Source organism: Cellulosimicrobium sp. G4 BAM 1002, from assembly GCF_057126935.1.
In genome coordinates, this window is record NZ_CP182109.1 from 1767404 (window position 1) to 1881706 (window position 114303).

The following is a 114303-nucleotide window of genomic DNA, read 5'->3' on the forward strand; positions in this document are numbered from 1 at the left end:
GCCTCGCGACCGACGCCGTCTCGCTCTACGCGACGGCCGAGGAGATCGGGAGCGTGACGGTCCCGTCGGGCGAGGTCGCGACGGTCACGTGGGACGAGCTCGCGCCGGGCACGCTCCACGCCTGGACGGTCACGGCCACGAGCGCGGGCGGCGGCACCGCCACCGCACCCGTGCAGTCGTTCACGACGGCGCCCGCGGCGGACGGCCTCGTCGTGACGACGACGGCCCGCGCGCAGTGCATGCCGGGGAAGGCGTTCGTGGCAGTCCGGGCGACGAACGACGACACGGTCCCGGTCGACGTCACGCTGAGCACCCCGTTCGGCGACCGCACGGTCGCGGGCGTGCAGCCCGGCGCCTCGGCGTACCAGGCGTTCGCGGTGCGCGCCGCGGACCTCGCCGCCGGCACCGCGCACGTGACCGCGAGCGGCGACGGGCGGTCCTTCGGGTCCGACGTCGCGTACGACGCGATCTCGTGCGGCTGAGACCGGCGACCTCTCGGTGAGGCGGTGACGCCGCACGGGCACGAGAGGTGAGAAGTGGCCCCTGGATCCTGCGATCCGGGGGCCACTTATCGCTTCTGGTCGCGGTCAGACCGCGGCCCACCCGCCGTCGCTGTGCAGGACGGCGCCCGAGACGTTGGCCGAGTCGTCGGACAGCAGCCACGTGATCGCCGCGGCGAGCTGGTCGGCGCTCGCGGCGGGCGGCACGGTCGTGCCCATGATCGGGCCGAGGCGCTCACCGGCGTGCTGGGACCGGAACGGCGCCTCGATGCTCGTCGCGACGGCGCCCGGCGCCACGACGTTCGCGCGCACGCCCTTCGGCGTGTAGAAGAGGGCCGTGCTCTTCGTGAACCCCACGACCGCGTGCTTCGACGTCGCGTAGGCCGTGCCGGACGCCGAGGCGCGCGTGCTCGCCTCCGACCCGACGTTGACGATCGACCCGGCACCCGCCTCGAGCATGAGGGGCAGCACCGCGCGCGTGAGGCGCATGACGGCGGTGACGTTCACGGCCATCACGAGGTCCCACGTCGCGTCGTCGAGCTCCGCGGGCGGCAGGAACCCGTCCATGATGCCGGCGACGTTCGCGAGCCCGTCGACGCGTCCGCCTGCGGCGGCGGCCACCGCATCGACCGTGGTCTGCGCGGTCACGTCGCCCGCGACCGTGACGAGCGCGTCGGTCCCGACCTCGGCGGCGAGCTTCTCCAGGCGGTCCTCGCGGACGTCGGTCGCGACGACGCGCGCCCCCTCCGCGATCAGCCTCTCGACCGTGGCGCGACCGATCCCGGCGCCCGCGCCGGTGACGATCACGGTGCGGCCCTCGAACCGGTCCGGTACGTGGTTGCTGACCATGACGGCTCCTCCTGTCCGCGCCGGCGCGAGGGTGGTCCGGCGTCGTGCTCCCATCCCACCTCGCGCGCGGGGGCGCGCGCGAGAGACGTTGGTCCCCGCGTCAGTGGCGGACGTCCCGCGGACTCCTGCCGGCCGCCACGTACCCTGGTGCGGTGCCCGAGCCGACCCCTCAGACCCTCGACGACGCCATGACCGGCGCAGCGACCGGCGCAGCGACCGACGGCCCGCCGCGGTACCGCCCGCAGCCCGTGTCGTTCGTGCGCCGCAGCGGTCGCCTCGGCGCCCGGCAGCAGCGGGCGTGGGACGCGCACCGCGACCGGTACGTCGTCGACGTGCCGCGCGACGTCGCGCGCACGTCGGTCGACCCGGCGTACGCGCTCGACGTCGCGGTCACCTTCGGGCGTGAGCGTCGCCTCGTCGTCGAGATCGGCTCCGGACAGGGCGAGGCGGTCGTGGCCGCGGCGGAGCGCGAGCCCGAGACCGACTTCCTCGCGGTCGAGGTGTACACGCCCGGCCTGGCCCAGACGGTCCTGCGGGCGGCCCAGCGTGACCTGACGAACGTGCGTCTCGTCCAGGCGAACGCCGCCGAGCTCCTCGCCACGACGCTGCCCGCGGGCAGCGTCGACGAGCTGTGGGTCTTCTTCCCGGACCCGTGGCACAAGGCGCGCCACCACAAGCGGCGGCTCGTGACGCCGTCGTTCGCGGCGCTCGTCGAGCGCGTGCTGCGCGCGCCGGGCGGGGGAGCGGACGGCGCACGGACCGGCGGGACGCTGCGCCTCGCGACGGACTGGGCCGAGTACGCGGACCAGATGGCCGAGGTGCTCGACGCGGCGCCCGGGCTGCGCAACGTGCACGGGCCGGGAGCTTCCGCCCCCCGGTTCGAGGGCCGGGTGCTGACCGGGTTCGAGCGCAAGGGCGAGGCGGCAGGACGCGTCATCACCGACCTGGAGTACGTCCGCGCCTGACATCACGACCACCCACGGCCACGCCGTCGACGGGTCTTGCGGACAGAAGTGATCTACGGCACATTGTGCCGGGGGTGAAACGTCGCCCCGGGCACGCAGCGTCGCGTGCGGCAGCGCCGTACGCACGTTCCGCCCTCCATGAGCCAACGGAGGCGTCATGACCGACGTATCGGCCGTACCCGGAACGGGACCTGCCGAGGAGACCGACTACCAGCGGGTCCAGCGTTCGCCGGAGTTCCAGGACCTGCGCAGGCGGTTCCGCAACTTCGTGTTCCCGATGACCGCGCTGTTCCTCGTCTGGTACTTCGTGTACGTCCTGCTGGCGAACTACGCGCACGACTTCATGAGCACCAGGGTCTGGGGGAACATCACCGTCGGCCTGCTGTTCGGCCTCGGCCAGTTCGTGTCCACGTTCGCCATCACGATGATCTACGCCCGCTGGGCGAACAGGCGCTTCGACGCCGCGGCCGACGAGCTGCGCCGGGAGATCGAGGAGGACGAGCTGTGAGCGCGCACATCCTGGCCGCGGAGGCCACCGACATCGGCAACCCCGTCGTCAACATCGCGATCTTCGGCGTGTTCGTCGCCGTGACCCTCGTCATCGTGCTGCGCGCGTCGCGGCAGAACAAGTCTGCCGCGGACTACTACGCGGGCGGCCGGTCCTTCACCGGCCCGCAGAACGGCACCGCGATCGCGGGCGACTACCTGTCCGCCGCGAGCTTCCTGGGGATCTGCGGCGCCATCGCGATCAACGGGTACGACGGCTTCCTCTACTCGATCGGCTTCCTCGTCGCGTGGCTCGTCGCGCTCCTGCTCGTCGCCGAGCTCCTGCGCAACACGGGCAAGTTCACGATGGCCGACGTGCTGTCGTTCCGGCTCAAGCAGCGCCCGGTGCGCATGGCCGCGGCGATCGCGACCCTCGCCGTCGTGTTCTTCTACCTGCTCGCCCAGATGGCCGGTGCGGGCGGGCTCGTCGCGCTCCTGCTCGGCATCGACACCACGGCCGGGCAGAGCCTCGTCGTCGCGGTCGTCGGCGCGCTGATGATCCTCTACGTCCTCGTCGGCGGCATGAAGGGCACCACGTGGGTGCAGATCATCAAGGCGGTGCTGCTCATCGCGGGCGCGGCCGTCATGACGGTCTGGGTCCTCGCGAAGTTCGGGTTCAACCTCTCCGACCTTCTCCAGGGCGCCATCGACAAGGCCGGCCCGGGCGGGGAGGCGCTCATCGAGCCCGGCAAGCAGTACGGCGCCACGGAGACGACGAAGCTCGACTTCCTGTCCCTCGCCCTCGCGCTCGTGCTCGGCACCGCGGGCCTGCCGCACGTGCTCATGCGCTTCTACACCGTGCCCTCGGCCAAGGAGGCCCGCCGCTCGGTCGTGTGGGCGATCTGGCTCATCGGCATCTTCTACCTGTTCACGCTCGTCCTCGGCTACGGCGCCGGAGCGCTGGTCGGACCGGAGGTCATCAGCGCCGCACCTGGCGGCGTGAACTCGGCGGCGCCGCTGCTCGCGTTCGCCCTCGGCGGGGAGATCCTGCTCGGCTTCATCTCCGCGGTCGCGTTCGCGACCATCCTCGCCGTCGTCGCGGGACTGACGATCACTGCAGCCGCGAGCTTCGCGCACGACATCTACGCCAACGTCATCAAGAAGGGCGAGGTCAAGCCCGACGGCGAGGTCAAGGTCGCGCGCATCACGGTGGTCGTCATCGGCATCCTGGCGATCCTCGGCGGGATCTTCGCCCAGGGGCAGAACGTCGCGTTCCTCGTGGCGCTCGCGTTCGCCGTCGCCGCGAGCGCGAACCTGCCGACCATCATCTACTCCCTGTTCTGGAAGCGGTTCAACACGTCGGGCGCGCTGTGGAGCATGTACGGCGGCCTGATCTCGTGCGTCGTGCTCATCGCGTTCTCGCCCGTCGTCTCGGGCAAGGTCGACCCGGTGACGGGCGCGAGCCTGTCGATGATCAAGAACACCGACATCGACTTCGCGATCTTCCCGCTGAGCAACCCCGGCATCGTCTCCATCCCGCTGGCCTTCCTCCTGGGCATCCTCGGGACGTTGCTCAGCAAGGAGAAGCCGCACCCGGAGAAGTTCGCCGAGATGGAGGTGCGCTCGCTCACGGGCGCAGGGGCGGAGAAGGCGGTCGTGCACTAGCCGAGCCGCGCTGCCGCGACGAAATCTCGTCGCGGCAGCGCGGTCCGCGACGTACGGTCTCGCCATGGTCCCGCACCCGTCGCCCGCCCCCGTGCTGGTCGTCACCGGGGCCATGGCGGCCGGCAAGTCCACCGTCGCGGACGCTCTCGCACGCTCGTTCCCGCTCGCGGCGCACGTGCGGGGCGACATGTTCCGGCGGTTCGTCGTGAGCGGGCAGGCCTCGATGGAACCGCCGCTCTCGCACGAGGCCCGTGCCCAGCTCGACCTGCGGCACGCCCTCGCGGCACAGGCAGCCGACACCTACGCCGCCGCCGGGATCACCGCGGTGGTCCAGGACATCCTGCTCGGGTCGGACCTCGAGCGCTTCACGGCGCGCGTGCGCACCCGCCCGTGCTACGCCGTCGTGCTCACGCCCGACGCGGCGACGCTCGCGGCGCGCGACGCCGCCCGGCACAAGCAGGGGTACGGGGACTGGACCCCGGACGAGTTCGCCACCGCCGGGCGCGAGACGCCCGGCGGCCTCCACCTCGACACGACCGGGTGGACCGTCGCCGAGACCGTGCGCCACGTGCTCGACCGCCTGGACGACGCGCGCGTGGCCTGACGCCTCTGGCCTGGCGTCGGAACGGGTGCCGCCCGGCTCACGGGCGCGCGGAGGGGGTCGGCACGGCAGGATGAGCACATGACGACGAGCACCGACGACACCGGGACCGAGACCTTCGACGTGATCGTGATCGGCGGTGGTCCGGTCGGCGAGAACGCCGCCGACCGGGCCGGACGCACCGGACTGAGCGTCGCGCTCGTCGAGGCCGAGCTCGTCGGCGGCGAGTGCTCGTACTGGGCATGCATCCCCTCCAAGACGCTCCTCCGCCCGGGCGCGGTCCGTGCAGAGGCGAGGGGAGTCGCGGGTGTGGGCATCGACGACGGCCTCGACGTGCCTGCGGTCCTCGCGCGCCGCGACGCGATGGTCTCCGACTGGGACGACTCGGGCCAGGTGTCGTGGGTCGAGGGCGCGGGGATCACGCTCGTCCGCGGCCTCGGGCGGATCGTGGGTCCCCGGCTCGTCGAGGTCGTCGCCGAGGAGTCCGACGCCGACCCGGACGACCTTCCCCGCGCGCGCCGGCTCGAGGCGCGCCACGCGGTGATCGTCGCGAGCGGGAGCGTACCGGTCCTGCCCGACGTGCCCGGCCTCGCGGACGCGAACCCGTGGACGAGCCGCGAGGCGACGGCGGTCGAGGAGGTTCCCGAGTCGCTCGCGATCGTCGGCGGGGGCGTCGTCGCCACCGAGATGGCCGTCGCCTTCGCCGACCTCGGGTCGCGCGTCACCGTGCTCTCGCGCGGTGGGCTGCTCGGGCGGACCGAGCCGTGGGCCGGGGAGGCGGTCGCCGCGTCGCTGCGCGAGCTCGGCGTGGACGTGCGGATCGGCGTCGCCACCGAGTCCGTCGAGGCGCTGCCCGACGGCGGGGCGCGGCTCCTGCTCGGCACTGCGGGCTCGCGCGGGTCGGGCGGTGCGTCGTCGGGCGCCGACGCCTCGGGCGGGCCGGACCTCTCGCCCGTGACCGCGGCCAGGGTGCTCGTCGCGACCGGGCGCGCGCCGCGCACGCAGGACCTGGGCGTCGACACCGTCGGGCTCACGCCCGGCCGCGCGCTCGACGTCGACGACACGATGCTGGTCCAGGGGCTCGCCGAGGACGCGGGAGCCGGCTGGCTCTACGCCTGCGGTGATGTCACCGGTCGCGTCGCGACGACCCACCAGGGCAAGTACCAGGGCCGCGTCGCGGGGGACGTCGTCGCCGCCCGCTTCGGCGACGCGGGCACGCCGGACGCGCCGACCGCGGGCGCGCGCCCTCCGGCCGTCGGGGCCGCGCCCGAGCCGTGGACCCGCTTCGCGGCGAGCGCCGACGCCGTCGCCTCGCCGCAGGTCGTGTTCACGCGACCCGAGGTGGCTGCCGTCGGGCACACCGAGGCGTCCGCGCGCGACGCGGGGATCGACGTGCGCGTCGTGCGGTACGACCTCGCGAACATCGCGGGCGCCTCCGTGCGCGCCGAGGACTACACCGGGACCGCGCAGCTCGTGGTCGACACGGCACGCGAGCTCGTGGTCGGGGCGACGTTCGTCGGTCCGGACGCCGCGGAGATGCTGCACGCCGCGACGATCGCCGTCGTCGGCGAGGTCCCGCTGCGGCGGCTGTGGCACGCCGTGCCGTCGTACCCGACTGTGAGCGAGGTCTGGCTCCGGTTCCTCGAGGAGTACGGGCTCTGAGACTGCGCATCGCCTAGGCTTCGTCGCGTGACGACCGAGAACACCGCCCCGCGCGTCGCCCTCGCGACGTGCTCCGTGCTGCCGAACCTCGACCCCGACGACGCGCCGCTCGTGCGGGCGCTCGATGCCCGCGGCGTCGCGGCGGAGCCTGCCGTCTGGGACGACCCGGAGGTGGACTGGGACTCGTTCGACGCCGTCGTCGTGCGCTCCACGTGGGACTACTCGGCACGGCGCGACGAGTTCGTCGCCTGGGCCGCCCGCGTCCCGCGCATCCTCAACCCCGAGCCGGTCCTGCGCTGGAACACCGACAAGGGGTACCTGCGCGAGCTCGAGACCGCCGGGATCCCCGTCATCCCGACCCTGTGGCTCGACCCGGCGCGCAACCTCTCCTCGCGCGCGATCCACACCCGCCTGCCCGCGCAGGGCGATTTCGTCATCAAGCCCGTCGTCAGCGCGGGAGCCAAGGACACGGGCCGCTACCAGGCGGGCGAGGCGCACTCGCGCGGGCTCGCGATCCAGCACGCGAAGAACCTCCTGGCCTCCGGGCGCGAGGTCATGGTCCAGCCGTACGTGACGAGCGTCGACACGGCGGGGGAGACCGGCCTCGTGTTCGTCGACGGCGAGTTCTCGCACGCCGTGCGCAAGAACGCGCTGCTCACCGGCCCGCACCGGCCCACCCGCGGGCTGTACCAGCAGGAGGAGATGAGCCCCTTCACGGCGTCAGAGGAGCAGCTCGAGGTCGCACGTCGTGCGCTCGACGTGGCCGCGGGCGCCGTCGGCGGCGGGGACGTGTCGAGCTTCCTCTACGCGCGCGTCGACGTCGTCACCGGCAACGCCGGCGGGGTCGTCGTCATCGAGCTCGAGCTCACCGAGCCGTCGCTCTTCCTCGCGCTCGCCCCGGGGTCGCTCGACCGCTTCGCGGACGCGATCTCAGCCCGCGTCACCGGCTGACGGGTCGGGTCCGGGCCGACCTGGCGCGGCCGGGTCGGTCCGCGGTCCCTCGCGACGTCAGCTCGCCGTGCGGGCGTCGAAGCGGCGCCGGTACTCCGAGGGCGACGTGCCGAACGCCGCGGCGAAGCCCTGCCGCAGCGTGACGGCGCTGCCGAACCCGCACGTCGCGGCGACCTGGTCGACGGGCAGGTCCGTCGACTCGAGCAGCCGACGCGCCTCGTCGAGCCGCCGGGAGCGGACCCAGGCCGCGGGTGTCGTGCCGGTGGAGGCGCGGAACGCGCGGATGAACGTGCGGGTGCTCAGGTGCGCCCTCGCGGCGAGCCGCTCGACGGTCAGGTCCTCGTCCAGGTGCTGGAGCGTCCAGGCGACGACCCGGGAGACCGGGTCGTCGGCCCCCTGTGCAGGCAGGGGCCGCTCGATGAACTGCGCCTGCCCTCCCTCGCGGTGCGGGGCCACCACGAGCTGACGCGCCACCTGGTTCGCCGCAGCCGCGCCGAGCCGGCGACGGACGAGGTGCAGGCAGGCGTCGATCGCCGACGCGGTCCCGGCCGAGGTGAGCACGTCCCCGTGGTCGACGTAGAGGACGGACGCGTCGAGGACGACGTCGGGGTGGCGGCTCGCGAGCATGTCGACGGACTGCCAGTGCGTCACGGCCTCGCGGCCGGACAGCAGGCCCGCGTCGGCGACCGCGACCGCGCCGAGGCACAGCCCGGCGACTGTCGCGCCACGCGCGTGCGCCGTGGTGAGGGTGCGTCGCAGCGTGGCCCCGGCGGGCCGCCCGTCCTCGAACCAGGACGGGACGACGACGACGTCGCAGTCCGCGACGGCGGCCGGGCCCCGTACGCCGCCGACGCGGTAGCCCTCGGTCGTGCGGACCGACCCCGCGCGGTCCGAGAAGAGCACCGTCTCCCAGTCGGCGAGCCCCTGACGCGCCACCTCGTCGAAGACGATCTGCGGGACGGAGAGGTGGAACATCGTGACGCCGTCGAAGGCGTAGACGGCGATGCGCAGCGGCGCTCCGGGGTGTGGCACGAATCCATCGTAACGATGCACATGTGCCAATGGCGGCAGACGTGCCCGACCGAGAGGATCGACGGGTCGCCCTCGAAGGCGGCGTCCCCCGAACCCAGGAGCACGCAGTCATGACCACCCCGCGCCGCGCCCTCGTCCTCGTCGACGTCCAGCAGGACTACTTCGGTGGCCCCCTCGAGATCCAGTACCCGCCCCACGCCGAGTCGCTGCCCCGTATCGCCGCCGCGATCGACGCCGCTGCTGCGGCCGGCATCCCGGTCGCCGCCGTGCAGCACACGTCGGGCGAGGGCGCGCCGGTGTTCGACCCCAGCGCTCCCGGCTATCAGCTGCACCCCGAGGTCGGGGACCGCCGGACCGACGCGTGGAAGTCGGTCGTGAAGCAGTACGGCACGGTCTTCGCCGGGACGGACCTGCTCGACTGGCTCCGCGACCACCAGGTCGACACCGTGACGTTCGTCGGCTACATGACCAACAACTGCATCCTCGCCTCCGCCGCCGAGGCCGAGACGCACGGCCTGAGTGCCGAGGTGCTGTCCGACGCTACCGGGGCGATCCACCTCGCGAACGACGCCGGGTTCGTGGACGCCAGGACCGTGCACACCACGCTGCTGACGCTGCTCGCCTCGAACTTCGCCGCGGTCGCCGACACGGCCACCTGGTCGGACGCCGTCGTCGCGGGCACGCCGTTGCCCAAGAGCGACCTCGGCACGTCCGCGGTCGCCGGCGCACAGCGCGCCGCGCAGGGCTGAGCGCCACGGCTCTCCTGGCTCCGGTCGCTCGGGACGACCCCCGCGCGACCGGAGCCGGAGCCCGGGTCAGGCGAGGTCGTTCTCCGCGAGCCAGTCCGCCGCGATGTCCTCCGGCGAGCGCTCGTCGACGGTCGACTCGACGTTGAGGGCGATCAGCCCTTCGGGCGTGAGCGCCGCGCTGACCGGGTTGATGACGTCCGCGATCTCCTCGGCGATCTCCGTGCTGACGAGCGGCACGACGTTCGAGGCGAGGAACAGGCCCTCGGGGTCCTCGAGCGTGACGAGGTTCTCGGTCTGGATCTGCGGGTCGGCGCTGAAGACGTTGGCGACGTTCACGGTGCCCGCGACGAGGTCCTGGACCGTGGTGTCCCCGGTGGCGACGAAGGACACGTCGACGCCGTAGACGTCCTTGAGCCCCTGCGGGCCGTAGGGGCGCTGCTCGAGTTCCGCCGGGCCGCCGAGCGTGAGCGGCACGTCAAGGCCGGCGAGGTCGGCGAGGCTCGTGAGGTCGTTCTCCGTGGCGAACGCCTCGGTCACGTTGTACGAGTCCTGGTCCGTCGCGGTGGACTGCTCCAGGACCGTGAGGCCCTCGGGCAGCGACTCCTGGAGCGCCGCGTACACGTCGTCGGGCGAGGTCGCGGTGGTCTCCGGGTCGAAGAACTGCAGGAGGTTGCCCGTGTACTCGGGGAAGAGGTGGATCTCGCCGCTCTCGAGGGCCGGCATGTAGGCGTCGCGCTGACCGATCGTGAAGTCGCGCTGCACGGTGAAGCCCTCCGCCTCGAGCGCCTGGGCGTAGATCTCCGCGATGATCTCGTTGGAGTAGTAGGCCTGCGAGCCGATGACGATGGTGTCGGACGAGGCGCTGTCCGAACCGTCGGCGGGCTCCGTGTCGAGAGGGTCGGAGCCGCCACCGCAGGCGCTGAGCGCGAGGACTGCTGTCGCTGCTCCGGCGAGGAGTACGGCGGTGCGTCGGGTGGTGCGCATGTGTCTGCCTTTCTGAGGGCCGTCCCGGAGGGGAGGGTCGGTGGTCGGTCGTGGTGTCAGGCGGTCGTGGGTTCGGGTGCGGGCCGGCGCCGACGTCGGGAGGGCGCCTCCTCGCGGGCGCGGCCGGCCGCCACGCCGCGCGGGACCACGACCCGCTGGAGGATCGCGAACACCGCGTCGAGGACGACGGCGAGGACGACGATGACGAGCGAGGCGCCCAGGATCTGCGAGAAGTCCCGGAGCTGGATGCCCTGGACGATGTAGAAGCCGAGCCCCCAGTTGCCGACGTACCCGGCGAGCGTGACGGTCGCGACCACCTGGAGCGTGGCCGAGCGCAGCCCGCCGATGAGGAGAGGCAGGCCGAGGGGGACCTCGGCCTGGAAGAGCACCTGGCGGGGGGTCATGCCCACCGACCTCGCGCCGTCGACCACGCGCCGCTCCACGGCCTCGACGCCGGCGTAGGCACCCGCGAGGATCGGCGGGATCGCGAGCAGGACGAACGCCGTCGTCGACGCGGCGATCTTGTGCGTCACGCCGAAGACGAGGACGAGGAGGAGGACCAGCCCGAACGACGGGACGGCGCGTGCCGCACCGGACAGGGCGACCGCCACCTCCCGCCCACGGCCGGTGTGGCCGATGAGCCACCCGGCGGGGACGGCGATCACGGCGGCGATCAGCACGGAGACGAACGTGAACGCGAGGTGGGTCCAGATCGCCTCGGACAGGGGGAGCGCGCCCGTCTGCCGGTCCGGGGAGAAGATCCACGCGATCGCGTCGGAGAAGAGGTTCATGCGCGCACCTTCCGGGTCCAGGGCAGCAGCACGCGGCCGGCGAGCACGAGCAGCCAGTCGACGACCAGCGCGATGACGACGACCGCGACGACGCCCGCGAGGATCTCGGCGACGATCTGCCGCTGGTAGCCGTTCGTGAAGAGGTAGCCGAGGTTGTCGATGCCGATGAGGATGCCGACGGTGGCGAGCGAGATGGTCGACACGGCCGTCACGCGTAGCCCGGCGAGCACCACCGGCCCCGCCAGGGGGAGGTCCACCTGCCAGAAGCGGCGCCACGGCCCGTACCCGACGGCGAGGGCCGCCTGGCGGACCGTCGGGTCGACGGAGGCGAGCGCGTCGGCGACGAACCGCGTCATGATCGCGACCGCGTAGATCGTCAGGGCGACGACCAGGTTGACCTCGGACAGGAAGCTGATGCCCAGCAGCGGGGGGAGCAGGGCGAACAGCGCGAGCGACGGGATCGTGTAGAGCAGGCCCACGAGCGTGAGCACGAGCCCGCGCGTGATCCGGAACCGGAAGGCGAGCCATCCCGCCGGGATCGACACGACGAGCCCGAGCACGATCGGCAGCACGCACTGGCGCAGGTGCTCGACCGTGAGCCGGCCGATGAGGTCGAGGTTGTCGAGGACCCAGGTCATGCGCCGCCCTCGACGAGGTCGTCGACCAGGACCCCCTGCGTGCGGCCCGCGGCGTCGACCAGCACGGTGCCGTGGTCCGTCGCCTTCGTATGCAGCGCGCGGGAGCCTCGCTCGGCCCCGATGAAGCTCGCGACGAAGTCGTTCGCCGGGTTCTCGATGATCTCGCTCGGCGACCCGATCTGGGCGACCTGCGCGCCCTTCTCGAGGATCACGACCTGGTCGCCGAGGAGGAACGCCTCGTCGACGTCGTGCGTGACGAACACGACCGTCTTCTCGAGCTCCTGCTGGAGGCGGATCGTCTCCGTCTGGAGCTCGGCCCGCACGATGGGGTCGACCGCGCCGAACGGCTCGTCCATGAGGAGGATGTTCGGGTCGGCGGCGAGCGCCCGCGCGACGCCGACGCGTTGCTGCTGCCCCCCGGAGAGCTGGCTCGGGTAGCGGTCCGCGAGCGCCCGGTCGAGCCCGACGGTGTCGAGCAGCTCGAGCGCGCGGTCGCGCGCCTGCCGCCGCGGCGTGCCCTCGAGGCGCAGCACGGTCGTCACGTTGTCGACGACCTTGTGGTGGGGCAGGAGCCCGCCGTTCTGCAGCACGTACCCGATGCCGCGCCGCAGCTTCACCGGGTCGCGGTCGAGGATCGAGCGCCCGTCGATCTCGATCGTGCCCGAGGTGGGCTCGACCATGCGGTTGATCATGCGCAGGAGCGTCGTCTTGCCGCTCCCCGACGACCCGACCAGGACCGTCGTCTTGTGGGGAGGGATGACGAGGTCGAAGTCCGCGACCGCCGCCGTCCCGTCCGGGTACGTCTTGGTCACGGAGCGGAACTCGATCATGGGGCGCTGCCTCCCGACAGTCGGTGAACCGGCCTCCACCCGACCAGAACCGCGTCCGGCCTGGCAAGCGCAATGCCGCGCGTCCTCCAGACCGTACGACGAACCACCGACATGCCGCACTCGCACCGGAACGCGACGGTTCGTGCTCGGGGACGCGGGACGTGCGGCCGGAGACGCGACGAGGGCCGGCCTCCGTGTCGGAGACCGGCCCTCGTGCTCGTGGGGTGAGTAACGGGACTTGAACCCGCGACCCCCTGGACCACAACCAGGTGCTCTACCAGCTGAGCTATACCCACCACGACCGGAACGTGGAGCACCGGCCGTCGAAAAGTGTACCCGGTCCGGCGGGCCCTCCAGGACCGCCGGCCTCCTCAGCCCTCGGCGCCGCCTGTGACGGTCGCCACGGACTCGCCCTCTGCCGACGCCTGCGCGCCGGGCGCTGCCTCGGTGGCCGCGTCGGAAGGACGGGTGCGACCGCGCGCGACGCTCGTGGCGACGACGTTCTCCGCGATCTTCCGGGCCGTCGCCGAGTCGGGTCCGGGCTGCGGCACGAACACCGCCTCGCGGTAGTAGCGCAGCTCGTCGATGCTCTCGAGGATGTCGGCGAGCGCGCGGTGCCCTCCGTGCTTCTCGGGCGACGCGAAGTAGGCGCGCGGGTACCACCGGCGCGAGAGCTCCTTCACGGACGACACGTCGATGATGCGGTAGTGCAGGTGGCCCATGAGGGCTGGCATGTCACGGTCGAGGAAGCCCTTGTCGGTGCCGACGGAGTTGCCCGCCAGCGGCGCGCGGCCCACCTCGGGGACCCATGCCCGCACGTAGTCGAGGACGCGCTGCTCGGCCTCGGCGAGGGTGAGGCCACCGTCGAGCTCGTCGAGCAGCCCGGACGTCGTGTGCATCTCGCGGACGAAGTCGCCCATCTGCTCGAGCGCGGCGGCAGGCGGGCGGACGAGGACGTCCACTCCCTCGCCGAGCACGTTGAGCTCGGAGTCGGTCACGACGGCGGCGACCTCGACCAGGGCGTCGGCGCCCAGGTCGAGCCCGGTCATCTCGCAGTCGATCCACACGATGCGTTCGTTGGCGTTCACAGGGCTCACGCGCACAGCCTAGTCGCGGCCGCCCACGGGACCGGTGCGCACCTGCACGACGAAGGCCCCGGCGGTCCGGTCCACGGAGGGTCCGGACGGTCGGGGCCTTCGGCGAGGTGCGCCGCCGCCTGTCGGGGAGGGTCCCCGGCCGGGCGAGCGGTCGGTGCGCGTCATGCGGTGCGACGCGGCAGGCGGGCCTGCCGGGTGTGCACCGGGACGCGGGTCGTGGTGCGTCGCAGCTGCTCGCGGCGCAGGGTCTGCTCCTGCAGCTGCTCGCGACGGCTGAGGGCCGCCACGTCGTACGTGATCAAGGGATGCATGGTTCTGCTCTCGTGACGCTGGGTAGCTGGGTCTGGCCGGACCCTCCACCGCCCGGTACGGACCGGACGGACGTCACCGCGGTGTGTGCTCACACAACCACGTGAGTCCCGTGGGGCGCACCGTTATTTCGCCACGAGCGTCCGCGGGGTGCACGGGTGCACCCCGCGGACGCCGACGTCGGGCGGTCACCCTGCGGCGTCGGCCCACCGTGCGTAGCCTCCGGGGATGGAAGGCGAGGGCGAGGGGCCGGGTGCGCGCCGGCGGACGACGGGCGGGCCATCAAGGGGCGCGGGGGAGGGTGCGCCAGAGGTGGCGACGCCTCGCTCGGTCCTCGCGAGCGTGTGGCCCGGAGTCGTCCTCGTCGTCGTCGGCGCCCTGGGGTTCCTGCTCCTGCTCGACGCCGTCCGTGACCAGGACGAGCTGTGGCTGCTCGACGAGCCGTTGCTCGACTGGTTGGTCGCGCACCGCACGCCGGTCGCGACGGCGGTCCTCACGGTGGTCACGACGCTGTTCGGCCCGTTCGTCCTGCCCGTGCTCGTCGCGGCCGGCTGCGTCCTGTGGGCCCGGCGCACGGGGACGTGGTGGGAACCCGGTCTCCTCGCAGGCGCGATGGTCCTCGCGACGCTGGTCTCGACCGTGCTCAAGGCCGTGATCGCCCGGCCCCGACCGCCCGCCGAGTCGATGGTCGTCGCCGGCGTCGAGAGGTCGTTCTCGTTCCCGTCGGGGCACACGATCGGTGCCGCCACGCTGGTGCTCGTCGGGGGGTACCTCGTGTGGCACCGGCACCACGACGTGCGGGTGCTCGCGGTCTGGGGAGCCTCCTCGGTCCTCGTGGTCGGGACCGTCGCGCTCAGCCGGCTCTACCTGGGCTACCACTTCCTCACCGACGTCCTGGCCGGGCTCTCGCTCGCGGTGGCCGTGCTGGGCGTCGTCGTCGTGGTGAGCAGGCTCCACGACCGCGCGGTCGCGTCCGGCCCGGCTCGGGAAGGCGAACCCTGGCGTCAACACTAAAGAAGTCTTGCGCAAGAACTCTTTCGTGACGTAGCGTGCCGGCATGAGCACGCCCCGCGAACGCTCGAGCGAGCCCGCGCACTCCGGCCGGAACCCCGCCGCGCACGGCCCGCAGGCCGGGCAGGAGCAGGTCGTCGCCACCGACCCCGCGACCATCCGCGCCCTCGCGCACCCCCTGCGCCTGCGCATCCTCGCGATCCTCGACGACGAGGGAGAGGTCACGGCGACGCGGTGCGCCGAGGTCACGGGCGAGTCGGTCGCGAGCTGCTCGTTCCACCTGCGGATGCTCGCCAAGTACGGCTATGTCGAGCCCGCCGAGCGGCGCGGCAAGGAGAAGCCCTGGCGCTCCGTCGGTCGCGGCCGCCGGACCCGCTTCGACCCCGACGTCCCCGAGTCCCTGCACGCCGCGGGCGCCGTCGCGACGCTCATGCTCGAGCAGGAGACCGCCCGCGTGCGCTCCTGGCTCCGCGGCGCGTCCGTCGACGACCCGCAGTGGCTCCTCGCCTCCACGATGACGGCCTCCTCGTTCTACGCGACGCGCGAGGAGCTCGCCGAGCTGTCCCGCGAGGTCGCGGCGCTCACCGACCGCTTCGAGGGGCGCTGGGAGGACCCGTCGCAGCGCCCCGAGGGCGCACGTCCGGCCCGCCTGTTCTCCGTCGTCAACGCCGACCTCCCGGAGGAGTCCCCATGAGCGCCCCCGACGAGGCGACGACCGCCACGCCGACGGTCGTGCGCGACGTCCCGACCGACGAGGCGCCCGGCCCTCCCGTCGAGAGTGCGGCCGACGCCCGCGCCGCGCTCCGCTCCCGCCCGTTCCGCCTGCTGTCCGTCGCGTGGGCGTTCACCAACTTCGCCGACTCGGTGCTCGCGATCATCCTCGCCGTGTGGGTCAAGGACCTCACCGGGTCGAACGGGGCCGCAGGTCTCGTGTTCGCGGCGCTCGGGCTGCCCGCGCTCGCGTCGCCGTTCCTCGGCCAGCTCGCCGACCGCGTGTCCCGACGGCGGATGCTCGTGGTCTCGTACGCGGTCGGCGCGCTGAGCCTCCTCGCCCTCCTCGCGGTGCGCGGGCCGGAGCAGGTGTGGCTCGTGTTCGTCGTGACCGTGGCCTACTCTGCCGTCGGGTTCGCGACGGCCGCGGCGCAGGCGGGCCTCGTGCGCGACATGCTGCCGGACGGTGCGATCGCCTCCGCGAACGGGCGCCTCACGACGATCGACCAGGTGTTCCGGCTCCTCATGCCCGTCGTCGGCGCGGGCGCCTACGCGCTCGCCGGCCCGTGGCCGCTCGTGGTCGCGGCGTCCCTCGCGTTCGCCGTCGCGGGAACGGTGATCGGCCGCATCCGGCTCGTCGAGACGCCGCCGACCCCGGCCGCCGAGCGCGAGCCGTACCTCGCCGAGGTGACGGCCGGGTTCCGCCACCTCCTGCGGACCGCACCGCTCGGGGTGCTGACCCTGGCGATGCTCGTCGCGTTCGCCGGGGTGGGGCTGCTCAACGCCGTGAGCCTCGCGATCGTCGAGAACGGGCTCGGGCTGCCGCCCGCGCTCCTGGGGCCCATCTCCTCGGTGCAGGCGCTCACCGCGATCGTCGCGGGGCTCACGGCGAGCAGGCTCATCTCCCGGTGGGGCGCGCAGCGCGTCGTCGCCCTGGGTCTGCTCGTCCTCGCGGTCGGGGTCGTGCCCACGACCGGGCACAGCATCGTGGCGATCGTCCTCGGGCTGGGCGCCGTCGGGCTCGGTGCGACGTGGTCGATCGTCGGGTTCGTCACCGAGCGCCAGCTGCGGACGCCAGCGACCCTCCAGGGCCGCGTGTCCGCGGCGAGCCTCCTGCTCGTCAACGTCCCGCAGCTCGTCCTCACCGTGGTCGGCGCGGCGCTGATCGGCGTCGTCGACTACCGCCTGCTCCTCGTCGGGACGGTCGTCGGGATCGCCGTGGCCGCAGTCCTCGCCCTCCGCGGCACCCGGACAGCCACCGAACCGCCGCCCGCGAGGTAGAACCGTGGTCCGCCGAGGCAGAACCCTCGTCATGACCACGGTTCTACCTCGGCGGACCAGGGTTCTACCTCGGCAGATTCCGCGTCAGTCGTCGAGGCCGCGGGCGCGCAGCGCGTCGCCGAGGGCGTCGGCCTGGCGCAGCGCGCCGACGACGAGCGGGACGGCGTACGCGCGCACGTCGTGCTCCCGGCCGCGAGCGCGGCACGCGTCGCGCACGCGCTGCGCGAGGGCCGCGACCACGGGCACGCACCGAACGGCGAGCGACAGGACGAGTGCTGCACGAGCGACGTCGAACCCGACGCGCCGCAGCGGCTGCAGCCCTCGCTCGATCGCCGCCAGAACGGCGGCGGTACGCGTCGTGAGCAGCACGAGGCCCGCGAGCGCCACGAGCGCGACGAGCCGCGTCGTGAGCACGAGCGCAGGCACCGGCCCGACCGTGAACCACTGCACCGCGAGGAGCACCGGCACGACGACCCGCAGCGGGCGGACCTGGTCCCACGCCGCCCGCCACCCCACCCCGGACAGCGCGTAGAGCGCCGCGACGAGCAGCACGACCGCGCCGACCGCCGTCGGCGTCCTCAGCGCCAGCGCCGCCCCGGAGGCGACGGCGAGCCCCGCGAGCTTCACGCCCGCGGGCGCGCGGTGCAGCACCGAGGTGCCCGGGCGGTACGCGCCCGCGGTCACGACGGGGTGCCCGTGTCGTGGTCGACGAGGTGCCGGTAGTGCGCGACGGCGGTCGCGGGCTCGTCGTCCGCCACGACCCTCCCGTCGTCGACCACGAGGACGCGGTCCATCGCGTCCATGAGCGACAGGTCGTGCGAGACGAGGACGACCTGCTGGGGGAGCGACGCCAGCTCGGCGGCGAAGCGGCGCGTGTTGCGCAGGTCGAGGAGGGTCGTCGGCTCGTCGGCGACGACGAGCCGGGGGCCGGCCGCGAGGACCGACGTGAGCGCGAGGAGCTGCTTCTGCCCGCCCGAGAGCAGGTGTGCCGGGTGGTCGGCATGGTCCGCGAGGCCGCGCCCGGCGAGGGCGGCACGCACGACGGCGTCGCGGTGCCCCGAGGGGACGTGCCGCAGGGAGTAGGCGACGTCCTCGGCGACGGTCGGCATGACGATCTGGGCGTCGGGGTCGGTGAACACGAACCCGACGCGTCGTCGCACCGCGGGGCCGTCGCGGCGCGTGTCGAGGCCGTCGACCCGCACTCGTCCGGACGTGGGCAGGGCGAGGCCGTTGAGCAGTCGCGCGAGCGTGCTCTTGCCCGAGCCGTTCGCCCCGACGACCCCGATGCGCCGCTCGCGCAGCTCGAGGTCGACGCCGCGCAGCACGTCGCGATCACCTAGGCGTACGTGCACGTCCTCGAGCTGCACGACGCAGCCGCGCGTGACGTCGTCGGCCCGTGGGACGCCTGGAGCGCCGGCCGTGTCGTGGGGGGCGGGGGCCGCGGGGTCGGGGCCGGGCGCGCGCCGCCACCAGCCGCCCCGGGTCGCCCCGCGGCTCATCGCACGACCTCGACCAGGGCCGCGACGCCCTGCCCGCCACCGACGGCCGCCGTCGCGACCCCGAGCGTCCCGCTCGGCGCCCCGGCGCGGACGAGCCGGGAGAACAGCCGCACCACGCTCACCGCGCCGCTCGCTCCCCACGGGTGCCCGAGCGCGAGGGCGCCGCCGTCGGCGCACACCGAGGCGTCGTCGTCCGACCCGGCCGCGAGCGGGTCCAGCCCCAGGGCGTCGGTGAACGCCAGCACCTGCGCCGCGAACGCCTCGACGACCTCGACCGCCGCGACGTCGTCGAGCCGGGCACCGGCACGGTCGAGCACGGCCCGGACGGCAGGGACAGGACCCCAGCCCGGCAGCGCCGGGTCGCACCCGACGGTCGCTGACGCGGCGACTCGCAGCCCGGGAGCGCCGAGCCGCCGTCGCACCGACTCGGGCACGACCGCGACGACGGCGGCGCCGTCGCTGACCGGGCTCGCGGTGGCGGCCGTGACGGTCCCGTCGCGCCCGAACGCGGGGGAGAGGCGGGCGAGCACCGTCGGGTCGAGGCGGCGTGCGCGCTCGTCCCGGCCGAGCGCGGAACCCGGTGCGCCGACGCGGACCGCCTCGGCCTCGAACCGGCCCGCCGCGTGCGCGGCGAGAGCGCGTGCGTGGCTCCGCCGCGCGTACGCCTCCTGGCGCTCGCGCGTCACGCCGCGCCGCCGCGCGAGCTCGTCGGCGGCTGCACCCATCCCGGGGTCCGCCCACGGGGTCGGGACGAAGGCGGCGCGCGCGTAGCCGACGTCGCCCCAAGGCGTGCGGTGGGCCCGTGCGGGGGCGCGCGACGCGCTCTCGGTCCCGCCCGCCAGGACGAGGCCCGCCTCGCCGGCCCGCACCTGCTGCGCCGCCAGGAGCACCGCCGCGAGACCGGACGCGCATTGCCGGTCGACGGTGAGCCCGGGGACGTCGACGGACGCCGCGGCGGCGAGGGCCGCGACGCGCGCGACGTTGCCGCCCGGCCCCGTGCAGCAGCCGAGCACCACGTCCTCGACCGGGCCGTCGGCTCCGACGGCACGCGCGTCGTCGAGCGTCGCGCCGAGCACCGCCGCCGCGAGGTCGACCTCGGTGAGCGACCGGTGCCCGTGGCCCGCCGTGCCGATCCAGGTGCGGCGCGCGGCGACGACGACGGGTGCGGTCGACCGGGGGTGGTCCGGGATCATCGCAGCGGCTCCAGGCCGGCGCCCGCCGGGTCGGGCGCGCCGAGCGCCTCGCTCAGCGCCGCCCGTGCGGGCTTGCCCGACGGCGTCCGGGGTAGGGCGCGCGTGCCGTACCAGCGGCGGGGACGCTGGGCCGGGGCCAGCGCGGATCGCGCGACGCGCTCGAGGTGGGCGCGGAGCCCGGGCCGCCCGTCCCCCTCCACGACCGCGGTCACGACGGCCCCGAACCGGCGGTGCGCGGTCCCGAGCACGACGACGTCCCGCACGCCCGGCACGGCCCGCAGCACGACCTCGACGTCCTCCGGCACGACGGTCGCGCCGCCGGTGAGGATCGCCCCGTCGCCGCGCCCGCGCAGCACCAGGCGTGCGGTCCCGGCTCCGGCGGCGCTCGCGGCGGTCTCCTCCGAGGGCCCAGCGGGAGGAACGGGCGACGCCCGGAGCGGGTCGGCGAGGTCCCCGACGGTGCACCACGCGCCGTCGCGCCGCAGCGGTCCGGTCGCGCGGGCGAGGTAGCCGCGCGAGACCCACGGCGAGCGCACCCAGACCTCGCCGACGCTCGCGGAGGCGAGGGGCCGGACGTCCAGGTCGACTCCCGGGAACGCGCGCAGCCCGTTGCCGTCCGGGTCGTACGCGACGAACGACAGCTCGACCGCGCCGTAGTAGGCGAGCACGTCGATCCCGTGCTGCGCCGCGCGGGCGCGCGCCGTCGGGGCGAGGGACGCACCGCCGACGACCGCGTGCCGCAGCCGGGACGGCGCGCCCGCCGCGACGGCGTCGAGCACGTCGTCGAGGACCTGTGGCACGAGGTGCACGACGTCGCAGCTCGAGAGCGCCGTCGTCGTCGCAGCCGGCGTGCGCGTGAGGTAGGCGCAGGCTCCGGCCGCGAGGGTGTGCACCGCGGCGAAGCAGTACAGCGACGACGCGAGCGGGCCCGGGACGAGCACCGTGTCGCTCGCGCGCAGCCCGACGAGCCGCGTCACGTCGTCGAACGACCCGGCCCACGACGCGCGCGTGCGCACGACGGCGCGCGGCCTGCCCGTGCTGCCCGAGGAGAAGCCCGCCCACGCGAGATCGTCGGGCCCCGCCACGTGCGCGGCCACGTGCGCAGCGTCCTGGTCCGCCTCGGGACCCGCTCCCCCCTGCGGGGCGGGCCCCGCCGCGCCGGCGGGCGTGCTGTCCGTCGTCCGGACCGGAGCTGACCCCCCGGTCCCGCGCGGCAGCGGCACCTCGACGAACGTGCGGGGAGCGAGCGTGCGCAGCACCTCGGCGCGGTGCGCGCGGGGCCACGCGGGGTCGCACACGAGCGGGGTCGCGCCGAGGTGGTCCGCGGCGAGCACCGCCGTGATCAGGTCCAGCGGGTCCGGCAGCGACACGGCCACCAGGTCGCCGGGCCGCGTGCCCGTCGCCGCCAGGTGCGTCGCTCCGGCGCGCACGTCGGCCGCGAGCGCCGCGTACGTGCGCGACCGCTCGGGTGTGCGCAGAGCGTGGCGGTCGCGCACCGCCGGGTCGGCGGCATGCGTGAGGACCAGGTGGGCGACGGGCACGCGGACACTCTCCCAGGAGTCAGGAGCGGGCGCGCTGGTCGGCCGCGGAACGACCCGACGTGCGCGCGGCCGGATACGCGCGGACCACGCCGACGGTGATCGCCGCCGCCGCGACGGCCTTGAGGGCGTCCCCCGGCAGGAACGCCAGGGAGAGCTGGGCCGTCGTCACGAGCGGCACGCCCGTGACGAGGGACTGCACCGGGACGCCGAACGCGTACACGACCGCGACGCCGCCCAGGAGGCACGCGACGAGCACCCCGAGGAACGTCACCCGGCGCAGCCGGTCGACGAGCCACCCGACGACGGCCGCGCCCGCGAGGAACCCGAACAGGTAGCCGGCCGACGGGCCGACGAACGCGCCGAGCCCGCCCCGGCCGCCCGCGAGGACCGGCAGCCCGGCCGCCGCCAGGGCGAGGAACGTCGCGACGGCGAGCGTGCCGCGCCACGCGCCGAGGATCGCCCCGGCGAGCATGACCCCGAGCGTCTGGAGCGTGATCGGGACCGCGTTGCCGAACAACGCGATCGACCCGGGCATCCCCAGCGCGGCGACGAGCGCGGCGAACGTCGCGATCCGTGCGGCGTCCGCGGCGTCGAGCGCGAACCGGGCCCGGGGGGCCGCGGCGCCGTCGAGGGCAGCGGGCACGGGGTGGGCGGGGGAGGCGGGCACGGGGTGGGCGGGGGAGGCGGGCACGGGGTGGGCGGGGGAGGCGGGCACCGTGTGGGCGGGCGAGGGTGCGGCGTCGGACATGGCGGCTCCAGTGCTCGGGCAGGTGCCTCCGGCGTACGCGGAGGTACCTCCACTCTCCCGGCGGTGTGAGGCAGCCGCCGACCATGGCGAGGACCACGGGCGCGCCCCTCCGTGCACGGTTCGCACAAGCCGTTGGAGGGTTCCTCCAGCCGGGGCTGCGCGTAGCGCCGATTCGTGGGTGGAACCCCACAACGGGGGCGTCGGCACGTCGGACGACTGGCCTTGGCACTCGACGGTGGAGAGTGCTAAAACAGTGGTGTAGCCGCCCCGCGAGGCGCCTGCTTCGCGGGAGCACCGACCGGCCCCGGACGGTCCGGGGCCGACCGACGAGGAGGTGAGAGGTGTGGCTGCGATGATCGACCCGTTCACGAGCACCTTCGACGCGATGGACCGTCTGGTCGGGCAGCTCGCGTCCGGCGCGCGGGCGAGTGCCGCGTCGGCGGCGTCGAGCTGGATGCCGATCGATCTGTTCCGCGCGGGGGACCACTACGTCCTCACGATGGACCTTCCCGGCGTGGACCCGGGCACGATCGACGTCTCCGTCGAGGACCGCACGCTGACCATCCGCGCCGAGCGCAGCGCGCGGACCGACCCCGACGTCCAGTGGCTCGCGCGTGAGCGTCCGTCCGGCACGTACGCGCGGCAGCTCACGGTGGGCCGCGGCCTGGCGCTCGACAGCATCTCGGCGTCCTACGAGGACGGGGTCCTGTCCCTGACCGTCCCGGTGGCCGAGGAGGCCCGGCCCCGCCGGATCGAGGTCGCGCACCGCGCGGGCGGCGCCGCGACCCAGATCACGGCGGAGCCAGCCCACGACGAGGAGCGGAGCCCGTCCGACGCCGAGCGCCGCACGGTCGAGGGCTGAGCCCGCTCAGACCTCGCCGGGCAGGGCCTTGCGGATGACGAGGCGTGTCCACGCCCCGAGGTAGATCCGGTCCCCGTCAGCCAGCTCACGCCGCTGGCCGGCGGGGATCGGGTCCGTGGGAACGGCTTCGCCGGCCGGGCTCACGTACGTCCCGTTCGACGACTGCAGATCCTCGACCCACCAGCGCTGACCGTCGGTGCTGAGCTGGCAGTGCCGGCGCGACACGCCGGTGTCGGCGCCGCAGTCGACCTGCGGGTGGATGCCTCGCGACACCGACGGACGCCCCACGAGCACGCTGCGCTCACGCAGGACCACCAGGCCGGGCAGGCCCGCCGAGGGCATCGGGTCCTCCGGCTGCTGCGCGGTGTACCAGTCGGGGTCGATCCAGATCTCCACGACCCACTGGTCCGGCCCCGGGACGGGCGGCGTCGGGAGCCCGGTGCCCGACGGCGCGGCCGCGTCCGGTCCGGTCGTCGCGCCGGGATCGCTCTCTGCGGAGGCGGTCGCCGACGCGGGAAGCGGCGGTGGGGTGGCGGCAGAGGGAGCCGACGTCGCGGGCGCGGGCGGCGGGATGGCCGCCGAGCCGGGCGCCGGGTCCGAGGCCGGGGCACCCGCGGGTGCCGGGGCAGGGCGCGAGGGCGGGTCGAGCGAGAGCGCGGACGGCGGCTCGACCGGCTCGGGCAGCGCGCCCGTCGTGAAGTCGTACCCGCAGTTCTCGCAGAACAGAGCGCCGCCCGGCGCCGGGAAGTCGCAGTTCGGGCACGTCGTGGGGGCGGCCTGTGCGGCCGCCGCGCCCGGGGACGGGGTCGAGCCGCTCGCCGGCGACGCGGCCGCCGGTGAGGCGGCCCCCATCGGCTCGCCGCACACGTCGCAGTAGTCCGTGGACTGCGAGGGGTGCCCGTTGGGGCAGACGACGGCGCTCACCGACGGACCCGCGTGGTCTTCGTCGACGCGGTGTCGAGCGCCATCTCGTCGAGGGTCGACGCGTTGCGCTTGAGCCGCACGGTCCCGTGCTCCTCGTCGTCGATCTCGACGACCTTGCGCAGCCGGGACGTCGCCTCGTCGTTGCCGGTCTGCTGCGCGAGCTGGACCGCGCGACCGAGCTTGACGGTCGCCGTCGCCTCGTCACCCGAGGCCTTGGCGGCGAGGCCCTCCTGGATCGCAGCCGCGAGCTCGGTCTGGCCCGTGTAGTGCGCGACCTCGGGGTTGATGCGCGTCGTGAGCGACTCGTCGTCGGACCACTTGGCCTTGACGAGCCCGGACGAGACGACCTCCCCGTTCACCGCGAGCTGGACGCGGGCCGCGAGCTGCTCCGAGCCGACCGGCTTCGACGCGACACGCACGGACACGTGGTAGTCGCGGGACTCGTCACCCCACGAGCCGGTGGGGTAGGCGCCGGTGAGCGGGTTGACCTCGGTCCGGCGGTTCGTGAGGTCCTCGACGGTCGGCGCGACCTGCCGGACGAAGAGCACCTGGGAGCCCTGGGGTGCCCACACCCGCAGGTCCGCGGACGCGACGCCGCGCGCCATCGACGCCTGCATGAGCTTCTCGAAGTCCGCCGCGATCTCGGCCGGGTCGGCGATGAGGTCGACCGTGCCGAGGAGCGCGGTCGAGATCTCGCGCAGCTCGTCGACCTGCCAGCGCGTCCCCACGCCGCGCGCGTCGCACTGGAAGTGGCCGGTCACGTCGCGCACCGCCGCGGAGAGGTTCGAGCGGGGCTCGGACTCGTTCTTGCCGTCCGTGAGCAGGATCGCGTGGCGCTGCGTCGCCTGGGGCACCGTCTCGAAGAGCTGGTCCGCGAGGCGCAGCCACGTGCTCATCGCCGTGCCGCCGCCCGGCGCCATCATCGAGATCGCGCGCTTCGCCTCGGCCCGCGCGCCGGGCTCCATCTGCACCATCGCCATGCGTGCGTTCGGGTACGGGAACGCGCGGTTCGCGACGTGCGAGCCGCCGACGACCGCGAACCACGTGCCGTCGTTGATCTGGTCGACCGCGACCTGCGCCGCGTGCTTCGCCGCCTCCATGTTGCGGCCCGACATCGAGCCGGAGGTGTCGACCATGATGATCTCGGCGACCCCGCCCGCTGAACCGCCGCTCCCCGCGCTGCCCGCCCCGGTGCACGTCACCGTGACGATCGCGTGGACGTCCGTGGCGCCCTCGGACAGGAACTCGTTCTGGTAGACCTCGGCGGAGAACTCGGCCATGGGGGCTCCTTCGGTGATGCGGTGATCCGGTGAGGTTATCGGGTCTGCTCGGATGGGGTCGGGTCAGGGAGGAACCGGGCGAGCGTCGCGGTGATGTTGTCCCGTCCGCCCTGCGCGTTCGCCCAGTCGACGAGCGCTCCGGAGATCTCCTGGGGGTTGTCCCCGACGTTCTCCTGCGTCGTGTGGAGCAGGGTGGCGAGGTCGGCCGCGGGGGAGCAGTAGTTCCAGAGCCCGTCCGAGCAGACGAGCACCCAGCCCGCGCGGTCGGGCAGCGTGGCCGCCGTGCGGGCGACGGGGTCCGGGGCGTCCGGGCCGAGCCAGCGCGTGATGGCGTGCGCCTGGGGCGAGGTCTCGGCCTGCGCGCGCGGGATGCCCTGCGCCATCATCTCCTGCGCCCACGAGTCGTCGACGCTCAGCTGGTGCGCCTCGCCGTCGTCGGGGATCCAGTACGCGCGCGAGTCGCCCACCCAGCCGACCACGACGAGCGGTCCGTCCACGACGGCGGCGACGAACGTGCACGACGGCGGGTTCTCACGGTCCGCCATCGCCCCGACCGTGGCGAGGATCGCCTCCTGCGCCGCGCGCGAGGCGTCGGCGATCCGCGCCGACCAGACGCCCATGCGGGCCGTCGTCTCGCCCTGCACGGGCGTCGCCCCGGCGGGGGCACCCGCGACGAGCACGTCGCGCGCCGCCCGGGCCGCCGCGAGGCTCGCGACGTCGGAGTCCGGGGCCGACGAGACGCCGTCGCACACGACGAGCGCCGCGAAGGCGCGCTCGTCGGTCGCGGACGGGCCCGCGGCGAGGGCCATCGCGTCCTCGTTGCGCACGTGGCGCACCCCGCGGTCGCACACGCCCCCGACCCAGGTCGCGGGCCGTTCTGCCCAGTGGTCGCGCTCGGACGCCGCGGGCTCGCCGCACTCGGTGCAGTACCCGTCGTCGGCCACCCGCCCGCCGCAGCGCACGCACGGCCGAGCCCCGGTCGCCGGGGGCGCGTCGGCCTCCGGCGACGCGCCGCCGGGAACATCGGGTTCGTCGCCGTCGGGGACGCCTGTCGTCGGCGGGTCGGGGTCGGGGTCGGTGAGCACCGCGAGCGGGGTGCCGCACGCCTCGCAGAAGCGCGCGCCCTCGTGCGACGGCTCGCCGCACGCCGGGCACGCGAGGGGCGCGGGGGAGCCCTCGAGGGCGCCCTGCGCGGTCGGGGTGGTGTCGCTCATCGGACCGTCCACCGCCGCACCTCGTTCGCCCGGTCGACGAGCGTGATCCGCTCGTCGCGCGAGTCCGTGAGCGACGCGAGCTCGCGGTACGCGCCCTCGAGCGCGTCGCGCAGCGCGGGCTCGTCCGCCGGGACGTCCGCGATGCGGGTCGTCGGCTGGGGGCCGGAGGCGGACACCGTCTCGAGCGCCGAGCGCAGCACCCCGACGGCGAGCTCGGCGCGCTCGCGCGGGGCGATGGTCACCGTCTGCACGCTCGCCATCGCGTCCGCCAGAGCGGGCAGGCCGCGCCCCGAGTCCGCCAGCAGGTGCGCGCGCAGCACGCGCGACTCCACGTACGACGAACGCGTGGGCGTGACGAGGTCGAGCGCGTGCAGCGCCCCGTCGAGGTCGCCGCGCCCGTGGCGGACCCGGGCGAGCCCGAACGCCGACGGGGCCGTGTAGTTCGCGTCGGAGCGCGCGCAGATCACGTACAGCGACTCGGCGATGTCCGGCTCGTCGCTCAGCTCGCACGCGGTCGCGAGCGCGAGCTTGGGCGCCAGCTCGCCCGGGACCTGGCCGTACACCGCGTTGAACGACGCCCGCGCCGCGACGACGTCGCCCTGCGCGAGCTGCTTGAGGCCGCCGAGCCAGGCGGCCCGCCACTCCCAGGGGTCGTCGGTGAGGATCGCAGAGATCGTCGAGTCGACGTCTCCCCACCAGCCCGCCTCGATCGCGGCCTGGGCCGTCTCGAGCCGCACCTCGATGGTGCTCTCGGGGGCGTCCATGAGCGCGAGGATCCGCGTCTCGGGGTCCGCGATGTTCACGCCGGCGAGCCAGCTCGCCATCGGGTCGTGCTCGTCGCGGCGCAGCGCCGGCAGCTCGTCCCACGCGAGGGGGCGCTCGGCGATGTCCGCGACCGGAGCCTCGAAGAGGACGGAGGCCGCCGAGTGCAGGGCCGGGCTGGCGGGACCGCGGTCGGTCGCGACGACCTCGCGCAGCACGCCCACGAGCTGGGCGCGCATCTCGTCGACGGTGCCGAACCGGTCGGACGGGTCGAGCGCGCACGCCTTCGCGAGCAGCCGGTAGAAGGAGTCGTACTGCTGGAACACCGGCGTCTCGGCGACGGGTGGCAGCGACGCGACGTACGTCGTCGTGTTCCCGCGGAAGTCGAGGACGAGCGTCGCGAGCGTGCGCCCGATCGTGTAGACGTCGGACGCGACCGAGGGGCCGACCTCGGCCACCTCGGGCGCCTGGTAGCCGATCGTGCCGAAGATCGCCGACTGGAGGTCGTCCGCGCGGCGCACGCCGCCGAGGTCGATGAGCTTGACCCCGTCACCCTGCTGGATGACGTTCTCGGGCTTGAAGTCGCAGAACAGCAGGTCGTGGTCGTGCAGGTACGCGAACGCCGGCAGGATCTCGAGCACGTAGGCGAGGGCCTGGTCGACGGGCAGGGGGTCGATCACCCCGCCCTTCGCGTCGCGCCGGTCCTGGAGGATCTCCTTGAGCGACTTGCCGCCGACGTACTCCATGACGGTGTAGCCCGCGCCCTCGTGCATCGCGAAGTTGTAGATCTCCACGATGAGCGGGTGCTCGACCTCGGCGAGGAACTGACGCTCGGAGATGGCCGCGGCGTAGGCGTCGGGGTCGCCCGAGTTGAGCAGGCCCTTGAGGACGACCCACCGGCCGGACACGTTCTGGTCGCGCGCGAGGTAGATCCAGCCGAGGCCGCCGTGCGCGAGGCAGCCGACGACCTCGTACTGGCCGCCGACGAGGTCGCCGGGGCGGAGCTGCGGCGTGAAGTCGAACCGATTGCCGCAGTGCGGGCAGAAGCCCGACGTCCGGCCGGGCTGCCCGTCGCGGCCGCGGCCGACCTTCTCCCCGCACGCCGGGCAGTACCGCTTGCGCTCGGCGACCTCGGGCACGGCCATGACGGCCTGCAGCGGGTCGGTGACCGGCGCGGAGGGGACCGTGGTCAGGCCGGCGCCGAGGCGGTGGCCGCGCAGGCGCGTCGACGACGTCCCGACGCGACGGGTGGCCTTCGTGCCGGTCGCCGCGGTGCGCGCGGAGCCGAGCGCTGCCGTGGCGAGGCGGCTCGAGCTCGTGCGACCCGTGCGGGTCGAGCGCTCGGCGTCGGGGTCGGCGCCCGCACGGGAGGCGGTGCCCGGCCGGCCCTCGACGAAGCCCGTGCCGAGCATCGCCGACGGCGACGCGGCGGCCGCCGAGCCGGGTGCGGGAGCGCCGGTGGCTGCGGGCGGCGTGCCGGCTGCGCCACCCGAGCCTCCCGCGGGCGCGCCGCACACGTTGCAGTAGCCGTCCTCGATGGCACCCGGGCAGCCGGGCTCCGAGCACGGGACGGTCGCGGTGGTCGTCACGACGACGCTCCTTCCGAGGTGGGCAGGTCGCGGGTGAGGAACTGGTACTGCTCGACGAGGAAGCGCGCGAGCGTCACGTCGCACGGCGTCGCCTCGACGGCGTCGCGCGCCTCGACGAGGCCGGAGCGCACGGTGGGGGACGCCGAGCGCCCGTTCGTGCGGGCCTTCGCCGCGAGCTTCTCGAGGCTGTAGCGCAGCTCGGCGCGCTCGCGCAGCGGCCGGGTGTAGGCGTCCTCGACGGTCTCGACGGCCCGGGCCACGGTCGCGAGCCGCGCCGCGTAGGCGTCCAGCTCGAAGCGTGAGTCGGGCACGGGGCCGAGGCGCGAGACGTCGGGCACGGCGAGCCGCGGGGGGTGCGCGATCTCGCGGCGGCAGCGGGCGACGAGCTCGCGCAGCGCGGGCTCGCGCGCCTCGAGCGCCGCGCGCTGCTCGTCCGTGCGGGTGCGGTCGCGGCGGAGCTCGCGGCGCTGGGAGGACGCGACGATGAGGTCGCGCTCGGCCCGGGCCACCTGGGCCTCGAGCTCGGCGAGCGGACCGGCCACGTCACCACCACGGGCCGCCTGGGCGACGAGGTGGTCGAGCCGTCCGCGCAGGGTCTGCACGCGGCCGCGCGCGTCGGTGTCGGAGCCGGCGAGGTCCTCGCAGCGCACGAGCTCGGCGCGCACGCCGCGCAGGCGCGCGACCTGGTCCGCGGTGTGCGGGTCGAACGACAGGCGCGTCCGCAGCTGCACGACGAGCGCGTCGCACAGCTTGACGGCCTCGACGAGCGAGACGAGCGCGGCGCCGGACCCGGAGTCGAGCCGGCCCCAGACGAGCCGGGAGATCTTCTCGCGCGCGACCTCGTCCGCGCGGCCCGAGTCCCACACCGGGCGGATCTCGTCCGCGCGCGTGCGGATCGCCTGCCACATCGACAGCGCGAGCACGAGGTCGGCGGTGTACGCGTCCGGTGTGGCCGCCGCCTGCGCGGCCGCGTCGAGCCGGTCGAGCTCGGTGCGGCGCTCGTCGAGCCACGTCTCGAGCGCGCTGAGGTACCGCAGGAGGTCGGGCGCGGGGATCGCCTCGCCCAGCCTCCCGGGTGCCTCGGGTGCTGCGGTGCGGCTCACGGAGTGCGACCGTACACCGCGGCCGGCGGGGTCGGGGCGGGACCGAGCACGCCGAGCCACTGGTCGTAGAGCGCGGTCCAGCGCCCGTCCGACTTCATCTGCTCGAGCACGCCGTTGACGAACCGCACCATGTCCACGTCCGCCGCGGGGATCCCGATGCCGTAGGGCTCGTCGCTGATCGCCTCGCCGACGACCTTCGCGTAAGGGTCCTGGGCCGCGAAGCCCGCGAGGATCGTGTCGTCGCCCGTGATCGCGTCGACCTTGCCCTGCTGGAACAGCACGAGGCACTGCGTGTGCGTCGTCGCCGGCACGGGCTCGATGCCGGCGAACTCCTCGAGTCGCGTGAGCGTCGTCGTGCCCTCGGGCGCGCACACGCGCTGGCCCTCCAGGTCGGCGATGCCGTTCGCGGTCGAGTCGCGCGTCACGAGCACCTTCTGGCCCGCGTGGTAGTACTCCGCGGAGAACGCGATGGACTCCCAGCGCTCGCAGTTGATCGTGAAGGCGCGCGCGACGAGGTCCACGTCGCCGTTCTCCAGCACCTCGAGCCGCTGGCCCGACGTGATGACCCGGAACTGCAGGCGGTCCGGGTCGCCGAAGATCGCGCGCGAGATCTCGTGGAGCACGCCGATGTCGAAGCCCTCGATGGACCCCGACAGCGGGTTGCGCGCGCCCATGAGCAGCGTGTCGGCCGAGACGCCGACGCGCAGGACGCCGCGGTCACGGATCTCGGCCATCGTGCTGCCGCCGGGCAGCGCGTCCGGTCCCGGCAGCGTGCCCTCGGGCGCGTAGGACGCGAGCGGGTCCGTGCACTCGGCCGGCGCCGCGGGCGCACCCGAGGAGCCCGCGTCCGTCGTCTCCTCCTCGGCCGCCGGGGTGAGCTGCAGGTCGTCCGCCCCCGTGGGACCGGAGCACGCCGCGAGCGCGAGCAGGACCGCGAGCCCGGCCGCGACGGCGCCCGTGCGCCGCCCGGAGCGCGATCGGGTCGCGCGGGTCCCGCCGCGCGGGGAGAGCGTCGTCGTCACCGGTACTCCTCCAGTCGTGCCGTCACACCGCGCCACGCGAGCAGCGCGGCGACGAGCCCCGCGGCCAGCAGGAGCCAGCCCGCGACGGTCGCGGTCGTTGCCGCGCTCGCCAGCCGGTCGGTCGTGGCGGCGGCGTTGGTCTCGATGTCGTCGCGCGCGCCCGCGGAGAACGCGTCGAACGCGGCGTTGGCGCTCTCCGGGTCGGTCGCGGTCGCGAGCGCGACCGCCTCGTCCCACTGCCCGCCGTCGTCGAGCGCGCGGATGTCCGCGTGGTGGGCGACCCACTCGTCCAGCGCCTGCGCCGTCGACCCGTCGAGGATGCCGTCGGCCTCCGCCGTGTCGAGCCGCTGCGCGGCATCGGTCGTCGAGGCGACGAACGCCTCCTCGTACGCCTGACCCGAGCCGCGCTTGATGAGCGTGAACGCCTCCATCGACTTCGCGTCGTTGGCGAGGGAGTAGGCCTGCGACGCGGCGAGCGTCGCGGCGTAGGGCCCGGTGCGCACGTCCTGCGCGCGCGAGCCCGCCTGCGCGAGCAGCACCGTCGCGACGACCCCCACGACGAGCACGATCGCGGTCCCGACCGCGAGGCCCACGTTGAGCACGCGGTGCGTGCGCCGCGCGAGCCACACCTGGCTCAGGACGAGCACCGCGAGCGCGACCAGCCCGCCCGCGAGGACCCACAGCGCGTTGCGCACGCCCGAGAAGTCGGCGGCGACGCGGTCGGCGTCGTCGAGCACGACCTCGTCGAGCGCGGGCAGCATCTGCTCGCGCAGGATCGTCGAGGCCTGGTCGAGGTAGGCCGAGCCGACGGGGAACCCCTGACGGTTGTTCGCGCGCGCCTGCTCGACGAGCCCCGTGTAGACCGTGAGGTCGGCCGCGACCTGCCCCAGCAGCTCCGCGTCGGCCTCGTTGCTCCCCGACAGCGTGGCGAGGCGGTTCGCCGCCTGGTCCACCAGGTCGTCGTAGCGCGCGCGCTGCTCGGTCGGCTCGAGGCCGCCGACGAGGAATGCCCCCGTGGCCGTCGCGTCCGCGGCGACGAGCGCGTTGCGGACCTCCTGGACGCCGACGAGCTGCGCGGCGTCCGCGCTCGCGGCGTCGAGCGCGCGCGACTGGACGCTGCCGGCCTGGAAGCCGAGCACGCCGAGCACGACCGACGCGAGGACGCACAGGCCCATGACGAGCCGCAGCTTCCCGGGCGTGCGGCGCAGCGCGCCCCTCGCCCGGGAGACGGCGGCGGGAGCGGTCGCGGGGGCCGGGCCGGTGACGGCTCCGGGGCGTCCGGGCGCGGGGGTGCCGGGCGCGGGGGCGCCCGCGGGCGGTGGGCCCGCCGGGCGGACCGGGGTGGTCGTCATGCGTTCTCCTCGGCGGTGGAGGGTGCGGAGTCGATCTCGATCTCGGGCTCGGTGACGGTCTCGGGCACGTCCCGCTCGGCCGGAGGTTCGAGCGCGGCGAGCCGGGCGGGCGCGGACTCGCCGTCGACGAGGTCGGCGGGCAGCAGGAGGCGGAGCTCGTCGATCGTCGGCTCGGCGGTGTCCTTCAGCCGCCACGCGTGCCGGCTGATCGCGGCGTCGAGGACGTTGCGCGCCCAGCGCGCGTTGCCGAACCCCTCGGTGCGCGGCTGGGTGGCCGCGAGCCGCGAGAACACGTCGAGCGCCTCGGGCGTCGGCTCGAAGTCGGACTTGGCGGCCATGCCCGCGAAGATGTCGCGCAGCTCCGCGTCGGTGTAGTCCTCGAACGTGATGGTGGTGGAGAACCGCGACTCGAGCCCCGGGTTCGTCGCGAGGAAGTCGCCCATCGGGCCGGGGTACCCGGCGACGATGACGACGAGCTCGTCGCGGTGGTCCTCCATGTCCTTGACGAGCGTGTTGATCGCCTCGGCGCCGTACTGGTCCTCCGCGAGCCCGTACGCCTCGTCCACGAAGAGCACGCCCTCGAGCGCCGTCGCGACGACCTCGGACGTCTTGACCGCCGTCTGCCCGAGGTAGCCCGCGACGAGCTCCGAGCGGTCGACCTCGACGAGGTGGCCCTGGGCCAGCAGCCCGAGCGCGCGGTAGATGCCCGCGACGAGCCGCGCGACCGTCGTCTTGCCGGTGCCCGGGTTGCCGAGGAACACGAGGTGGCGCGTGAGCGTCGGGCGCGTGAGACCGGCCTTCGTGCGCAGCTGCTCCACGCGCAGCAGCTCGGTCTGGCGGTGGATCTCGTCCTTCACCCGCGCCAGGCCCTTGAGGGCGTCGAGCTCGGCGAGCAGCTCCTCGATCGAGCGGGGCGGCTCCTCTGCCGCCTCCTCGGTCGCCGTGGCCGCGGCCGTCGCGTCCGCCGCCTGCGCGGCGGGGGCGTCGGCGGGCCTGGTCGTCGTGCCCGACGGCGCGGCGCCCGCCGGGCCGGACGCCGACCCGGCGGGGTGGCGTGCGCCGAGCGCGTCGAGGATCGACTCGACCGAGGGCACGTCGGGCGCCTGGGGGCGCAGCCCGCCGAGCGCTCCCTGGGCCGCGACGAGGTCGCCGAGGTCGAACGGGTTCGCGTCGGCGCCGGTGCGAGCGGTGAGGGGCCCGCCCACGGGGCGCTGCGCCGTCGTGCCCGACGGCGCGTGCCCGGACCCGGCCGCGCCGGTCGCCGCCGCAGGGGTGCCCGTCCCCCCGGCGCGCTGCACGGCCGCTGCCGCGGCGGCGCTCCCGGCGACGTGCGGACCGGGCGCGCCGAGGCGCGCGCCCGCGAGCGCGACGTCGGCGAGCGCCTGCCCGTAGGCGGTCGCGTGGGTCGAGCGCGCCGCGACGAGCCCGGCCAGGACGTCGGTCGGCGACGTGCGCCAGCGGCGCGCGCTCGACGCGGCGGTGAAGAACGCGCCCGTCGCCGCGGCGTCGTGGCCCAGCGCGGCGAGCCACGCGGCCGACGCGCCGGGGGAGGACTCGGCGACGGCCGCCGCGAGGCGGGCGCCCTCGTCGCGCGCGGCGTCCTCGTCCACGCCGGCGGCGCGCGCGGCGGCACCGAGAGCGTCGAGCGCGGCGGCGAGCTCGGGGGTCGTCACGGGGCCTCCAGGCGTCCGGGTTCGCTCGCGGCCCCGGCGGGCGGCTGCGGCGTGCCCTGGCCCGCGCCGGCGTCGAGCGCGATCGACGAGTCGCGGAACTTCTCCGCGAGGAACGCGCCGTGCGCGACGAGCGCCGCGGCGTCGGCACGCGAGACCGCGTCGGAGATCTTGTCGAGCGTGACGCCCAGCAGGTCGAGCTGGTCGCACAGCAGCATGAGGGACGTCTTGCCCTGCGCGACGACCCGCCGGTCGGCGAAGTCGCGCGGCAGGCGCAGGTACGCGCCGACCGCCTCGGGCAGGTAGCTCGTCGCGGTCGCGACGACGGTGTGCGCCTGCTGCGAGCCGCCGCCGAGCCGGTCGAGCCGCGGGACCATCTCCTCGACCGTCCCGGTGATGCGGTGCACGCGCGCCGTGACGGCGGGCGCCACCCGTCCCTCGATCTGCTGCTCGACGCGCTCGACGGACGCGAGGATCTCGGCGCTCGTCGGGGGAGCGGGCAGCTCGTACGCGGGCTCGGGCGCGGAGGACCGGCCGCCGAGGCGGCCGATCACGTCGGAGAACCAGCCCATCTAGCTCGGGATCCGATCTGTCGTTCGGTGTGCGGGGGGCATGGTGCGCGTCGCGTCGGGGCCGGCCTCAGAGCCGGCCGATGTCGAGCGAGCCGTTGCCCACCTGCGACTGGTCCGAGCGCCGGGCGCGGTCGAGGTACTCGTTCGCCTTCGTCGTCTCGGTCTCGAGCACGCCGATCGTCTGCGCCATCGAGTCGAGCGCCTGCGTCTTGAACGTGGAGATCGAGTCGAGCGTCGCGTAGATGTTCTGGAACGCCTGCTGCAGCTGCGGCAGCCCGACCGTCGCGCTCGCGGCCTGCTGCTGGATGCTCGCCGACTGGTCGGCCAGCATCTTCGAGGTCGACGCGATCATGTTCGACGTGGTCGTGTTGAGCGCCGTGATCTGGTCCAGGACGAGCTTCTGGTTCGCGAGCGCCTGCGCCACGATCACCGCGGTGCGCAGCGCCGAGACCGTCGTGGTCGTCGCGCGGTCGACACCCTTGATGAGCTCGACGTTGTTCTTCATGATGATGTCCATCGCGAGGTAGCCCTGGATGGACACCGCGAGCTGCGTGAGCAGGTCCTGGTGCTTCTGGCGGACGTAGAAGAGCACGTCCTCGCGCAACGCCTGCGCACGCTCCGGGTCGCTCACCTCGAGCTCGGCGATCTTCGTCGAGAGCTCGGTGTCGAGGCGCTCGGCGATGAAGATGTACTGGTTGAGACGCGCCATCGAGTCCCAGAGGTTCTGCTTCTCGAGGTTGAGCGCGGCGTTGTCCTTGCGCAGCTCGTCCTGGCCGTTGTAGAGCGACTGGACGATCGCGTTGAGCTGCTTCTGCGAGCTCTCGTAGCGGCGGAAGTAGTCCTGCAGCTTGCCGCCGAACGGGATGAGACCGAGGAACTTCTTGCCCATGCTCGCCTCGCTCGGGTCGAGGTCCTCGACCGTGCGGCGCAGCTCGAGCAGCGACTTGCTCACCTTCGAGCTCTCCGAGACGCCGCCCTCGCGCAGCTCGCGCACCGGCATCTCGAGCATCCGGTTCGACACGTCCGACGCCGCGCGGATGTCCTTGTCGCCCATCTTGCGGATGTCGTCGGCCTTCGCGGCGAACTCGGGCGAGCGCGTGTCGGTCGCGAGGAGCTGGTCGAGGTAGGAGGAGACCTTCGACTCGAGACCGGGGATCGCGGCCTCGTCGACGCGCGGCGCGAGCGACGGTGCCTGCGTGGTGGCGACCGGCTTGACGGGCTCCGGGGCGCTGAGCGTGAGCGTCTCCGTCGGAGCGGGGGGCTGGAGCGGTGCTGCCTCGGTCATCTCGATCCTTCGCTCGTGCGTGCCGTCGGTCGCCGTCGGTGGCGGGTGGGCGGCCCCTTGCGAGCCCCCCTTCGACCCGGGCGAACCGGGCGGAACCGGCCTGCGCCGGTTGGGTGAGTATATCTACGACCGGTGGCCGGATCTTTACCCTTTCCGGACATCGGCGGGGGTGAGAACTCCCCATGGAGAGCACAACGTGCGGGCGGCCGATGAGTTCCGCACCGACGAGACGTCCTGACTGTCGAACGCGGGCGGCACCCGTCGAACGACGGGCCGCCCGCACCGCCCGAGAGAGGGGATCGCCGTGCAGCTCGCCGGGAAGAACGCCGTGGTCTACGGGGCCGCCGGCTCGATGGGGTCGGCCGTGAGCCGGGGCTTCGCCGCCGCGGGCGCGCGCGTGTTCCTCGCGGGACGGACGGCGGCGACGCTCGACGCGCTCGCGGACGAGATCCGCGCCGCCGGGGGCCTGGCCGAGGTGGCCGTCGTCGACGTCGACGACCCCGCCGCCGTGCGCGACCACGCCGCTCGCGTCGTCGCGACGGCCGGGAGCCTCGACGTGTCGTTCAACGCCGTCGGCATGGACGCGGTGCAGAACGTGCCGTTCGTGGACCTCGCGCCCGACGACGTCCTCGCGCCCGTCGTGCAGGCCGTGCGGCGGCACACGCACACGGCCCAGGCAGCGGCGCGCCACATGGTCGAGCAGGGGTCGGGCGTCGTCGTCGTGCTCTCGACGACCGCCGCCCAGGAGTCGCGGCACGAGATGGGCGGGTTCAACCTTGCGTGCGCCGCGCTCGAGGCGCTCGTGCGGGGCCTCGCGGGCGAGGTCGGTCGCAGCGGCGTGCGCGTCGTCGGCCTGCGGCCCAACTTCACGCCCGAGACGGCGGGAGCCACGAGCGACGACCTGCCCGACCTGGTCCGCGACACGCGGCTCGGTCGGCTCCCGCGTCTGTCGGAGGTCGCGGGGTCCGCGGTGTTCCTCGCGTCCGACGCGGCGGGGGCCACCACGGGGGTCGTGCTCGACCTGTCGTGCGGCGCGACCGTGGGCTGACCCGCCGTGCACGCACCGCCCTGCGACCTTGCCCCCATCGAGCCGTAGTCCAGGTCGCACCCGGCCTACGGCGCGGAAGGTTAGAGGGCCCGTGCGTGAAGGGCCTGTTCCAGGTGCTCTTGTGCCGCTGCACGCCATCCGGCCGTGTCGTGCGCGGAGTCGGGCGGGATCATCCCGAGCGAGTACCAGCCGACGAGGATGCCCCACCAGCGGACCTCGTCCGCGCTGAGGCGCCGTTCCGACGCGTATCCGGCCAGGAACTCGGCGCGTACCTGCGAGGTCACCGGCCCCCAGCTGCGGAAGAGCGTCCCGAGCAACACCGCCGAGCGGGCCAGCTCGTCGACGGCGGGGTCGAACCGCGCCTCGTCGAAGTCGATGACCGCCAGGACCTGTGAGCCCGCACAGAGAACGTTTGCGGCTCGAAAGTCGCCGTGAAGCAGCTGGGTCGGCATCGGTTCGGTCGGCGCGGCGTCGATGAGCTCGCGCATGGCCGCGAGCAGGGGCGTGGGGATGTGCTGCTGGCCGGACTCGAGCCACGCCGTCACCCGCTCAGCCAGCGACCCTTCGGGCGCCGGCGAGGCCGGGCGGAGCTCGTCGGCTCGCGGATATCGGCCAAGATGGCCGTGCAGCCGCGCCAGGACGGCGCCGGCCGCCCTGACCTGACCCAGGTTCGCCACGTCGAGGTGGTCGCCCTCGATGGCGCGCTGGAGCACCAGGAGAGCGCCGTCGGGCCGGACGTACGACGACCCGTCGAGGGCGTGGACCAACGCGGACACTGGTGCACCGCGCTCGGCGAGCCACTGCGTGAGGTCGGCGAGCACGGAGAGGCGAGCGAAGCGCTCTCGGTCTACGGACCACTTCGCTACCAGCGTGCCCGAAGGGGTCGCGAGCCACGCGAGAGCGTTCTGGTCGCTCATGACGATCCGCTGACAGCGTGAGATGTCGATTCCCCAGTCGCGCCTCAGCAGGCCGGCCAGCCACGCCTGGGCCGCATCGGCATCGGTGAGTCCGAAACGATCGGCGAGGACTTCCGCGGGGTCGCCGGTCTCCCACAGCATCTCCACCATGGGCGTTCCGGTCGTCGGCATGTCGGACATCCCACCATGACCGGTCGCCGGTACGTCGACGCCACCCCTCGCACAGGACCGCTGAGCCGATGAGTCGTCGGCCCGGGCGCGGTCCGAACGACATGACCACCCACACGTCGTCCGACAGCACCGTTCCCGGCTCCGCCCGCGTCCCCGAGCAGGCTCTGCGGCTCGTCGCCGGGGCGCACGTCGCGCACCTCGCGACCGTCCTGCCCGACGGCGGCCCGCACGTCGTGCCGCTCTGGGTCGCCTGGGAGGGCGAGCACCTCGCGTTCCTCACCGGCCCCAGTTCCCGCAAGGCGCGCAACCTCGCGCGCGACCCGCGCGTCGCGGTGTCCGTCACCGAGAGCGGGAACCCGTTCGTCGTGGCGACGCTGCGCGGACGCGTGGTCCGGGTGCTCGACGGCGAGGAGGGCTGGGCGGTCGTCGACCGGATCTCCGTGCTCTACACGGGTCATCCCTACCCCCGTGGCGAGGAACGGCACGCCTATCTGGTGGAGGTCGAGCACGTGAGCGCGCCGTCGTTCGGGTGAGGTGGCCAACCCCTGACCGGCACGAGCGGCCTGCGCCGGAGGCCGGTCGGGCTGCGGGGGAAGCGTACGGTGAGCCGCGTGGACGAGCCGGTGGACGGGCAAGGGACGGCGCGGCGCTACCGGGTGTGGCGGGGCGGACGACTCGCCCTCGACGTGCGCGGCGAGCCGGGCGTGCTCGTGAGCGTCTCGGCCGCGCCGCCGCCTCCCGGCACGCCTCCGGCGACGCACCCCTTCGCGACCGGCACGGCGTACCTCGCCGAGCACGAGGGAGAGCTCGGCGCGCTGCTGCGCGACGCGCGCGACCTCGACGCGTTCCTCGCCGCGGTCGTCCGCGCCGGGTACCGGGTGGAGGAGGTGGGCTGACCGTCGGTCAGCCGGAGTGCGAGAGTCGGCGGCGGAGCTGCCCGATGCGGATCGTCCCGACGACCAGCGCCACGATCCCGACCCCGACGCCGGCGACGAGGAGCGCGAGGGCGAGCGGGACGGAGCCCTGCATCCCGAGGAACGAGACGACGACGGGCTGGGTGTTCTGGAGCATGAACACGATCAGTGCCACGAGGACGACGGCAGCGATGCAGATGCCGACCCCGGTGGCGCCGGCGCGGCTGCGCGGGGCCCTGGAGCGCCCGTAGTCGGTCCAGGTCTCGCGAGATGCGCCGACGGTGTCGCGCGGGCGGCGGGCCGAGTGCCCGTTGGTCGCCGAGATGAGCGGGGCGGTGGCCATGGTGGCCTCCTTGCGATACCGGGCCTGCACACCTCGAGTGGGGAGCGTTCGCCGCGGATGCCCCGAGTCTACGCTCCGCGCCCCCCGCGACCGCCCGGCGCACGTCCTGGTCCGTGCGGCCGCGTCAGCGGCCGAGGCTGGCCGCGAGCGGGCAGGAGAACGGGTCGCGCGCGCGCCCGGGGACGTCGTTGAGGTAGCTCACCACGATCCGGTAGGAGGTGAAGAAGCCGACCTCGGTGTACGTGACGCCGAGCTGCGAGCAGTACTCGCGGACCAGCGGCTGGACGCGCTTGAGGTTCGGGCGCGGCATGCTCGGGAACAGGTGGTGCTCGACCTGCCGGTTGAGCCCGCCCATGAGGAAGTCGACGACGACGCCCCCGCGGATGTTGCGGGACATCAGGACCTGGCGGCGCAGGAAGTCCACGTCCGCCGTCGCGGGGACGATGGGCATGCCCTTGTGGTTGGGCGCGAACGCCCCGCCCAGGAGCACCCCGAAGACCGCGAGCTGCACCGCGAGGAACGCGGCGGCGATGGCGGGCGGCAGGAGCAGGCCGAGGGCGAGCGCGTAGAGCACGAGTCGCGACAGCAGGAGCGGCGCCTCCACGGCGCGGTGCGGGACGGGGCGCCGCCCCAGCACGGCGCGCACGCTCGCGACGTGCAGGTTGAGCCCCTCGAGCGTGAGCAGCGGGAAGAAGAACCAGCCCTGCCGGCGGGCCAGCCACGCGCGCCAGCCGTGGCGGCTCGCGAGCACCGCGGGCGTGAACGCGATGATCCCGGGCGAGATGTCGGGGTCGCGACCCTCCTGGTTCGGGGCGGTGTGGTGCGCGTCGTGCTTCGCGGTCCACCACGCGTGGCTCAGCCCGACGAACACGTTCGCCAGGACGCGCGCGGTCCAGTCGTTCCAGGCACGGGAGCGGAAGACCTGCCGGTGTGCGCTGTCGTGGCCCAGGAACGCCAGCTGGGCGAGGACGACGGCCAGCGCGGCCGCGAGCGCGAGCTGCCACCACGAGTCGCCGACCAGCACCACCCCCGTCCAGACCGCGCCGAAGGCGATGCCCGTGAGGACGAGGCGCGTCCAGTAGTAGGGGCGGCGACGACGCAGCAGGCCCGACTCGCGGACGATCTTCGCGAGCACCGAGTAGTCCCTGGTCGTCGAACGTGCCGCGGGCACGGTGCGGCCTGCGACGGTCAGGGGCGACGGCCCGTCACTCGAAGCGGACACGATCGGACTCTGCCTTCACGCTCGCCGCGCGCTTCACCTCGACAGCGCGCCACTCGTCCAGCTCGTTCGCCGTGCGGGTGCGCTCGGCCGAGATCCACTCCTCGACGTGGCGCAGGACGGCGGCGATCTCGTGGGCGAGCCCTGCCTCCAGCATCGCGAGGTTCGTGTTCGTGATCAGCAGGCGACGGTCCTCGACCGTCAGCTCGATGCCCGGGTATCCCTTGTCGGCAAGCAGTCGCCGCACCGACTCCTGCTCGATGAGCGCCCGCTCCTGACCGGACACGCGGCGTGAGAAGACCGCCGCGACGGTGTAGCGGTCGGGCGCGGTCTTCGTGCCGAGCTCGCGGGGCAGCGCGGTGTCCAGCACGCCGTGCAGCTGCAGCGCGGTCTCCTCGACGGGGCCGGCAGAGGTCGGTGCGGTGGTGGTCATGGCGTCGTCCGATCGTCGGAGCCGGTCAGCGGCTCGCGTCCGCCGCCGTCTCGGCAGGCGGTGAGGCGCCAGGCGTCCCAGGCAAGGAGATCGGGGACTCGTCCTCCAGGTCGGGTTCGAAACCGCCGTCGTCGTCCCACCGCGCGCCCGCCGTGCCCTCGTCCGGAGCGGATTCCTCCTGCTCCGTGCGAGCCTCGGCTCGATCAGCGCCTCGCGGGCCGATCCGGCGATCAACCACACTTTGACAGTACACCCGGGTGTCTCCGGGCTCCGAGCGTGCGCGCACCGACGGTGCGGGTGCGGCCCGTCGGCCCCGGCGCGCGGTTCGTCGACGCCCCGGTGCGATGAGATCGTGGAGCCGACGCGCCGCCCACCGACGCGACCGCCTGACGCAGGAGGCCGGTGAGCGGCCGTGACGAGGAGCGCACGATGACGCTGCCGCAGTTCTTGCACGCACGGATCGACGAGGACGAGCTCGCAGCCCGTGCCCTGGCGAACGCTACGAGAGTCCGTCCCGCAGACGAGCCGTCCGCCGGGTTCGCCGCGCGGTTCGACCCGGCACGGGTGCTCGCGGAGTGCGACGCGAAGCGGCGCATCATCGACCTCGCGTACGAGGCGACCGGGTACGACATGACCGTCGACCTCGAGCGGTCGTCCTCGGCGCGAGCGGACAGCGCGCTCGCGTTCGTCGGGGACCGGATCCTCAAGGCGCTCGCGCTGCCCTACGCCGACCACCCCGACTTCGACGAGGCGTGGCGGATCTGAGTGCCCCGAGCAGGACTCGAACCTGCAACCTACGGATTAGAAGGCCGTTGCTCTATCCATTGAGCTATCGAGGCGCGCAGTCATCGTAGTGGGCGCGGCGCCCGCACGGGAGGTCGTGGCGGCGAGCGGTCTCGACGTGAGCACGCTCGCCGTGCCGGTCCCGGCCCGTCGTGCGGCGCGTACGTTTGGCGCCGTCACCAGCAGCAGTCACTATGAACCAGTGAGAACCCCTGACGCCGCCACGAGCGACGCGAGCACGACCAGGCCCGGCGGTCCGCCGGGCTCGTGGAGGCCCGCTCAGGCGACCGAGGAGCTGGGCGTCACCGTCCACGACGTGGCCCGTGACCTGCGACGCGACATCGCCGACGTGCGCCTGCCGCTGCGCATCGACGGCGCGCCCGAGGCGGACGCGTCGCGCGCCCGGCTCCTGTCCCAGCTCGACGAGCACCTCCTGCCCCGCCTGCGCGAGCTGTCCTCGCCGGCCGTCGTCGTCGTCGCCGGCTCGACGGGTGCGGGAAAGTCCACGCTGTACAACTCGCTGCTCGGCGAGGAGGTGTCGCAGGCGGGCGTGCTGCGCCCGACGACGCGCGAGCCGGTCCTCGCGTTCAACCCGCTCGACGCGGACGTGATCGTCGAGGGCCCGGTGACGCGCGTCGCGCGGGTCATCGAGCACGACGGCGTCCCGCGCGGCACCGCGCTCCTCGACGCACCCGACCTCGACTCGCTGCTCGCGGAGAACCGGGACACGGCGAGCCAGCTGCTCGAGGCGGCAGACCTGTGGCTGTTCGTCACCACCGCGTCGCGCTACGGCGACGCGCTCCCGTGGCAGGCGCTGTCGCGGGCCAAGGAGCGTGGCGCGAGCGTCGCGATGGTGCTCAACCGCGTGCCGCGCGAGACGCTCACGACGATCCGCGGGGACCTGCTCCAGCGCCTGCGGGACCACGGCATGGACGGCGTGCCGCTCTTCGTCGTGCCCGACGTCGGACCGCACGAGGGTCTGCTCGACCGGTCGGTCGTGGCGCCCGTCGCGCGGTGGCTGACGATGCTCGCAGGCCCGGACCGCTCGCGTGCCGTGATCGTGCGGACCCTCAAGGGCGCGCTCGGCGCGCTCCCCGCCTGGGTCACGGGCGTCTCGGACGCGGTCGAGCAGCAGGTCGAGGCGGCCGCCGATCTCCGGGCGGCCACCGAGAAGGCCGTGCCCTCGGTCCGCGACGAGGCGCGCAAGGCCGTGACGGACGGGATCGTCGCGCGCGGGTCGCTCGACGCGCGCTGGGCCCAGGTGGTGGGCGCCGAACGCGTCGACCGCGTCAAGGTGCGCGGCGGCGTCGCGCGCTCGTCCAAGCGCCGGGGCCGCGCGCGCGACCTCGCGCTCGCCCCGCTGCTCGCCGAGACGCGCGACGCGGCGCAGCGCACGCTCGCGGCCGACGGCGTCCTCGGGTACGAGGCGCTGCTCGGCGCGCTCGTCGGGTCCGCACCCCTGCCCGGTGGGCGGGACGTCCTGCCCGCCGAGGAGGACGCGGCCGCGCGCCGGGAGGCCGCGGCGACGACCCAGGTCGCGCAGTGGGCCACGCGTGCGGAGCAGGTCGTCGCCGAGCTGGCGTCGCCGTCCGCCCCCGAGCCCGCTCGGGCCGCGGTCAAGGCCTTCGGCGAGTCGGGGCTGGAGGCGCTGCTGCTCGCGGGCGCCGCCGGGAACGAGGACGCCGCACAGCTGGTGCGGACCGTGCTCGGCGACACCGGGGACGACGCGGTCACCGCGCTGCGCGACGACCTCGCCGACCGCGCGGCGACCATGGTCGAGCGGGAGGCCGAGCCGGTCCTCACCGCGCTCGCCGTCCCTGCCCTGGCCGCGGACGCCGCCGTCGGGCTCCGCCTACGACTCGCCGAGCTGAGGAGGCTCATGTGACGTCCCACGACGCCCAGCTCCGCGCCCGGACGGACGACCTCGCGCGGGCCGTGGACCTCGCGGGCGACCGCCTCGACCCCGCCGTCGCGGCCCAGGTGCGCGACGCGATCGGGGGAGTGCGCGAGCGGCTCGAGCTCGGCGTGGACCACACGGTCGTCGCGCTCGCGGGCGGCACCGGGTCCGGCAAGTCGAGCCTGTTCAACCGCGTGTCCCGTCTCGACTTCGCGGACGTCGGGGTCAAGCGGCCCACGACGGCGCGCGTGACGTCGTGCTCGTGGAGCGACGCCGCGACGGCGCTCCTCGACTGGCTCGCCGTCGACCCCGAGCGGCGCATCACGCGCGACGGCGAGCTCGACGGCGACGACGAGAACGCGCTCGGCGGGCTCGTCCTCCTCGACCTGCCCGACCACGACTCGATCGAGCCCGCGCACCGGGCCGTCGTCGACCGCGTGCTGCCGCTCGTCGACCTGCTCGTGTGGGTCGTGGACCCGCAGAAGTACGCCGACGACGCGCTGCACTCCGGGTATCTGCGCAAGTCCACCGGCCTCGAAGGCTCGATGGTCGTCGCGCTCAACCAGATCGACACCGTCCCGCCGGGCCGCCGCGACTCGCTGGTCGAGGACATGGGCCGGCTCCTCGAGGAGGACGGCCTCGACGGCGTCTACGTCACCACCGTCTCGGCCCGCACGGGCGAGGGGCTCGACGAGCTGCGCTCGCTCCTCGAGCAGGCGGTCGCACGGCGGAGCGTCGCGGCGAGCCGCGTCGCGGGCGAGCTCGACCGCGCCGGAGCGCTGCTCCTCGAGCAGCTGCCCGGCGACGTGCCGTGGACCATGAGCACCGCGGTCGAGGAGGAGGTCGAGGCGCTCGCGGGCGCGACGGGCCTCGCGGCCGTGGCCGGCCAGGTCGGCGCCGCGGTCCGCAACGGCTACGGACGGCCGGAATTCTCCCCGCCGCAGCCCGACGCCGTCGCGCTGTCCCGCTCGAGGTGGATCGCCCGCGCGGGCCGATCGTTGCGCCCCGGCTGGCAGAAGGCCCTCGACGAGGCCGTCGCGCCCTCTGACCGCGTGGCGGACGCCACGCGAGCGGCGCTCGCCAAGATCCCGCTCGACACGCGCGGTCCGTCGTCGGCCCGCCCGACGCGCCGCGCGGCGTGGTCGGCGCTCGGCCTCGGGGTGGTCGCGGGAGTCCTGGCCGTGCTCGGCTCGCTGGGCGTGCTCGACCTCGACGGGACCCTGGTCACGGTGTGCGCGGTGGTCGCCGCCGTCGCGGTGCTCGGCGCCGTCGTCGCCTTCCTCGTCGCGCTCCAGGTCCGCCGCACGCTCGCCCGACGGCGCGAGCAGCAGGTCCTCGCGTCAGGTCGCGGAGCGATCGAGCGGGTCGTCCAGGACGCGATGGGCAAGCCGACGCAGGCCCTGCTCGACACGCACCGCCAGGTGCGCGAGCTGGCGCAGTCGGCGCGCGACAAGGCGCCCGCCGCCCCGCTCACCGGGGCTCTACGTCTACCCACAGGCCCGGATCTCGCGCGTCCGTCCACAGGTGAGGGATCGACGCCGGACGGCGCCACCGCACCGGCCGCACCCTGAGGCGGTGGCCGGGACCCTCCCGGCCGCCGAACCTCAGGAGGAACCATGCACGGTGACGTCACGGTCACGCTCTCCGGCTTCGTCGCGACGACGCCCACCCTCTTCCGGTCCGCGACCGGCAACGACTTCACGAGCTTCCGCATCGCCCAGACGCGGCGCTACCTCGACCGCGAGCGCGGCGAGTGGGTCGACGGCAAGACGCTCTGGTTCACGGTCAAGGCGTGGAAGAACGTCGCACGCAACGTCGCCGTCTCCCTGCACAAGGGGGACCCGGTCGTCGTCACGGGCCGGCTCGCGGTCGACGAGTGGGACGGTCCCGACGGGCCGCGCACGAGCCTCGTCGTCGAGGCGACGGCGCTCGGCCCGGACCTGACGCTCGGGGAGGCGCGCTTCACCCGCACGGTCCAGCGGCGCGAGAAGCCCGAGGGCGAGAGCGGCACCGCCGACGGCTTCGCGAACGACGGGTTCCCGGCGGCTACGGAGGGTGAGGCAGGGACGCAGCCCGGCACGGCGACGTCGGACACGCTCACCGAGGACGCCCTCGCCGAGAGCGAGCTCGCGCCCGTCTGACGGAGCCCGGCCGGCCAGGCGCAGGCCGGACCGTCGCGCGGCGGTCGCCGTACCGCGACGCGCCGTGCGACGGCCCGACCGCGTAGGCTGAGTGGTCGACGATCACCGACCGACCCCGACCGACCGAAACGGTGGAACAACAGGCTGTGGCTGAGTTCATCTACTCCATGTACAAGGCGCGCAAGGCGCACGGCGACAAGGTCATCCTCGACGACGTCTCCCTGAACTTCCTGCCCGGCGCCAAGATCGGCGTCGTCGGGCCCAACGGCGCCGGGAAGTCCACGATCCTCAAGATCATGGCCGGCCTCGACACCCCGTCGAACGGCGAGGCGCGCCTCTCCCCGGGGTACAGCGTCGGCATCCTGCTGCAGGAGCCGCCGCTCAACGAGGAGAAGACCGTCCTCGGCAACGTGCAGGAGGCCGTCGCGGACATCCTCGCCAAGAAGCAGCGGTTCGACGAGATCTCCGCCCTCATGGCGGAACCCGACGCCGACTTCGACGCGCTCCTCGCCGAGATGGGCACGCTGCAGGAGGCCATCGACGCCGCCGACGCGTGGGACCTCGACTCCCAGCTCGAGCAGGCGATGGACGCGCTGCGCTGCCCGCCGCCGGACGCCGACGTGTCCGTGCTGTCCGGTGGTGAGCGCCGCCGCGTCGCGCTGTGCAAGCTCCTGCTCGAGAAGCCCGACCTGCTCCTGCTCGACGAGCCCACCAACCACCTGGACGCCGAGTCCGTGCTGTGGCTCGAGCAGCACCTCGCGACGTACCCCGGCGCGATCCTCGCCGTCACCCACGACCGGTACTTCCTCGACCACGTCGCGGAGTGGATCTGCGAGGTCGACCGTGGGCGCCTGTACCCCTATGAGGGCAACTACTCGACGTACCTCGAGAAGAAGGGCGAGCGCCTGCAGGTCCAGGGCAAGAAGGACGCGAAGCTCGCGAAGCGCCTCAAGGAGGAGCTCGAGTGGGTCCGGTCCAACGCCAAGGGCCGCCAGACCAAGTCCAAGGCGCGCCTCGCCCGCTACGAGGAGATGGCCGCCGAGGCGGAGCGCACGAGGAAGCTCGACTTCGAGGAGATCCAGATCCCGCCGGGCCCGCGCCTGGGCAACCTGGTCCTCGAGGCGAAGAACCTCCAGAAGGGCTTCGACGGGCGCCAGCTCATCGACGGCCTGAGCTTCACGCTGCCGCGCAACGGCATCGTCGGAGTCATCGGCCCCAACGGCGTCGGCAAGACGACGCTGTTCAAGACGATCGTCGGCCTCGAGCCGCTCGACGGCGGCGACCTCAAGGTCGGCGAGACCGTGTCGATCTCGTACGTCGACCAGTCGCGCGGCGGCATCGACCCGAAGAAGACCCTGTGGGAGGTCGTGTCCGACGGGCTCGACTTCATCAAGGTCGGCAACGTCGAGATCCCGTCGCGCGCGTACGTCGCGTCGTTCGGGTTCAAGGGCCCCGACCAGCAGAAGCCTGCCGGCGTGCTGTCCGGTGGTGAGCGCAACCGCCTCAACCTCGCGCTCACGCTCAAGCAGGGCGGCAACCTCCTCCTGCTCGACGAGCCCACCAACGACCTCGACGTCGAGACCCTCGGCTCGCTCGAGAACGCGCTGCTCGAGTTCCCCGGCTGCGCCGTCGTGGTGTCCCACGACCGGTGGTTCCTCGACCGCGTCGCGACGCACATCCTCGCGTACGAGGGCACGGAGGAGGACCCGGCCAACTGGTACTGGTTCGAGGGCAACTTCGCGTCGTACGAGGAGAACAAGGTCGAGCGCCTCGGGGCCGACGCGGCACGTCCGCACCGCGTGACGTACCGCAAGCTCACGCGCGACTGAGTGGGTGCCGACGAGGCCGGACGGAGACCACCTCCGTCCGGCCTCGTCGCGTCTCGTGGCACTCCCGCCCGGCGTCCACGACGGCGCGCGCGGGTCTACCATCCGCCGCTCGTTCCTCGCGGCTCCCGCCAGGCCCTCCACGACCCGCGCGCGCCGTCGTTCCCGCCGGGCTCGTCCGTCGGCTCGCCGACGCGGTCGTCCCCAGGGCTCGTCACGGCCCGCCCTGGTGGTCGGCCGGCCGGGTTCGCTCTCGAGGTGCGGGCGACCGGCGTCCTCGCTGGTGAGTGTCCATCGGGCCTGACCTGCGGGGCTGCGGCAGACTGGCGGGATGACGGTGACCGGCGGGCCAGAGGACGACGTCGTCCCCGGTGACGACGCGGCCTCCCTCGACGAGGTGTCGCCGGTGCCGGCGTCGTCCGGCCGGGGTGTCGTGACGGCTGCGGCGGCGGGGACGGGTGGGCTCGTCGAGGCGCTCGAGATCCTGCGGGGTCGGCTCGCGGCCGTGCGGCTGCCGCTCGAGCTGCCCGGCGCGTCGGCCGCGCGCGACGACCTGGACCACGCGGTCCACCAGCTCGACGACTACCTGCTCCCGCGGCTGCGTTCGCACGCGGCACCGTTGCTCGTGGTCGTGGGCGGGTCGACGGGCGCGGGCAAGTCCACGCTCGTGAACTCGCTCCTCGGCGAGCACGTGTCCGCGCCGGGAGTGCTGCGCCCCACGACGCGCGCGCCCGTGCTCGTGCACCACCCGCTCGACGAGCGGTGGTTCTCGACCGACCGCGTGCTGCCGACGCTCGCGCGCATGAGCGAGCACGGGCCGCGGACCGATCCCTCACCGGGTGCTCGAGGGGACGGTGCGTCCACGGATCGGCCGCCTGCCGACCCGGCGCGCACGCTGCGGCTCGTGGCGAGCGACGCGCTGCCCCAGGGGCTCGCGCTCGTGGACGCGCCTGACGTCGACTCCGTCGAGACGGGGAACCGCGAGCTCGCGGCCCAGCTCCTCGCCGCGGCCGACCTGTGGCTCTTCGTGACGACGGCCGCGCGCTACGCCGACGCCGTCCCGTGGGAGCTGCTGCACCGCGCGGCGGAGCGGCGGGCGCAGGTCGCGATCGTGCTGGACCGGGTCGACCCCGGGGCGGAGGCGGTCGGCGACGACCTGCGCCGGATGATGGACGAGAACGGGCTCGGGCGGGCGGCCCTGTTCGTCGTCGGGGAGGTCGAGCTGGTCGACGGGCTGCTGCCCGAGACAGCCGTCGCCGAGGTCGCCGCGTGGCTCTCGGACCTCGGCGCGGACGCGGAGGCGCGCGACCGGGTGGCGACGGCGACGCGGGACGGCGTCGTCGACGACCTCGTGCGGCGCAGCGTGCTCGTCGCCGGCGCGGTGGACGCCCAGGCGACGTCGGACGCACGGCTGCGCGACGCCGTCGGGCGGGCGTACGCCGACGCGGCGACCACCGTCGACGCCGCGACGTGCGACGGCGCCCTCCTGCGCGGCGAGGTGCTCGCGCGCTGGCAGGACTTCGTGGGGACGAGCGAGCTGTTCCGGTCGGTCGAGCAGGGCGTGGGCCGCGTGCGCGACGCGATCGGGGCGTTCTTCCGCGGGCGTCCGGCACAGGCGCCGCAGGTCGAGCAGGCGATAGCGCACGGGCTCGAAGCGGTCGTGCTCGATGCGGCGGACGCCGCGGCCGAGCGCGCGTACGGCACGTGGCGCGCCGACCCGGCCGGTGCGGCACTGCTCGAGGGGCTCGACCTCTCTCGCGCGTCGGTCGGTGCGCGCGCCCGGGTCGGCGAGGAGATCCGCGGGTGGCAGTCGGACGTGCTCGAGCTGGTCCGCGAGCAGGGCGCCGGCAAGAGGGGGGCAGCCCGCGCGCTGTCGTTCGGCATCAACGGGCTCGGCCTGAGCCTCATGGTCGTCGTGTTCGCCTCGACGGGCGGTCTCACGGGCGCGGAGGTGGGCATCGCGGGCGGCACCGCCATCCTCGCGCAGAAGCTCCTCGAGGCCGTGTTCGGCGACGACGCGGTCCGGCGACTGACGCGCACGGCCCGCGAACGGCTCGACACCCGGGTCGCCGCCGTGCTCGGCGACGAGGCCGCACGGTACACCGCGCAGCTCGACGCGCTCGGCACGGCGGACGCGGCCGAGACGGCGCGCTCGGTCCGCGAGGCGGGCCGCGCCGTGGAGGGCGCCGCGCGGCTCGAGCGGTCCTCGCGCCCCGCACCGGACGACGCCCGGGACGCTCGGCCCGGTCGGCACGCCGCACGGCTGCTGCGCGGCGCGGCCTCGGGCCCGTCCGCGGTGCGGGAGGGGGAGCCCGCCCAGGCGGCGGACGCCGACGACGCGGCCCGTCCCGGGTTCTGGCGCCGGCTGTTCGGGGGCGGCGGTCCCGCATGAGCATCGACCTCGCGGCCCGCACGGCCGCCCTCGACTCGGCCGTCCGCGCGGGCGAGGGGCGGCTCGACGCCGACCTCCTCGCCGACGCGAGGGCCGTCGTCGCCCGGGCGAGAGAACGCGCGGGGCTGTCGGCCGACCACACCGTCGTGGCGCTCGCGGGCGCGACGGGGTCGGGCAAGTCGTCCGTCCTCAACGCCCTCGCGGGTGCCGAGCTCGCTGCGGTCGGCGTGCAGCGCCCGACGACGTCCCACGCGCTCGCGGCCGTCTGGGGGACCGGCGGTCCGGCGGGCGGAACCGGCGCAGGCGAGCTGCTCGACTGGCTCGAGGTGCGCCGTCGGCACGACATGGGCGCGCCGCTCGCCTCGGGCGACCCCGACCCGGAGCACGGACCCGGAGGCCTGCGCGGACTGCTCCGCGGGCGGCGCGCGGCCGAGGTCACGAGCGGGCTCGTGCTGCTCGACCTGCCCGACCACGACTCCGTCGTCGTCGAGCACCGCGTGCGCGCGGAGCGCCTCGTGGAGCGCGCGGACCTGCTCGTGTGGGTCGTCGACCCCCAGAAGTACGCCGACGCGGCGATCCACGAGCGCTACCTGCGGCCGCTCGCCGGGCACGGTGCCGTAGTCGTGGTCGTGCTCAACCAGGTGGACCGCCTGACGCCGGCGGACGCGGACGCCTGCCTGGCGGACCTGCGCCGTCTCGTGGCGCAGGACGGGCTGGCCGACGCGCGCGTGCTGGGGGTGTCCGCACGGACCGGGCAGGGGCTGGACGAGCTGCGCGGCCTGCTCGCGGACGCCGCCGCGCGCCGTCGTGCCGCGAACGACCGGCTCGCCGCGGACGAACGGGCGGTCGCACGACGCCTCGCCGCCGCCTGCGGGGAGCCGCCGCCCGAACGCGCCGCGCAGCGCGCCCGGGAGGGCCTCGTCGACGCGCTCGAGGCCGCAGCGGGCGTGCCGACCGTCGTGGCGGCGGTGCGCGGGTCGGCGGTGCGCGACGCGCGCGCCGCGACGGGCTGGCCGGTGACGCGCTGGGTCGGTCGGTTCCGGCCCGACCCGTTGCGCCGGATCGGGCTGCGCGTCGGGCCTGCGCCGGGCTCCGCCCGGGCTCGCGCCGCCTCCGAGCTGCAAGGGCCAGGGGAGACGGTCCGCCCCGACCTCGCGCGCACGTCGCTGCCCACCGTGTCGCCCGCCCTGCGCGCCACGGCGCAGACGGCCGTGCGCGACTACGTCGACGCCGCGACCGAGGGATTCCCCGACGCGTGGGCGCTCGCGGCGCGCCGCCGGGTCACGGAGGGCACGAACGGCCTCGCGGACGCCCTCGACCAGGCTGTCGCGGGCGCCGGGCTCGACGCACCGAGCCGGCCCGCGTGGTGGCGCGTCGTCGGGACGTTCCAGTGGCTCGTGCTCGCGGCGCTCGTCGCCGGGCTGCTGTGGCTCGCCGCCCTGTGGGGGTTCGTGTACCTGCGCCTGCCCGAGCCGCCGACGCCCGTCCTGACGCTCGGTGGTGCCGGGGCCCCGGAGATCCCGTGGCCCACGCTGCTCGTCCTCGGCGGGGTCGTCGTCGGGGTCCTCGTCGCCCTCGTCTCGCGCGCCGCGGCGGCGGTCGGCGGCAGACGGCGAGCCGCCCGGGCACGGCGCCGGCTGCGAGAGGCCGTGGGCCGCGTCGCCGACCGCCTCGTGCGGCTCCCCGTGGGCGAGGAGCTCGAGGCGCTCGCCGGCTGCCGGACGGCGGCGCTGGTCGCCGCGTCCTGACGACCCGCCACTCCGCCGAACACGAGGTTGCTGTCGATCTCGGGCCGAGAACGACAGCAACGTCGTGCTCGACGGCGTGGAACGTCGTGCTCGGCGGTCGGAGACAATGGTCGCGCCCCTGTCGAGCGAGAGGACCCTCATGACCCGCCTGCACGTCCCCGTCTCCCTGCGGTGGTCCGACCTCGACGCGTACGCGCACGTCAACAACGTCGAGATGTTCCGGCTGCTCGAGGATGCGCGCATCACGGCGTTCTGGACCCACCCCGAGGCCGGCGAGGACGCGTGGCCGACGGCGGTCCTCGAGACCGGTCCCCACGCGACCAGCCACACGCTCGTCGCGCGCCAGGAGATCCAGTACCTGCGCCCGCTCGCGTTCACGCGCACGCCCGTGCGGGTCGAGCTGTGGGTCGGGCACCTCGGCGGTGCGAGCATCGAGGTCTGCTACGAGGTGCACGACGGCGCGGCCCGGTTCGACCGCACCGGCCCCACCTCGGGAGGCGAGCCCTACGCGAAGGCCGCGACGACGATCGTCGTCGTCGACGCCGCGACCGGCCGGCCCCGGCGCCTCAGCGACGCCGAGCGCACCGCGTGGGAGCCGTACGTCGAGGAGCCGCTGACGTTCCGTCGTCGGAGCTGAGCCTCGTTCGACACAGACCCGCGCCGCAGGAGAGCGACGTCGACGCCCTTGATTCCCGCAGTACCCCGCCCGCGGAGGCCCACCCGCGACCCGCCGCGCACGCCCGCGAATGACGCCCGGGGTCGGCCGGGTCGGAACCGTGGTCGGGCAGGTGCCCCGCCCGACCACGGTTCTCTCCGTTCCCCGTCAGGAGACGGTGCACTCCGCGCCGTCGAGGGAGAACGTGGACGGGGGAGTGTTCACGCCGGCGTGGGTGACGTTCGCGCCCACCTCGACGGAGGCGCCCGGGGCGAGCGTGCCGTTCCAGGCGGCCGAGCGGACGGTGACGTCGTCGCCGGACTGGGTCCAGGTCGCGCTCCAGCCGTTCGTCACGGTCTGGCCCGACGGGAACCTGAAGGCGAGCGCCCACCCGTCGAGCGCCGTCGTCCCGGTGTTCGTGAGCCGGAGCGTGACGGTCCCGCCGGAGCCCCAGTCGCTCGAGGTCCAGCGCACGGCGCACGCGCCCGGCTCCGGTTCGGTGCCCGCTGCGGCCGTCGTGAACGACGTCGCGCCGCTCGGGGGTGACACGTTGCCTGCGCGGTCGGTGGCGACGACCGCGACCTCGTACGCCGTCTCCGGCGCGAGGCCGGTGAGCGTGTGCGTCGGGGTCGTGGTCGTCGCGACACGGACGCCGTCGAGCAGCACGTCGTAGCGCGCCACGCCGCTGCCCGCGTCCGCGGACGGCGACCACGTGACGCGCGCGCCGGTGGTGGAGACGGCGTCGACGACGGTCGTGCCGGGCGTCGTCGGCGGTGCGGTGTCGGGCTCCACGGGACCGGACTGGGGCTCCGCGCCCCACAGGAGCTCGTCGCCCTCGTAGAGGGTGATGCGTCCGTTGTCGGTGACGGTCTCGCCGGTCGCGAGCTCGGCGAACGACCAGTCGTCCGCGGCGTCCCACACGTCCGCCGTGACGCGGAACTGGATCTCGCGGCGGTGCTGCGACTGCCCGCCCGGGTAGACGACGGAGTCCGCGCAGTCGATCTCGACGTAGTACAGGTCGTCGCCGGCGTGGCCGACGCTCACCGTCGCGCCGGGGCACTCCGAGTAGTTCGTCGTCGCCCGGATCGTGGCCGGGTCCGCGCCCTCGTCGAGCGTGAACCAGTAGCGCAGGCGCACGTCGTCGAGCACGCGCGCGGGGAAGGCGGACCGGTTGCGCAGGATCGCCTTGACCTCCGTGAACGCCGACCCCGGCTGGTTGAGCCTCGACTCGACGACGAACTCGGGCCGGTCGGGCGTCTCGGGCCGCGGGAAGTCGGCGAGCGGCGTGCCGCCGTGGGTGCCCACGAGGAACGCGAGCGCCGACGTGAACCCGGCGTTGTAGTCCGTCGCGACCTCGTTCGCGACGTAGTCGGTGCGGCTGTCCGTGTAGGAGTCGTTGGGCGACCCCGGGCCGCCGACGAGCGCGCCGTACAGCACGTGCCGCGTCGCGACCGGTTCGGCGAGCGAGTCGAGCCACGAGCCGTGCGCGGTGCGGTGGTGCGGGTTCTGGGGCGAGTCCTCGCCGTACCCGACGACGTACGACGCGCCTCGCGGGTTGTCCCCGAGCGCGTAGCCGATCTGTCGCTCGCCGAACGCCTGGTACGTCTGGGCGCGGGTCGTGTCGCCGCGCTCGCGCAGCCAGTCGCCGTACGTGAGCGCGACGAAGGCGGTGTTCGCGGCGTAGCGCAGCGAGCCCCAGGAGTCGAGGAACGCCTGGCCGCCGGGGGAGTAGCGCACGCGCTGGCCCTGGTGGCCGGTGGTCCAGAAGTCGAGCCACCGGTTGGCGTCGTCGACGTACTGCTGCTTGCCCGTCGCCTGGGCGAGCAGGGCGTAGGCGCCGTACGACTTGTCGTCCCACGCGACCGTCCACCGGTAGGAGCGCGTGCTCGACTGCGGCTCGGTCGACAGACCGCCGTACTCCTGCTCGGCCTTCGCGAGGTACGCCGCGTCGCCGGTCGCCTCGTAGAGCCAGTACGCGCCCCACACGAGCTCGTCCTGGTAGCCGGACCACGAGTTGTAGAAGCTGCCCACGGGGATGCAGTCGGAGTACTTGCCGCGGTACGTGTCCGCGAAGTCGTAGAGCTCCTCGGCGTGCCGCACGAGCTCGGCCGCGTATGCCGGGTCGGAGCCGGCGAACACGATCGAGGAGGCGGCCATCGCCGCCGCGGTCTCGCCCGCGACGTCGCTGCCCGGGCACGACGGGTCGACCTTGTACGCCGGGCGCTCCATCTGCATCGCCTCGGCCGGGCCCCACCACTTGTGGTCCGCGTCGCCGTCGCCGACCTGCGCGTAGAGCACGTCCGGCTCGGGGTGGGCCTTGATGAAGTAGTCGTTGACCCAGCGCAGGGAGTCGAGCAGCTCGTCCTCCTGGCCCGACGCCGCATAGCCCTCGGGGCTGGCGATCGCGCCCCACGCGAGCATCGTCGTCGTGAAGGCCATCGGCAGCCCGAACTTCACGTGGTCGCCCGCGTCGTACCAGCCGCCCGTGAGGTCGAGCCCGACGTCGGCGCCGTCGTCGAGCGCGGAGTCGCCCCGCCAGCTCACGCGGAAGTCGTCCGGCAGGTCGCCCGAGCGCTGGGCGTCGTAGAAGAACAGCGACTTCTGGAGCGCCTCGGCGTAGTTCGGCTCGACGGCGGCCGACGCCGGAGCGGTGGTGGCGGCCACGAGGCCGCCGGTGAGCAGGGCGCCCGCGGCCGCGGCCGCGGTGGTCCGGACCGCCGCGCGGCGCAGCGGGGAGGGTCGTGGGTGCATGGCTGCCTCTCGGTCCGCCCGTGTCCTCCTCGACGCGGGTCGACGCCACTGTCGGGAGCCGGCGGGCGACGGTCAAGGTCGCCCCTCGCCGCGAAACGTTTAGCCCGACGAGGCGTGCTGGTCGGGCGGCCCGCCGGACCGCGCCGCACGCTCCGCGGCGCGCGCGACGTTGCGCTGCATCCCGCCGAACACGACGCCGTGGAACGGCTTGACCGCCCACCAGTAGAGCTGACCCGCGAGGCCGTGCGGGTGGAACAGCGCGCGCTGCGCGAAGAACGTGCGGCCCGGGCCTCGTGCGTCCTCGGGCGACGGCCCGACGTCGTCGGGCGCCGTGACCTCTGCGGCCGACTCGTCGACGCGCAGCTCGAGCCACGCGAGGCCGGGCAGCCGCATCTCGGCGCGCAGCAGCAGGCGCCGGCCCGGCTCGATCGCCTCGACGCGCCACCAGTCGAGCTCGTCGTCCACCCGGAGCCGGTGCTCGTCCCGCCGCCCCCGCCGCAGCCCGGGACCGCCCACGAGCCGGTCGAGCAGGCCGCGCACGCGCCAGGCGAGCGACCACGAGTACCAGCCGCCCTGGCCGCCGATCTCCTCGATGACACGCCACAGGACGTCTCGCGGGGCGTCGACCACGGTGCGCCGCTCGTCGGCGTAGAGCGACCCGCCGGCCCAGTCCGGGTCGCTCGGCAGCGGGTCCGACGGCGCTCCCGGCACCGATGCGGACGACCACCGGGTCGTGACCTCGCCGTCGTGGATGCGCTCGAGCGCGAGCTCCACGGCGCGGTCGAAGCCGATGAGCCCCTCGGGCGGGTCGGGCACGTACCGCGAGATGTCGTGCTCGGAGCACACGACCTCGTGCTGGAGCGACTCGACGAGCGGGCGGGCGATGCCGGACGGCACGGGGGTGACGAGGCCGACCCACAGGCTCGAGAGCTTCGGCGTCAGCACCGGCACGGACACGATGTGCCGCCGGGGGAGGCCCGCGACCCGCGCGTAGCGCTGCATCATGTCGCGGTAGGTGAGCACCTCCGGGCCGCCGATGTCGAACGCGCGCGACACGTCGGGCGGCATCGAGGCGGAGCCCACGAGGTAGCGCAGGACGTCGCGGACCGCGATGGGCTGGATCCGGTTGTCGACCCACTTCGGCGTGGTCATCGCGGGCAGGCGCTCGGTGAGGTAGCGCATCATCTCGAAGCTCGCCGACCCCGAGCCGAGGATGACCGCCGCCTGGAGGACCGTCGTCGGGACGCCCGACGCGAGCAGGATGTCGCCCACCTCCTTGCGCGAGGCCAGGTGGCGCGACAGCTCGCCCTCGGGCACGTCCGGGAACATGCCGCCGAGGTACACGATGCGACCGACCCCCGCCTCGCGCGCCGCCTGCGCGAAGGTCAGGGCCGTGCGGCGGTCGCGGGCCTCGAACGTCGGCCCGGTGCCGAGCGAGTGGATGAGGTAGTACGCGACGTCGACGCCGTCGAGCGCCGCGCGGATCTGGTCGAGGTCGGCGGCGTCCGCGGCCACGGGCTCGACGTCGTCCACCCACTCGCGGCCCCCGAGCCGCTCGGGGTGCCGGGCGAGCGCGCGCACCTCGATCCCGGCGCGCAGCAGCTCGGGGACGAGCCGCCCGCCCACGTACCCCGTGACGCCCGTGACGGCCGCCCTCACGAGAGCAGCTCCAGGACCTCGCGCTCGGCGCGCGTCTGCGAGCGCGTCGAGCCGATCGTCTCGCCGCGCTCCCACAGGTCGAACAGCCGCGGGTCGATGTACGACGACCGCGCGACCGCGGGCGTGTTGCCGAGCTCCTCCGCGACGTCCTTGACGATCCCCTTCACCACCCGACGCCGGGCACGCTCCGAGCGGGGCGGTGCGCCGGCGTCGGCCAGGGCGCGCGCGGCGAGCACCGTCGCGTGCCACGTGCGGAAGTCCTTGGGGGTCGCGTCCTGGCCGAGCCGCTCCTTGATGCCGGCCTGCACGTCCGCGCTCGTCACGTCGCGCCACACCGCCCGGCCGGTGACGTCGTCCTCGCGCCACGCGAGCAGCTCGACGCCGCCGCGCCGGCGCTTGAGCGTCGTGACGAGCTCCGCGACGACGGGGTCGTCGACGACGACGTCGCGCACCTGGCCCGACTTCGCCGGGTAGTGGAAGTGGACGCTGCCGTCGCGACGGACGGTCGCGTGCTCCTTGCGGATCGTGGCGAGGCCGTAGCTCCCGTTCTGCTTCGCGTAGATCTCGCCGCCTGCACGGAAGTACGCGAGGTCCAGGAGGCGGAACGCGAGCGCGAGGACCTTCTCGCGCGGCATGCCGGGCAGCTCGAGCTCGCGCACGACCCGGCGGCGCGCCCCGGGGAGCCGGCGGCCGACGTCGAGCACGTGGTCGTGCTTGCGCCGCGCCCGGCGCAGCTGCCACTGCTCGTGGTAGAGGTACTGGCCGCGCCCCGCCGCGTCGCGCCCGAACGCCTGGATGTGCCCGTTCGGGTACCGGCAGATCCAGACGTCCTGCCACGCCGGGGGGACGGCGAGGCGCGTGCAGCGCGCGACCTCCTCCTCGTCGGCCAGGGGCACGCCCTCGACGTCGAGGAAGACCCACGCGTCGCCCTTCGGGCGGCGCGAGTAGCCGGGCGAGGTCACGGAGACTCGGCGCAGTCGCACCCGGTCATCGTGAGGGCTCGGCCGTCCGCTCGCAGCGGGGGAGCGGACGCCCTGTCAGGAGGCCGAGCACTCCTCCCCGTTCAGCGTGAAGCCCTCGGGCGGCCCGGCGGTGCCGGTGCCGATGAGCCCGACGTCCGACGCGGCGCCCGGCGCGAGCGTCGTGGCCCACGCGGGTGCCGCGACACGCACCGTGCTGCCCGTCTGCGTCGCCGTCCCGCCCCAGGACTGGGCCACCTTCTCGCCCGCGGTGAACTCCCACGCGAGCGACCAGTCGGCGACCGGCGCGTCGCCGTCGTTGGTCACGCGTGCGGTCGCCTGGAACCCGCCCGGCCACGACCCGACGACGTCGTACGCGACCGAGCACGTCGTCTCGCCCGGCTGCTCGGTGGGTTCCTCGGTCGGCTCCTCCGTCGGCTCCTCGCCCGGGTCGCCCGTGAGGTCGCCGAGGACGACGCCGCGCCCGTTCGTCCCTACGTACACCCGGCCGTAGACGTCGGGGTCGCCCGTGACGACGGAGCCCGTCCAGGCCCACTGGTGCTCGTCGTCGTTGATCCGCACCCACGTCGCGCCGGCGTCGTCGGAGCGGAAGACGCCGCGGACGCCGTCGACCTTCGACGACGTGTAGACCGCAGGGTAGTCGGCGCCCGGCGCGGCCTTGCCGAACCCGATCGCGTCGCCCTCCTCGACGTCAGCGACGCGCGCGAACGTCGCGCCGGCGTCGGTCGAGCGCCACAGGCCGTACGTCGAGCCGGCGGCTCCGCCGGCGAGCCATACGTCGCCCTCGTGCCCGGGAGCCGCGGCGAACCGGACGTTGCCCTGGGCCGGGAGACCGGTCGCGGCGGAGGCGGTGAACGACGCGCCGCCGTCGGTGCTCGTGTAGAAGGTGCCGCCCGCGTACGCGTAGAACACCTGCGGGTCCACCCGGTCCGCCTCGACCCGCGCACCCGCGGGCACGCCGGTCGACGCCGTCCACGACGAGCCGAGCGTCGTCGAGACGTGCACGCCCGTGCCCTGCGGGCTCCACACGATGCGTCCGCCGTCGGCGCCCACGGCCACCGTCCCCGCGCCCGTCACGCCGGGCGGTTCCTGGCCGGCCCACCACGAGGCCCCGCCGCTCGTCGAGACGCCGAGGTGGGACGCGACCGCGCCGTCGACGCCCTGACCGGCGCGCACGACCGTCGACGGCGCGAGCCCGGCGAAGTCGAGGCTGTGCACGGCGCCGTGGTACGGCTGGCTGAACATGAGGTCGGGGACCTGCGTGACGTCGTCGTGCACGAACCCGCCGATGTCGCCGAGCCCCGAGATCACGTCCGCGCCGCCCGGCGGGGCGACGAGGTCGAGCACCGCGGTCTCCTCGATCCCCTGGGCCTTGACGGAGATGTCGACCGTCCCGCCGGTGTCCCAGTCTGTGAGGTCCGTGCCGCCGTAGACGGTCGCGCCCGTGCCGTAGAAGAACCGGTCGGAGTCGAACGGGTCGATCTCGAAGGACTCCGTCATCCAGCCCAGCTTGGGGCTCGGCTCGGGTGGCGCGGGCTGCTTGTCGAACGTGAGCCACGGGGCGCCCGAGACGTCGAGCGTGTACCGCAGGTCGCGGTCCGGGTACCCGGCCCACTCCCAGATCGACGTCCACGTCTCGCCCCGGTCGGTGCTGCGGTACACCTGGATGTCGGGCCACCACGACATCTGGCTCACGACCATGAGGGTGTCCGGGTCCTGCCGGTCGATCGTCAGGCCCGAGTAGCCGTAGAAGGCGTCGGGGCTCGACGACGGCACGGGGCTGATCTGCGACCACGTCCCCGTCGCGGTGTCGAGGCGCCAGACGTCGCCCGCGCCGCCGTCGTAGGGGCCGCCGGTGTCGGACGTCGCGAGGTAGAGCTGCCCGCCCTCCTCGTCGAGCACGACCTTGTGGGGGACGTACCCCGTGGGAGCGCCGGGGACGGCCTCCCAGGTCGCGCCCGCGTCGGTCGAGCGGTAGAGCGGGTTCTGCGTGTCCGCGACGCCCACGTAGAGCGTCGGGGTCGGGGCGCCCGGCGTGCCCGACGACGGGTCCGGCACCACGGTGACCACGCCCTGGTTCGCGGACAGGTAGCCGCTGGGGTCGGTCGGGTCCTGGACGTAGGTCCCGGGGTTGGGGAACGAGGTGACCTCGGACCACGTGGCACCCGCGTCGGTGCTGCACCACAGGCCGTTGCCCTCCTCCGTCCCGAGGTAGAGCACGTCGTTGTCGAGCGGGTCGACGACGAGGCGCTCGCCCATGCCGCGGCCCGGCATGTTCCCGCCGACCTTGAACGGCAGGTCCGTCCGCTGCCACGTCTCGCCGCGGTCGGACGAGCGCAGGACCGCGCCGGGGTTCGGGTCCCAGGAGTTCGTGTACGTGCCCACCGCGGCGTAGACGTTGTCCGGCTCCACCGGGTCGGTCGCGATGCTCTGGACGCCGGTGTGGCCCCAGTCGTCCCAGCCGACGTGGTCGAGGAGCGGCACCCAGCGCCCGGTCGCGTCGTCGAGGCGGTAGGCGCCGCCGATGTCGGTGCGGGCGTAGACGAGCCCTGGCTCGGTGCGGCTGAACACGATCCCGGGGACGAACCCGCCGCCCACGATCTCGACGTTCCCCCACGCGTACCCGCTCGCGTCGGTCGCGGTCGTCCCCGGCGACGTACCCGCGGTCGTCCTGGGCGCGGCCGTCGCGGCGGCACCCAGGCCGGCGGCGACGAGCCCGCAGCCGACGAGCGCGGCGATGGCTGGTCGAAGGCTCATCCGTTCTCACTCCCTCGTGTGCGCGGGGAACAGCCCCGGGCACGTCGTCGTGCCGGGCGCCACGCTAGGTGAGGAGCTCCCCGGGGCCGCAGGGACGAAACGTTTCGGCGGGGCCGCGGACCACGACGCGGTGACCCGGGCCGGGGGCGCGGCCCGGGTCACCACGGTCCGGGAGCGGTCCGCGATGCGGGCCGCGCGTCGCCCGGGGCGGCCCCTGCGCGCCCCGGACGTCGCTCGTCGGGTCAGGAGACGGTGCAGGCCGCGCCGTCGAGCGTGAAGGCGGTCGGCTCACGGTTGGTTCCCGCGTGGGAGCCGTTGAACCCGATGTCGACGCTCGCGCCCGCGCGCAGCGTGGTGTTCCAGGCGGCGGGCGTGACGGTCACCGTCGATCCGGTCTGCGCGTACTGCGCGGACCAGCCCTGCGTGACGGCCTGGCCGTCGGGGAACGTGAACGTCAGGGTCCAGCCCTGGCGAGGGGTCGGCGAGTCGTTGGTGATCCGTACCGACGCGGTGAACCCGGTGTTCCACGAGCTCGCCGTCCAGGCGACGGTGCAGGCCCCGGCGGGCTGGCCGCCGTCGTCCTGGGTCGAGCCCGTCACGGTGCCCGACGTGGCGGAGACGTTGCCCGCGGCGTCGACCGCGCGGACCGCGTAGACGTGGTCCGTGCCCGGCGCGAGACCGGTGTCGGTGTACGACGTCGCAGGGACCTCGGCGACCTGAGCCCCGTCGCGGAAGACCCGGTATCCCGTGACCCCGGTGTCGTCGGTCGACGGGTTCCACGCGAGCGACACCGAGGACGTCGTGGTGCCGGAGACGCGCAGGCCGGTCGGGGCCGACGGTGCCTGGTCGTCGCCGCCCGATCCGTCGTCCCGGGCTCCGAGGACCTGGGCGATCGCGGCGTACGCGGGCTTGGCCGTGTACGCGTCGTCCCAGACGAGCGCGGCGCCCTGCCCCGGGAAGACGCCCGGGATCCACGAGTACTTGTCGGTGATGCCCCACAGCGTCACGCCCGTGCAGCGGTCGACGTCGAGGCAGGCCTGGAAGACCTTCGCGTAGTCGGACGCCTGCTGTGCGAGCTTCGACGCGTCGGCGGGGGTGTTCATGCGGATGTCGAGCTCGGTGATGCGCACGTCCACGCCGAGGTCGGCGAACCGCTGGAGGTTCTGGGTCAGCGTCGACGGGACCTGGCCGATGATCAGGTGCGCCTGGAACCCGACGCAGTCGATCGGCACGCCGCGGGCCTTGAAGTCGGCGACGAGGTCGTAGATCGCCGTGCTCTTCGCGTTGATCCCGTCCGTGCTGTAGTCGTTGATGCACAGGTCGGCGTCCGGGTCGGCAGCCCGGGCGGCGCGGAACGCGTCCTCGATGTAGCCGTCACCGAGCCGCTGCTGGAACACGCTCTGCCGGCGGGAGCCGTTGTCCTCGAAGGCCTCGTTGACGACGTCCCACGCCTCGACGTCTCCGGCGAAGCGACCGGCGACGGCGGTGACGTGGTCGGTCATGGCGGTGCGCAGGTCCGCGCCCGTCAGGCCCTGGACCCATCCGGGGAGCTGGTTGTGCCACACGAGCGTGTGCCCGTAGAGGTCCGCGCCCTGCGCGGCCGCGTAGCTCGCGACCTGGTCCGCAGCGCCCCAGGAGAACGAGCCCCGGGAGGGTTCGGTCGCGTCCCACTTCATCGCGTTCTCCGCGACGACGAGCGAGAACTCGCGGTCGGCGACCGCCTGGTAGCCGCTCTCGGAGAGCCGGCCGGGGTCGAGCGCGAAGCCGATGGTCTTGCCGTGCCGTGCGGCGGCGTCGCCGAGCGGCTCGGTGGCGGCGGTCGCGGTCGTGGCGACCGGGACGACGGTTGCCGCGACGAGCGCCGTGGTCGCGAGCGTCGTCGCGAGAGATCGTCTGAAGCTGGTCCTGCTCATGGGTGCACTCTCCGGGTCGATATCGATATCGAACGTGGCGAGGACCGGCGGCCGGGGCGCGGGGCCCCGACCGCCGGTCGTCAGGTCAGCTGACGGTGCAGGACGCGCCGTTCAGCGTGAAGGCCGTCGGCTCGGCGTTGGTCCCCGAGTGGGAGCCGTTGAAGCCGATCTCGACGCTCGCGCCCGCGCCCAGCGTGGTGTTCCACGCCGCCGGGGTCACGGTCACCGTCGAGCCCGTCTGCGCGTACTGCGCCGACCAGCCCTGCGTGATGCTCTGACCGTTCGCGAAGTCGAACGTCAGGGTCCAGCTCTGCAACGCCTGGGCCGAGTCGTTGGTGAGACGGATCGACCCGGTGAAGCCCGTGTTCCAGGAGCTCGCCGTGTAGGCGACCGTGCACGCTCCGGTGGGCTCGCCGCCGTCCTCCTCCGTCTCCCCGGTCACGGTGCCGGACGTCGCCGAGACGTTGCCCGCCGCGTCGAACGCGCGCACGGCGTAGACGTGCGACGCGCCCGCCGCGAGCCCGGTGTCCGTGTACGACGTCGCCGCGACCTCGGCGACGACCGCGCCGTCCCGGTACACCCGGTAGCCCTCGACGCCCACGTCGTCGCTCGACGCGTTCCACGCGAGCGAGATCGACGAGGTCGTGGTGGCCGAGACGTTCAGGCCGGTCGGGGAGGTCGGCGCCTGGTCGTCGCCGCCCGAGCCGCCGTCCTCGTCGGTCACGACCGGCAGCGGTGCCGACGCGGCCGAGACGTTGCCCGCCGCGTCGCGCGCCTGCACGGTCACCGCGTACGAGGTGGCCGGTGCCAGCCCGGTGATCGTGTACGACGTCGACGCCGTGGTCCCGGCGGGCTCGCCGTCGACGAGCACGGTGTACCCCGTGACGCGACGGTCGTCGGTCGACGCCGTCCAGCTCACGGTCGCGGACGTCGCGGTGGTCGCGCCGGCCACGAGGCCGGTCGGGACGGTCGGGGCCGTCGTGTCCGGCGGCACCTCGCCGTCCGGCTCGATCACGGGGTACGCGTTCTCGACGAGCATCTGGAACTGCGACTCGAACCACTGGCCCGCGAGCGGCGCGTCGGGCAGGGCGCCCGTGAGCTGGTTCGCGAGCTTGGGGGAGACGAACGTCGGGTCGCACATGCGGTCGAACCGCTTGCCCTGGTCGTTCGGGATGTCCGACGACGCGCCGTCCGACTCGCCCGGAGGCTTGACCCACACGTAGGCGTGCAGGTGGGACTCCGGGTAGCCCGCAGGTGTCGCCTGCGGGCGCTCGCCGATGCCGGCGCCGGACGGGTTGCACCACGCGCCGCGGTGGACGCGCTTGTCGACGCGCGACTCGTTCACGTAGGTGTTGTGGTTCGTCGACGTGCTCACCGCGGTCGGGCGGTCGGGGCCGCCCCAGCCGTTGCGGGACGTGTCGACGAGCATGCCGATCGACGACGGGAAGCCCTCGGCGACCAGCAGGTCGTAGAGGTGCGCGGTCCAGTCGGTCTCGTCGAAGTCGGCGTTCCACTCGTAGAAGGTCGCCGAGCGCACGGGCGTGCTGCCGATCTGGATGTCCTCGAGGAACGGCTCGTGCAGCGGGGTCGAGTTGGCGGTGTTCGTCACGAAGCCCGTCACCGACGCGTAGCCCGCCTCGGTGGAGAGCACGACCTCCTTGAAGAGCTTGGCCGCGGGCCCGGCGTTCGAGGGCCAGCCGAGCCAGCCGGCGTGCGCCGCGTCGATGTACGAGTAGACGTTGCCCACGTCGTGGAGCGCGTCCAGGGCGTACTTCACGCCCTCGCGGTAGTACGGCGCGGAGGCCTGGCAGTCGGGGGTGCTGATGTTCGTGATGAGGTTCGGCAGCGAGTCGGGCTCGATCGTCGCGACGATGCGCAGGTCCTCGTAGGCGGGGTCGTCCAGGATGTCGGCGATGACGTCGATGTACTCGGTCTTGTACCGCGCCATGTCCGCCGCGGTGGGCTTGAGCTCGCCGTTGGACGCGAGGGCGTAGCAGTCGCGGCCCGGCAGATCGTAGATCACGAGGTTGAAGACCATCGGCACGCCCGGCTGCTTCTGCGCGACCGCCGCGTCGAGGTGGTGCCGCAGGCCGGGGCCGTCGGCGTTGCCCTGGATCGCGCTGATGCGGTCCATCCAGACGGCGGTGGGCTCGTCGGCGATCGCGCGCATGCGCGACCCGAGGTCCCCGCCCGCGCGGTCGGCCGCGGCCTCGACGTTGTCGGACCAGAAGTCGTTCACGTACTGGGTGGCACCGGCGAACGGGTTGCCCACCCGCGGCTCGGCGGCTCCCGCGGGCGCCGTGACGGCGACCAGCGGGGCGGCGAGCAGCGCGAGCGAGGCGACGACCGTCGCGCCCTTGCGCAGTCGGCTCGATCGGGATGGCACAGGGTCCTCCTGATGTTCGAGGGGCACGGGCGGGGCCCGCGCACCGGACGGGATCCGTCCGGCTGGGGACAACGTGACAACCGGACCGCCTCCTGCACATCGTGTGAAACGTTTAGGCATTCCGCGGGGGTGCGGTCGTCCCGCGCAGGAGCAGCCTGCTCGCCGGGGCCGGCGGCTCGACGGTCACGTCGCTCTCCGCCTCCAGCCGCGAGGCGGACCGTCCGAGGCCGAGCCGCGCGACCACGTCCGCCGCGACGTGGGCGCCGAGCGCCGCGAACGGACGGTGCACCGCGGTGAGCGCCGGGTCGACGAGACGGCACGTCGCCGAGTCCTCGCCGGAGAGGACGGACAGGTCCCACGGCACCTCGAGGCCCTGCCGGCGGGCCGCCTCGAGAACCGCCACGGCCGCGACGTCCCCGTCCGTGAGCACGGCCGTCGGTCGTGTGTCGAGCGCCACGAGGCGTGCGGCGCGCGACCGGGTCTCCTCCCAGGTCCGGCACTCGACGAGCTCGACGCGGGCCTCGGGCCCGCCGGCGTCCCGCATCGCCGCGTACAGGACCCGCGCGACGTCGTCGCCCGCGTCGGACACCACGACGGCGACCCGGCGGTGACCCAGCTCGACGAGATAGCGCGCGGCGCGGGCCTCCGCCTCACCGGCGAACCAGGTCCGGACGCCGGGCGACGTGTCGGGACCGCTGTCGTACGGGGTGTCGGTCGACGTGTCGGGCGACACCTCGACGAGCGGGATCCCGGCGTCGAGCGCGACCCGACCGCGCGGGTCCCGCGCGTGCGTGTCCACGAGCACGAACGCCGCGTGCCGCCGCTCCGACCAGCCGGTCTCGAGGTCGCGTGCCCCCTCGTCACGGTCGGCGACGACCTCCACGCTGAGGGCGAGGTCGTGCTCGGCGAGCACCGGTCGCATGCCCGCCGCGAGGGCCAGGCCACGGGTCGGCCCGGGGTAGCCCTCCGCGCCGTGGACCACCTGGAGGCCGACGCTGCGTGCGCGCGCCCGCAGGGAACGGGCCGCGGCGCTGGGGCGCCACCCCAGGTCGGACGCGGTGCGCAGGACGTGCCGGCGCGTGCGCTCGGAGACGCCCGGCCGGTCGTTCAGGGCGTACGAGACGACGGCGATCGAGACACCCGCTGCACGGGCGACGTCGGTGATCGTGATGCGCCGCTCGGCGGGCCCCGGAGCGCGCCCGGAGGCGGCTGCGGGGGCGGGATCTGTGGTCACGCTCCCACACTGTGCCCGGTTTGGGTGCATGATGCATGTCAGGACTCGGTAACGATGACGTGACGGGGACGGTGACGAGGATGTCGACGGACGCGACGAGGCGCCCGAGGCAGGCGGGGGACCACCTGACCTTCGGAGTGCTCTGCCCGGTGGTCGGGGGCTTCTACTTCGGGCGCTCCCTGGCCGGGATCGCCCGGGTGCTGCGGGCCCACGGGCACCGCGTGGTGGCGCTGCAGACCTATCCACCCGACCTGGACCGGGACGAGTTCCCCGGCCCGCCGGGACGCCGACCGCTGCTCGGGCGGTCGTCGTTCGACGGGTTCGTCGTGGTGACGACGGCGCTCGCCGACGCCGAGCTGCGCGAGCTCGACGCGTCCGGGATCCCGCTCGTGCTGCTCGGCGTGCGCGCCGAGGGCCTGCGGGCGCCCGCGGTGTCGCCCGACAACGCGGGCGGGGTGCGTGCCGCCGTCGACCACCTCGTCGACCACGGCCACCGCCGGATCGGGTTCCTCGGCAACACCGACCAGCGCGACACGCTCGAGCGCTACGACGCGTACCGCGCGGCGCTCGCGGCCCACGGCCTGCCGTCCTCGCCGTCGTGGGTCTACCGGACGCGTGACAACCAGGAGGCGAGCGCCGAGGTCGTCGCGCGCCGGCTCGCCGCGAGGGGCCTGCCCACGACGGCGACGCTCGCCGCCACCGACCGCAACGCGATCGGCTTCATGCGCGGGCTGCAGGCCGGCGGGGTCGACCTGCCCTCCGGGCAGGCGGTCGTCGGGTTCGACCACGCCGACTCGGGGGCCCGGGCCCGGCCGCGCCTGTCGACCGTCGACCCGCTGCACGACCAGGTGGGCGAGCGCGTCGCCGAGCTGCTCGTCGCGCAGGTGCGCGGCGCGGCGGTCGACCGCGAGAACCGTCTCGGGCGCGCCGCGCTCATCCGCCGCGAGTCGTGCGGCTGTCTCGAGGGGACGCAGGGCGAGCTCATCCGGACGGCGTCGCACGCGTCGGGCGACGCCTCGGCGGACGCCGCGAGCGACCGCGCGCCCGCCTCGACGTCCCGCGGCGCCGCGCAGGACGACACAGGGCCGGCCGTCCGGACCTGCCCGCTCGACGACGTCGCGCGCGTCGTCTTCGCCGCGGCGGCCGAGCGTCCTGAGCTGCGTGCCGAGCCGCGCGGTCCCGGTCGTCGGCGGGCGCCCGAGGGCGCGCGTCGCCCGACGCCGCTCGACGGGTGGCTCCTCGTGGTGCGCCACATGCTCCGGGGTGCGGCGGAGACGGGTGCCGTCCCGCCCCCCGCGGCAACGCGCTCGCTCGCCGACCGCACCGCAGCCCTGCGGCCGTCGCAGGAGGCGCTCGAGCAGCTCGTACCCGCGCTCGAGGCCGAGGTCGCCGACCTGGTGCGCGACGTGCGGCGCCGTCGGGCGGGCACGCGGGCCACGCAGCTCGGGCGGACGGTGCTGTCGCGCAGCCCGCTGCGCGACCGTCCCGCCCCGTCCTCGGTGGCCCGGGCGGACGCCGTGCGCGCGACCGCGGCCGAGATCGTCGTCGCGTTCTCCCGCGGGTGCGCGCACGGCACCATCGCCCGGACGGGTCGCCTCGAGCAGGACCTCGTCGACCTGTACGAGGTGGACCTCGGCCTGCTGCGCGGCGACGGCGAGGGGCTGCGTCGCCTCGACTGGCTCCCGCGCGGCCTCGGCGGGACGGCCGCGCTCGCGCTGTGGGAGGACGACCCGGACGGGTCCGGCCGGCGCGTGCTGCGTATCGCCGGAGCCCGGGGCGGCGGCGCGACGATCGAGCGCCTGACGGGCTCCACCTTCGCGACGGCGCAGTTCCCGCCGCGCGAGCTCATCGACCCGCGGTCGCTGACGATCGTCGCGCCCGTCGCGTTCGGCCGGTCCGACTGGGGCTACCTCGTCGTGGGCGGTCTGCTCGACACGCGCGCGACGACCACGCGCGAGCGGTACAACCACTGGGCGGCGATGCTCGCCGTCGCGCTCGACCGCGAGGCGCTCGTCACGTCGCTCCAGGAGCAGCGGCACGCGCTCGCCGACGCGGCCGACCGCGTGCGCGACCTGGCCCTCGAGGTCGAGGCCGGGGCCGAGCGGGCCGCGCTCGTCTCCATCGCCTCGAACGACGGCACCTGGGACTGGGACGTCGAGGCGGGCACCGTGCGGTACTCGCCCGCGTGGGCGCAGATCGTGGGCTGCGACGTGCAGGACCTGCGCGACGACGCCGAGGAGTGGCTCGGCCGGGTCCACCCGGACGACCTGCAGGCGGTGCACGCGGCCGTCGCCGGGCAGCTCTCGGGCTCCAAGGACCCGCTCGACGTCGTGCACCGGCTGCGCTGCGCGGACGGCGAGCACGTGCGCGTGCGCTGCCGGGCCGTGACGGTCCACGACGCGGGCGGGCGGCCGGCCCGCATGGTCGGCGCCCTCGCCGTGCTGTCCGACGTCGAGAGGTACCGCAGCGTCCTGCGCGAGCGCGCGCTCGTCGACCCCGACTCGGGGGTCCTGCACCGCGCGCTGTTCCTCGACCGCCTCGAGCAGGCGATCGAGCGGTCCGGGCGGGTCCCGGAGTACTCGGCGCACGTGCTGGCGGTCGGGTTCGGGTCGCCGCCGACGGTCCCCACGCTGCACCGGCTCGGCGCCGCGCTCGGCCCGGCGGGCGCGGTGTGCGTGCTCGCGCCGCGGGACCTCGTCGTGCTCCTCGACGGCGTCGACGACGACGAGGCGCGGCGCGTCGCCGTGCACGTCGCCGGTGCGTGCGGCGGGAGCGTCGTCGAGCACCTGGGCAGCGTCGCCGCGGTGCCGGACGCGCTCGAGGTCCTGCGCCGTGCCGGTGCGGCCCTCACCCGGCGCCGCGCGCACGCGCACGGCACCGTCGCGCGGCTCGGGGCACCCGAAACGTTTCGTACGTTGTGACGTCCGCTCGGCCGTGGCGACAGTCGAGCCGACCTGCCGCGGTGGGCCGGCCGACGACGGCCGGCCCGTCACCTCCGCGGAAGGGCTCGACGACGAGAGGGAGCACGATGCGACGCCTGTCAGGCCTGCCACGACCACCACGACGGACCCGGTGCCCGGCGCCACCACCCACCGGGCGTGCCGCCCGCCGCCGCCGCGCGGCCGCCGCGCTCGCCGTCGCGGCAACCCTCGGCGCGATCGTCGCGGTCCAGCCGGCGAGCGCCGTCCCCACCGCGACCGCCGGGGCCGAGGCGGCGGGGACGACGACCGCCGCCGCGCTCGCGGACGGCGAGTACACCGACCGCTTCCTCGAGCTGTACGCCAAGATCCACGACCCGGCGAACGGCTACTTCTCGCCGCAGGGCATCCCGTACCACGCGGTCGAGACGCTCATGGTGGAGGCGCCCGACTACGGGCACGAGACGACGTCGGAGGCCTACTCCTTCTGGCTGTGGCTCGAGACCTCCTACGGTCAGGTCACGGGCGACTGGGAGCCCTTCAACCACGCGTGGGACACGCTCGAGCAGTACATGATCCCCACCACGGAGAACCAGCCGACCAACGGGGCCTACGACCCGGGCAAGCCGGCGACGTACGCGCCCGAGGCCAACCACCCGAGCCAGTACCCGTCTCAGCTCCAGTCGTCGGTGTCCGTCGGGCGGGACCCGATCGGCGCCGAGCTCGAGTCGACCTACGGCACGCCCGAGGTCTACGGCATGCACTGGCTCGCCGACGTGGACAACGTCTACGGGTTCGGCGCCGCGCCGGGCTCCTCGGAGCTCCTCGGTCCTGACCACGAGGGGACGTCGTACATCAACACGTTCCAGCGCGGACCGCAGGAGTCGGTGTGGGAGACGATCCCGCAGCCGTCGATCGACGACTTCTCCTACGGCGGCCCCAACGGCTACCTGGACCTGTTCACGGGCGACGCGTCGTACGCGAAGCAGTGGAAGTACACCAACGCCCCCGACGCCGACGCGCGCGCCGTCGAGGCCGCGTACTGGGCCAACAAGTTCGCGACCGAGCAGGGTCAGCCCCAGGCCGTCGCCGAGACCGTCGGCAAGGCGTCGAAGATGGGCGACTACCTGCGCTACGCGCTGTTCGACAAGTACTTCAAGACGCCGGGCTGCGAGTCCACGTCGTGCCCGGCGGGCACCGGGCGCGACAGCGCGCACTACCTGCTGTCCTGGTACTACGCGTGGGGCGGCGCGCTCGACACCGCGTCGCCGTGGGCCTGGCGCATCGGCTCGAGCCACGCGCACTTCGGCTACCAGAACCCGATGGCGGCCTGGGCGCTCGCGAACGACCCGGCGCTCACGCCCGACTCGCCGACGGCGAGCGACGACTGGTCCGCGAGCCTCGACCGGCAGATCGAGCTGTTCCAGTGGCTCCAGGCGCCCGAGGGTGGCATCGCCGGCGGGTCCACGAACAGCTGGGACGGCGCGTACGCCGACCGTCCGGACGGCGTCGCGACGTTCTACGACATGGCCTACACCGAGGCGCCGGTCTACCACGACCCGCCGTCCAACTCGTGGATGGGCATGCAGGGCTGGGGCGTCGAGCGGATCGCGCAGCTGTACGAGCAGACGGGCGACGAGCGCGCCGAGGCGATCCTCGACAAGTGGGCGCCGTGGGTCATGGACCACATCACCGTCACCGCCGACTCCTGGCAGATCCCGTCCAACCTCGCGTGGTCCGGCCAGCCGGACGACTGGGACCCGGAGAACCCGGGCGACAACGCGGGGCTCAGCGTCGAGGTGACGAGCTACGGCCAGGACGTCGGCGTCGCCGGCGCGCTCGCCCGCTCCCTCATGTACTACGCCGCCGGCGGTGAGGGCGAGACCCACACGCGGGCGCAGCAGGTCGCCCACGACCTGCTCGACGCGATCTGGACGCAGAACAGCGACGCCATCGGCGTCGCGACGACCGAGACCCGCGCCGACTTCGGCCGCTTCGACGACGTCCTGGAGTCCGCCTCCGGCAACGGCGTGTACGTGCCCGCGGGCTGGTCGGGCACGATGCCGAACGGCGACGTCGTCGAGCCCGGGGTCTCGTTCCTCGACCTGCGCTCGTTCTACCTCGACGACCCGGACTGGGCGAAGGTCCAGGCGCACCTCGACGGCGGCCCCGCACCGGAGTTCACCTACCACCGGTTCTGGGCGCAGACGGCGGTCGCGACGGCGCTCGCGGACTACGACCGCCTCTTCGGGGACGGCAGCCAGCCGGAGCCCGACACCGAGTCGCCGACCACGCCGGCCGGCCTCGCGGTGACGGGCACGACGTCCTCCACGGCGTCGCTGTCCTGGACGGCGTCGACCGACAACGTGCGCGTGTCGGCCTACGACGTCCTGCGGGACGGCGCGGTCGTCGGCTCCACGGCGAGCACGACGTACACCGACGACGACCTCGACCCCGAGACGAGCTACCGGTACACGGTGCGGGCGCGCGACGCGGCGGGCAACCTCTCGCCCGTGTCGCTCGGCGTGGTCGCGGAGACGCTCGCGGACGACGGCGGACCCGAGCCCGGCGCGTGCACCGCGGTCTACCGGACCGCCGGGTCATGGGGTGGCGGCTACCAGGGCGAGGTCACCGTGACGGCCGGCTCCGCGGGCGTCACCGGCTGGACCGTCGAGCTCGACCTCGCGCCGGGTGGGCTGTCGCAGGCCTGGAACGCGACGACGAGCGTCAGCGGCGGCGTGCTCACCGCCACGAACGTCGGCTGGAACGGCACCCTCGGTGCCGGGGCCAGCACGTCGTTCGGGTTCATCGGCTCGGGCGCACCGCCGTCGGACACGACGGTCACGTGCGGCTGACCTCTCGCTGATCAGGTCCGGCTCCCGGCGCGCCTCACAGTGCCGGGAGCCGGACCATGCCCTCCTGCGCGATCGACGCGACGAGCGTCCCGTCCTGGGCGAACACCCGGGCCGCGCCCAGCCCGCGCCCGCCCTGCGCGCTCGACGCGGACTGCACGTAGAGCAGCCACTCGTCGACGCGCGCGTCGCGGTGCCACCACATCGCGTGGTCGAGGCTCGCGATCGACAGGTCGGGCGTGGTCCAGCCCACGCCCGCCTCGCGCAGGATCGGCTCGAGCATGACCTGGTCGCACGCGTACGCCATGAGGGCGCGGTGCAGCAGCTGGTCCTCGCCGACGTCGCCGCGCGCGCGCATCCAGACCATCTGGTGGTCCTTCGGCTCGTGGTCGGGGCCCAGGTAGAGCGACCCGCCGACGTGCCGCAGCTCGAACGCCGAGTGGTGCGACCAGAACCGCGCGATCGGGTGGTCGATGCCGCCGAGCACGTCGAGCGCCGAGGGCACGTCCTCCGGGGGCGGCGCGTCCGGCATGGGCGACGAGTGCTCGATCCCGCCCTGGTCCTCCTGGAACGACGCGATCATCGACAGGATGGGCTTGCCGTGCTGGATCGCATGGGTGCGGCGCGCGCTGAACGAGCGGCCGTCGCGCAGCCGCTCGACCGCCAGGTCGATCGGCACGTCGAGGCTGCCGGGGCGCAGGAAGTAGCCGTGCAGGGAGTGGGGGAGCCGCCCGTCCGGGACGGTGCGCCCGGCCGCGAGGACCGCCTGCGCGAGCACCTGGCCGCCGTACACGCGCCCGGTCGGCTGGTGCACGCTCACGCCCCGGAAGTGCTCGGGGTCCGCGGCGGACCCGTCGCCGTCGCCGATCCGCTCGAGCTGCAGCACCTCGAGGAGGTGACCGAGCGGGTTGGGGACCTGCTCGCGGGGCGCCGCGGGCGACGTCGGGCCGGGGGAGGTGTGCTCGGGGGTCACGGGGGTGGGCTCCTTCGCTCGGGCGGTCGGGTCAGTCGTCGAACGTGTTGAGGAGCGAGTGCGCCGCACGCTCCAGGTAGTCCCACAGCGTCGCCTCCTGGATCGGAGCGAGGTCCAGGGTGTCGACCGCGGCACGCATGTGCGCGAGCCACCGGTCGCGCGCGTCGGGGTTGACCTTGAAGCCGGCGTGCCGCATGCGCAGGCGCGGGTGCCCGCGCTGCTCGCTGTACGTCGTCGGGCCGCCCCAGTACTGCTCGAGGAACGCGGTGAGCCGCCAGCGCGCACCCGCGAGGTCCTGCTCGGGGTACATGGGCCGCATCACCGGGTCGGTGGCCACGCCCTCGTAGAAGGCGTCGACGAGGCGGACGAACGTGTCGTGGCCGCCGACCTCGTCGTAGAACGTGCGGCTCGGGCGGACCGGCGCGGACTCGTTGGTCATCCCGGTGACGGGCAGCGTCGGGCGGGGGCTGGGCTCTGTCACCGGCCCATCATCGCACCGCGGGGCCGCGCGCCCGGGCCCTGCGCGGGCGGGCCCGCGTCCGAGCGGCGCACGTCACAGCCCGAGGTCCGCGAGGACGGGCAGGTTCTCGCGCACGACGGCGCGCGCCCCGGCCGCGCTCTCGGCCTCGACCGCGAGCCGCGCGAGCCGCCGGCACTCGTCGAGGTCGACCTCGCGCAGGAGGGCCGCGACGTCGGGGATCGCGCGCGCGGTCATCGACAGGGAGGAGACGCCCAGCCCCACGAGCACGACGGCGAGCACGGGCTGGGACGCCGCCTCGCCGCACACCCCGACGGGTCGTCCCTGCTGCGCGCCGCCCGCGCACGTCGCCGCGACGAGCTGCAGGACGGCGGGCTGCCACGGGTCGCTCAGCTCGGCGAGCGACCCGAGGAGCCGGTCGGCCGCCATCGTGTACTGGGTGAGGTCGTTCGTGCCGATGGACGCGAACGCCGCGCGGGCCAGGATCGGCCCCGCGAGGAGCGCCGCGCTCGGCACCTCGACCATGACTCCCGCGACGTCGAGCCCGTGCGCGCGGCACCGCTCGACGAACCACTCCGTCTCGCCCACGGTGGAGACCATCGGCGCCATGACCCACACCTCGGCCTCCTCGGCCGCCGCGGCACGCGAGATCGCGTCGAGCTGCTCCTCGAGCAGCTCGGGCCAGCGTGCGGCCGTGCGCAGGCCCCGGACGCCGAGCGCCGGGTTCTCCTCGCCGTCGACCGTGAGGAAGTTCAGCGGCTTGTCCGCGCCGGAGTCGAGCGTGCGGACCACGACCTTGCGGCCCGGGAACTCGCGGAGCACCGTGCGGTACGCGGCGACCTGCTCGTCCACCGTGGGCGGCTGGTCGCGGTCGAGGAAGCAGAACTCGGACCTGAAGAGCCCGACGCCCTCCGCGTTCGCGGCCGCGGCGGGCGCGGCACCGGCCGGGTCGCCCACGTTCGCGAGGAGCTGGACCCGGTGCCCGTCACGCGTGCGACCCGTCCCGTCGAACGTGCGGACCTGGTGCGCACGGGCCCGCGCCGCGGAGACCTGTGCGCCCGTGGGGTGCACGACGACGGTGCCCGCCGAGCCGTCGACGAGCACGAGGTCCCCGAGCGCGAGCGCCGCGCTCGCGCCGGTCGCCGCGACGACCGCGGGGATGCCCATCGCGTTCGCGACGATCGCGGTGTGCGACGTCGGCCCCGCGCCGTCGGTGACGATCGCGAGCACGCGCGCCGGGTCGAGCGCGGCGGTGGCCGACGGCGCCAGGTCGGGCGCGACGAGCACGAACGGCTCGGGGTGCTCCGGAACACCGGGCGCCGGACGACCGGTCAGCGCGGCGACGAGCCGGTCGCGCACGTCCGCGACGTCCCGCGCCCGCTCGGCGAGGTGCCCGCCGAGCTCGGTGAACTGGCGCACGACCTCCTCGGCCGCCTCCCACACCGCGCGCTCGGGCACCAGGTGCTCCTCGACGACGCGACGCCGGGCGTCTGCCGCGAGCGTCGGGTCCGCCGCCATGACCGCCGTCGCCTCGAGGACGTCGCGCGTCTCGCCGTCCGCGGCGTCGGCCGCGCGCTGCAGGTCGGCCGCAACCTGCCCGGCCGCCTCGTCGACGCGCCGCGCCTGGGCCTCGTGGTCCGCACGGGGCGGCAGGCGCAGACCCGGCGGCGGCGCCGCGATCGGCTCGGGCATCAGCACGACCGGCCCGACCACCGTCCCCGGGCACACGCCGATGCCGGTGATGACCTGCCGTTCCTCGTCCTGGCTTCCGCCCGTCACGACCCCGCTCCTGTCCGCCTCGGCGCCGCTCCCGGCGCCGCGTCGATCCGGTGACAACAGTGTCTGGAGACTAGGCTGTAGGGCAGGTGCACGGCACCCCGACACCCCGGATCCCGAGCGGGATCCCACCCGCGACTCGCCTCAGGAGACATTTTCGATGAGCACCCCCTCGGACCAGAAGGCACAGCAAATCCTCGACGCCCTCGGGGGGCAGGGCAACGTCGTCGACCTCGAGCCGTGCATCACGCGACTGCGCGTCGAGGTCACCGACCCCGCGCTCGTCGACGAGGCGCGTCTCAAGGCGACCGGCGCGTTCGGCGTCGTGCGCTCGGGCCGCGTCGTGCAGGTCATCGTCGGCCCCGAGGCCGACAACCTCGCCGCGGAGCTCGACGGCCTGCGCTGAGGCATTCGCTGAGCCGCCGCTCAGCCGCACCGCCACCGCCACGCCTCAGGCCGGAGCGTCCTTGCTCATGGCCGGGGTAGCGGCGGCCGCGGCGGCCGCCGCAGCGCCCCGGGCGGCGCGGCGGCCGGCGCTCGACGACGTCTCTCCCGTGTCGTCGTCGGGCTTCGCGGGGGAGTGGTCGAGGACGACCACCTGCTGTGCCCCCGCGAGGGGGATGCCCGCCTCCGACAGGCCGGTGCGCACCTGCGCGCGCAGGGCGCGCGCCACCTCCCACTGCATCGCCGCCTGGGTCTTCACCTGCACCTTCAGCTGCAGCGCCTCGGCCGTCATCGCCTCGATGCCCGTGACCTCGGGAGGCTCGAGGAAGTAGGTGCCGAGCACCGGGTCTCGGCGCACCTCCTCCGCGGCCGCGAGGAGGGTCTCCCGGACCTTGTCGACGTCCGCCCAGTAGGCGACGCGGACATCGACGACGGCGCGACCCCACTCCTGGGTCTTGTTGCCCGTGCGCAGGATCTCGCCGTTGCGGATGTACCAGAGCGTGCCGTCGCCGTCTCGCACCTTCGTCACGCGCAGCGCCACCTCCTCGACGGTGCCGACCACCTCGCCGAAGTCGACCGAGTCCCCCACGCCGTACTGGTCCTCGAGCAGCATGAAGGTGCCCGACAGGAAGTCCTTGACGAGGCTCTGGGCGCCGAAGCCGAGCGCCACGCCCGCGATGCCGGCCGAGGCGAGGAACGGCGCGATGTTGACGCCCAGCTCGGAGAGCACCATGAGGACGATCATCGTGATGACGACGATGTTCACCGTCGAGCGCAGGACCGACCCGACGGTGCGCGCCCGCTGGGCGCGGCGCGCGGTCGCGAGCGGGTTGGCGCGCAGCAGGACGCTGCCCACCTCGGTCCTGCCGAGTCCCTCCAGCCGCTTGCTGCGCAGCGCCGGCGTGCCCTCCGCGATGTGCTCGGTGACGCGACGGATGACGCGGCGCACGAGAGCGAGCGCGACGGTCCCGATGACGATCACGAGGATGACGCGCAGCGGAACCCCGAGGAACCAGTCCCACCACGACGACGGGTCGGTCACCTCGAGGCCGTCGGTCACGGCGGACCCGACCGAGCCGGGGACGGGGGCACTGACGAGGGGGAGGAAGGGGTGAAGCATGCCCGCAGGGTACCCGCGGGACGTCGGCGCGAGGTGGGAGCGCCCGGGGGCCCAGGACCCTCGGGCGAGGGGCACGCCGGGCGAACGCGCTGCTCGTGGGCCCGCGTTCTGGCAGGATGCGGTGCGTGAGCGAACCCCCGCAGACGGACCTGCCCGAGCCGTTGGTGCAGCTGGCCGACGCCCACGGCGTCGCGTCCGACTTCTGGGACTTCGACGGCACCCGACGCCAGGTCCGGGCCTCGACGCTCGTCGCCGTGCTCGAGGCGCTCGGCGTCCCGGCGGCGTCGCCGGAGAAGGTCGCGGTGAGCCTCGAGCACTCGCGCGACGACGCGTGGCGCCAGATGCTCCCGCCGACCGTGGTCGTCCGCCAGGGCGACGTCGTGACCGTGCCGGTGCACGTCGTCGACGGCGCACCGGTAGAGGTGTGGATCGAGCTCGAGGCGGACGCGCGGCGCATAGGCCACCACGCCTCACGGGCGCAGCGGGAGCGCCGCGACCTCAGCCAGACCGACCTCTTCGTCGAGCCGCGCACGGTCGACGGGCGTCGCATCGGGCGGGCGACGTTCGAGGTCCCCGCCGACCTTCCCCTCGGCTGGCACGACCTGCACGCGTCGAGCGAGGGCACGCAGGCTCGGGCCACGCTCGTCGTCACGCCCCGCCGCCTCGAACCGCCGCCCGCCCTCGACGGGCGGCGCACGTGGGGGTTCATGACGCAGCTCTACTCGGTACGCTCCCGCGCCTCCTGGGGCGTGGGCGACCTCGCCGACCTCGCGGACCTCGCGTGGCTCTCCGCGCGCGAGGCGGGCGCCGACTTCGTGCTGGTCAACCCGCTGCACGCGGCCGAGCCCCGAACCCCCATGACGCCCTCGCCCTACCTGCCGACGAGCCGGCGGTTCGTGAATCCGCTCTACATCCGGGTCGAGGACATCCGCGAGACCGCCTACCTGTCGGCAGCGGACCGCTCGCTCGTCGAGTGGGCCTTCGACCCCGTGCGCGACCTCGACACCGACCCCGGCCCGATCGACCGCGACGCCGCGTGGGAGGCCAAGAAGGCCGCCCTCGAGGTCGTGTTCGCCGCGCCACGCTCCACTGCCCGGCAGGCGTCGCTCGACGCGTTCCGCGCCGAGCAGGGCAAGGGCCTCGAGGACTTCGCCACCTGGTGCGCGCTCGCCGACCACTACGGCGACCGCGACTGGCCGCCGGGAGCGACCGACCCGTCGAGCCCCACCGTGGCAGGGCTGCGGCAGCAGCTCTCCGACCGCATCGAGTTCTACTGCTGGCTCCAGTGGGTCGCGGACGAGCAGCTCGCGTTCGCCCAGCGCACCGCGCGCGAGGCGGGCATGTCGATCGGGGTCATGCACGACCTCGCTGTCGGCGTGCACCCCCACGGCGCGGACGTCTGGGCGCACCGCTCCGTGCTCGCGACCGGCGTGTCCGTCGGCGCCCCGCCCGACATGTACAACCAGCAGGGCCAGAACTGGTCCCAGCCGCCGTGGCACCCCCGGGCGCTCGCACGCGCCGGGTACGCCCCGTACCGCGACATGCTCCGCACGGTCCTGCGGCACGCGGGCGCGATCCGCATCGACCACGTCATCGGGCTCTTCCGCCTCTGGTGGATCCCGGGCGGCGCGCGCGCCGACGCCGGGGCGTACGTCCGCTACGACCACGAGGCACTCGTCGGCATCCTGTGCCTCGAGGCGCACCGTGCGGGCGCGACCGTCATCGGCGAGGACCTCGGGGTGTTCGAGCCGTGGGTGCGCGACTACCTCGCCGACCGCGGCGTCCTCGGCACCTCGGTCCTGTGGTTCGAGAAGACCGGCGACGGCGAGCCGCTGCCGCCCGAGGACTACCGCCCGCTCGCGCTCGCGACCGTCACGACGCACGACCTGCCGCCCACGGCCGGCTACCTCGCCGGGGAGCACGTCGAGCTGCGCGACCGCCTCCGCGTCCTCAACCAGGACGTCGCCGAGGTGCGGCGCGCGGCGCGCGCCGAGCGCGACGCCATGGTCGCGTTCCTCCGCGAGCGCGAGCTCGTCGGCGACGACCCGTCCGAGCGCGAGCTCGTCGAGGCGCTGCACGCCCTCATCCGCCGCACGCCCGCCGCCCTGCTCGGCGTCTCGCTCGCCGACGCCGTGGGGGAGCGGCGATCCCAGAACCAGCCGGGCACCGACCAGGAGTACCCCAACTGGAAGGTGCCCCTCGGCGACTCGTCGGGCAACGTCGTCCTGCTCGAGGACCTCTTCGACAGCGCCCGCCTGCGCTCGCTCGTGAAGGTGATGAACGCAGAGCTCTGACCTCGCCGTGCCGGGGTAGAACCCTGGTCGCGCGAGGTAGAACCGTGGTTCTTTACGGCCGACGGCGCGTGGTTGCCCTGGGTGTCGGGGTGGGCGGGGGCGCCGCGTCTACCATCCGCCGCTCGTTCCTCGCGGCTCCCGCCAGGCCCGACCACGACGCGGCGCCCCCACCCACCCCTCCGGCGTCGTCTCGCCCTGGTCCGTGCTCACCCGGGCCGACGGCCCGCGGGGCCGGTCTCCCACCGTCTCGCCGTCTCGCGGTTTCGCGGTCTCGCCGTTCGGCCAAGGCCCGAGCCCCGCGTGGTTGTCGAGCACGACGTTGCTCGCGGTCGAACACGACCTGAGTGTCGTTACGGCCTGCATAACGACACTGATGTCGTGTTCGGCGCGTGACCAGGCCTTGACCGGCCGACCATGGCTCTACCTCGCGCGACCACGCCTCTACCTCGGCGGACCACGCCGCTGCCTCGGCGCGATCCGGCAACGTGCCCTGGGTGAGGTGACGGCCGAGCGGGTGGGGCGGCGTCGGATGCGAAGGGCGTCAAGGCCGCGCTACCAAGACCCACGCCCGACGGACCAGGGTGACGGCGCGGACAGCCCGAGCACCGACGCCGCCCCACCCGCGGACCTGACCACGGCACGCTCGGCCCACGCCGTCGGCGCACCGACGGCGGACCGCCGGCGCACCGACGGTGCGGTCGGGTCAGGCGTCGGCGGCCTGGGCGGTCAGTGCGCGCTCGACGCCGGCGAGGTTCTCGACGACCAGGCGGCGCAGCGCTGGGGCCGCGTCGGCGTTGGCGTCGAGCCAGTCCTGCGTGGCGTCGCGCAGGGCCGCGTTGGCGAGCGGTGCCGGGTAGAGGCCGGTGACCAGCGCCTCGGCGATGTGGTACGACCGCTCGTCCCACAGGGGGAGCAGGGCGTCGAAGTACGCGCCGACGAGCGGGGCGAGCGACGCGGGGTCGTTGACGTGCTGGAACCCGAGCGTCGTGGCGCGCACGATCGCGTTGGGGGCGTCGTCCGACCCGACGAGCCGGTCGAACGCGGCGCGCTTGGCGTCGGCGGTCGGCACCGTGGCCCGGGCGCGGGCGGCCGACTGCTGGCCGGTCGCCGTCGAGTCGTCGACGAGGGTGGCCTCGATCTCGTCGTCGGCCGCGAGGTCGAGCAGCACGAGGCCCTCGAGGATCTCCCAGCGGAGGTCGGTGTCGATCTCGAGCCCGTCGAGCGCCGCCGAGCCGTCGAGAAGGGAGCGCAGCGCGGTGCCGTGCGCGGGCGTCGACGCGAGGTGCGCGAAGAACTTCACGAGCTGGAACTGGAGGTCCGAGCCCGCCGTCGCCTCCTGGGCGAGCGACCACAGCACGTCGCCGACGTGCTCGAGCGTCTCGGCGCGCCGCTCGGGGCTCACGTAGGACTTCACCGCGAGCGCGAGCTGGTTGAGCGTCGTGCGGATCGTCGTCGACTCCGTCTCGCGTGCGATGTTGGCGAGGACGAGCCGGACGTAGTCGCTCGCGGGCGTCTCGCCGTCGCGCGTCGCGTCCCACGCCGAGCCCCAGACGAGGGAGCGTGCGAGCGGGTCGGCGAGGTCGGCGAGGTGCTCCGTCGCGACCTGCAGCGACGCGGCGTCGAGCCGGATCTTCGCGTAGGCCAGGTCGTCGTCGTTGAGCAGGACGAGCTGGGGGCGGTCGAGCCCGAGCAGCTCGGGCACCTCGGTCCGTGCGCCGTCGACGTCCACCTCGACGCGGTGCACCCGGGTCAGGACGCCGTCGACGAGGTCGTAGAAGCCGATGCCGAGGCGGTGTGGACGCAGCGTCGGGTGGTCTGCGGCGGCGGACTGGAGCACGGCGAACGCCACGACGCGACCGTGCGCGTCGACCTCGATCTCGGGGCGCAGCGTGTTCACGCCGGCCGTCTCGAGCCACTTCGCCGACCACTGCGTGAGGTCACGGCCGCTCGTGGCCTCGAGCTCGACCAGGAGGTCGCGCAGCTCCGTGTTCTGCCAGGCGTGCTTGCGGAAGTACGCGGCGACCCCCGCGAGGAACTGGTCCTTGCCCACCCACGCCACGAGCTGCTTGAGCACGGACGCGCCCTTGGCGTAGGTGATGCCGTCGAAGTTGACGAAGACGTCCTCGAGGTCGTTGATCGTCGCGACGATCGGGTGGGTCGAGGGGAGCTGGTCCTGGCGGTAGGCCCACGACTTCTCCATCGCGGTGAACGTCGTCCAGGCCTCGGTCCACTCGGTGGCCTCGGCGGTCGCCAGGGTGGAGGCGTACTCCGCGAACGACTCGTTGAGCCAGAGGTCGTTCCACCACTTCATGGTGACGAGGTCGCCGAACCACATGTGCGCGAGCTCGTGGAGGATCGTCACGACGCGCCGCTCCTTCACGGCGTCCGTGACCTTGGAGCGGAACACGTACGTCTCGGTGAACGTCACGCACCCGGCGTTCTCCATCGCGCCCATGTTGTACTCGGGCACGAAGAGCTGGTCGTACTTGTCGAACGGGTACGGGTGCTCGAACGCGTCCTCGAAGAACGCGAAGCCCTCGCGGGTCTTGTCGAACACGTAGTCGGCGTCCATGTGGTCCGCGAGCGAGGCCCGGCAGAAGACGCCGAGCGGGATCGTGCGCCCGTCCGACGACGTGAGCTCGCTCCGCTCGACGACGTACGGGCCGGCGACGAGCGCGGTGATGTAGGAGGAGATGCGCGGCGTGGGCTCGAACTCCCAGCGTGCGACCTCGACGTCGCCCGCACCGGTCCCCGTCGGGTCCGGCTTCGTGCCCAGCGCGACCGGCTCGGGGGTCGGCTGGTTGCTCACGACCTGCCACGCGGCGGGCGCCGTCACCGTGAAGGCGAACGTCGCCTTGAGGTCGGGCTGCTCGAACACCGCGAAGACGCGGCGCGAGTCCGGCACCTCGAACTGCGTGTAGAGGTACACCTCGTCGTCGACGGGGTCGACGAACCGGTGCAGGCCCTCACCGGTGTTCGTGTACGCGCAGTCTGCGACGACCCGCAGCTCGTTCTCCGCGGCCAGCCCGTCGAGCGCGATGCGCGAGTCGGCGAACACGACCGCCGGCTCCAGCGACCGACCGTTGAGCACGACCTCGCGCACGCCCGGCGCGACGAGGTCGACGAACGTGCCCGCGCCCTCGGTCGCGGTGAACCGCACCACGGTGGTCGACGCGAACGTCGTCGCGCCCGTCGTCAGGTCGAGGGCGACGTCGTAGGACTGGACGTCGACGATCCCCGCGCGCTCGCTCGCCTCGGCACGGGTGAGGTTCTCTCCGGGCACTGCATCTCCTCGGTCTCGGGTCGGGCCTGGTACCGGCCTCGACGGCGGCCTGTGGGCCACGGACGATCATCCCACGCACGCCCACGCCCGCTCCCGGGAATACGCTGCCGCTGCGTAGCGTCGAGATTCTGGGGGAACGTTGCCCCGGGCGCACAGCGCCGCACCGATCTGCGGACCGGCTCACCGGCCGCCACCACGAAGGAGACCGTCCAGTGACCCTCACCGCGACGTCCGAGACCACCGCGACCGAGAACGACGTGCGCGTCGCCGACTTCTGGTTCGACCCCGTGTGCCCGTGGGCGTGGATGACCAGCCGCTGGATGGGCGAGGTCGAGCAGGTGCGCGACGTGACGGTGCGCTGGCACGTCATGAGCCTCGCCGTGCTCAACGAGGGCCGGGACCTGCCGGAGGAGTACCGCGACCTCATGGAGAAGGCGTGGGGGCCGGTCCGTGTCGTCACGGCGGCACGCGTCGAGCACGGGGACGACGTCGTCAAGCCCCTCTACGACGCCATCGGCACGCGCCTGCACCCGGGTGGCCGGAAGGACTACGACGCCGTGCTGTCCGAGGCGCTCGACGAGGTCGGGCTGCCCGCGTCGCTGGCCGACGCCGCTGGGTCGGACGCATACGACGAGCAGCTCCGGGCGTCGCACGCCGAGGGCATCGGGCGCGTGGGCGAGGACGTCGGCACGCCGGTCGTCGCGTTCGGCGACACCGCCTTCTTCGGACCCGTCGTGACGCCGGCGCCGAAGGGCGAAGCCGCAGGTCGGCTGTGGGACGGGTGCGTCCTCGTCGCGAGCACACCGGGCTTCTTCGAGATGAAGCGCACGCGCACCCAGGGGCCGGTCTTCGACTGACGTCCGACCTCGCGGGGTTCGACCCGCACGGGTGCGTCGTGCCATGCTTCGTCAGGTTGCGGGTGCTGTCAGGAGTCCCGCCGCCCGGTCGCGCCGGGCGAGACCGACGAGGACCCCGCGAGGAGCCCAGCATGTCCCCGAACGTACCCGTGCCACCCCCGCCGCCGCCGCCCGGCGGCGTGCCGGGGACCGCGGGCACCCGGGACGGCGCCCAGCACACCGTCACGTACCCGCCGGCGCCGGCGGCCCAGGCGGGACCGCCGCCGTCGTACACGCCGACGTCGGGCCCGACGTCCCGTGTCGCGGCACCGCACGCCGCTCCTGCGGACGCGCAGCCGACGATGGTCGCACCGGCGTCCGCCTTCCAGCCGGCGACGGTCCAGCACGTCACGCCCGTCACGCAGCTGCCGACCGCCGCGCAGCCGGCCGTGCCCGCGCCCACGTCCTACCCGGCGCCGCCGCAGCGCGTCCGGTACGCGACGGAGCAGAACGGGTTCGCGACGGCGGCCCCGGTCGGGTCGTCGGCGAGCCGGCCCTCGTACGCCGCCGAGCACGCGCCGAACGGGTACGCGGCTCCCGCGGCCACGTACCCCGGCCAGCCCCAGGCGGCGCAGCCCGCCTACCACCCGCCGGCCGCCGTCGCGGCAACCCCGCCGACCGGCGCCACCCCGGGTTCGGGCGGCGGCTCGGGGACGTCCCGGCCGCCGGCCGGTCGTGGTGCCGGCGACGGGGGAGGACGCCGGGGCGGCCGCGGGTCCGACCGGCTGAGCCCGGGCTGGATCGCGTTCATCGTGGTCGACGCGCTGCTCGTCATCGGTGCGGTGGTCTTCGCGATCTCGCTCCTCGGCGGGGGCGACGAGGACCCTGCCGCGCAGGGCACGACGCCGCCCGCGGCGACGGCGACCGAGGGCACCGGCGAGACGCCCGACGCGGAGCCGACGGTCTCCGAGACGTTCGCGTCCGAGTCCCGCAACATCACGTGCGAGGTGACGGACGTCGGCGTGACGTGCGAGATCGCGCAGCTCGCGACCCAGCCCGCACCCGTCGACGGGTGCGAGGGCACGCAGGGGTACCGCGTCGTGCTCGACGACTCCGGGGTCTCCACGCCGTGCGTCCCCGCGGCGGAGCAGCCGCAGCCCGCCGCGGCGGACGTCGCGATCCTCGCCTACGGCTCGTCGAAGACCGTCGGCGGGTACACGTGCGACAGCGCGGAGACCGGAATGACGTGCCGGGACGACGCCACCGGCGAGGGCTTCACCATCGCGCGGGCGGGGATCCGCCCGCTCTGACCGCCGACCGGCGAGGGAGGGCCGTGGTCCACGACCACGGCCCTCCCTCGCGTGTCTCGCCGTCCACCAGGATGCCTACCAGATGCGCACGCGGTCCTCGGGGGCGAGGTAGAGCGCGTCGTCGGGGCCGACGCCGTACGCCTCGTAGAACTCGTCGACGTTGCGGACCACGCCGTTGCAGCGGAACTCGTTGGGGGAGTGCGGGTCGGTGGCGATCCGGCGCACGACCTCCTCGTCGCGGCCCTTCGACTGCCAGACCTGCGCCCAGCCGAGGAACACGCGCTCGATACCCGTGAGCCCCTCGATCACGGGCGCCTCCGCGAGCGGGCGGCCGAGCGCGATGCGGTAGGCCTTGAGCGCGATCGACAGCCCGCCGAGGTCGCCGATGTTCTCGCCGATCGTCAGCGCGCCGTTCACGTGGGGCCCGTCCGCTCCCAGCTGGGCGGGGCGGAACGCGTCGTACTGGGCGATGAGCGCCTTCGTGCGCTTCTCGAACTCGGCGCGGTCCGTGGCGGTCCACCAGTCCTCGAGGCGGCCTGCGCCGTCGTACTTGGAGCCCTGGTCGTCGAAGCCGTGACCGATCTCGTGCCCGATCACGGCTCCGATCCCGCCGTAGTTGACGGCGTCGTCGGCCTCGGGGTCGAAGAACGGCGGCTGGAGGATCGCGGCGGGGAAGACGATCTCGTTCATGCCCGGGTTGTAGTAGGCGTTGACGGTCTGCGGCGTCATGAACCACTCGTCGCGGTCGAGCGGCTTCCCGATCTTGCTCAGCTCACGGTCCTGCCCGAAGGCGTGCGCGCGCCGGACGTTGCCCACGAGGTCGTCGGCCTCGACGACGAGCGCGGAGTAGTCGCGCCACTTCACGGGGTAGCCGATCTTGGGCGTGAAGGCCTCGAGCTTCGCGAGCGCCTTGGTCTTGGTCTCGGCGGTCATCCAGTCGAGCGCGGAGATCGACTCGCGGTAGGCGGCGACCAGGTAGGCGACGAGCTCCTCCATGCGCGCCTTGTGCGCGGGCGGGAAGTGCCGTGCGACGTACTGCGCGCCGACGGCCTCGCCCAGCGCGCCCTCGACGACGGAGACGCCGCGCTTCCAGCGCTCGCGCACCTCCTGCGCACCCGAGAGCGTGCGGCCGTAGAAGTCGAAGTTCGCCTCGACGAGCTCGTCGGTGAGGTACGGGGCCCGGGCGCTCACCAGGTGGTAGACCATCCAGAGCTTCCAGTCCTCGAGCGGCTCGCTCGCCCAGAGCTCGGCGAAGCCCTTCGCGAAGTCGGGCTCGCGCACGACGACGTCGTCCAGGGACCCCTGCGGCGCGCCCAGCGCGAGGACCCAGGCGCGCCAGTCGAAGCCGGGCGCCTCCTCGGTCAGTGCCGCGAGCGTGCGCGGGTTGTAGGTGAGGTCGGCGTCGCGGTCGCGCACGACGTCCCAGTGCTTCGCGGCGAGCTTCGTCTCCAGCGCCAGGATCCGCTCGGCGGCCTCCTCGGGCGCCGCACCCCACGTCTCCGCCGTGACGCCCGCGAGCGTGAGCATGCGCGCGACGTGCGGCGCGTACTTCTCGCGCACGGGCGCGTACTGGTCCTCGCGGTAGTACGCCTCGTCCGGGAGGCCGAGCCCCGACTGGTAGAGGTACGCGACGTAGCGCTCCGGGTCCTTCGCGTCGTTGTCGACCCAGAACCCGACCGCCCCCGCGCCGCCCGTGCGCTGCAGCGCCCCGAGCGCACCGGTGAGCTCGGCCTGCGTCGTCGCGAGCGAGATCAGGCTCAGGTCGCTCTGCAGCGGCGTGGTGCCGAGGGCCTCGATGGTGTCCGTGTCCATGAAGCTCGCGTAGAGCGCGCCCACCTTCGCGGCGTCCGCACCGACGTCCTCGCCGCCCGACGCGACCGCTTCGCCGAGGTCGGTGATGATCTCGCGCACGTGCACCTCGGCCTGGTCGTGCAGCGCGCGGAACGCGCCGTCCATGGCGCGGTCCGCGGGGATCTCGTGCGTCGCGAGCCACCGGCCGTTGACGTGGCGGTAGAGGTCGTCCTGCGGGCGGGTCGCGGGGTCGAGGGCCTCGAGGTCGATGCCCGAGCGCGGCTCGCCCGGGCCGACGGACGTGGACAGAGGGGAGGTCTGTGTCATGCGTCTCAGGCTACGGCCTCGGCCCGACGTCGAGGCCCCTGCCTGCGGCATGATGGGCGCATGCGCGTTCACCTCGCCGCGGACCACGCCGGCTACGAGCTCAAGACCCACCTCGTCGAGCACCTCGAGGCCGCGGGCCACGACGTCGTCGACCACGGTGCACACACCTACGACGCGCAGGACGACTACCCGTCGTTCTGCTTCGCGGCGGGCGAGGCCGTCGTCGCGGAGCCCGGCTCCCTCGGCGTGGTCATCGGCGGATCGGGCAACGGCGAGCAGATCGCGGCCAACAAGGTCGACGGCGTGCGCGCCGCGCTCGCGTGGAACCTCGAGACGGCGCGGCTCGGGCGCCAGCACAACGACGCGAACGTCGTGGCTGTCGGCGCGCGCCAGCACTCCGTCGACGAGGCCGTCGAGCTCGTCGACGCGTTCCTCGCCGAGCCGTTCAGCGGCGACCAGCGGCACCAGCGCCGCATCGACCAGCTCGCGGCGTACGAGGCGGCGCGCGGCACCTCGGCCTGACGTGCCCGAGGGTCACACCGTCCATCGCCTCGCACGGGCGTTCGGCGAGCTGTTCGTCGGCGAACGGCTCGCGGTGAGCAGCCCGCAGGGCCGGTTCGCGGCGGGTGCCGCGCTCCTCGACGGCCACGTGCTCGTCGCGAGCGAGGCGTGGGGCAAGCAGCTCTTCCTCGGCTTCGTCGCGCCGGAGGGCGCCGCCGTGGCCTCGCCGACCGGGGACGACGTGCGCTGGCTGCGCGTCCATCTCGGCCTCTACGGCGCGTGGACGTTCGCCGGAGACGCGAGCACCGCCGTCGTGCACGCGATCGGCGCGCCGCGCCGTCGGATCGGGGAGCGCGAGTCGGTCCCCGTCGGACCTGGCGTCACGGTCGGGTCCGACGGCGCCTGGACGCCCCCGGCCCCGCGCGGCGCCGTGCGCGTGCGGCTCGTCGGGGAGCACGCCGTGGCAGACCTCACGGGGCCCACGGCGTGCGAGGTGATCACGGGCGAGGAGAAGCGTGCGGTCGAGAGCCGCCTCGGCCCCGACCCGATCCGCGACCCGGGCCCGGACGAGCCAGACCCGCGCGAGGACTTCGTCGCCGGCGTCCGGCGCTCGCGCAGCCCGGTCGGGCTGCTCCTCATGAGCCAGGACGTCGTGGCGGGCGTCGGGAACATCTACCGGGCCGAGTCGCTCTTCCGTGCGCGCCTCGACCCGCTGCGTCCCGGTCGCGACGTGCCGACCGACGACCTGCGCTCGCTGTGGGACGACCTCGTGGTGCTCATGCGCGACGGGACGCGCACGGGGGCGATCGTCACGACACGTCCCGAGGACCGGGACGGCGGGGCCGCGACGTCCGCCGGGGCGACCGAAGCCGGCGGGCAGGCCGTCCCGGACCGGCGACGCGTCCGCCAGAACACCGACGGCGCACCCGACGCCGTCCCGGCGGACGAGGCGTTCTACGTCTACCACCGGGACGGCCTGCCCTGCCGCGTGTGCGGCACCCCGGTCCTGCTCTCCGAGCTCGCGGGTCGCACCCTCTACCGGTGCGGCGTCTGCCAGGCCTGACCGCTCAGAACACCCAGCTGCACACCGGCGCGACCGGCCAGCCGAACGCCGCGCTCGCGCGCGCGAGCGCACCGGACGAGTGCTCGGTGACGAGGCCCGCCGCGGCGAGGCTCGCGAGCGACGTCCCGCCGAGGTAGGCGGCGCCGAGCTCGCGCACGTCGAGCGAGAGGTCGGCGGCGTCCTCCGTGCGGCCGGCGTGCGCGTCGCCGAACGCGGACGCACGCAGGCGCCAGTGCCCCGCGTTGTCCGCCAGGCGTTCGTCGGTCACGTGCAGGACGACGTCGAGGTCCGCGGCGTAACGGCGTGCGGCGAGCGCCGCGGGGACGTCCACGACCCGGACCCAGAGGTTGTCGGCGAGGCGCGGCGCCGCGGAGCGCGGGTCGACCATGAGGCTCGTGACGACGTCGTCGACCGGGAGCGTGAACGGCGTCACCTCGTGCGTGAGGTCCAGGTCCGTGAGCACGCCCCACAGGGCACGGGCCGCCGCGGCGTCGAGCGCGACGACCTCGCCGGTGCTCACCGGTCCCCGCGGCCCGGTGACCTCCCACGAGAGCTTGCGGTGGAACCGTGCGTACCCGCGCGGCTCGCCGTCGAGCTCGACGATCACGATGCGCGTCGCCTCGCGGTCCTTGCGCCACACCTTCGCGTCGTCCCAGAACGTCGCCTGCAGCTCGGGCGTCTCGCGCGCCGCCCAGCCCGGCCGGTTGAGGCCCGGTCCCTGGCCCGTGGGGTCGGCGCCCGCGCGCTCGTGCAGCGACGCGACCAGGTCACCGTGCCGCGCGCGGTCCGCGCGCTCGATGCGGACGGTGTGCCGCTCCGCGCCCGGGACGTCGCGCAGGGCGACGCCGCGCGGGACGGTGAGCCGCACGTCGTCGGCGGCCTTGCCGTACCCGAACCGCCCGTAGATCGCGGCCTCCGCGGCGAACAGCGCGGACAGCGGCTCGCCGCGCTCGCGGCACCGCGCGAGGTGCGTGTCGATCATCGCCGACAGGATCCCGCGACGGCGGTGCCCGGGGTGCACGCCGACCCACGTGAGCCCCGCGACGGGCGCCGTCGCGCCCGGGACGGGGAAGCGCGAGAACGGGTACGACGCGTGCATCGCGACGAGGTCCCGGCTCACCGGGAGCGTCCCGTCGACGGGCAGGGAGCCCGTGTCCTCGTGCTCGCGCACGACGCCGAGCGTGCGCTCCCACGTGAGCGGGAACGGCAGGTCGACGAGCTCGTCGACCTCGATAGCGGACGGGAAGACCGTCGTGTCGAGGTCGAGCACGTCGCGCAGGTCGGCGGCCGTGAGCGGGACGATCTCGTAGCCGTCGGGCAGGCGGACGGCCTCCGTGCTGTCGGAGGGTGCGGGGGCCGTGGTCGGGCGGTGGTCGCTCATGGGTCCGATCCTGGCCGCTCACCACCGCGGGGCGCCAGGACAATCCGGGCCCGGCCGCCACCGCCCGCGCACCGCGCGTGCGCTCTACAGTCTGTCCCTATGGAACGGCCCGTCGAACGACGCAGCGACCCGACCGACGCGACCGCCGCCGCGGCCCAGTACGCGGGGGCCGTGCTCGCCCTCGTGCGCCGGATCCCGGCCGCGAGGGCCATGACGTACGGGCTCGTCGCGGAGATCGTCGCCGAGGACCTCCACCGCGGCGGGCCACGACAGGTGGGTCAGGTGCTCGCGGGGTCGTCCGGCGTCGACGACGACGGGGCACCGGTCCCGTGGTGGCGCGTCGTCAACGCCGCAGGGTCGCCGCCGGCGCACCATCTCGACGCGGCGCTCACCGAGCTGCGCGCCGAGGGCTGCCCCCTGTCGCGCGACGGCCGACGCGTGGACCTGCGCCGCGCGGTGTGGTTCCCGGAGACGGACTGACGCCGCGTCAGCCCGCGAGGAGGGGCGCGATCGTCTGGACGGCGGTCGCGTCGCCCTGCACCAGGAGGGTCGTCACCGCGGTCTCGCGCCAGGCGGCGAGGTCGCGCGCGATCTTCTCGGCCGGCCCGACGAGCGCGACGTCCTCGACCATCGCGGTCGGGACCGCGGCGACCGCGAGGTCCTTGCGCCCCGCGAGGTAGTGCGCCTGGATCTCGTCGCACGCCTCGGCGTACCCGAGGCGGTCGAGCGCGTCGCGGTGGAAGTTCGCGCCCTTCGCGCCCATGCCGCCGACGTACAGCGCGAGGAACGGTCGCACCTGGTCGGCGGCGCGCTCGACGTGCTCGTGCACGACGACGGGCACGGTGGCGCTCACCTCGAAGTCGGCCTCGGGAGACCGCTCGGGTGACCGCTTCGCGAACCCGTCCGCGAGGAGCTCGCGGAACGAGGCGTCCATGCGGGGCGAGTAGAACAGGGGCAGCCAGCCGTCGGCGATCTCGGCCGCGAGCGCGATGTTCTTCGGCCCTTCCGCGGCGAGGTGGATGGGCAGGTCGGCGCGCAGCGGGTGCACGGTCGAGCGCAGCGCCTTGCCCAGCCCGGTGCCGGCGCCCTCGGGGAGCGGCAGCGGGTAGTGGGGGCCGGACGAGGTCACGGGTGCCTCGCGGGCGAGCACCTGCCGGACGACGTCGACGTACTCCCGCGTGCGGGCGAGCGGCTTCGCGTACGGCTGCCCGTACCAGCCCTCGACCACCTGCGGGCCGGAGACGCCGAGTCCCAGGACGAACCGGCCGCCCGACAGGTGGTCCATCGTCAGGGCGGCCATCGCCGTGGCGGTGGGAGTTCGCGCCGAGATCTGCGCGACCGCGGTCCCGAGCCGGATGCGCGACGTGCGCGCACCCCACCAGGCGAGCGGCGTGAAGGCGTCGGAGCCGTAGGCCTCCGCGGTCCACACCGAGTCGACGCCGAGGCGGTCGGCCGCGACGACCGCGTCCTGGATGCCCTCCGGGGGGCCGGCTGACCAGTAGCCGGTGTGGATGCCGAGACGCATGCGGGCTCCTCTTCGTCGAGGTGTCGTGGTGGACGGCCGCCGGAGCGGCACGGGAGTCGAGAGCGGGCGGTACCCGGCTGCGCAGCGGGCAGGGGGTATCCGGTACGCGAAGTCTCGGGTACCGCCCGCACTCACCCTAGCCGATCCACGGACCCCGGCGGCACGACGAACGACGGGCCGCCGTCCCGAAGGACGACGGCCCGGTGGAGCGCTCGGTCACGCGGTCAGATCACGTACTCGATGAGCAGCGAGGGGTCCTCGACGGTCTCGCGCTGGGCGGGGGCCGCGGCCGGCATCCGGACCGTCGCCGGGACTCCCACCGCGACCGCGCCCGCGGGGACGTCCTTGACGACGACGGCGTTCGCCCCGACCTGCGCGTCGTCTCCGACCCACACGGGTCCGAGGATCTTCGCGCCGGCTCCCACGACGACCCGGTCGCCGAGCGTCGGGTGACGCTTGCCCCGCTTCATCGAGCGCCCCCCGAGCGTCGACGTGTGGAACAGCACGACGTCGTCCCCGACGACCGCCGTCTCGCCGACGACGACCCCCATGCCGTGGTCGATGAACAGCCGTCGCCCGATGCGGGCCCCGGGGTGGATCTCGACACCGGTGACCGCGCGTGCGAGCTGGGACACGAGCCGCGCGGGCAGGCGCAGCAGCGGCTCACGCCACATGCGGTGCGCGAGCCGGTACGCCCACACGGCGTGCACCCCCGGGTAGGCGAGCGCGACCTCGAGGCGGCTGCGCGCCGCGGGGTCGCGTCGCCGGGCCGCCTCGAGGTCCTCGCCGAGCACGCGCACGAACCGGCGCAGCCGGTAGCCGGCAGTCCTGCGGTGCGTCTGCGGGACGGACACGTCAGTCCAGCAGGTCCGCGTAGAGGACCGAGGACAGGTAGCGCTCGCCGAACGACGGGATGATCGTCACGATGAGCTTGCCGGCGTTCTCGGGCCGCTTCGCGACCTGGAGCGCCGCCGCGATCGCGGCGCCCGACGAGATGCCCACGAGCAGACCCTCCTCCTTGGCGGCCCGGCGCGCGTACTCCACGGCGGTCTCCGCGTTGACGTCGATCACCTCGTCGTAGACGGAGGTGTCGAGGATCTCGGGCACGAAGTTGGCGCCGATGCCCTGGATCTTGTGCGGCCCGGGCTGACCGCCGTTGAGGATCGCGGACTCCTCGGGCTCGACCGCGATGATCTGCACGCCGGGCTTGCGCTCCTTGAGCACCTGCCCGACGCCCGTGATGGTGCCGCCCGTGCCGATCCCGGCGACCACGATGTCGACCTCGCCGTCCGTGTCGGCCCAGATCTCCTCGGCCGTCGTCCGGCGGTGGATCTCCGGGTTCGCCTCGTTCGCGAACTGGCGCGCGAGGATCGCTCCCTCGCGCTCGGCCACGACCTCGTCGGCCTTGTTGACGGCACCCTTCATGCCTTCCGAGCCCGGCGTGAGGATGAGCTCGGCACCGAACGCGCGCAGCAGCGCGCGGCGCTCCTTCGACATGGTCTCGGGCATCGTGAGGACGACGTCGTAGCCACGAGCCGCGCCGACCATCGCCAGCGCGATGCCCGTGTTGCCGGACGTCGCCTCGACGATCGTGCCGCCCGGCTTCAGGACTCCCGCCGCTTCGGCGGCGTCGATGATCGACACGCCGATGCGGTCCTTCACCGAGTTCGCCGGGTTGTAGAACTCCAGCTTGCCCACCACCGTCGCGTCGATGCCGTCGGTGAGCTTGTTGAGACGCACGAGGGGGGTGTTGCCGACGAGCTTCGTGACGTCGTCGTAGATGCGGGCCATGGTTTCCTCTTCTGTCGACGGCTGCTGGTGAGCCGGGGTGGGGGTGCCGATCCAGGGGTCGGGGTGCGCTCGCGGTCCCGGACCCTCGACCGAGTCTGGTCGAGTCTTCCGGCGGGCGCGCGGGGCGCGACGGGTGCGGTGTCGCGAGGACGCCTCACGCTCACCGGCGCGGTACGTGCAGGCGGGGCGCGGGGCGTCGCGCGGGGGCGGTCGTCAGCGACAGCCGAGACAGGGACAACAGGAGGTGCGCGAGACGGCGCGGTGCAGCGATGCAGGACGCGCGCTCGTCGCGGTCATTCCTCGCTCCTCCTGGTCGGGCGTGCCACCGGGTCCCGAGGATCGGGACGCGCGACCGGCACTGGGCACGAGGCTATCGGTCCGTGTCGGGCACCCGCAACGCCGTCCGCCCAGGAAGACGGACGGGCGCCTCGCGTGCTGCGAGGCGCCCGGAGGACGAGGGAGTGTCGTCGGAGGGAGCGGGCGACGGGAATCGAACCCGCGTAGCCAGTTTGGAAGACTGGGGCTCTACCATTGAGCTACGCCCGCGCGGGTCGTCGGGCACGCGATCCGGTTCCCGTCGAGAGGGAGCCGCGATCCTCCGGTGCCGCCGACCTGCGGCCGTAACCTTAGCAAACGCCCGCGACCGCTCGCGCGCCCCGTCGTCCGCAGCGCCCGGTCCCACCAGTACACTTGCCGATGCTCGCCCGTCTCGAGGGGCGTGCGGGGTGTGGCGCAGGTTGGTAGCGCGTCCGCTTTGGGAGCGGAAGGTCGCAGGTTCAAATCCTGTCACCCCGACCATGAAGTCTGAGAGGCCCGCGTGACGAGCACGACCCCGTCCTCGCGTGCGACCGTCGCCGCGCTGGTCGCCGCGGGGAGCGGGGCGCTCCTGTCGCTGCAGGGCCTGCTCAACGGAGACCTCGCCTCGGCCGGTGCCGGCCCGCTCGTCGCCGCGTGGCTCTCCTACGTCGGCACCCTGCTGGCGGCCGTGCTCCTGGTCGTCGTCCGGCGCCGCGTGCGCGCGACCGTGGGGGTGCTGCGCGCGGCGGCCGCCTGGTGGTGGTTCGCGGTCGGGCTGTGCAGCGTGCCCGTCGTGGTCGCGATGGCCGCGGGGATACCGGTCGTCGGCGTGGCGATCGCCACCGTGTGCTCGGTCGCGGGCCAGACCGTGGCCGGCCTGACGCTCGACGCCCGGGGAGTGGGGGTGCCCGTCCCGATCCGCCTGACCCCGCGACGCGTGGCCGCAGGCCTCCTGGCGCTCTGCGGTCTCGGGATCGCGGTGCTCGGTGGTGCTTCCGGGGGCGGCGGTGGCTGGGCCGTCGTCGTCGCCGGCGCGTCCCTTTTCGTCGGCGGCGCGGTGCTGTGCGGGCAGCAGGCCGGTAACGGCCGCGTGACCCAGCTCACAGGGGACCCCGTCGTGGCGACGCTCACCTCGGTCACCGGCGGTCTCGCCGGCATCTCGGTCGTGTGCGCGCTCGCCGCGCCGTTCGGCGCGCTCGACGGCGTCGCCCTCCCGCCGCAGTGGTGGCTCTACCTGGGCGGCCCGCTCGGGACCTTCATCACGGTCGCCGCGGCGTTCGCGGTGCGGCACCTCGGAACCTTCGTCCTGACCCTGACCGTCGTGTCCGGCCAGATGGTCATGGCCATCGCCCTGGACCTGGTCGGTGCGGCGGGTCTGCGGTGGCCGACGCTCGTCGCTGCCGGGGTGGTCGCCGCCGCCGCCGTGCTCGTGGTCCAGCGCCCGAAGGTGCGGGCGACGTCGTCGTCTTGACCGTTCCCGTACGATGGGACGGTTGCCCGTACGTCCGCGTGCGTGCCTCTCCGTGCCCGAGCGGTTCCGCTGCGCGCACGGTGTCGTCCCCGGCCGCCCGCCGGCCCGCCCCGATCAGTTGGAGATCATCGAAGTGAAGAGCGCCGTCGAGACCCTGGACCCCACCAAGGTCAAGCTGACCGTCGAGGTGGAGTACGACGAGCTCAAGCCGAGCGTCGAGCACGCCTACAAGCACATCGCGGAGCAGGTGAACATCCCCGGCTTCCGCAAGGGCAAGGTCCCTGCGCGCGTCATCGACCAGCGCGTGGGCTGGGGCGCCGTGATCGAGCACGCCGTCAACGACGCGCTCTCCGGCTTCTACCGCCAGGCCGCGAGCGAGGCCAGCCTGCGCCCGCTGGGCCAGCCCGAGGTCGAGGTCACGGAGATCCCGGCCAAGGCCGGCGAGGGCCAGCTGGCCTTCACCGCCGAGGTCGAGGTCCGCCCCGAGATCACCCTGCCCGCGCTCGACTCGCTCGAGGTCACGGTCGAGGCCGCCGAGGTCGCGGACGAGGACGTCGCCGAGCGCCTCGACGCGCTGCGCGAGCGCTTCGGCACGCTCGTCGGCGTGGACCGCCCGGCCGCCGAGGGCGACTTCGTCGTGCTCGACCTCAAGGCCGTCATCGACGGCGAGGAGGTCGACTCGGTCTCCGGCGTGAGCTACCAGATCGGCTCGGGCAACATGCTCGAGGGTCTCGACGAGGCGCTCACCGGTCTGTCCGCGGACGAGACCACGACGTTCACGGCACCGCTCGCCGGTGGCGAGCACGAGGGCGCCGACGCCGAGGTCACGGTCACGGCGACGTCGGTCAAGCAGCGCGACCTCCCCGAGGCCGACGACGACTTCGCCCAGCTCGCGTCCGAGTTCGACACGCTGGACGAGCTGACGGCGGACCTGCGCGAGCAGGTCGCGAGCATCAAGACGTCGAACCAGGCCGTCGCCGCGCGCGACGAGCTGCTCAAGGCGCTCAACGACGCGGTGGAGATCCCCGTGCCGTCGGGCGTCGTCGAGGCCGAGGTGCACCGTCACCTCGAGTCCGAGGGCCGTCTCGAGGACGACGAGCACCGCGCCGAGGTCACCGTCGAGGCGACCGACGCGATCCGCAACCAGATCCTCCTCGACACGCTCGCCGAGCAGCTCGAGATCAAGGTCGCCCAGAACGAGCTCCTCGAGTACCTCGTGAGCGCGTCGCGCCAGTACGGCATGGACCCGAACCAGTTCATCCAGTCCCTCGACCAGGGCGGTCAGATCCCCGCCATGGTCGGCGAGGTCGCGCGCTCCAAGTCGCTCGCCGTCGCGCTGCGCCAGATCGAGGTCAAGGACTCGGCGGGCAACGTCGTCGACCTGACCGAGTTCATCGGTTCGGACGAGGAGGACGCTGCGGACGAGGCAGCCGACGTCGAGGCCGCCGTGGCGGAGCCTGTCGAGGAGGCGCTCGTCGACGACTCGACGGAGGCCGCTGCCGACGCCCCGGTCGAGGACGACGCGCAGGACACCACCAAGGCCTGACGCACCAGCCGGTCGGACCGACGACGGCCCGCACCCTCATTCCGAGGGTGCGGGCCGTCGTCGTACCGGATGGCGACGGCGCCTCGTGCGCCGACAGCGAAAACCCGCCCCATCGGGACGAACGGCGGGCGTGGGCCGCGTTAGGGTCACTGCAGCACGGCCGGACCTCGGGCACCCTCGGGAGCCGACCAGAGCAGCGCAGGCGGGGTCGACCCGCGGGAGCGACGAAGGAGATGGAAGTGAACGAGCTGTACCTGCCGTCCGACACGACGGCCCCGGTCAACCGCGCCGAGGGTCCGGGACTCGGACTCAACGACTCCATCTACAACCGGCTCCTCAAGGAGCGCATCATCTGGCTCGGCTCGGAGGTGCGCGACGAGAACGCGAACGCGATCTGCGCCCAGATGATGCTGCTCGCGGCGGAGGACCCGGAGAAGGACATCTGGCTGTACATCAACTCGCCGGGCGGGTCGATCACGGCCGGCATGGCCATCTACGACACGATGCAGTACATCCAGCCGGACGTCGCGACCATCGCGATGGGCATGGCGGCCTCGATGGGGCAGTTCCTGCTCTCCTCGGGCACCAAGGGCAAGCGGTACGCGACGCCCCACGCGCGCGTCATGATGCACCAGCCGTCCGGCGGCATCGGCGGCACGGCGACCGACGTGCGCATCAACGCCCAGCTGATCATGCACATGAAGCGGGTGCTCTCCGAGCTGACGGCCGAGCAGACCGGCCAGTCGCTCGAGCAGATCATCAAGGACAACGACCGGGACAACTGGTTCACGGCCGAGGAAGCGCTGGAGTACGGCTTCATCGACCACGTCGTCACGAACGCCTCGTCGGTGACCGGCGGCGGCGGCACCACGGCCTCCTGACCCGCAACCGGACCCAGACTTCACCCGAGGAGAACCCGTGAGCTTCAGCGCCGAGTCCCAGTACCTGTCCACCGCGCAGCGCCTCGCCGGCGCGGGCGCCCGCCCGGGCGGCATCGCGCTGCCCGACGGCGCGCCGTCGGCCCGCTACGTGCTCCCGCAGTTCGAGGAGCGCACCGCGTACGGCTTCAAGCGGCAGGACCCCTACACCAAGCTGTTCGAGGACCGCATCATCTTCCTGGGCGTCCAGGTCGACGACGCGTCCGCCGACGACGTCATGGCCCAGCTCCTCGTGCTCGAGAGCCAGGACCCCGACCGTGACGTCATCCTCTACATCAACTCGCCGGGCGGGTCGTTCACCGCGATGACCGCGCTCTACGACACGATGCAGTACATCAAGCCGCAGATCCAGACGGTGTGCCTCGGCCAGGCCGCGTCCGCCGCCGCGGTGCTGCTCGCCGCGGGCCAGCCGGGCAAGCGCCTCGCGCTTCCGAACGCGCGCGTGCTCATCCACCAGCCCGCGATGGAGGGCGGCGGCTACGCGCAGGCGTCCGACATCGAGATCCACGCGAACGAGCTCATCCGCATGCGCGAGTGGCTCGAGGACACGCTCGCGCTGCACTCGGGCAACCCGGTCGAGCAGGTCCGCCAGGACATCGAGCGCGACAAGATCCTCACCGCCGCACAGGCGAAGGACTACGGCCTCGTGGACCAGGTCCTCGAGAGCCGCAAGGCCGTCGCGGTCAACAAGCCCTGACCGACGCCGACCGACCAGCATGACCACGCGCCGCGCCGTCGCTCCCCGCCGGGGGGCGGCGGCGCGACACGTTGGGCCCCGTACGGGGAGCCCACCTGACAACGGGGGCCCCGTGGTGTGGAATGGGGAGCAGGACTCGCTCGGCTGTGACCGGGCCGCGCGCCGTCGACCCCGACGGCCGCAGGCCCCGGCACCGGGACAAGGAGACGCGTAGTGGCTCGTATCTCAGACGGCGCCGACCTGCTGAAGTGCTCGTTCTGCGGCAAGTCGCAGAAGCAGGTCAAGAAGCTCATCGCGGGTCCCGGCGTGTACATCTGCGACGAGTGCATCGACCTGTGCAACGAGATCATCGAGGAAGAGCTCGCCGAGGCGAGCGAGCTCGGCCTCACCGAGCTCCCCAAGCCCCGGGAGATCTTCGACTTCCTCGAGCAGTACGTCATCGGCCAGGACGCCGCCAAGCGCGCCCTGGCCGTCGCTGTCTACAACCACTACAAGCGCGTCCAGGCGGGGGAGCAGACGAAGCCGTCGAGCCCCGACGACCCGGACTATGTGGAGCTGGCGAAGTCGAACATTCTGTTGATCGGTCCGACGGGGACGGGGAAGACGTATCTGGCGCAGACGTTGGCGCGGATGTTGAACGTGCCGTTTGCGATCGCGGATGCGACGGCGCTCACCGAGGCGGGGTATGTCGGTGAGGACGTGGAGAACATCTTGTTGAAGCTGGTGCAGGCGGCGGACTTCGATGTGAAGAAGGCTGAGACGGGGATCATCTATATCGATGAGATCGACAAGGTTGCGCGGAAGGCGGAGAACCCCTCGATCACGCGTGATGTGTCGGGTGAGGGTGTGCAGCAGGCGTTGTTGAAGATCATCGAGGGCACGAGTGCGTCGGTGCCGCCGCAGGGTGGTCGTAAGCATCCGCATCAGGAGTTCATCCAGGTCGATACGTCGAACGTGTTGTTCATCGTGGCGGGGGCTTTTGCGGGGTTGGACGACATCGTGGCGGCGCGTGCGCGTAAGCGTGGGGTGGGGTTTGGTGCGCCGATCGAGACGGGTGCGGGGGAGGATCTGTTCGCGCAGGTGCGGCCGGAGGATCTGCACCGGTTCGGGTTGATCCCGGAGTTCATCGGTCGGTTGCCGGTGATCGCGTCGGTGTCGGCGTTGGACGTGGAGGCGTTGGTGCGGATCTTGACGCAGCCGCGGAATGCGTTGGTGAAGCAGTATCAGCGGATGTTCGCGATCGACGGGGTGGAGCTGGAGTTCAGCGAGGGTGCGGTGCAGGCGGTCGCGGAGCAGGCGTTGTTGCGGGGGACGGGGGCGCGGGGGTTGCGGGCGATCATGGAGGAGGTGTTGCAGCAGGTGATGTTCGACGTGCCGTCGCGTGATGATGTGGAGCGGGTCGTGATCACGCGTGAGGTGGTGCTGGACAACGTGAATCCGACGATCGTGCCGCGTACGGCGCCGGCGCGTGCGCGGACCCCGCGGGAGAAGTCGGCCTGACGTCGGGGGTAGAACCCTGGTCGCGCGAGGTAGAACCGTGGTCGGCCGAAGTAGAACTCTGGTCGCGCGAAGTAGAACTCTGGTTCGTGGTCGGGTCCGCGTGCGGGGCGGGCTCGGTGCTCGGGCTGTCCGCGCCGTCGCCGTGGTCTGTCGGGCGCGGGTTTGAGGAGCGCGGCCTTGACGCCCTTCGCATCCGAGCCCGCCCCACCCGCTCCGCCATCACCTCACCCCAGGCGGACGCCCGGCTCCCGGACTCGCTGAGGTAGAACCGTGGTCTGCCGAGGTAGAACCGTGGTCGCGCGAAGTAGATCTTCGTGGCCGACCGACGACGGCGGTGGGTGTGCCGCTGATCAGGCGTCGCCGCTCGCGCGTGACCGAGAGGTGAGAACTGGCCCCTGGACCGCGCGGTTCTGGGGCCGTTCTCACCTCTCGCCAGCACCGACCCCTGCGGCGACGCGTGGGGGCGAGCCCATCGACCGGCCCAGCCCAACACGCGGTCGGCCACCGCCGGGAACGGGTCCACGGGCCGACCCGGTCGGGCGCCCGGAGTCGCCCGCGAGAGCGAAGACCAGGGCGAGACGACGCCGGAGGGGTGGGTGGGGGCGCCGCGTCGTGGTCGGGCCTGGCGGGAGCCGCGAGGAACGAGCGGCGGATGGTAGACGCGGCGCCCCCACCCACCCCGACACCCAAGCCGACCACGCGCCGTCCGACACGACCACGGTTCTACCCCGCGCGACCACGGTTCTACCTCGCGCGACCACGGTTCTATCTCGCGCTGCCAGGGTTCTACCTGGGCGGATCTTCGGTCAGGCGTCGGCCCCGACGGGGGCGCCGTAGAGGGTGTCGATGGTGGTGGAGAAGTCCTCGATGACGCGGGCGCGCTTCACCTTGAGCGAGGGGGTGAGGTAGCCGTTCTGCTCGGTGAAGTCCGTCGTCAGCACGGTGATCTTGCGGATCGACTCGGCGCGGGACACGGCCTCGTTCGCGTGGGAGACGGCGCGGTCGAGGGCCGCGAGGACGTCGGGGTTCGTCGCCGCCGTCTCGACGTCCATGTCCGGCAGTCCGTGCGTGGTCAGCCAGCCCGGGAGCATCTCGGCGTCGAGGGTGACCAGGGCGCCGATGAAGGGGCGCTGGTCACCCACGACGACGACCTGGCTCACGAGCGGGTGAGCGCGCAGGCGGTCCTCCAGGAGGGCCGGGGCGACGTTCTTGCCGCCGGCGGTGACGATGATCTCCTTCTTGCGGCCCGTGATGCGCAGGTAGCCGTCGGCGTCGAAGGCGCCGAGGTCGCCGGTGCGGAACCAGCCGTCCTGCAGCGCATCCGCGGTGAGGTCGGGGCGGTTGCGGTAGCCGCGGAAGACGTGGTCGCCCTTGACGAGGAGCTCGCCGTCGTCGTCGATGCGCAGCGACGTGCCGGGGAAGGCGGGGCCGACGGTCCCGATCTTCGTCAGGCCGGGCAGGTTCACGGCGGTGGGCGCCGTCGTCTCGGTGAGGCCGTAGCCCTCGAGGATGCGCAGCCCGACGCCTCGGTAGAAGTGACCCAGCCGCTCGCCGAGGGGTGCACCGCCTGAGATCGAGTACGTGAGCCGGCCGCCCATCGCCGCCCGCAGCGTCGAGTAGACGAGACGGTCGGCGGCGGCGTGCTGGACCCGGAGCACGGGTGACGGGCCGCTCGCGGTGTCGAGAGCGCGGGACCACGCGATGGCGACCTTGGCCGCCCAGTGGAACACCTTGCTCTTCGCGCCCGTGCCGGTCTTCTGCTCGGCGGAGTTGTAGACCTTCTCGAACACGCGGGGGACGGCGAGGAGGAACGTCGGGTGGAACGTCCCGAGGTCGGTGACGAGGTTCTTCGTGTCCCAGCTGTGCGCGAGGACGGCGTCGGACGCGACGACGACGACCTGGATGAACCGTGCGAAGACGTGGGCGAGCGGGAGGAACAGCAGCGTGCGCGCACCGGGTGCGTCGAGGATCTCGGCGAGTCCCGCGCGGCCGTTGAGCGCGAGGTGGACGAAGTTGCGGTGCGTGAGCTCGACGCCCTTCGGTCGACCCGTGGATCCCGACGTGTAGATGACGGTCGCGAGGTCGTCGACGCGCTGTGCCGCCCGACGGCGGTCGATCTCCTCCTGCGGCACGTCGCGTCCGGCGGTGCGCAGCGCGTCGACCGCACCGTCCTCGACGACGAGGACGTCCTCGAGGTCGGGAAGACGGTCGCGTACGGTCGCGACCTCGGCGGCGTGCGCCGGCGTCTCGACGATCGCGAGCCGCACTGCGGCGTCGGAGCAGATCCAGTGCACCTGCTCGGCTGACGACGTCTCGTACACCGGGACGGGCACGGCACCGGCTGCCCACACGGCGAAGTCGAGCAGGGTCCACTCGTAGCGCGTGCGCGACATGATGGCGACGTGATCACCGGGCTGGACGCCGCGCGCGACCAGTCCGCGCGCCACGGCGACGACGTCGGACTCGAACTCCTGCGCCGTCACCGGCACCCAGCCGTCGCCGGCGGAGCTGCGCCGTTCGACGAGCGTGGCGCGGGGGGAGCGCGCGACGCGGTCGGTCAGGAGGGTGCTGATGGTCGCCGTGGGGGAGACCTCGACGAGGCTCGGCGACGCGTGTTCCGTCATGTGACTCTCCGCTGAGTGGACGGCTCGGTAGGGACGGCGAGCCACTTTACTCCGTACTCGGAGTATCGCGTTCCTCGGCCCACGAGCAAGGCGTGGCGGGCGCCTAAGATCGGTGGGTGACGAACCACTCCGAGCCGCCCGCGCCGTCGGGCGGCACCTCCCCCGCGCACGACGTCCCGCCCGAGATCCTCACGCTGCGGGAGAGCATCGACAACATCGACGCGGCGCTCATGCACCTGCTCGCGGAGCGGTTCAAGTTCACGCGCCGCGTGGGCGAGCTCAAGGCACAGGGCGGACTGCCGCCCGCCGACCCCGACCGGGACCAGCAGCAGATCGCGCGCCTCACCGGCATCGCCGAGGGCGCGGGGCTCGACCCGGAGTTCGCCGAGCAGTTCCGCGCCTTCATCGTGCACGAGGTCATCCGCCACCACGAGCTCATCGCCGCCGAGCACGCGGCGTCCGGCGAGGGCACGCCCGTCCTCGACACGTACTCCTGAGCGGCGTCCGCCGGGCCTGACGCGCGGTGGCGGCGACGGTCGATCTGACGGACCCTGGAGAGGACCGAGGGCGGGCCCCCACGGGCGCAGCCTCGTGGACCGGGCGTCCCGCCCCACTGCCGACGGACGTCATGAGGTGTTCGCATGAAGATCGATTGGCTCAAGCCGCTCCTAGGCCACCCGGGTCCCTTCGCGACGGTGTACATCGACGCGACGAGGGCCAACGAGGCCGGGGACCGCGAGGTCGAGAACCGCTGGAAGGGGGTACGGCGCCAGCTGCGCCAGGAGGGTGCCCCCGACGCCGTGCTCGACGACCTCGAGGAGGTGGTGCTCCGGCCGACGCGGGTGGGGGGCACGCACGGGCGCGTGCTGATCGCGGACGACACCGGAGTGCTCGTCGACCGGGTCGTGAAGGACCCCCCGGCGCTCACCAAGGGCTCCTGGGGCCCCGTGCCGGCCCTGCTGCAGGCGGCACGCGCTGCGGACGAGTCCGTGGACTATGTCCGGGTCGTCGTCGACCGCCAGGGCGCGGACCTCACGTGGTCCGTCGCCGGCGGGCACGTGCCCTACGGCGACGCGGAGTCGGTCGAGGGCGGGCACGACGTCATCAACAAGGTCAGCACCGGCGGGCTCTCGCAGAAGCGCATCGAGTCGCGTGCGGAGGACTCCTGGGAGCGCAACGCGGAGGCCGTCGCCGCGGAGATCGAGCGCCAGGCGGCGGACTACCGGCCGGAGCTCGTGCTGCTGACCGGCGACGTGCGGGCGGTCCCGCTCGTGCGCGGCGCGCTCGGACGGGCGACGGCGGACCTCGTCGTCGAGGTGCCGGGTGGAGGCCGCGGTCCGGGCATCAACGAGGCCGCGTTCGAGGCGAACGTCGCCGACGCGCTCGACAGCTTCCGGGAGCGGCGGCGGGAGAAGGTCCTCGCCGAGTTCCGGCAGGAGCAGGGACGCGAGTCCGGCGCGGTGACGTCCGTGGAGGACGTCGTGGCAGTCCTCTCACGCGGGCAGGTCAAGGAGCTCGTCCTCGCGGACGAGTACGGCCAGGACACGGCGCTCGACGGCCGGTCGCTCTGGATCGGGCCGAGCCCGCTGCACATCGCAGCCTCCAAGGAGGAGATCGAGGACCTCGGCGTCACGGAGGGGTTCGAGAAGCTGCCCGCGACCGTCGCCCTCGTCCGCGCAGCGATCGGCCAGGACGCAGGGCTCACCTTCGCGCCCGAGGGCAGCGTCGAGCTCATCGAGGGCGTCGGCGCGACGCTGCGTTGGACCGATGAGGGCACGCCGCGCGAGGTCGCGGCGACGATGTCCGGGGACGACTCGCGGTTGCGCGGGGAGATCATCTGACGCGGTTCGCGCCTCCCGTCGTAGCCGGCCCGCCTCGTGCGTGGCGTCAGCTCGTGCGGCGATGGACGACGACGGGCCCCGACCTTCGCGGTCGGGGCCCGTCGTGCATCGTCCAGGCGGTGCTGCGTCAGGCCTTCTTGCGGGCCTCGGGCTCGCCGAGCTCGGAGGAGACGACGACGATGCCGCCCTGGACGGCTGCGTCGCCCTGGCCCTCGGTCGCCTCGACCAGGTCGAGCGTGCCGGTGACGCGGCCGCCGTTGCGGACGTCGACGACCGCGGCCTCGACGCCGACGAGCGACGCCGCCGGGACGGCGACCTGGGCCGCGAGGATGGGCGTGCGCATCGAGACCTTGGCCTCGGACTTGACCTTGCGCAGCGCAGCGAGCGCGTGGCCCGCCGCCGTGAGGACGGCCGGGTCGGCGCCCTGCGCGGCCGAGCGCGCGACGTCCGACGTGGGCCACGGCGCGCGGTGGATCGAGCCCTCCGACGCGCGCCACCAGGACCAGACCTCCTCGGTCGCGAACGGCACGAACGGCGCGAAGAGACGCAGGAGCGTGTCGAGCGCGATCGCGAGCGCGACGCGCGCCGACCGGGTCTCGGGCGAGACGTCGGACGCCGCGGCCCCGGCACCGTAGGCGCGGTCCTTGACGAGCTCGAGGTAGTCGTCGCAGAACGTCCAGAAGAACGTCTCCGTGACCTCGAGGGCGCGCGTGTGGTCGTACGCCTCGAACGCCTCGGTCGCCTTCTCGACGACGGACGCGAGGCCCGCGAGCATCGCGCGGTCGAGCGTCTCGGTGACGAGCGCGGGGTCGAGGACGATCGCGCCCGTCCCGGTCTCCGCGTCGACACCGAACGACAGCGCGAACTTCGACGCGTTGAGGATCTTGATCGCGAGGCGACGGCCGATCTTCATCTGACCGACCTCGAACGCCGCGTCGGTGCCGAGGCGGGCGGACGCCGCCCAGTACCGCACCGCGTCCGAGCCGTGCTCCTCGAGCAGACCCATGGGCGTCACGACGTTGCCCTTGGACTTCGACATCTTCTTGCGGTCGGGGTCGAGGATCCAGCCCGAGATCGCGGCGTTCTTCCACGGCAGCGACCCGAACTCGAGGTGCGAGCGCACGACCGTCGAGAAGAGCCACGTGCGGATGATGTCCTGGCCCTGGGGGCGCAGGTCCATGGGGAACACGCGCTCGAACAGGTCGGGGTCGGCCTCCCAGCCGCCCGCGATCTGCGGGGTGAGGGACGACGTCGCCCACGTGTCCATGATGTCGTTCTCGCCGACGAAGCCGCCCGGCTTCCCGCGCTGGTCCTCGGTGTACCCGGCGGGCACGTCGGACGACGGGTCGACCGGGAGCACGTCCTCCGACGGGACGATCGGGTGGTCGTGGTCGACCTCGCCCGACTCCAGCACCGGGTACCACAGCGGGATCGAGACGCCGAAGAAGCGCTGGCGCGAGACGAGCCAGTCGCCGTTGAGACCGCCGACCCAGTTCTCGTAGCGCACGCGCATGAAGTCGGGGTGGAAGGCGAGCTCCTTGCCCCGCTGCAGCAGCTCGCCGCGCAGGTCGCGGCGCGTCCCGTCCGCGGCGGTCCAGTCGCGGCCGCCGTTGCGGATGTACCACTGGCGGGACGTGACGATCTCGAGCGGCTTCTCGCCCCGCTCGTAGAAGTTCGCCATGCGCTGGGTCGGGACGGGCTCGCCGACGAGGTCTCCGGAGTCCCGCAGGGCGTCGACGACGACCTGGCGCGCGGAGAACGTCGTCTTGCCGGCCATCTCGGCGAAGAGACCCTGGCCCGCGTGCGACGTGATCCACTCCGGCGTCTCGCGCACGACGCGCCCGTCGCGCTGGATGATCGAGCGGGTCGGCAGCTGCAGCTCGCGCCACCACTGCACGTCGGTGAGGTCGCCGAAGGTGCAGCACATCGCGATGCCCGCGCCCTTGTCGGGCTCCGCCGCCGGGTGCGCGAGGACGGGGAGCTCGACGTCGAAGAGCGGCGAGCGCACGGTCGTGCCGAACAGGTGCTGGTAGCGCTCGTCGTCCGGGTGCGCGATGAGCGCGACGCACGCCGCGAGCAGCTCGGGGCGCGTCGTCTCGATGTGCACGACCTCGCCCGTCGTCGCGCCGTCGGCCGTGCGGTGGAACGCGATCTTGTGGAAGTGCCCCGGGTACTCGCGCGCCTCGAGCTCGGCCTGCGCGACCGCCGTCTGGAACGTCACGTCCCACAGGCCGGGCGCCTGCGCCTGGTAGGCCTCGCCGCGCGCGAGGTTGCGCAGGAATGCGCGCTGGGCCGCGGTGCGCGACCGGGCGTCGATCGTCTGGTAGGTCTGCGCCCAGTCGACGGAGAGGCCGAGCCGGCGCCAGACCGCCTCGAACTGCTTCTCGTCCTCGACGGTGAGGCGCTCGCACAGCTCGATGAAGTTGCGCCGGCTGACGGGCACGTCCGGGGTCTTCGACGACTTGCCCTCGCCGCCCTCCTGCGGAGGCACGAAGTCCTCGACGTAGGGCAGCGTCGGGTCGCACCGTACGCCGTAGTAGTTCTGCACGCGGCGCTCGGTGGGCAGGCCGTTGTCGTCCCAGCCCATCGGGTAGAAGACCTCGAGACCACGCATGCGCTGGTAGCGGGCGACGACGTCGGTGTGCGTGTACGAGAAGACGTGGCCGACGTGGAGCGACCCGGACGCCGTGGGCGGCGGGGTGTCGATCGAGTAGATCTGCTCGCGGGTCTTCGTCCGGTCGAACGCGTACGTGCCCTGCTCGGCCCAGCGCGCGCCGTGCGTGTCCTCGAGGCCTTCGAGGCTCACGCGGTCCGGTACTCCCGCGACCACCGCACGGACGACGTCACCAGCTACGCGGCCGGCAGACGTGCCGGGGGCGGCGGTCGTTGCTGCGGTGGCTTCGGTCGCGCCCGTCGGCGCGTTCGTCGGGAAGTCGCTCATGGTCGCCCATTCTCCCAGATCCCGGGGTGTGGACGGACGGCGTCTCGCCGCGTGGCCGCGGCCCCGTGTGCGGAGATCAGGCGCGATCGAGCAACGCTGCCACGACGAGAGCGACGACGGCGACGAGCGGAGGGAGCAGGACGGTCCACGACGGCCCTCGGCGACGCAGGCGCCTGCTCGACGACACCGTCTCCGCACGGTGGGGCGACGTCCCCGACGGCGCGGGGACGGCCGACCCGAGCTCTCCTCCCAGGCGGGCGGAGAGACCGTCGGCAGTTCGCAGGACCCACTCCCACCGCGCCGGGTCCAGCGTGCCGAGCGGCTGCCGGCTGTAGAGGAAGAGCCGGTCGTCGACCACCTCCGCCGACAGCGGGACCGGGGACCCCACGATGCTGCCGAGGACGTCGGGGGAGAGCGCGGCTCGCGCCACGTCCTGGGCGCCGTCCAGGCACGAGACACGCAGCCGCGCGCCGAGCTCGCCGTCGAGCTCGAGCTCCTGAGAGCGGTCGAGGGCGTGCGGGGCCGGGGCGCCCCGCGACCCGTCGGTGCGTCGCGTCTCGACGACCAGGTGGGGCAGCGACCGGTCGAGCGTGGCCATGACGTACCACCACGGGTGGATCTCGACGACCTTCCCGCGCTGCTCCTGGTAGGTGTACGACGCGACCTCCACGGGCCGCGGGACGCGGGTGCGCACGACGTCCCGCGCGGTGCGCGGCGTTCCCACCCCGAAGAGCATGCCCGGACGGTCGGGCGCGTCGATCGACGGCTCGAAGTCGAAGCCGTTCGCGGCCGCGAAGCGGCTGAGCCGGTACGTCTGCTCGCCGGCCTGCGTCGAGCCCCGCCGCACCGCGACGACGACCAGTCCCAGGGTGACGACCGCGGCCGGGACCGCGAGCCACGGCACGACGCCGAGCGGGGTGTCTAGGCCGAGCGCGTGCAGCCCCATGGCGACGAGGACCAGCAGGAGCGCGAACGCGGCCGCCACGACGGCGAGCGCGAGCGCGCCGAGGAGCGTCCCGACGAGCGCGCCGAGCACGACGGCCGCGGGCGACCGGGGGTCGTGCGCCGTCCGCGAGCGGTGGTAGGCCCGCACGGCCGCACGGTCGACGGGCTCGACGAGCGCACGCCCGTCCAGCAGGGGGACGTTCCCAGGCGAGGTCGGCACGGTCACGACGCGAGGCTAGCGTCCGCGATGACCGCGCAGGTGGAGCGGGCATAGGCTCGTAGCCATGTCCTCAGACCTCACCGTCGGCTACGCCGCCATGCTGGAGCAGTTCCACCCGACCGAGGCCGTCGAGCTCTCGGCCTTCGCCGAGGAGCACGGCTTCTCGGGCACCATGGCGGCCGACCACTTCCAGCCGTGGGTCCCCGCCCAGGGGCAGTCCTCGTTCGTGTGGAACGTGCTCACCGCGCTCGGCGAGCGCACGCGCGGCGACCTGGGCCCGGGCGTCACGGCACCGACCTTCCGCTGGCACCCCGCGATGGTCGCGCAGGCGTCCGCGACGCTCGCGGCGATGTACCCCGGCAGGCACTGGCTCGGGCTGGGCTCGGGCGAGGCGCTCAACGAGCACGTCGTCGCCGGCTACTGGCCCGAGGCGCCCGAGCGGATCAACCGCATGTTCGAGGCCATCGACGTCATCAAGAAGCTCTTCACCGCCTCGCTCGCGGGCAAGGACGTCAAGCACGCCGGGCAGTTCTACAAGATGGAGTCCACGCGTCTGTGGACCATGCCCGAGGTGCCGCCGGAGATCCTCGTCGCGACCGCCGGGCCCGTGACGGCGAAGCGCGCGGGCAAGCACGCCGACGGCCTCATCACGGTCGGCGCGCCGCTGGAGAAGATCTCCATGCTGTTCGGCAAGTTCGACGACGGCGTCCGCGAGTCGGGTCGCGACCCCGAGTCGATGCCCAAGGTGCTCCAGCTGCACCTCTCGTGGGCGGCGACGGACGAGGAGGCGCTCACGAACGCCATGACCGAGTGGCCCAACGGCGGCATGAAGTTCCCCAAGGCGGACATCCGCTCCCCGCACGACTTCGAGCAGATGGCCAAGCTCGTGCGGCCCGAGGACTTCGAGGGCCGCATGGTCATCTCGGCCGACCCGGACGAGCACCGTGCGTACATCCAGAAGTTCGTCGACCTCGGTTTCGACCGCATCTACCTCCACAACGTGGGCCGCAACCAGCGCGAGTGGATCGAGACCTTCGGGCGCGACGTCCTGCCGAAGCTCTCCCGATGAGCGACGACGCCGCGCGTCTGAGCGTCTGGGCGCCGTCGGGCCTGGGCGAGGTGCGCCCGGGCGACGACCTGGCCGTGCTCGTCGGAGACCTCCTGGCTGACGACGCACGCGCCACGGGCGACGCGCTCGCCGACGGGGACGTCGTCGTCGTCACGAGCAAGGTCGTCTCCAAGGCGGAGGGCCGGGTCGTCGCGGCCGCAGACCGCGAGCAGGCGATCACCGACGAGACGGTCCGCGTCGTCGCGACGCGCGAGCGGCCGGGGCTTCCCCCGCTGCGCATCGTCGAGAACCGCCTGGGCCTGGTCATGGCCGCGGCCGGCGTCGACGCGTCGAACACGCCCGAGGGCACCGTGCTGCTCCTCCCGCTCGACCCGGACGCGAGCGCCCGGGCGCTGCGGGCGGCGCTGCGCGACCGGTTCGGGATCGACCGCCTGGGCGTCGTCGTCACCGACACCATGGGCCGCGCGTGGCGCGACGGGCTCGTGGACGTCGCGATCGGGGCGGCGGGGATCGCCGTCGTCGAGGACCTGCGCGGGGGCGTGGACGAGCACGGGCGCCCGCTGTCGGTCACGGTCACCGCCGTGGCGGACGAGGTCGCCGCCGCGAGCGAGCTCGTCCGCGGCAAGACGTCCGGCCGGCCAGTGGCGGTCGTCCGGGGCCTCGGCCGGTACGTCGGGTCCGACGACGGTCCGGGGGCGCGCACGCTCGTCCGACCCTCGGCGGACGACCTGTTCCGTGAGGGCAGCGCCGAGGCGTACGCCCGAGGCCTCGCGGACGCCCACCGCGGGCGCGAGGCCGACGAGTCGGTGCGCGAGGCCGCGTACGCGGACGGCTACCGGGCCGGGTTCGGCGAGGGCTTCCGGGAGGGGTCGGGGAACGAGCCGGTCGCCGGGGCCTGACGGCGTCGGCGGTGCCACCCGGGAATCGCCTGGTTCCCGGGTGCCGGGGCGGATAGCCTGCGGTGATGCTGCCCGCCGACTGGATCCCGCACCGCCGCCCGGACGACCGCGAGCACGTCGGATGGATCCGTCCCGCGGGCGACGACTGGGTCGCGGTGAACCTGCTCGGACGCGAGCTCACGGAACCGGTCGACTGGCTCGCGGCCGAGGAGGCCCTCGACGCGGTCTCGCTCGCCTGGTTCGCCGACGTCTGGGTGCTCGAGCGGGAGGACGGCGAGCCGCTGCGCGTCCGGCTCGTCGAGGTCACGCCCGACGGCGTCGTGGTGCAGACCGACGACTTCGGCGCGATCGACGTGCCGGTCGAACGGTACGCCCTCCCGTGGCCGCCGCCGGCCGCGCTGCGCCCGAGGCGCCCGGAGGACCCGGACGGCAGAGTCCTGCCCGGGCTCGGGGTCTGAGGCGGCGTAGCCCGGGAGGACCGGTCGTTCGTGGTCGGTGCGTGTCAGCCGGCGTCCGTCGTGCCCTCGTACAGCCCGATCTGGTTCCCGTCGTCGTCCTCGAAGATCGCCCACCAGGACGTCGGGCTGATCTCGGAACGCTCCATGACGACCGTCCCGCCGAGCTCGCGAACCTTCGCGAGCGTCTCGTCGATGGAGTCGACCTCGACATAGCTGCGCGGGCTCGTGAAGCCCTCCGACCGGGGCGCGAGCCCGCCGCCGCTGATCTTGTTCGGTGCCTGCCACATCGGGTATCCCTCGAAACCCGGGATCTCCGCGATCTGCCAGCCGAACAGCTCACCGTAGAACTGCGTGGCCCGGCCGGTGTCGCTCACCGGGATGTCGATGTGCGTGATGTCTCCGTGCGCCATGGTTCCTCCCCGTGCCGGTGACGGGCGGACACCCGCCGACTGCCAGCCTAGGGAACGGGGTCGGTGCCGCAACAGGGTCGCGGCTACGCCTTATCCGCCGTGGGTAGGTCACCGACCGGTGAGGTCTCGACCTCCACCTCAGGGTCAGGGCGAGCCTCGGGGTCTGCCGCCTCCGTGGCGGACTCCGCGTCCGCGGCGGTGACCTCCGTGCGATCCCCGGAGAGCCAGCGCAGCCAGCCCGAGCCGGGGTCCGGCTCCAGGACCAGCGCGCGCACGAGCAGGGTGAGCGGGATCGCGAGGATGGCGCCGAGCGGGCCGATGACGAAGGTCCAGAACACGACGGAGACGAAGCTCAGGGTGAGGCTGAGGTTGACGGCGTCCGCGACGAACTTGGGCTGCACCAGTACCTGCAGCACGACGTTGACCACGCAGTAGACCGCGATCACGGCGAGCGCGAGCTGCCAGCCCCCGACGACGAACGCCATGATGACCGGCGGCACGAGGCCGAGGACGAAGCCGATGTTCGGGATGAAGTTGGTGACGAACGCGAGGATCGCCCACACCATCGGGGCCGGCACGCCGAGCATCCACAGCGCGAACCCGTCGACGATCGCCACGACGGCACCGAACGAGGCGTTGACCACGAAGTACCGACGCACGCCCCCGCTGAACCGGGTCGCCCGGTCGATCGTGGTGGCACGCTCGCTGCCGAACACCGTGCTCGCCGTCGAGTACCGCGCGGCGTCCGCAGCCATGAAGATCGCGTACGCGAGGACGAAGAAGAAGGCCGTCGCGATGCCCAGGACGATCCCGGAGACGTCGCCGGCGAGGCTCAGGACCCGGCCGGGCTCGAGCCACGCCGTCGCAGCCTCCGCGATGTCCGTGTCGATACCGGCCGCCGCGAGCTGGTCGACGACGTCCTCGACCGAGCGCACCAGCGCCGGGAGGTACTCGCGGACCAGGTCGGCGAACCGGAACCCCGCGAAGACGAGCATCGCCACGAGGGCCGCCAGGATGAGGTAGGCGAGGACGACGACCGCCGTCGTCGCGGCCCAGCGCGGCCAGCCGCGACGCTCGAGCGGGAAGCGCACCGGGTGGCAGATGATGATGATCACCGCGGCGAGGAAGATGGGCGCAAGCACCTCGCGCGCGGTGTGCACCCCGGCGAGGACGACCACGCCCGCGGCGAGAGCGAGGAGGGTCCGCGTGGCGGGAGGCAGCGCGGGAGCGCCGGGTGTCGTCGTGGTCACGCGCCGACCCTAGCGAACCCTCGGGTCCGCCGGATCAGCTCTTCGCGGCCTTCGCCGCGGCCTTTTGCTCCTTCTTGAAGGCGCGCACCTCGGCGAGCGACTCCGGGTTCGTGACGTCCGCGATGGACCGCCGGGAGCCGTCGTCGCCGTAGTGGCCCGCGGCCTCGCGCCACCCGGCGGGCTGCACGCCGCGCTGCTTGCCGAGGAGGGCGAGGAAGATCTTCGCCTTCTGCTCCCCGAAGCCGGGGAGTGCCCGCAGCCGGGCGAGGACCTCGGCGCCGGTGGGGGCCGCCCCGCCGTCGTCCCCGGCGCCCGGCGTCGTCCAGATGCCGCTCGTGTCGCCGTCGTACTCGTCCACCACCACGCGCGCGAGCTCCTGGATGCGCCCGGCCATCGAGCGTCCGTAGCGGTGGATAGCGGGCGGCGTCGTCGCGAGCGTGACGAACGCGTCCGGGTCGGCGTCGGCGACCGCGCGCGGGTCGATCGAGCCGAGCCGGTCCCGGATCTTGCGCGGCCCCGCGAACGCGTGCTCCATCGGGTACTGCTGGTCGAGGAGCATCCCGACGAGGAGCGCGAACGCGTCGTCGCTCAGCAGGGTGTCGCTCTCGCGGTCACCGGTGATCCACAGGTCACGTGCCATGCGTCCCATGATGACAGCCCCGTCAGGTGGCGCTGGTTTCAGTGCCTTTCCTCAGGACCGCGGACCGTTCGGGAAGCGCCCTGCGCTCGTGCTCTCAGGGCGTTGACGGGCGGAACCCGCCGGAGGATCGTGGGAGGCGTACGAAGGAGTACGCCATGCGTCGTCGAGTGCTCGTCTGGTTGTCCGTCCTGTCGCTGCTCCTCACGGGGGTGATGCTCACGGGGACCGTCGCCACGGCCCCGGCGGCGGCGGCTCATCCGTACTGCGGGCAGGTCTGGGGCTCGCTCGAGAAGGGCGTGCCAGGCATGTCCGCCGGTCGGCTGACCGACGTCCGTGCCGGGCGCCATGCGTGCTTCGACCGGCTCGTGCTCGACGTCGACGCCCCGCTCACCGGGTGGTCGGTGCGCTACGTGAACCAGGTCGTCATGGACGGCTCGGGGAACGTCGTGCCGGTCCGGGGTGGGGCGCGGCTGGAGGTCGTGGCACGGGTCGGTGCCGTCCCGACCGACGCGTTCTTCGGCGGCCCGGGAGGCACGCTCGTCGACACGACCGGCTACCGCACCTTCCGGCATGTCGCGTGGGCCGGCAGCTTCGAGGGCGTGACGACGATCGGGCTCGGCGTACGTGCTCGGCTGCCGTTCCGCGCGTTCGTCCTTGCCGGCCCGGGTTCGGGCTCCCGGCTGGTCGTCGACGTCGGGCACGAGTGGTGCGCGGCGGGCCACCGGGACTGCTGAGGCTCTCTCCGGGTCAGGGCAGCGCGAGCAGCCGTCCGGTGCGGAACTCGTCGACCCCCGTGCGGCGCAGGACGGCGCTCGTCCAGCCGGGCAGCAGGCGCAGGCCGTCCTCGCCGGTGACGCGGCGGAGGTCGTCCACGTGGTACTCCTCGCCCCGACGCTCGAGCACGAACCAGCCGGCGGCATCCACGTTGTGCAGCCAGTCGACGTCGGGTCCGTAGGTCAGGGCGAGCACGACCCGCACGTCTGACCCGTCGCGGTACGCGAACGCGAAGACCGGGGTGCGGTACTCGCGTCCGCTGCGGCGCCCGACGTGGCGGACGACGGCCATCGGCCCGACGCCCGTCGCGACGCGGAGCATCACGGGGTTGAGAAAGCGCTTGTTGTTGCGGGCGACCCAGCGCGGCATCGGCATGGTCCATCGTCACGCGAGGGGTGCTCGCGCGCGACCGGGTCGCGCGACCTATCGTGTGGCCGTGCCGACGCGACTCCTCCTCCTCAGCGACACCCACGTCCCGGTGCGTGCGCGCGGGCTCCCGGAGCAGGTGTGGCGCGCGGTCGACGCGGCGGACGTCGTCGTGCACGCCGGCGACTGGGTGAGCGTCGACCTGCTCGACACGCTCGAGTCCCGGTCGGCGCGACTCGTCGGCGTCGCGGGCAACAACGACGGTCCGGAGCTGCACGACCGGCTCCCCGAGGTGGCCCGGACGACGATCGACGGGCTGCGCGTCGCCGTCGTGCACGAGACGGGCGGCAAGGAGGGTCGCGAGCGCCGCGCCGACGCGGCGTTCCCCGACACCGACCTCCTCGTGTTCGGGCACAGCCACATCCCGTGGGACACCACGGCACCGAGCGGGATGCGGCTGCTCAACCCCGGGTCGCCGACCGACCGGCGGCGTCAGCCGGTCGGTACGTTCCTCACGGCGACGGTCGACGACGGCGCGCTGCGCGACGTCGTGCTCGTCCCGGTCGAGCGCTGACGGGCCGGACCGCCGAGGGACCGGCCGTCGTCAGGCCGCGCCCGCGCGCTGCCGGTGCGCGGCAGGGCTCACGCCGCGCACCCGCTTGAACGCGGCGCTCAGGGCGAACGGCGACGCGTACCCCACGGCGCGCGCGACCGACGTGAGCGTCGCGTCCGGCTCGAGCAGGAGGTCCGCCGCGAGGTCGAGGCGCCAGCCCGTGAGGTAGCTCATGGGCGGCTCGCCGACGAGGGTCGTGAACCGGCGCGAGAACGCGGCGCGCGAGAGGCCGACCTCGCGCGCGAG

96 protein-coding genes and 4 tRNA genes (2 of these 100 only partly in view) are annotated in these 114303 nt (G+C 73.9%); 45 read left to right on the top strand and 55 right to left on the bottom strand.

Going from position 1 to position 114303, the window contains the following annotated elements; translation table 11 throughout:
- Positions 1-482: the 3' end of a metallophosphoesterase gene (locus ACMXGY_RS07955; RefSeq protein ID WP_483776308.1), read on the top strand. Its footprint begins 3349 nt before the window's first position; 482 of the gene's 3831 nt are visible here — the last part of the coding sequence; its start codon lies beyond the left edge, outside the window; the stop codon is at positions 480-482.
- Between the two features lie 105 nt (positions 483-587).
- Here the strand turns inward: ACMXGY_RS07955 and ACMXGY_RS07960 are convergent, their stop codons facing one another.
- Positions 588-1349: an SDR family NAD(P)-dependent oxidoreductase gene (locus ACMXGY_RS07960; protein WP_483776309.1), complete on the bottom strand. Its 762-nt coding sequence runs from the start codon at positions 1347-1349 to the stop codon at positions 588-590.
- A gap of 188 nt (positions 1350-1537) precedes the next feature.
- On the opposite strand from ACMXGY_RS07960, the gene trmB reads away from it, so the two are divergent.
- From trmB to ACMXGY_RS07990, 6 genes are all read left to right on the top strand, one after another.
- Entirely contained in the window at positions 1538-2314 is a 777-nt protein-coding gene (gene trmB / locus ACMXGY_RS07965; RefSeq protein WP_483776817.1) for a tRNA (guanosine(46)-N7)-methyltransferase TrmB, read from the top strand.
- 157 nt (positions 2315-2471) lie between these two features.
- A complete protein-coding gene (locus ACMXGY_RS07970; RefSeq protein ID WP_483776310.1) occupies positions 2472-2822 on the top strand; it encodes a DUF485 domain-containing protein in 351 nt (116 codons plus the stop codon).
- A complete protein-coding gene (locus tag ACMXGY_RS07975; protein ID WP_483776311.1) occupies positions 2819-4465 on the top strand; it encodes a solute symporter family protein in 1647 nt (548 codons plus the stop codon). The genes ACMXGY_RS07970 and ACMXGY_RS07975 overlap by 4 nt, the downstream gene beginning before the upstream one ends.
- Before the next feature lie 64 nt (positions 4466-4529).
- A complete protein-coding gene (locus ACMXGY_RS07980) occupies positions 4530-5069 on the top strand; it encodes an AAA family ATPase (protein WP_483776312.1) in 540 nt (179 codons plus the stop codon).
- A gap of 78 nt (positions 5070-5147) precedes the next feature.
- Entirely contained in the window at positions 5148-6728 is a 1581-nt protein-coding gene (locus tag ACMXGY_RS07985) for a dihydrolipoyl dehydrogenase family protein (RefSeq protein WP_483776313.1), read from the top strand.
- 27 nt (positions 6729-6755) lie between these two features.
- Entirely contained in the window at positions 6756-7679 is a 924-nt protein-coding gene (locus ACMXGY_RS07990; protein WP_483776314.1) for an ATP-grasp domain-containing protein, read from the top strand.
- Positions 7680-7736: 57 nt separating this feature from the next.
- Here the strand turns inward: ACMXGY_RS07990 and ACMXGY_RS07995 are convergent, their stop codons facing one another.
- Positions 7737-8711, bottom strand: coding sequence for a GlxA family transcriptional regulator (locus ACMXGY_RS07995; RefSeq protein ID WP_483776315.1), 975 nt, complete (start codon positions 8709-8711; stop codon positions 7737-7739).
- 110 nt (positions 8712-8821) lie between these two features.
- Here ACMXGY_RS07995 and ACMXGY_RS08000 point away from each other — a divergent pair, with 110 nt between their 5' ends.
- Positions 8822-9460, top strand: a complete 639-nt coding sequence (locus tag ACMXGY_RS08000; RefSeq protein ID WP_483776316.1) for an isochorismatase family protein — start codon at positions 8822-8824, stop codon at positions 9458-9460.
- 66 nt (positions 9461-9526) lie between these two features.
- Here the strand turns inward: ACMXGY_RS08000 and ACMXGY_RS08005 are convergent, their stop codons facing one another.
- The 7 genes from ACMXGY_RS08005 to ACMXGY_RS08035 all read right to left on the bottom strand — a co-directional run bounded on the left by ACMXGY_RS08005 (position 9527) and on the right by ACMXGY_RS08035 (position 14102).
- On the bottom strand, positions 9527-10444 hold the full coding sequence (locus ACMXGY_RS08005) for an ABC transporter substrate-binding protein (protein WP_483776317.1): 918 nt from the start codon (positions 10442-10444) through the stop codon (positions 9527-9529).
- Between the two features lie 56 nt (positions 10445-10500).
- On the bottom strand, positions 10501-11235 hold the full coding sequence (locus ACMXGY_RS08010; protein ID WP_483776318.1) for an ABC transporter permease: 735 nt from the start codon (positions 11233-11235) through the stop codon (positions 10501-10503).
- A complete protein-coding gene (locus ACMXGY_RS08015) occupies positions 11232-11873 on the bottom strand; it encodes an ABC transporter permease (protein WP_483776319.1) in 642 nt (213 codons plus the stop codon). The genes ACMXGY_RS08010 and ACMXGY_RS08015 overlap by 4 nt, the downstream gene beginning before the upstream one ends.
- Positions 11870-12703: an ABC transporter ATP-binding protein gene (locus ACMXGY_RS08020; protein ID WP_483776320.1), complete on the bottom strand. Its 834-nt coding sequence runs from the start codon at positions 12701-12703 to the stop codon at positions 11870-11872. Before ACMXGY_RS08020 ends, ACMXGY_RS08015 begins: the two co-directional genes overlap by 4 nt.
- 220 nt (positions 12704-12923) lie before the next feature.
- Positions 12924-12999 (bottom strand) — tRNA-His (locus tag ACMXGY_RS08025).
- 75 nt (positions 13000-13074) lie between these two features.
- Positions 13075-13800 carry an oligoribonuclease gene (orn, locus tag ACMXGY_RS08030; RefSeq protein ID WP_483776321.1) on the bottom strand — a complete coding sequence of 242 codons (726 nt, stop codon included), beginning with the start codon at positions 13798-13800 and terminating at the stop codon, positions 13075-13077.
- Positions 13801-13961: 161 nt separating this feature from the next.
- The gene (locus ACMXGY_RS08035) at positions 13962-14102 is read right to left on the bottom strand and encodes a hypothetical protein (protein WP_483776322.1); all 141 of its coding nucleotides are present in this window, start codon (positions 14100-14102) and stop codon (positions 13962-13964) included.
- Between the two features lie 319 nt (positions 14103-14421).
- On the opposite strand from ACMXGY_RS08035, the gene ACMXGY_RS08040 reads away from it, so the two are divergent.
- Genes ACMXGY_RS08040 through ACMXGY_RS08050 form a run of 3 tightly spaced genes read left to right on the top strand, consistent with a single transcriptional unit; the run spans position 14422 to position 17112 of the window.
- Positions 14422-15123, top strand: coding sequence for a phosphatase PAP2 family protein (locus tag ACMXGY_RS08040; protein WP_483776323.1), 702 nt, complete (start codon positions 14422-14424; stop codon positions 15121-15123).
- Between the two features lie 43 nt (positions 15124-15166).
- Positions 15167-15814, top strand: coding sequence for an ArsR/SmtB family transcription factor (locus ACMXGY_RS08045; protein WP_483776324.1), 648 nt, complete (start codon positions 15167-15169; stop codon positions 15812-15814).
- The gene (locus ACMXGY_RS08050) at positions 15811-17112 is read left to right on the top strand and encodes an MFS transporter (RefSeq protein WP_483776325.1); all 1302 of its coding nucleotides are present in this window, start codon (positions 15811-15813) and stop codon (positions 17110-17112) included. The genes ACMXGY_RS08045 and ACMXGY_RS08050 overlap by 4 nt, the downstream gene beginning before the upstream one ends.
- Positions 17113-17196: 84 nt before the next feature.
- Here ACMXGY_RS08050 and ACMXGY_RS08055 read toward each other — a convergent pair whose 3' ends face one another.
- The 5 genes from ACMXGY_RS08055 to ACMXGY_RS08075 are packed head-to-tail and all read right to left on the bottom strand — an operon-like array spanning position 17197 to position 22093.
- On the bottom strand, positions 17197-17796 hold the full coding sequence (locus ACMXGY_RS08055) for an energy-coupling factor transporter transmembrane component T family protein (protein WP_483776326.1): 600 nt from the start codon (positions 17794-17796) through the stop codon (positions 17197-17199).
- Positions 17793-18611, bottom strand: coding sequence for an energy-coupling factor ABC transporter ATP-binding protein (locus ACMXGY_RS08060; RefSeq protein WP_483776327.1), 819 nt, complete (start codon positions 18609-18611; stop codon positions 17793-17795). Before ACMXGY_RS08060 ends, ACMXGY_RS08055 begins: the two co-directional genes overlap by 4 nt.
- Complete coding sequence (locus ACMXGY_RS08065; RefSeq protein WP_483776328.1) at positions 18608-19804, bottom strand: thiolase family protein; 1197 nt, start codon at positions 19802-19804, stop codon at positions 18608-18610. Before ACMXGY_RS08065 ends, ACMXGY_RS08060 begins: the two co-directional genes overlap by 4 nt.
- Entirely contained in the window at positions 19801-21345 is a 1545-nt protein-coding gene (locus tag ACMXGY_RS08070; protein ID WP_483776329.1) for a class I adenylate-forming enzyme family protein, read from the bottom strand. Before ACMXGY_RS08070 ends, ACMXGY_RS08065 begins: the two co-directional genes overlap by 4 nt.
- Positions 21346-21364: 19 nt before the next feature.
- Positions 21365-22093, bottom strand: coding sequence for a biotin transporter BioY (locus ACMXGY_RS08075; protein WP_483776330.1), 729 nt, complete (start codon positions 22091-22093; stop codon positions 21365-21367).
- Positions 22094-22436: 343 nt separating this feature from the next.
- Between ACMXGY_RS08075 and ACMXGY_RS08080 the strand changes: the two genes are divergently transcribed.
- Positions 22437-22955 (top strand): Hsp20/alpha crystallin family protein, encoded by a 519-nt coding sequence (locus tag ACMXGY_RS08080; protein WP_483776331.1) that lies wholly within the window; start codon positions 22437-22439, stop codon positions 22953-22955.
- Positions 22956-22961: 6 nt separating this feature from the next.
- Here ACMXGY_RS08080 and ACMXGY_RS08085 read toward each other — a convergent pair whose 3' ends face one another.
- The 10 genes from ACMXGY_RS08085 to ACMXGY_RS08130 all read right to left on the bottom strand — a co-directional run bounded on the left by ACMXGY_RS08085 (position 22962) and on the right by ACMXGY_RS08130 (position 35728).
- On the bottom strand, positions 22962-23879 hold the full coding sequence (locus ACMXGY_RS08085) for an FHA domain-containing protein (RefSeq protein ID WP_483776332.1): 918 nt from the start codon (positions 23877-23879) through the stop codon (positions 22962-22964).
- Positions 23876-25159 carry a VWA domain-containing protein gene (locus ACMXGY_RS08090; protein ID WP_483776333.1) on the bottom strand — a complete coding sequence of 428 codons (1284 nt, stop codon included), beginning with the start codon at positions 25157-25159 and terminating at the stop codon, positions 23876-23878. Before ACMXGY_RS08090 ends, ACMXGY_RS08085 begins: the two co-directional genes overlap by 4 nt.
- A 35-nt stretch (positions 25160-25194) precedes the next feature.
- A complete protein-coding gene (locus tag ACMXGY_RS08095) occupies positions 25195-26373 on the bottom strand; it encodes a PP2C family protein-serine/threonine phosphatase (protein ID WP_483776334.1) in 1179 nt (392 codons plus the stop codon).
- Positions 26370-28724, bottom strand: coding sequence for a serine/threonine-protein kinase (locus ACMXGY_RS08100; protein ID WP_483776335.1), 2355 nt, complete (start codon positions 28722-28724; stop codon positions 26370-26372). Before ACMXGY_RS08100 ends, ACMXGY_RS08095 begins: the two co-directional genes overlap by 4 nt.
- Positions 28721-29827, bottom strand: coding sequence for a hypothetical protein (locus ACMXGY_RS08105; RefSeq protein ID WP_483776336.1), 1107 nt, complete (start codon positions 29825-29827; stop codon positions 28721-28723). The genes ACMXGY_RS08100 and ACMXGY_RS08105 overlap by 4 nt, the downstream gene beginning before the upstream one ends.
- Positions 29824-30849, bottom strand: coding sequence for a glutamate ABC transporter substrate-binding protein (locus ACMXGY_RS08110; RefSeq protein WP_483776337.1), 1026 nt, complete (start codon positions 30847-30849; stop codon positions 29824-29826). Before ACMXGY_RS08110 ends, ACMXGY_RS08105 begins: the two co-directional genes overlap by 4 nt.
- Positions 30846-32201 (bottom strand): hypothetical protein, encoded by a 1356-nt coding sequence (locus ACMXGY_RS08115; protein WP_483776338.1) that lies wholly within the window; start codon positions 32199-32201, stop codon positions 30846-30848. Before ACMXGY_RS08115 ends, ACMXGY_RS08110 begins: the two co-directional genes overlap by 4 nt.
- Positions 32198-33874, bottom strand: coding sequence for an AAA family ATPase (locus tag ACMXGY_RS08120; RefSeq protein WP_483776339.1), 1677 nt, complete (start codon positions 33872-33874; stop codon positions 32198-32200). Before ACMXGY_RS08120 ends, ACMXGY_RS08115 begins: the two co-directional genes overlap by 4 nt.
- Complete coding sequence (locus tag ACMXGY_RS08125) at positions 33871-34443, bottom strand: hypothetical protein (protein WP_483776340.1); 573 nt, start codon at positions 34441-34443, stop codon at positions 33871-33873. The genes ACMXGY_RS08120 and ACMXGY_RS08125 overlap by 4 nt, the downstream gene beginning before the upstream one ends.
- A 67-nt stretch (positions 34444-34510) precedes the next feature.
- Positions 34511-35728: a toxic anion resistance protein gene (locus ACMXGY_RS08130; protein WP_483776341.1), complete on the bottom strand. Its 1218-nt coding sequence runs from the start codon at positions 35726-35728 to the stop codon at positions 34511-34513.
- A gap of 304 nt (positions 35729-36032) precedes the next feature.
- Here ACMXGY_RS08130 and ACMXGY_RS08135 point away from each other — a divergent pair, with 304 nt between their 5' ends.
- Positions 36033-36776 carry an SDR family NAD(P)-dependent oxidoreductase gene (locus ACMXGY_RS08135; RefSeq protein ID WP_483776342.1) on the top strand — a complete coding sequence of 248 codons (744 nt, stop codon included), beginning with the start codon at positions 36033-36035 and terminating at the stop codon, positions 36774-36776.
- A gap of 80 nt (positions 36777-36856) precedes the next feature.
- Here the strand turns inward: ACMXGY_RS08135 and ACMXGY_RS08140 are convergent, their stop codons facing one another.
- Positions 36857-37873, bottom strand: a complete 1017-nt coding sequence (locus tag ACMXGY_RS08140; RefSeq protein ID WP_483776343.1) for a phosphotransferase enzyme family protein — start codon at positions 37871-37873, stop codon at positions 36857-36859.
- Between the two features lie 92 nt (positions 37874-37965).
- Here ACMXGY_RS08140 and ACMXGY_RS08145 point away from each other — a divergent pair, with 92 nt between their 5' ends.
- Together ACMXGY_RS08145 and ACMXGY_RS08150 are read left to right on the top strand one after the other, a co-directional pair.
- Positions 37966-38397 carry a PPOX class F420-dependent oxidoreductase gene (locus tag ACMXGY_RS08145; RefSeq protein WP_483776344.1) on the top strand — a complete coding sequence of 144 codons (432 nt, stop codon included), beginning with the start codon at positions 37966-37968 and terminating at the stop codon, positions 38395-38397.
- Positions 38398-38475: 78 nt separating this feature from the next.
- Positions 38476-38760 (top strand): hypothetical protein, encoded by a 285-nt coding sequence (locus tag ACMXGY_RS08150; protein WP_483776345.1) that lies wholly within the window; start codon positions 38476-38478, stop codon positions 38758-38760.
- A 7-nt stretch (positions 38761-38767) separates the two neighbouring features.
- Here the strand turns inward: ACMXGY_RS08150 and ACMXGY_RS08155 are convergent, their stop codons facing one another.
- From ACMXGY_RS08155 to ACMXGY_RS08165, 3 genes are all read right to left on the bottom strand, one after another.
- Positions 38768-39121, bottom strand: coding sequence for a LapA family protein (locus ACMXGY_RS08155; RefSeq protein WP_483776346.1), 354 nt, complete (start codon positions 39119-39121; stop codon positions 38768-38770).
- A gap of 124 nt (positions 39122-39245) precedes the next feature.
- Positions 39246-40343: a fatty acid desaturase family protein gene (locus tag ACMXGY_RS08160; RefSeq protein WP_483776347.1), complete on the bottom strand. Its 1098-nt coding sequence runs from the start codon at positions 40341-40343 to the stop codon at positions 39246-39248.
- Complete coding sequence (locus tag ACMXGY_RS08165; protein ID WP_483776348.1) at positions 40327-40773, bottom strand: hypothetical protein; 447 nt, start codon at positions 40771-40773, stop codon at positions 40327-40329. The genes ACMXGY_RS08160 and ACMXGY_RS08165 overlap by 17 nt, the downstream gene beginning before the upstream one ends.
- 402 nt (positions 40774-41175) lie before the next feature.
- On the opposite strand from ACMXGY_RS08165, the gene ACMXGY_RS08170 reads away from it, so the two are divergent.
- The gene (locus tag ACMXGY_RS08170) at positions 41176-41538 is read left to right on the top strand and encodes a DUF6221 family protein (RefSeq protein WP_483776349.1); all 363 of its coding nucleotides are present in this window, start codon (positions 41176-41178) and stop codon (positions 41536-41538) included.
- A 1-nt stretch (position 41539) separates the two neighbouring features.
- On the opposite strand, the gene ACMXGY_RS08175 is transcribed toward ACMXGY_RS08170, so the two are convergent.
- Positions 41540-41612, bottom strand: a tRNA-Arg gene (locus ACMXGY_RS08175).
- A 146-nt stretch (positions 41613-41758) separates the two neighbouring features.
- Between ACMXGY_RS08175 and ACMXGY_RS08180 the strand changes: the two genes are divergently transcribed.
- The 7 genes from ACMXGY_RS08180 to ACMXGY_RS08210 all read left to right on the top strand — a co-directional run bounded on the left by ACMXGY_RS08180 (position 41759) and on the right by ACMXGY_RS08210 (position 52197).
- Positions 41759-43441 carry a GTPase gene (locus tag ACMXGY_RS08180; protein ID WP_483776350.1) on the top strand — a complete coding sequence of 561 codons (1683 nt, stop codon included), beginning with the start codon at positions 41759-41761 and terminating at the stop codon, positions 43439-43441.
- On the top strand, positions 43438-45024 hold the full coding sequence (locus ACMXGY_RS08185) for an ABC transporter (protein WP_483776351.1): 1587 nt from the start codon (positions 43438-43440) through the stop codon (positions 45022-45024). Before ACMXGY_RS08180 ends, ACMXGY_RS08185 begins: the two co-directional genes overlap by 4 nt.
- 45 nt (positions 45025-45069) lie before the next feature.
- Positions 45070-45594: a single-stranded DNA-binding protein gene (locus tag ACMXGY_RS08190; RefSeq protein ID WP_483776352.1), complete on the top strand. Its 525-nt coding sequence runs from the start codon at positions 45070-45072 to the stop codon at positions 45592-45594.
- A 146-nt stretch (positions 45595-45740) separates the two neighbouring features.
- Positions 45741-47423: an energy-dependent translational throttle protein EttA gene (gene ettA / locus ACMXGY_RS08195; protein ID WP_483776353.1), complete on the top strand. Its 1683-nt coding sequence runs from the start codon at positions 45741-45743 to the stop codon at positions 47421-47423.
- Between the two features lie 328 nt (positions 47424-47751).
- Complete coding sequence (locus tag ACMXGY_RS08200; RefSeq protein ID WP_483776354.1) at positions 47752-49812, top strand: dynamin family protein; 2061 nt, start codon at positions 47752-47754, stop codon at positions 49810-49812.
- Entirely contained in the window at positions 49809-51560 is a 1752-nt protein-coding gene (locus tag ACMXGY_RS08205; protein WP_483776355.1) for a GTPase, read from the top strand. Before ACMXGY_RS08200 ends, ACMXGY_RS08205 begins: the two co-directional genes overlap by 4 nt.
- A gap of 139 nt (positions 51561-51699) precedes the next feature.
- Complete coding sequence (locus tag ACMXGY_RS08210) at positions 51700-52197, top strand: acyl-CoA thioesterase (protein WP_483776356.1); 498 nt, start codon at positions 51700-51702, stop codon at positions 52195-52197.
- Between the two features lie 186 nt (positions 52198-52383).
- Here ACMXGY_RS08210 and ACMXGY_RS08215 read toward each other — a convergent pair whose 3' ends face one another.
- The 7 genes from ACMXGY_RS08215 to ACMXGY_RS08245 all read right to left on the bottom strand — a co-directional run bounded on the left by ACMXGY_RS08215 (position 52384) and on the right by ACMXGY_RS08245 (position 65895).
- Positions 52384-54966, bottom strand: a complete 2583-nt coding sequence (locus ACMXGY_RS08215) for a glycoside hydrolase family 9 protein (RefSeq protein ID WP_483776357.1) — start codon at positions 54964-54966, stop codon at positions 52384-52386.
- 99 nt (positions 54967-55065) lie between these two features.
- On the bottom strand, positions 55066-56625 hold the full coding sequence (locus ACMXGY_RS08220; protein WP_483776358.1) for an SDR family oxidoreductase: 1560 nt from the start codon (positions 56623-56625) through the stop codon (positions 55066-55068).
- Positions 56622-57608, bottom strand: coding sequence for a DNA topoisomerase IB (locus ACMXGY_RS08225; RefSeq protein ID WP_483776359.1), 987 nt, complete (start codon positions 57606-57608; stop codon positions 56622-56624). Before ACMXGY_RS08225 ends, ACMXGY_RS08220 begins: the two co-directional genes overlap by 4 nt.
- Before the next feature lie 54 nt (positions 57609-57662).
- Complete coding sequence (locus ACMXGY_RS08230; RefSeq protein ID WP_483776360.1) at positions 57663-60362, bottom strand: cellulose binding domain-containing protein; 2700 nt, start codon at positions 60360-60362, stop codon at positions 57663-57665.
- Between the two features lie 242 nt (positions 60363-60604).
- Positions 60605-62275, bottom strand: a complete 1671-nt coding sequence (locus ACMXGY_RS08235; protein WP_483776361.1) for an endo-1,4-beta-xylanase — start codon at positions 62273-62275, stop codon at positions 60605-60607.
- 85 nt (positions 62276-62360) lie between these two features.
- Complete coding sequence (locus ACMXGY_RS08240) at positions 62361-64661, bottom strand: glycoside hydrolase family 6 protein (RefSeq protein ID WP_483776362.1); 2301 nt, start codon at positions 64659-64661, stop codon at positions 62361-62363.
- Between the two features lie 112 nt (positions 64662-64773).
- Entirely contained in the window at positions 64774-65895 is a 1122-nt protein-coding gene (locus ACMXGY_RS08245; RefSeq protein ID WP_483776363.1) for a LacI family DNA-binding transcriptional regulator, read from the bottom strand.
- A gap of 80 nt (positions 65896-65975) precedes the next feature.
- Here ACMXGY_RS08245 and ACMXGY_RS08250 point away from each other — a divergent pair, with 80 nt between their 5' ends.
- Complete coding sequence (locus tag ACMXGY_RS08250) at positions 65976-68816, top strand: substrate-binding domain-containing protein (RefSeq protein ID WP_483776364.1); 2841 nt, start codon at positions 65976-65978, stop codon at positions 68814-68816.
- Positions 68817-68923: 107 nt separating this feature from the next.
- The gene (locus ACMXGY_RS08255) at positions 68924-71668 is read left to right on the top strand and encodes a glycoside hydrolase family 48 protein (RefSeq protein ID WP_483776365.1); all 2745 of its coding nucleotides are present in this window, start codon (positions 68924-68926) and stop codon (positions 71666-71668) included.
- 34 nt (positions 71669-71702) lie between these two features.
- Here the strand turns inward: ACMXGY_RS08255 and ACMXGY_RS08260 are convergent, their stop codons facing one another.
- From ACMXGY_RS08260 to ptsP, 3 genes are all read right to left on the bottom strand, one after another.
- The gene (locus ACMXGY_RS08260) at positions 71703-72638 is read right to left on the bottom strand and encodes an acyl-CoA thioesterase (RefSeq protein WP_483776366.1); all 936 of its coding nucleotides are present in this window, start codon (positions 72636-72638) and stop codon (positions 71703-71705) included.
- Between the two features lie 31 nt (positions 72639-72669).
- On the bottom strand, positions 72670-73077 hold the full coding sequence (locus ACMXGY_RS08265) for a globin (protein WP_483776818.1): 408 nt from the start codon (positions 73075-73077) through the stop codon (positions 72670-72672).
- Positions 73078-73191: 114 nt separating this feature from the next.
- A complete protein-coding gene (ptsP, locus tag ACMXGY_RS08270; protein ID WP_483776367.1) occupies positions 73192-74895 on the bottom strand; it encodes a phosphoenolpyruvate--protein phosphotransferase in 1704 nt (567 codons plus the stop codon).
- Here ptsP and ACMXGY_RS08275 point away from each other — a divergent pair.
- Positions 74858-75298: a PTS sugar transporter subunit IIB gene (locus tag ACMXGY_RS08275; RefSeq protein ID WP_483776819.1), complete on the top strand. Its 441-nt coding sequence runs from the start codon at positions 74858-74860 to the stop codon at positions 75296-75298. The two genes, ptsP and ACMXGY_RS08275, sit on opposite strands and share 38 nt — an antisense overlap.
- 45 nt (positions 75299-75343) lie before the next feature.
- Here ACMXGY_RS08275 and ACMXGY_RS08280 read toward each other — a convergent pair whose 3' ends face one another.
- Complete coding sequence (locus tag ACMXGY_RS08280; protein ID WP_483776368.1) at positions 75344-76456, bottom strand: mechanosensitive ion channel family protein; 1113 nt, start codon at positions 76454-76456, stop codon at positions 75344-75346.
- Between the two features lie 116 nt (positions 76457-76572).
- Between ACMXGY_RS08280 and malQ the strand changes: the two genes are divergently transcribed.
- Positions 76573-78750: a 4-alpha-glucanotransferase gene (malQ, locus tag ACMXGY_RS08285; RefSeq protein ID WP_483776820.1), complete on the top strand. Its 2178-nt coding sequence runs from the start codon at positions 76573-76575 to the stop codon at positions 78748-78750.
- Positions 78751-79453: 703 nt separating this feature from the next.
- On the opposite strand, the gene pepN is transcribed toward malQ, so the two are convergent.
- The gene (pepN, locus tag ACMXGY_RS08290; RefSeq protein ID WP_483776369.1) at positions 79454-82033 is read right to left on the bottom strand and encodes an aminopeptidase N; all 2580 of its coding nucleotides are present in this window, start codon (positions 82031-82033) and stop codon (positions 79454-79456) included.
- A gap of 212 nt (positions 82034-82245) precedes the next feature.
- Between pepN and ACMXGY_RS08295 the strand changes: the two genes are divergently transcribed.
- Positions 82246-82890 carry a mycothiol-dependent nitroreductase Rv2466c family protein gene (locus ACMXGY_RS08295; protein WP_483776370.1) on the top strand — a complete coding sequence of 215 codons (645 nt, stop codon included), beginning with the start codon at positions 82246-82248 and terminating at the stop codon, positions 82888-82890.
- A 131-nt stretch (positions 82891-83021) separates the two neighbouring features.
- A complete protein-coding gene (locus ACMXGY_RS08300; protein WP_483776371.1) occupies positions 83022-84179 on the top strand; it encodes a hypothetical protein in 1158 nt (385 codons plus the stop codon).
- A gap of 75 nt (positions 84180-84254) precedes the next feature.
- Here ACMXGY_RS08300 and ACMXGY_RS08305 read toward each other — a convergent pair whose 3' ends face one another.
- Positions 84255-86297, bottom strand: coding sequence for a M13 family metallopeptidase (locus ACMXGY_RS08305; RefSeq protein ID WP_483776372.1), 2043 nt, complete (start codon positions 86295-86297; stop codon positions 84255-84257).
- Between the two features lie 60 nt (positions 86298-86357).
- Here ACMXGY_RS08305 and ACMXGY_RS08310 point away from each other — a divergent pair, with 60 nt between their 5' ends.
- Complete coding sequence (locus tag ACMXGY_RS08310; protein ID WP_483776373.1) at positions 86358-86819, top strand: ribose-5-phosphate isomerase; 462 nt, start codon at positions 86358-86360, stop codon at positions 86817-86819.
- A gap of 1 nt (position 86820) precedes the next feature.
- Positions 86821-87861, top strand: a complete 1041-nt coding sequence (locus tag ACMXGY_RS08315) for an Fpg/Nei family DNA glycosylase (RefSeq protein ID WP_483776374.1) — start codon at positions 86821-86823, stop codon at positions 87859-87861.
- A 4-nt stretch (positions 87862-87865) separates the two neighbouring features.
- Here the strand turns inward: ACMXGY_RS08315 and ACMXGY_RS08320 are convergent, their stop codons facing one another.
- Positions 87866-89242 carry a GNAT family N-acetyltransferase gene (locus ACMXGY_RS08320; RefSeq protein WP_483776375.1) on the bottom strand — a complete coding sequence of 459 codons (1377 nt, stop codon included), beginning with the start codon at positions 89240-89242 and terminating at the stop codon, positions 87866-87868.
- Positions 89243-89341: 99 nt separating this feature from the next.
- On the opposite strand from ACMXGY_RS08320, the gene ACMXGY_RS08325 reads away from it, so the two are divergent.
- A complete protein-coding gene (locus ACMXGY_RS08325) occupies positions 89342-89722 on the top strand; it encodes an MGMT family protein (protein WP_483776376.1) in 381 nt (126 codons plus the stop codon).
- 7 nt (positions 89723-89729) lie between these two features.
- On the opposite strand, the gene ACMXGY_RS08330 is transcribed toward ACMXGY_RS08325, so the two are convergent.
- The 4 genes from ACMXGY_RS08330 to ACMXGY_RS08345 form a co-directional block, all read right to left on the bottom strand.
- A complete protein-coding gene (locus ACMXGY_RS08330; RefSeq protein WP_483776377.1) occupies positions 89730-90767 on the bottom strand; it encodes an LLM class F420-dependent oxidoreductase in 1038 nt (345 codons plus the stop codon).
- A gap of 224 nt (positions 90768-90991) precedes the next feature.
- Complete coding sequence (gene cysE, locus ACMXGY_RS08335; protein ID WP_483776378.1) at positions 90992-91621, bottom strand: serine O-acetyltransferase; 630 nt, start codon at positions 91619-91621, stop codon at positions 90992-90994.
- Position 91622: 1 nt separating this feature from the next.
- Positions 91623-92558 carry a cysteine synthase A gene (gene cysK, locus ACMXGY_RS08340; RefSeq protein WP_483776379.1) on the bottom strand — a complete coding sequence of 312 codons (936 nt, stop codon included), beginning with the start codon at positions 92556-92558 and terminating at the stop codon, positions 91623-91625.
- 475 nt (positions 92559-93033) lie between these two features.
- Positions 93034-93104, bottom strand: a tRNA-Gly gene (locus ACMXGY_RS08345).
- A gap of 175 nt (positions 93105-93279) precedes the next feature.
- On the opposite strand from ACMXGY_RS08345, the gene ACMXGY_RS08350 reads away from it, so the two are divergent.
- The 6 genes from ACMXGY_RS08350 to clpX all read left to right on the top strand — a co-directional run bounded on the left by ACMXGY_RS08350 (position 93280) and on the right by clpX (position 99007).
- Positions 93280-93356: transfer RNA gene (locus ACMXGY_RS08350), tRNA-Pro, on the top strand.
- Positions 93357-93375: 19 nt separating this feature from the next.
- Complete coding sequence (locus tag ACMXGY_RS08355; RefSeq protein WP_483776380.1) at positions 93376-94326, top strand: DMT family transporter; 951 nt, start codon at positions 93376-93378, stop codon at positions 94324-94326.
- A gap of 133 nt (positions 94327-94459) precedes the next feature.
- Positions 94460-95872 carry a trigger factor gene (tig, locus tag ACMXGY_RS08360; RefSeq protein WP_483776381.1) on the top strand — a complete coding sequence of 471 codons (1413 nt, stop codon included), beginning with the start codon at positions 94460-94462 and terminating at the stop codon, positions 95870-95872.
- 233 nt (positions 95873-96105) lie between these two features.
- The gene (locus ACMXGY_RS08365) at positions 96106-96753 is read left to right on the top strand and encodes an ATP-dependent Clp protease proteolytic subunit (RefSeq protein ID WP_483776382.1); all 648 of its coding nucleotides are present in this window, start codon (positions 96106-96108) and stop codon (positions 96751-96753) included.
- Between the two features lie 37 nt (positions 96754-96790).
- Positions 96791-97507 carry an ATP-dependent Clp protease proteolytic subunit gene (locus tag ACMXGY_RS08370; protein WP_483776383.1) on the top strand — a complete coding sequence of 239 codons (717 nt, stop codon included), beginning with the start codon at positions 96791-96793 and terminating at the stop codon, positions 97505-97507.
- Between the two features lie 213 nt (positions 97508-97720).
- Positions 97721-99007 (top strand): ATP-dependent Clp protease ATP-binding subunit ClpX, encoded by a 1287-nt coding sequence (gene clpX, locus ACMXGY_RS08375; protein WP_483776384.1) that lies wholly within the window; start codon positions 97721-97723, stop codon positions 99005-99007.
- Positions 99008-99813: 806 nt separating this feature from the next.
- Here clpX and ACMXGY_RS08380 read toward each other — a convergent pair.
- Positions 99814-101631 carry an AMP-dependent synthetase/ligase gene (locus ACMXGY_RS08380; protein WP_483776385.1) on the bottom strand — a complete coding sequence of 606 codons (1818 nt, stop codon included), beginning with the start codon at positions 101629-101631 and terminating at the stop codon, positions 99814-99816.
- A gap of 116 nt (positions 101632-101747) precedes the next feature.
- Between ACMXGY_RS08380 and ACMXGY_RS08385 the strand changes: the two genes are divergently transcribed.
- Positions 101748-102128 (top strand): chorismate mutase, encoded by a 381-nt coding sequence (locus ACMXGY_RS08385; RefSeq protein ID WP_483776386.1) that lies wholly within the window; start codon positions 101748-101750, stop codon positions 102126-102128.
- A 144-nt stretch (positions 102129-102272) separates the two neighbouring features.
- Positions 102273-103472, top strand: coding sequence for a baeRF2 domain-containing protein (locus ACMXGY_RS08390; RefSeq protein WP_483776387.1), 1200 nt, complete (start codon positions 102273-102275; stop codon positions 103470-103472).
- 127 nt (positions 103473-103599) lie between these two features.
- Here the strand turns inward: ACMXGY_RS08390 and valS are convergent, their stop codons facing one another.
- Both valS and ACMXGY_RS08400 read right to left on the bottom strand, forming a co-directional pair.
- Positions 103600-106413 carry a valine--tRNA ligase gene (gene valS / locus ACMXGY_RS08395; protein ID WP_483776388.1) on the bottom strand — a complete coding sequence of 938 codons (2814 nt, stop codon included), beginning with the start codon at positions 106411-106413 and terminating at the stop codon, positions 103600-103602.
- Between the two features lie 76 nt (positions 106414-106489).
- Positions 106490-107584, bottom strand: coding sequence for a hypothetical protein (locus ACMXGY_RS08400; protein WP_483776389.1), 1095 nt, complete (start codon positions 107582-107584; stop codon positions 106490-106492).
- A gap of 58 nt (positions 107585-107642) precedes the next feature.
- On the opposite strand from ACMXGY_RS08400, the gene ACMXGY_RS08405 reads away from it, so the two are divergent.
- From ACMXGY_RS08405 to ACMXGY_RS08415, 3 genes are all read left to right on the top strand, one after another.
- Complete coding sequence (locus tag ACMXGY_RS08405) at positions 107643-108647, top strand: TIGR03557 family F420-dependent LLM class oxidoreductase (RefSeq protein WP_483776390.1); 1005 nt, start codon at positions 107643-107645, stop codon at positions 108645-108647.
- The gene (locus tag ACMXGY_RS08410; protein WP_483776391.1) at positions 108644-109546 is read left to right on the top strand and encodes a coenzyme F420-0:L-glutamate ligase; all 903 of its coding nucleotides are present in this window, start codon (positions 108644-108646) and stop codon (positions 109544-109546) included. The genes ACMXGY_RS08405 and ACMXGY_RS08410 overlap by 4 nt, the downstream gene beginning before the upstream one ends.
- Positions 109547-109611: 65 nt before the next feature.
- Entirely contained in the window at positions 109612-110004 is a 393-nt protein-coding gene (locus tag ACMXGY_RS08415; protein WP_483776392.1) for a hypothetical protein, read from the top strand.
- A gap of 44 nt (positions 110005-110048) precedes the next feature.
- Here the strand turns inward: ACMXGY_RS08415 and ACMXGY_RS08420 are convergent, their stop codons facing one another.
- The 3 genes from ACMXGY_RS08420 to ACMXGY_RS08430 form a co-directional block, all read right to left on the bottom strand.
- A complete protein-coding gene (locus ACMXGY_RS08420; protein WP_483776393.1) occupies positions 110049-110414 on the bottom strand; it encodes a VOC family protein in 366 nt (121 codons plus the stop codon).
- A gap of 83 nt (positions 110415-110497) precedes the next feature.
- A complete protein-coding gene (locus ACMXGY_RS08425) occupies positions 110498-111664 on the bottom strand; it encodes an AI-2E family transporter (RefSeq protein ID WP_483776394.1) in 1167 nt (388 codons plus the stop codon).
- 34 nt (positions 111665-111698) lie between these two features.
- Positions 111699-112304: an HhH-GPD-type base excision DNA repair protein gene (locus tag ACMXGY_RS08430; protein ID WP_483776395.1), complete on the bottom strand. Its 606-nt coding sequence runs from the start codon at positions 112302-112304 to the stop codon at positions 111699-111701.
- Positions 112305-112459: 155 nt separating this feature from the next.
- On the opposite strand from ACMXGY_RS08430, the gene ACMXGY_RS08435 reads away from it, so the two are divergent.
- The gene (locus tag ACMXGY_RS08435) at positions 112460-113038 is read left to right on the top strand and encodes an AMIN-like domain-containing (lipo)protein (protein ID WP_483776396.1); all 579 of its coding nucleotides are present in this window, start codon (positions 112460-112462) and stop codon (positions 113036-113038) included.
- Between the two features lie 13 nt (positions 113039-113051).
- On the opposite strand, the gene ACMXGY_RS08440 is transcribed toward ACMXGY_RS08435, so the two are convergent.
- Positions 113052-113453 (bottom strand): PNPOx family protein, encoded by a 402-nt coding sequence (locus ACMXGY_RS08440; protein ID WP_483776397.1) that lies wholly within the window; start codon positions 113451-113453, stop codon positions 113052-113054.
- Positions 113454-113514: 61 nt separating this feature from the next.
- Between ACMXGY_RS08440 and ACMXGY_RS08445 the strand changes: the two genes are divergently transcribed.
- Positions 113515-114018, top strand: coding sequence for a metallophosphoesterase family protein (locus tag ACMXGY_RS08445; protein ID WP_483776398.1), 504 nt, complete (start codon positions 113515-113517; stop codon positions 114016-114018).
- A 30-nt stretch (positions 114019-114048) separates the two neighbouring features.
- Here the strand turns inward: ACMXGY_RS08445 and ACMXGY_RS08450 are convergent, their stop codons facing one another.
- Positions 114049-114303, bottom strand: the final stretch of a protein-coding gene (locus ACMXGY_RS08450; protein WP_483776399.1) for an AraC family transcriptional regulator. It continues 717 nt past the right edge of the window; 255 of the gene's 972 nt are visible here — the last part of the coding sequence; its start codon lies beyond the right edge, outside the window — the gene reads right to left on this strand; the stop codon is at positions 114049-114051.

What these genes read in the sequence shown, in the direction of transcription:
- ACMXGY_RS07960 (WP_483776309.1), bottom strand. Translation starts at nt 1,349, where the DNA reads ATGGTCAGCAACCACGTACCGGACCGGTTCGAGGGCCGCACCGTGATC.
- trmB (WP_483776817.1), top strand. Translation starts at nt 1,538, where the DNA reads ATGACCGGCGCAGCGACCGGCGCAGCGACCGACGGCCCGCCGCGGTAC.
- ACMXGY_RS07970 (WP_483776310.1), top strand. Translation starts at nt 2,472, where the DNA reads ATGACCGACGTATCGGCCGTACCCGGAACGGGACCTGCCGAGGAGACC.
- ACMXGY_RS07980 (WP_483776312.1), top strand. Translation starts at nt 4,530, where the DNA reads ATGGTCCCGCACCCGTCGCCCGCCCCCGTGCTGGTCGTCACCGGGGCC.
- ACMXGY_RS07985 (WP_483776313.1), top strand. Translation starts at nt 5,148, where the DNA reads ATGACGACGAGCACCGACGACACCGGGACCGAGACCTTCGACGTGATC.
- ACMXGY_RS08000 (WP_483776316.1), top strand. Translation starts at nt 8,822, where the DNA reads ATGACCACCCCGCGCCGCGCCCTCGTCCTCGTCGACGTCCAGCAGGAC.
- ACMXGY_RS08005 (WP_483776317.1), bottom strand. Translation starts at nt 10,444, where the DNA reads ATGCGCACCACCCGACGCACCGCCGTACTCCTCGCCGGAGCAGCGACA.
- ACMXGY_RS08010 (WP_483776318.1), bottom strand. Translation starts at nt 11,235, where the DNA reads ATGAACCTCTTCTCCGACGCGATCGCGTGGATCTTCTCCCCGGACCGG.
- ACMXGY_RS08015 (WP_483776319.1), bottom strand. Translation starts at nt 11,873, where the DNA reads ATGACCTGGGTCCTCGACAACCTCGACCTCATCGGCCGGCTCACGGTC.
- ACMXGY_RS08020 (WP_483776320.1), bottom strand. Translation starts at nt 12,703, where the DNA reads ATGATCGAGTTCCGCTCCGTGACCAAGACGTACCCGGACGGGACGGCG.
- ACMXGY_RS08045 (WP_483776324.1), top strand. Translation starts at nt 15,167, where the DNA reads ATGAGCACGCCCCGCGAACGCTCGAGCGAGCCCGCGCACTCCGGCCGG.
- ACMXGY_RS08050 (WP_483776325.1), top strand. Translation starts at nt 15,811, where the DNA reads ATGAGCGCCCCCGACGAGGCGACGACCGCCACGCCGACGGTCGTGCGC.
- ACMXGY_RS08060 (WP_483776327.1), bottom strand. Translation starts at nt 18,611, where the DNA reads ATGAGCCGCGGGGCGACCCGGGGCGGCTGGTGGCGGCGCGCGCCCGGC.
- ACMXGY_RS08065 (WP_483776328.1), bottom strand. Translation starts at nt 19,804, where the DNA reads ATGATCCCGGACCACCCCCGGTCGACCGCACCCGTCGTCGTCGCCGCG.
- ACMXGY_RS08075 (WP_483776330.1), bottom strand. Translation starts at nt 22,093, where the DNA reads ATGTCCGACGCCGCACCCTCGCCCGCCCACACGGTGCCCGCCTCCCCC.
- ACMXGY_RS08090 (WP_483776333.1), bottom strand. Translation starts at nt 25,159, where the DNA reads ATGGCCGAGTTCTCCGCCGAGGTCTACCAGAACGAGTTCCTGTCCGAG.
- ACMXGY_RS08095 (WP_483776334.1), bottom strand. Translation starts at nt 26,373, where the DNA reads ATGAGCGACACCACCCCGACCGCGCAGGGCGCCCTCGAGGGCTCCCCC.
- ACMXGY_RS08115 (WP_483776338.1), bottom strand. Translation starts at nt 32,201, where the DNA reads ATGACGACCACCCCGGTCCGCCCGGCGGGCCCACCGCCCGCGGGCGCC.
- ACMXGY_RS08125 (WP_483776340.1), bottom strand. Translation starts at nt 34,443, where the DNA reads ATGGGCTGGTTCTCCGACGTGATCGGCCGCCTCGGCGGCCGGTCCTCC.
- ACMXGY_RS08130 (WP_483776341.1), bottom strand. Translation starts at nt 35,728, where the DNA reads ATGACCGAGGCAGCACCGCTCCAGCCCCCCGCTCCGACGGAGACGCTC.
- ACMXGY_RS08140 (WP_483776343.1), bottom strand. Translation starts at nt 37,873, where the DNA reads ATGTCCGACATGCCGACGACCGGAACGCCCATGGTGGAGATGCTGTGG.
- ACMXGY_RS08145 (WP_483776344.1), top strand. Translation starts at nt 37,966, where the DNA reads ATGACCACCCACACGTCGTCCGACAGCACCGTTCCCGGCTCCGCCCGC.
- ACMXGY_RS08155 (WP_483776346.1), bottom strand. Translation starts at nt 39,121, where the DNA reads ATGGCCACCGCCCCGCTCATCTCGGCGACCAACGGGCACTCGGCCCGC.
- ACMXGY_RS08165 (WP_483776348.1), bottom strand. Translation starts at nt 40,773, where the DNA reads ATGACCACCACCGCACCGACCTCTGCCGGCCCCGTCGAGGAGACCGCG.
- ACMXGY_RS08190 (WP_483776352.1), top strand. Translation starts at nt 45,070, where the DNA reads ATGCACGGTGACGTCACGGTCACGCTCTCCGGCTTCGTCGCGACGACG.
- ACMXGY_RS08200 (WP_483776354.1), top strand. Translation starts at nt 47,752, where the DNA reads ATGACGGTGACCGGCGGGCCAGAGGACGACGTCGTCCCCGGTGACGAC.
- ACMXGY_RS08205 (WP_483776355.1), top strand. Translation starts at nt 49,809, where the DNA reads ATGAGCATCGACCTCGCGGCCCGCACGGCCGCCCTCGACTCGGCCGTC.
- ACMXGY_RS08210 (WP_483776356.1), top strand. Translation starts at nt 51,700, where the DNA reads ATGACCCGCCTGCACGTCCCCGTCTCCCTGCGGTGGTCCGACCTCGAC.
- ACMXGY_RS08215 (WP_483776357.1), bottom strand. Translation starts at nt 54,966, where the DNA reads ATGCACCCACGACCCTCCCCGCTGCGCCGCGCGGCGGTCCGGACCACC.
- ACMXGY_RS08230 (WP_483776360.1), bottom strand. Translation starts at nt 60,362, where the DNA reads ATGAGCCTTCGACCAGCCATCGCCGCGCTCGTCGGCTGCGGGCTCGTC.
- ACMXGY_RS08235 (WP_483776361.1), bottom strand. Translation starts at nt 62,275, where the DNA reads ATGAGCAGGACCAGCTTCAGACGATCTCTCGCGACGACGCTCGCGACC.
- ACMXGY_RS08250 (WP_483776364.1), top strand. Translation starts at nt 65,976, where the DNA reads ATGTCGACGGACGCGACGAGGCGCCCGAGGCAGGCGGGGGACCACCTG.
- ACMXGY_RS08255 (WP_483776365.1), top strand. Translation starts at nt 68,924, where the DNA reads ATGCGACGCCTGTCAGGCCTGCCACGACCACCACGACGGACCCGGTGC.
- ACMXGY_RS08265 (WP_483776818.1), bottom strand. Translation starts at nt 73,077, where the DNA reads ATGACCAACGAGTCCGCGCCGGTCCGCCCGAGCCGCACGTTCTACGAC.
- ACMXGY_RS08275 (WP_483776819.1), top strand. Translation starts at nt 74,858, where the DNA reads ATGACCTGCCGTTCCTCGTCCTGGCTTCCGCCCGTCACGACCCCGCTC.
- ACMXGY_RS08280 (WP_483776368.1), bottom strand. Translation starts at nt 76,456, where the DNA reads ATGCTTCACCCCTTCCTCCCCCTCGTCAGTGCCCCCGTCCCCGGCTCG.
- malQ (WP_483776820.1), top strand. Translation starts at nt 76,573, where the DNA reads ATGCGGTGCGTGAGCGAACCCCCGCAGACGGACCTGCCCGAGCCGTTG.
- ACMXGY_RS08300 (WP_483776371.1), top strand. Translation starts at nt 83,022, where the DNA reads ATGTCCCCGAACGTACCCGTGCCACCCCCGCCGCCGCCGCCCGGCGGC.
- ACMXGY_RS08305 (WP_483776372.1), bottom strand. Translation starts at nt 86,297, where the DNA reads ATGACACAGACCTCCCCTCTGTCCACGTCCGTCGGCCCGGGCGAGCCG.
- ACMXGY_RS08310 (WP_483776373.1), top strand. Translation starts at nt 86,358, where the DNA reads ATGCGCGTTCACCTCGCCGCGGACCACGCCGGCTACGAGCTCAAGACC.
- ACMXGY_RS08320 (WP_483776375.1), bottom strand. Translation starts at nt 89,242, where the DNA reads ATGAGCGACCACCGCCCGACCACGGCCCCCGCACCCTCCGACAGCACG.
- ACMXGY_RS08325 (WP_483776376.1), top strand. Translation starts at nt 89,342, where the DNA reads ATGGAACGGCCCGTCGAACGACGCAGCGACCCGACCGACGCGACCGCC.
- ACMXGY_RS08330 (WP_483776377.1), bottom strand. Translation starts at nt 90,767, where the DNA reads ATGCGTCTCGGCATCCACACCGGCTACTGGTCAGCCGGCCCCCCGGAG.
- cysK (WP_483776379.1), bottom strand. Translation starts at nt 92,558, where the DNA reads ATGGCCCGCATCTACGACGACGTCACGAAGCTCGTCGGCAACACCCCC.
- ACMXGY_RS08365 (WP_483776382.1), top strand. Translation starts at nt 96,106, where the DNA reads ATGGAAGTGAACGAGCTGTACCTGCCGTCCGACACGACGGCCCCGGTC.
- ACMXGY_RS08380 (WP_483776385.1), bottom strand. Translation starts at nt 101,631, where the DNA reads ATGACGGAACACGCGTCGCCGAGCCTCGTCGAGGTCTCCCCCACGGCG.
- ACMXGY_RS08390 (WP_483776387.1), top strand. Translation starts at nt 102,273, where the DNA reads ATGAAGATCGATTGGCTCAAGCCGCTCCTAGGCCACCCGGGTCCCTTC.
- valS (WP_483776388.1), bottom strand. Translation starts at nt 106,413, where the DNA reads ATGAGCGACTTCCCGACGAACGCGCCGACGGGCGCGACCGAAGCCACC.
- ACMXGY_RS08405 (WP_483776390.1), top strand. Translation starts at nt 107,643, where the DNA reads ATGTCCTCAGACCTCACCGTCGGCTACGCCGCCATGCTGGAGCAGTTC.
- ACMXGY_RS08410 (WP_483776391.1), top strand. Translation starts at nt 108,644, where the DNA reads ATGAGCGACGACGCCGCGCGTCTGAGCGTCTGGGCGCCGTCGGGCCTG.
- ACMXGY_RS08415 (WP_483776392.1), top strand. Translation starts at nt 109,612, where the DNA reads ATGCTGCCCGCCGACTGGATCCCGCACCGCCGCCCGGACGACCGCGAG.
- ACMXGY_RS08420 (WP_483776393.1), bottom strand. Translation starts at nt 110,414, where the DNA reads ATGGCGCACGGAGACATCACGCACATCGACATCCCGGTGAGCGACACC.
- ACMXGY_RS08430 (WP_483776395.1), bottom strand. Translation starts at nt 112,304, where the DNA reads ATGGCACGTGACCTGTGGATCACCGGTGACCGCGAGAGCGACACCCTG.
- ACMXGY_RS08435 (WP_483776396.1), top strand. Translation starts at nt 112,460, where the DNA reads ATGCGTCGTCGAGTGCTCGTCTGGTTGTCCGTCCTGTCGCTGCTCCTC.
- ACMXGY_RS08440 (WP_483776397.1), bottom strand. Translation starts at nt 113,453, where the DNA reads ATGCCGATGCCGCGCTGGGTCGCCCGCAACAACAAGCGCTTTCTCAAC.